The sequence below is a fragment of the Micromonospora sp. RTBAU3-60 genome, from assembly GCF_054963695.1.
Genome location: NZ_JBUEGB010000016.1, coordinates 1 through 111,677 on the forward strand (window position 1 = coordinate 1; position 111,677 = coordinate 111,677).

Here is a 111,677-nt window from a genome sequence, read left to right on the forward strand (position 1 = left end):
TTCGTGGGCGGCGACGGCGGTGAGGCGGGTGGTCAGTTGGTGCATGTCGGTGGGGTCGACCGGCTCGGGGTTGCTGTCGATCCAGGGCAGGGGCCATTCGATGATCTCGTCGATGCCGGGCAGCAGTTCGGCGGCGGCTCGGCCGCGTGGCCCGCAGAGCAGCACGACGCGGTCCGCTCCGGCGGCGACGGCGCGGATGCCCGGCCCGGTGACCAGCAGGTCCCCGGCCGCGTCGCTGCGAGCCACCAGGACGGTGCCCCGCCGGGGCGGAGACCCGGGGGCGGCCACCAGCCGCACCCGGCACAGGATCTCGGTCGCCGCCTCCGGCAGGTCGCGGGCGACCGTGGGCGCGGCGGCCACCTCCGCCGCGCGGGTGGCTGGGGTGGGGACCAGGATGCCGGTGGCGCCGGCCGCCGCGGCGGCGGTCATGTCGGCGCCGATGTCGCCGACCAGCGCGCACCGGGTCGGTGTGGTGCCGAGCGCCCGGGCGGCGGCGTGCACCAGGCCCGGGGCCGGCTTGCGGCAGGCGCAGCCGTCCGGCTCGCCGTGCGGGCACACCTGCCAGCTGTCGAAGGGCCCGAGCAACTCCTCCACCCGGGCGTTGACCCGGTGCAGGTCCGCGGCGGTGAAACAGCCCCGGGCCAGGCCGGACTGGTTGGTGACCACGGCCAGACGCAGCCCGGCCGCGCGCAGCCGGTCCAGCGCCTCCCGCGCACCGGGCACCGGGCGGACCTTCTCCGGGTCGCCGTTGTAGGGCACGTCCTCGATGAGCGTGCCGTCCCGGTCCAGCAGCACCGCGTCGAACAGGGCGGACGGGAACCGGTCAGCACCCGGGTCAACCCGGGCTGACCTGCACTGATCCCGCTCGTGGTCCCGTCGCACGGGCGGCGGGTTCCCGACCCCCCGAGGAGTAAACATCAACTTCGGCGGAGCCGACTCCGCCGGTGCCGCACGGCCGGCCGTCCCGCACTCCGCCGGCTCGGTCCGGCGATACCCGCCGCTGCCGAGAAGCTAACCCGGGGCCGTCGTTAGCCGTGGTGGAGGCGGGGTACGGGATTGGGGTGGCGATGGTGGAGAAAGTGATCGACGCACCCCCGCAGCGGGTCTTCGACGTGCTCGCCGACGGGTGGACGTACAGCGACTGGGTGGTCGGCACGGCACATGTGCGGGGGGTGGACGACGGTTGGCCGCGGGTCGGCAGCCGGCTGCACCACCGGACCGGGCCGTGGCCCTTCTCGCTGCAGGACTCCTCGCAGGTGGTGGCCTGCGAACCAACGCACCGGCTCGTGCTCAGGGCGGGGCTCTGGCCGGCGGGCGAGGCGATCGTCGACTTCACCCTGGAGCCGCTGGACGGCGGCGGCCGGACCCGGGTCCGGATGGGCGAGGATTTCGCCGCCGGGCCGCTGCGCTGGGTCTCGAGCAGGCTCAACGACCTGCTGCTCCGCCCCCGGAACAAGGAGACGTTGAACCGCCTCTCCGACATCGCCACCAGGCAGCGGGCGAAGCGCTGACGTCACACTCCGTGACCGCCCGGACGGGACCACGGTTCCGCTGGCCGGCAACCCCCGAACGGCGCTTCCGGCCCGCCGAGCGGGCGTCTGTGCGGACCCGGCGCGAGCGACTGGCTACCCTCTCAGGTGAACCATGTCGGCCGACCGAGGATGTCCGTGATGATCGAACCCGTGCAGTTGCCCGCCCCGTGGCGCGACGCACGCCTGACCGTCGTCGTTCCCACCTACAACGAGGCGGGCAACCTCCCGGTGCTGGTCGAGCGGCTCCTCGCCCTGCCGCTGCCCGGGTTGAAGGTGCTCGTCGCGGACGACAACTCCCCGGACGGGACCGGCGAGGTGGCCGACAAACTGGCCATCGAGCACCCGGACCGGGTGCTGGTGGTGCACCGCCCGGGCAAGGAGGGCCTCGGCCGGGCGTACGTGGACGGGATCGGGCGGGCGCTCGCCGGCGACGCCGAGTTCGTCGCGCAGATGGACGCGGACCTGTCGCACCCGCCGGAGGCGCTGCCCGGGATGCTCGGCGCGCTGCTCTCCACCCAGGCCAGCGTGGTCATCGGCTCCCGCTACGTGCCCGGCGGCGAGCTGGACGAGAACTGGCCGCTCTACCGGCGCGCGCTCAGCGGCTGGGCCAACCTCTATGTGCACACCCTGCTGCGGGTGCGCATCCGCGACCTGACCGCCGGCTTCAAGATCTGGCGGGCCGACGCGTTGCGGGACATCGGCCTGGACCGGGTGCAGTCCAACGGCTACAGCTTCCAGGTGGAGATGCACTACCTGGCCACCAAGCTGGGGCACACCATCCTGGAGGTGCCGATCCGCTTCGAGGAGCGGCGCGACGGCGCGTCGAAGATGACCACCGCCACCAAGATCGAGAGCGCGCTGATGCCGTTCAAGCTGCGGACCCGCCACCGCAACCTGCCGAGCTGACACCGCCGTTCCACCAACTCCGACCTCACGCTGCGTCAGCATGACGCCGCGTGAGGTCAGACTGCCCTCCACTCCACACGTCTCGCTCGCTTGCTCTGCAGCTACCACCGCACCATCCCGCGCCAGGGCAGGCCGGGCGTCAGCCGTAGACCGCCCGGTGCGCGGCGCCGATCGCGCCCGCGTACAGGCCACCGGTGAGCGCACGGTCCCGGGCCAGGGCCGCCCGCGCGGCGTTCGCGCCGGGCGCCCCGTGCACGCCGCCGCCGGGGTGCGCCGAGGCGCTGGCCAGGAAGAGCCGGTCCACGGGGGTGTCCGCGCGCCCCAGGCCGGGGATCGGCCGCAGGAAGAGCTGCTGGTACGCGGCCGCGGTGCCGCCGCCGATTGCGCCGCCGACCAGGTTGGGGTCGCCCGCCTCCAGCTCGCCCGGGCCGGCCACGTGCCGCCCGACGATCAGCGAACGGAACCCAGGGGCGGCCTCCTCCAGCACCTCCTCCATCCGCGTGATGTGGGCGGCGAGTTCCTCGGTCCGCCAGTCACGCCGGAACGGCAGGTGGGTGTAGGACCAGAGCGACTCGGTGCCCGGCGGGGAGTGGCTCGGATCGGCCACCGACATCTGCCCGACCAGCAGGAACGGGTCCCGGGGCAGCTCGCCCCGGGCCAGCGCCGCCGAGTACGTGGTGAGCCCGTTCAGGTCGGCGCGGAGGTGCACCGTGCCGGCGCCGGCAATCGCCCGGTTGCGCCACGGCACCGGCGCGGACAGCGCCCAGTCGACCTTGAGCGTGGAACCGTCCCACCGGAAATGGGCCAGGTCCTCGACGAGGCGGGGCGGGAGCGCGGCCGGGCCCACCAGGTCCAGGTAGAGCGCCGGGGCGGGCACGTCCGCGAGCACCGCCCGCCGGGCCCGCCACACGGCGCCGCCGGCCGTGCGGACACCCATGGCCCGCCCCCGGGCGGTGAGCACCCGGTCGACCCGGGCGCCGTAGTCGATCCGGCCGCCCCGCTCGACCAGCCGGGCCACCAGCGCGTCAGTGATCTTCTGAGCCCCGCCGACCGGCACCGGCCAGCCGACCTGCTGGCCGAGCATGGCGAGCAGCCACCCGTACACCCCGGAGCCGGCCTCCTCGGGTGACAGGTCGGTGTGCAGGGCGCAGCCGGCGAGCAGCGCCGGCCCGCCCTCGCCGGCGAAGATCTCGTCGCCGAGCTTGCGGACCGGCACGACGAGCCGGCGGGCCAGCCGCAGCGCGCCCGACACACGGAGCCGGCGCAGCAGGGCCAGCCCGCCGCGGACCGGCGGGAAGGGGCTGGTGACGAGGCCGAGCATCGGCTCCGCCACCTCGCACCAGGCCGCGTACGCCTGCCGCCAGCGGTCCCCGTCGCCGGGGGCGAACGCCTCCAGCGAGGCCGCCGTCACGTCCAGGTCCCGGTTGACCACCGCCGCCCGGCCGTCGGGGAACAGGTGGGCCAGCACGACCGGGGCGTGCGTCCAGGCCAGCCCGTACCGGTCCAGGCCGAGCCGGCGCAGCACCGGGGAGGCGTAGCCGAGCGGATAGAACGAGCTGTAGAGGTCGCTGAGATAGCCGGGGGCGGTGACCTGGGCGGAGCGGACCGCCCCGCCGGGCGTCTCGGTGGCCTCCAGCACCAGGACGTCCCAGCCCGCGTCGGCGAGCAGGTTGGCGGCCACCAGACCGTTGTGGCCGGCACCGATGACGACAGCGTCCGCGCTCGGCGCGCCGGGCGTGCTCATCCGATCCGCCTACCCGGCCGGTTACCGGGCAAAACGCGTTTGCCTCGGCGGGGTCCGGGCATCCACTGCCGCATGTACACGGTTGCACAGCTCATAGGTGGAGTGTGGGGCGCGGGTGGCGAGGGAGGCGAACTGGTCGTCCGTGATCCGGCCGACGGCTCCCCGGTCGCCACCGTGCCGGTGGCGACGGCGGACGAGGTGGGGAAGGCGGTCGAGGCGGCCCGCGGGGCGGCGGCGGACTGGGCGGCGACCGACCCGGCGGAGCGGGCGGCGGCGCTGCACCGGGCGGCGGACGCGGTCGAGGCCGCCGCAGAGGAGTTGGCGGCGGCCACCACGGCCGAGATGGGCAAGCCGCTGGACGACGCCCGCGGCGGCGTGACGGCCGGCATCGGCACCCTCCGCCAGTACGCGGAGCTCGGCCCGCTGCGCGGCGGACGGACGCTGCACGGCGGGCACGGCGCCCTCGACTTCATGGCCCCCGAACCACGCGGCGTCGTCGCCGCGATCACCCCGTGGAACGATCCGGTCGCGGTCTCCTGCGGACTGCTCGGCGCCGCGCTGGTGACCGGGAACGTGGTGCTCTACAAGCCGAGCGAGCGCACCCCGGCGACCGGCTGGCTGCTGGCGCGGGCCCTCGACTCGGCGCTGCCGGCCGGCGTGTTGTCGCTGCTCACCGGCGGGGCCGAGGTGGGCGCGGCCCTGGCCGGCCAGGAGGTGGACGTGGTGGCCCACGTCGGCTCCACCGCCACCGGCCGGGCGATCGCCGCCGCCGGCGCCCGCACCGGCGCCAAGGTCCTGCTGGAGAACGGCGGCAGCGACCCGCTGGTGATCGACAGCGGGGTGGACCCGGTCTGGGCGGCCGACCAGGCCGCGCTGGGCTGCTTCGCGAACGCCGGGCAGATCTGCGTCGCGGTGGAACGGATCTACGTGCACCGCGACGTGGCCGAGGACTTCGTCGACGCGCTGGTGCAGCGGGCGGAGGCGCTGACCGTGGGCCCCGGCCGGGAGCCCGGCACGCAGCTCGGGCCGCTGGTGGACCGGCGGCACCGGGACCACGTGCACGGGCAGGTCACCGCGGCGGTCGCCGAGGGGGCGCGGATCCGCACCGGCGGGGAGTTGCCCGACGGCCCGGGCGCGTTCTACCCGGCCACGGTGGTGGCGGACTGCCGGCACGAGATGGCCTTGGTGCGGGAGGAGACGTTCGGTCCGGTCGCCCCGGTGGTCGTGGTCGACTCGTTCAGCGAGGGGCTGCGCTGCGCCGCCGACTCGCCGTACGGCCTGGCCGCCACGGTGCTGACCGGCTCGATGAGCCACGCCCACCGGGCCTGGCGGGACTTGCCGGTGGGCACGGTCAAGGTGAACGCGGTCTTCGGGGGCGCACCGGGCGGTGCCGCGCAGCCGCGCCGCGGCAGCGGCCAGGGCTTCGGGTACGGCCCGGAGCTGCTCGACGAGTTCAGCACGGTCAAGACGGTGCACATCGAGGCGCCGGGCGGCGGCCACTGGTGATGACACGAAGAGAGCCCGGGACAACGGTCCCGGGCTCTCTTCGGTGGTCAGCGGCCCCGGGACTTGGCGGTCTCGCGGGCCTTGGTGGTCTGGCGGGCGTTGGCCTTCTGGATCGCCTTGACCAGTTCCGGCTTGGTCATCCGGGACCGGCCGGGCACGTCCAGCTTCTTGGCGACCTCCATGAGGTGCTCCTTGGGCGCGTTGGCGTCCACCCCGGCGGCCGTGGGCGCCCGTCGTGCCGGGCCACCGCCGGCGGCCTGCCGGTCGCTCGGGCCGGTGCGTCCCTTCGGCTCCCAGTGGTCGCCCACCTTCTCGAATTCGTGCTTCAGCGCGGCGAACGCCGTGCGGTGCGCCCGCTGTCCCTCGCCGTACGTCTCGACGGCCGAGTCGTGCGTCTTCTCCCACGTCCGCTGCGCCTTCGCCGGGGAGCGCCGCAGCGTGCTGGGCATTACCTCGCGCCCGGGCATCTCGTCTCCCTCCGTCTCGATCGGTTCCTATGACCGTTCCCCCACGTCACGGCCGCAAACCGCAATCCGGTTTGTCGATTTCCGGGGCGGGGTACCGCCGGGCCACGCGCAACCGGCGCGCCCGGCTAGGAGGAGGCGGTCATGGCGGCGACGACGGAGCCGGCGGTCCCCGCCCGGCGGCGGGCCCGGCTGCCCCGCCGGGTACGCCAGCTGAGCTGGGCGACCTGGCGCGGGGTGCTGGTCCGCAGCGGGCGGAACTTCGTGCGGGACAACTGCGCGGACTGGGCCGCCGCGTTGACGTACTACGGCGTGCTGGCGCTCTTCCCGGCCACGGTCGTGGTGGTCGCCCTGGTCGGGCTGGTCTCCGACGGCGAGCGGACGGTCGACACGGTGATCGGCCTGGCGCGGGAGATCGGCGCCGGGTCCGTGGTCGGCAACGACGGCTTCGTCGGCGTGGTCCGCGGCGTGGTCGAGCAGCAGAGCTCGGCGAAGGTGCTGCTCAGCTTCGGTCTGCTCGGCGCACTCTGGTCGGCGTCCGGGTTCATCGGCGCGTTCACCCGGGCGTCCAACGCGATCTACGGCGTCGAGGAGGGGCGGCCGTTCTACCGGCTGCGCCCGCTGCAGATCGGCCTGGCCGGGGTGTCGCTGGTGCTGCTGGCGGTGGTCGCCACCGGGCTGATCGTCAGCGGTCCGGTCACCGACGCGGTCGGCGACCGGCTGCACGCCGGCGGGCTGGCCCGCACGGTGTGGACGGTGACGAAGTGGCCGGTGCTCGCCCTGGTGGCGATGGCCCTGCTGTCGCTGCTGTTCTGGATCGCCCCGAATGTCCGGCAGCCCCGGTTCCGCTGGCTCACCCCCGGCGGCGCCCTCGCCCTGCTGGCCTGGGTGCTCGCCTCCGCCGGCTTCGGCCTCTACGTCGCCAACTTCGGCTCGTACGACGTCACGTACGGCAGTCTCGGCGCGGTCATCGCCTTCCTGGTCTGGCTCTACCTGTCCAACTGCGCGCTGATGCTCGGCGTGCAGGTCAACGCGGAACTGCAGCGGGGCCGGGTGATCCAGGCCGGCGCGGCGGACCCGGGCGAGCCGGTGCTGCCGCCCCGCGCGCCGGCCGAGTCGTGACCGGCTTCGCCCGGTTCGGGGTGCGGTGACCGCCTCCACCCGCCGGCCCCGGTTTACCGGCGGTCCCCTCGGGCATGTCTGTCGGCATGGAACGTGGCAACAGCAAGCACTCGCCCAGGGTCGATGACAACATGAGCCAGGACGTCAGCGGCCTGATCCAGGGGCCGGGGGCCGGTGGTTCCCGGGTCGAGGAGTCCCGCCAGCCGGAGCCCGCGGGTGAGGACCAGCCGGAGCCGAAGACGCTGACGGCCGGTGCGAGCCGCGGCGGCAATCCGCAGGGGATGAGCATGGACGACGTCGAGGGGCGCAGCCGCCTCGGCAGGTTCATCACCATGACCGCCCTGCCCGGTGACCGCGACGCGCTGGTGGCCAACGCGCGGGAGAACCAGGCGCCGGCGGACATCGTGGCCGCCCTGGAACGCCTGCCCGACGGCACCCGTTACCAGACGGTTTCCGAGGTGTGGGCCGCACTCGGGCACAAGAACGAGACGACGCGCTGGTGAACGGACCGGCCCACGGTCCGTGAGACGACACCGGCGGAACAGGAGGATTCGACGATGAGCGGCGTGATGGAACACGTGGACGTTTCCGTTCCGATCCGCACCGCCTACGACCAGTGGACCCAGTTCGAGGAGTTTCCGCACTTCATGGAGGGAGTGCAGGAGGTCCGGCAGCTCTCCGACACGATGACTCACTGGACGGTGGAGATCGGCGGCGTGAAGCGCGAGTTCGACGCCGAGATCACCGAACAGCTGCCGGACGAGCGGGTGGCCTGGCGTTCCACCGGGGGCACCCAGCAGGCCGGCGTGGTGACCTTCCACCGCCTCGACGAGGCGCACACGCGGGTCACGTTGCAGATGGAGTTCGAGCCGCACGGCGTGGTCGAGCAGGCCGGCGACAAGCTCGGTGTGGTGGACCGCCGGGCCAAGGGCGACCTGGAACGGTTCAAGCAGTTCATCGAGCGGCGCGGTCAGGAGACCGGCGCGTGGCGTGGCACGGTCGACCGACCCACCCCCTGACGTGACGACCCCCTGGTACACGACAGCTCCGATGGCCGCCGGTGATCCGGCGGCCATCGTCGTGTCCGGCGGCCCCGCCGTTTGCGATCACCGGGTCCGGGTACCGCTGGGGAATGACCGACAACGACAAGCACGTGTGGCGCGACGAGGAACGCACCCCGCTGCACGAACTGGACCGGGCGATCGCCCGCTCGACCATCGACGGGCAGGCCGACGACGTCACCGGCAACGACGCCGGCGAGGAGGCCGCGTTCGGCCACGGGCCCGAGGCGGTGGACCGGGGTGCCGGCCCGGAGGCCGAGCGGCGGGAGATGACCGACGCGGACCGGGCGTACCGGCCGTCGACCATCGGCCGGACCGGCCCCGACACGTGAGCGGGCCTCCGGGCGCCCACGGGCGTCCCGGGGCCGCCCCCGGGTGACGCTCGGCTCACCCGAAACGACAAAAAGTGAGGTACGGGCGGCCGGGAAAACGGACAGCCTATCCAGAATCGGCCGAATGGGGGACGGCGATCGCCCCTTGCCGCGTAAGACTTTCCGGATGCAACAGGGCTCCGGCTTCCTCACCCCACGTCAGCGCCGCCTCGCCTGGCTGGGCTTCCTGCTCGTCGCCGCCCAGGCACCCGTCGCCGCCAAGCTGGTGGCCGACAGCTCATGGCTGTTCAGCCTCGTGGTGGCGCTCATGGTGGCGACCGTGATCATCGCCGACGACGCCATGCGGCGCCGGCCGGCGGACGCCCGCTCCTCCGACTAGCCCGCCGCGCCCGGCCGCGCCTCGTGTCCCGGCCGCCCCCGGGTGCGCCGGCGCTCCTTCATCTCGGCCTCGTAGAGGTGCCGCCGGCCGGCGACCAACTCGTCGCGGGCGCGGCGGTCCAGCTCCCGGAAGAGCGCGTAGTAGCCGTCGTCGAAGTCCTCGACGATCTGGAAGGTCCAGCGTCCGGCGATCACGTTGCGGCCGAGCAGGTCCACCTCGATCCGGTCGGCGATCCCGTCGTGCCCGGCGGACCGGAACAGCGCCACCGCGTCGTCCAGCATCAGGTCGGCGTGGCCGATCAGCTGGTGCAGTGAGTAGAGGTGCCCCCGGGCCCGCTCCACGCACTCCAGCGCCTCGCTGAGCTTGCCGAGCGCCTCGACCGTGGTGTCACGCACGCCCGCCGGCCGGCGGTGCGCCTCGTCCGGTCCGTCCGCCTGCTGTCCCATTCCGTTCCTCCGCGGGGTTCGTGGTGCCCTTCGCGCGGTTCCCTTCTGCCCGCTGGCGGCCGACTCAATCCCGGCGGACGGGGCCGCGCCGCGCCCGGACGACCCCGGCATCGGCCGGTCGGCCGAGGTCGCCGCGCCAGCGGCCCGGTTAGCCTCGGTCACCATGCGCGTGCCGAACAACCGGATGGCGGCCCGTTCCGCGGCCGCATCCGCGCGGTCCACCCTCGTCAGGCTCACCGCCGCCGTCGGCAGCGCGGGACTCGCCGCGGCCGCCGCCGACCCCGGCCTGCTCGCCGTGGTCGACCAGCACGCCGCCGCCGTACGCGACAGCCTGCACGGCGACCGCCGCGCACTGACCGTGGCCGCCCTGGCCGGATACGCCGAGGGGGTCCGCGCCGCGGCCGTGGAGCACGGCTGGCAGCCGCCGGTCGAACCGGTCGACTGGTCGCAGCCGGACTGGCTGCTCACCCGCCTGCTCGCGGTCTGCGCCCTGGCCCGCTCGCTGGACCCCCGGCACCTGGCCTGAGACACGGCGGAAGGGCGCCCGGCGGACGCCCCTCCCTCCGTGTCCCGGCTCAGGGGTTCGGCCGGCGGAACTGCTGGGTCTCCTCGCCCACGTTCCCGGACCGGTACGTGCCCTGCCCGCCCTGGGCCTCGGACATCGACGACTCGGACACCCGGGCCGGCTGCGCACCCCGGTCGGCCAGCTGCCGCTCGTAGTCGGCACGGCCCGCGCTCTGCGCGGCGCGCTGCTCCCGGATGGCCCGGGACTCCTCCGCCATGCGGTCGAGCCACCGGTCCCAGCGGGCCTGCATCGGCTTCACCAGGCCGCCGCCGACCCCGATGATCAGGATGCCGGCCACCGTGGCGAGGAACGCGATCAGCACCGGCATGGTGACCGTGGTGGCGATGCCCACCTGGTTCAGCGCCGCGATGATGCCGAGCGCCAGGATGAAGACGGCCGCCAGGTCGGCCAGCACCCGGCCGTACGAGAGCCCGCCGAGCGCGCCGGTGATCAGGTCCCGGACCGCGTTGGCGATGGCGGCGGCGACCACCACGATGACGATCGCCACGAACGCCCGCGGCAGCCACGAGATGACGCCCCGGAGCAGGTCACTGATGGCGTTCGGCCCCCACACTCCGAACGCGAACTGCAGGGTGAACAGCAGGATCGCGTAGTACGCCAGTCGGGCCAGGATGTCGCTGGCGTCGTACTTGGTGCGTTCGAGCGCGCGTTTGATGCCGCCTCGCTCGACCGCGCGGTTGAAGCCGAGTCGTTCCAGCACCGTGTCCACGAGCTTCAACACGCCTCGGGCGACCAGCCAGCCGACCACGAGGATCACGATGAACGCGACCGCCTTCGGCACGAAGAGCAGCACGGCCCGCCACAGGTCGCCCAGGGCAGCGCCGATGTTGACCTGGTCGGCCGCGAGGGTTGTCTGCATGATGTCCCTCCTGTCGGTGAACTGCGAACGCCGGCATACCCGGTCGGTCCGCCGACACGCCGCGCGACCTGCCCGGAATTTCGGACATGGCCCTCTGGTGGGCCCCGACCTGCCGTGATCCCCGGCCACGGGCGGTTCGCCGGCTCGCCACCGCGCGTGATCGGAACCGACCCGGCACGCTCCGGATAGGCTGCGGTCATGCCAGGCACGGTCGGGCGGGTCCCGACGCCATCAGCCCCCACCTCGGGGGCGCCCACGGGCGCGGGTGCCGCTGCCTCGCCTGCCGGGCCGGCCCACTCGTGGGCCGGTACGCCGCTCGGCGCGCCGGAGGAGTGGGACCCGGCGGTCCGCGCGGTGGTCGACCTGGTGCTCGCCTCGCCGGTGCCGATGGCCCTGCTCTACGGCGACGACCTGGTCCTGCTCTACAACGAGGGGTACGCCGAGCTGATCGGCGCGCGGCACCCGGAGGCGCTCGGGCGGCCGGCGGCGGAGGTGTTCGCCGACGTCTGGCACGAACCGGACGCCGGGGAGGTGATCGGGCGGGCCTACCGGCAGGGCGAGCCGTTCCTGGAACGGGAGGCGGTGCTGCCGGTGGACCGGCACCGGACCGGGCCCGCCGAGCCGCCGGTGTTCACCCGCGGCTACTCCCCCGTCCGGGACAGCGGGGGGCGGATCATCGGGGTGCTCAGCGTGGCCGCCCAGACCACGCACGTCACTCAGCAGTTGCAGAGCCTCAGCGACTTCGCCGCCGCGCTCTCCGGCACCCTCACCCTGGACGACGTCGCCCGGGTCACCCTCCGATACTGCCTCGACTCGTTCGACGCCGACCGGGTGTCGTTCCTGATCGACGAGGGGTCGGCCTGGCGGATGGTCCGCCGCGTGCACGGAGAACTGCTGGACGAGGCCGACGAGCGGCTGCCCCCGCTGTGGCGCCGCGTGCCGGGCGACTCGCCGGTCCCGATCGTGGTCACCGCCCGCAGTGGCGTGTCCACGTTCACCACGGACGGCCAGCCGCTGCGGGACAGCGCGGCGGACCGGCACGACCAGAAGGTCCGCTCGCTCGCCTCGCTGCCGCTGCGCTCGACGGTGATCCGCGGCGCGCTGACCGTCGGCTACCAGTCCCCGCACCCCTGGTCCCCGGCGGAGCGCGCGCTGCTCGCCGCGTCGGCGGAGCTGGTCAGCCAGGCCGCCGAGCGGGCCCGCCGCTTCGAGACCCAGCACGGCACCGCCCAGCTGCTGCAACGCAGCATGCTCCCCGAGCAGTTGCCGGACCTGCCCCGGCTGCGGATCGCCGCACGGTACGACCCGGGCGTGGACGGCAACGCCGCCGGGGGTGACTTCTACGACGCGTTCCTGCTGCCCACCGGCGCGCTCGGGGTGGTCCTCGGCGACGTGGCCGGACACGACGTGCAGGCCGCCGCCCGGATGGGTCAGGTACGCGCGGCACTGCGCGCGCTGGCGCTCACCGATCCCCGCCCGGACGCCGTGCTCGCCGGCCTGGACCGGCTGGTCGCCAGTCTGGGCGTCGAACGCGGGACCCAGGAACTCTTCGTCACCGTGGTGTTCGGCGTCGTCGACGCCGACCGGGAGCGGATCACCCTCGCCAGCGCCGGCCATCCCGCCCCGCTGATCCGGCGCTGCCCGCCCGAGGGCGGGCCGGCGGCCGAGTACGTCGAGGTGCCCCCCAGCCCGCCGCTGGGGCTCGGCCATCACCCCGGGACCACCACCGTGCCGTTCCGTCCCGGCGACACCCTGCTGCTGTACAGCGACGGGGTGGTGGAGCGGCGCTGGCAGGACCTCAGTGCGGGGCTGGCCGGGCTGGCCGGGGCGGTGACGGCGGCGAGCAGCGGCGATCCCCGGGCGCTCTGCGCGGTGGCCACCGCCGCCGTGGCCGGCACCACGGAGGACGACGTGGCGGTGCTCGCCGTGGAGCACGCGGTCCGGCCGAGCCGTTCGGCCAGCATGGCGGTGCCGGCGGAGCCGACCGCGCCCAGCCGGGTACGGCACTGGATGAGTGCCCAGCTCATCGAGTGGCAGGTGCCCGATTCGGTGATCGGCGCCGCCGTGCTGTGCACCAGCGAGCTGACCACCAACGCGCTGCTGCACGCCGGCACCGCCGCCCGCGTGGAGATCGACCTGACCGTGGAACGCCTGCTGGTCTCGGTCGCCGACTCCGGCACCCGGGGTCAGGTGACCCGGGCCCAGACCGACACCCTGAGCAGCCGGGGGCGCGGGCTGGGGCTGATCGAGGAGCTGAGCGACGCCTGGGGCACCGACCCGACGGTGCGCGGGTCGACCGTCTGGTTCGAGATCCTCATTCCGGCCGGCTGAGTCCCGCGTCGGCGACGCCGCCGGCGGGTAGGAGGGGAGCCATGCCACGCGACAACCGCCGGGGCGTCCTCTTCGACGTGGACGGCACCCTGGTCGACACCACGTACCTGCACACCGTGAGCTGGTGGGAGGCGCTGCGACGGGCCGACCACCGGGTGCCGATGGCCGCCATCCACCGGTCCATCGGCATGGGCTCGGACAAGCTCCTCGACCACCTGCTCGGGCCGGAGCGTGACCGGGACGCGGACGGCAAGCTGCGGGACGGGCACGACGCCAGCTACGCCGAGTACTGGGAGCGGCTGACGCCGCTGCCCCGGGCGGTGGACCTGCTGCGGGCCTGCGCGGCGCGCGGGCTGCGGGTGGTGCTGGCCACCTCGGCGGCCGAGCACGAGGTGGCCGCGCTGCGGGCGGCGCTCGACGCGGACGACGTGATCGACACCGTCACCTCCTCCGCCGACGCGCAGGAGAGCAAGCCGGCCCCGGACATCCTGGTCGCCGCGCTGGACCAGTCCGGGTTGGCCGCCGAGCGGGTGGTGTTCGTCGGCGACTCGGTCTGGGACGTCGCGGCGGCCGGCCGGTTGGACATCCCCTGCATCGGGCTGACCTGCGGCGGCACCAGCCGGGCGGAGCTGGCCGCGGCCGGGGCGGTGGCGGTGTACGACGACCCGGCGGCGCTGCTCGACGCCCTCGGCGAGAGCGCCATCGCGGCCCTGGGTTGAGACCGGCGGCGCGGTGACGGGCCGCACCCGGAACAAGCCGGACACCGAGGCATAGCGGGCCGGAGTACGGGGCACTGGTGACCACCTGGCCGCCGCAGGGCGGCGGGAGGGTGGTGCCGTGGAACCGGTGGATGTCGCGATCGCGCTGCTGGGCGCCGGCGCCCTGCTGGCGGGGGTGCTGCCGCGGATGCTGGAGCGCCGCCCGCTGTCCATGCCGATCGCCTTCCTCGGGCTCGGCATGCTGGTGTTCCTGCTGCCCACCGGGCTGCCGACCCCGGACCCGCGGCGCTGGCCGGAAGTCACCACCCACCTCACCGAGATCGGCGTGATCGTCGCGCTGATGGGTGCCGGGCTGAAGATCGACCGGCCGCTGAGCCGGGTCCGCTGGGCGTCGACCTGGCGGCTGCTGGCGATCGCCATGCCGCTGTGCATCGGGGCGGTGGCGCTGCTCGGCTGGTGGTGGGCGGGTCTGGTGCCGGCGGCGGCGCTGCTGCTGGGTGCCGCGCTCGCCCCGACCGACCCGGTGCTCGCCGCCGACGTGCAGGTGGGCGAGCCGACCGACGTGGAGGACTCCGAGGACGAGGTCCGCTTCGCGCTCACCGCCGAGGCCGGGCTGAACGACGGCCTGGCCTTCCCCTTCGTGTACGCGGCCATCGCCATCGCCACCGCCGGCCTCGCCCCGGCGGACTGGCTGGCCCGTTGGTTCACCGTGCACGTGCTCTACCAGATCGCCGTCGGGGTGGGCGGCGGGCTGCTGATCGGCTGGCTGCTCGGCAAGCTCTTCTTCCGGGCGCCGCGCAACCTGCGGCTGGCCCGGCACGCCGAGGGCTTCCTCGCGCTGGCCGCGACCTTCCTGGCGTACGGGCTGGTGGAGGTGGCCGGCGGGTACGGCTTCCTGGCCGTCTTCGTGGCCGCCCGGGCGATCCGATCCGCCGAGCGGACCCACGAGTTCCACTCCGTGCTGCACGACTTCGCCGAGCAGGTCGAACGCCTGCTCACCGTGCTGTTGCTGCTGCTCTTCGGCGGGGCGGTGGTCGGCGGCCTGCTCGTCCCGCTGACCTGGCCCGCGGCCCTGGTCGGGCTGGCCCTGGTCTTCGTGATCCGGCCGCTGTCCGGGTGGCTGTCGCTGCGTGGTGCCCCCGGCCGCCCGGCCGAGCACTGGGTGATCGCCCTGTTCGGCATCCGCGGCGTCGGCTCGTTCTACTACCTGGCGTACGCGACCAGCGGGACCGACTTTCCGCAGGCCGAGCTGCTGTGGGCCACGGTCGGCCTGGTGGTGGTCGTGTCGGTGGTGGTGCACGGCATCGCGGCCACCCCGGTGATGCAACTGCTCGACCGGGCGGGCGAGCGGAGCCGCGACGCCTCGGCGCGGGACCGGGCTGGCGAACCCGCGCTGGGCGGCGTCCGGGGCTGACGGAACCGCACCGAGCGCCCGCACGTGGTCGTGGTTCGCGGTGAGATCGGTGGGCGAGATCGAGCTGCCGACGCTCTCGAACGCCTCCGGCGACGGGCTGCCGGGAAGGTCGCCGCATCGCCGGGTCGGGCGGTTCGGGAACCGGTCAGCCGCGCTGCGCGAGCAGCCGGGCGGCGAGGGCCCGGCCGAGGTCGCGGCCGGAGCGCCAGGCGGTCTGCACCCGGGGCCGCCCGAACGCGTCCCCGGCGACGCCGATCCCGTCATCGTCCAGGTGGTAGGTCCCGTCACCGCCGCCGGCGGGCGTGGCGTACGTCCAGCGGTGCACGTGCACCAGCTCGGCCGGCTCCGGCAGGCCGAGCAGGTCGCGGACCGCCTGCTCGATCGCCGGGCCGGCGGCGGTGGGCTGCCGCAGGTGCCTCGAGGCGAACTCGGGGGTGGTGTGCGCGACCAGCACCGGCGCGCCGTCGCCGCGCCGGTCGCCGTCGTCGCAGACCAGGCTCAGCAGCGGGTGGTCGTTGACGAAGGCACCCCGGAAGTCCGGCCAGCGGCGGGCCGGGAAGCTCAGCACCGCGGCCAGGGTCGACGACCAGCGTTGCGCCGCCACCGCGCGGCTCGCCGCCGCCAGCCCGGGGTCGAGCAGCAGGGCCGCCTGCGGGCCCGGCATGGCCAGCGCGACCGCCTCGCACGCCCGGCCGTCCACCCGCGGCCCCGGCTCCACGGTCATCACCAGCCGGTCGTGCACCACGGCGAGGTCCCGGGCCAGGTGCTCGACCAGCGAGCGCAGCCCGTGCGGGGCGGCCCACCGCATCGGGCCGGCGGCCTCGCGCCGCCCCAGGTGCCCGTACGCGACCAGGGTGTCGGTCCACTCCCGGAGCAGGCCGGCGGCCCGCCACCCCTCGACCACCTCGGCGAAGTCCGGGTCGTCGACGGTGAGGTACGCGGCCCCGAGGTCGGCGGGGCGGCCGTCGAACCGCTTGCTGGCCATCCGCCCGCCGGTCACCCCGGCCCGCTCGCGGACCTCCACCGGGATGCCGGCCCGAGCCAGTTCGATGGCGCACGCCACCCCGGCGATGCCGGCCCCGACCACCATCGCGCCCGCCCGGTCCGTCGTCACTCCATGATCGTAAGCGGCGGCCGGCATGAAGGCCCCCCGGACGGGGTAGTGGTACACCTGTTCGAGGAGAGGTGATCATCATGGCCGACCGCAGCGACGGCAGCGGCACCGACCGCGCCATTAATCCGCAGGCCGCGATCAAGGACCCGGACGAGTGGGTGACCGGCGCGGAGCCGCCCACCGCGGCCCAGGAGTCGTACCTGCACACCCTGGCCCGGGAGGCGGGCGAGGAGGTGCCGGAGGGGCTGACCAAGGCGGAGGCGTCCCGCCGGATCGACGAGCTCCAGGCGGAGACCGGTCGCGGTCAGTGACTCAGCGTGGGGGCAGGCGGTGCAGCTCCACCCGGTCGAGTCGCCCCGCCGCCACCCGCGCCGTCAGGTACGTGGCGTACGGCTGGGCCCGCCGGTCGGTGGGTGAGCCGGGGTTGAGCAGGCGCAGGCCGTTCGGGGCGACGCTGTCCCACGGGATGTGGGAATGCCCGAAGACCAGCAGGTCACAGTCGGGGAAGGCGGCCGCGCAGCGCTCCTCCCGGCGGGTCTTCGGTCCGGTCTCGTGCACCACCGCCACCCGCAGCCCGGCCAGCTCGACCCGGGCCACCTCGGGCAGCCGGGCCCGCAGCGGCGGCCCGTCGTTGTTGCCGTACACGCCGACCAGCCGGCGGGCCCGGGCCGCCAGCGCGTCCAGCAGCGACACGTCCACCCAGTCCCCCGCGTGCAGCACCACGTCGGCCGCGTCGATCGCCGCCCAGAGCGCCGGCGGCAGGTCCCGCGCCCGCTTCGGCACATGCGTATCGGCGGTGATCACCAACTCCACCCCCCAATCCTCCCCCACCCCGCCCTTCTCCGCGTCGATCATGAGGTTGGCGGCAGTCGGGGAGATCCACTCCGCCGCCAACTTCATGATCACGGGGGTGGGGTGCGGGGCGGGGTGGAGGTGGGGTCAGGCGCCCTGGCCCTGGTTCTGCATCAGGCCGCCGTCGATGAAGTACGTCGACCCGGTCACGTACTCGGCGTCGTCGCTGGCCAGGAAGACCGCCACCTTGGCGACCTCCTCCGGCTGCGCGGCCCGCTTCCAGGGGATGCTCTGCACCTGTTCCTCCAGGTACTTCGGGTCGTCGATGGCCCGCTGGTTGAACGGGGTCAGCACCATTCCCGGGCCGATGTTGTTGACGTTCATGTGCATCGGCGCCACCTCGAGCGCCAGGCTCTTGGCCAGCTCCAGCATGCCGCCCTTGCTGGCGTCGTAGTCGGAGCCACCGGCCCGCGCCACCTCCTGGTGGATGGAGGTGATGTTGATGATCTTCCCTTGCCCGCCCTGGTCGCGCCGGTGCCGCACGAACCGGCGGCAGCAGAAGAACATCCCGTAGAGGTTGGTGCGGATGCACCGGTCCCAGGTCTCGGTGTCCAGGTCCGCCACCGGGATGCCGGAGGCGTCCACCCCCGCGTCGTTCATCAGGATGTCCAGCCGGTCGAACTCGGCGAGGGCCTCGTCGAACATCGCGTCGACCTGATGCTCCACGCTGATGTCGCCCTGCACCACCACGGCCCGGCGGCCGGCCTTCTCGATCTCCGCCTTGGTGTGGTTCGCCCCGGCGTGGTCGTGCAGGTAGTGCACCACCACGTCGGCGCCCTCCCGGCCGAACTCGATGGCGGTGGCCTGGCCGATGCCCGAGTCCGAGCCGGTGATCAGGGCGGTCTTCCCCGCCAGTCGTCCGGTCATCCGTGTGCTCCCTCCGTGGTCGCCGCGCCGGTCGGCACGGCCGCTCGCCCGGTTCGGCCGCCGAGTCGTTCCGCGGCGTCCGTGATGTGACCGGCCGCGTTGATCAGCCCGATGTGCGAGAAGGCCTGCGGGAAGTTGCCCAGTTGCTCGCCGGTGGCCTGGTCGACCTGCTCGGCGTACAGGCCCAGGTCGTTGGCCCGGGCGGCGAGCTGCTCGAACAGCCGCCGCGCCCGGTCCAGCTCGCCGGCCTCGGCGAGGCAGCCGACCAGCCAGAACGAGCAGATCACGAAGCCCGCCGGGTCGGTGTCCCAGCGCCGCAGCAGGCCGCCCCGGGAGAGCCGGCGCTCCACCACGTCCATCGTCGACCGCATCCGCGGGTCGTCGGCCGGCAGGAAACCGACCAGCGGCATGATCAGCACCGAGGCGTCCAGCTGGTCCGAGTCGAACGCCCCGGTGTACGCGCCGAGCCGGTCGTTCCAGCCCCGGGTGAGCACCGCCTGGCGTACCTCGTCCCGGGCCGCCGCCCAGCGGGCGACGGCACGCTCGTCGCCGATCCGCCGCCCGAAGCGGACCGCCCGGTCCAAGGCGGTCCAGCACTGCACCTTGGACGAGACGTAGTGCCGCTCGACGTCGCGTGCCTCCCACATGCCGGCGTCCGGCCGGTGCCAGTCCAGCACGGCCTGGTCGGCGAGGGCGTGCAGCAGGTGCCGGACCTCGGGCGCCATCGGGTCGAGGTAGTACCGCATCAGCCAGGCGGCGTCGAGGATCTCGCCGAGCACGTCCGTCTGCCGCTGCCGCCAGGCGTCGTTGCCGATGAAGACCGGCCGGCTCTCGCCGTACCCGCCGAGGTGGTCGAGGCGGTGTTCGGTGAGGTCCCGCTCGCCCTCCACGCCGTACATGATCGGCACCGGTTCGTCGTCGATCCGGCCCATGGCCCGGGACACCCAGGCGAACTGCCGATTCGCCTCGTCCGGGCAGGCGGCCCGCCAGAGCGCCTGGAGGGTGAGGCTGAAGTCGCGTACCCAGACGAAGCGGTAGTCGTAGTTGCGTTCGCCGCCCAGTTCCTCGGGGAGCGAGGTGGTGGCCGCGGCGACGACGGCGCCGCTGGGCTGGTAGGTCATCCCCTGCACCACCATCGCGCTGCGCCGCACCTGGTCGCGGTAGCAGCCCTGGTAGTCGTGCAGGCCGGCCCAGGACCGCCAGCCGGCGACCGCGTCGGCCACCACCTGGTCGGCGTCCGGCAGCGCGGGTTCGCCCCCGTCGTAGGTCGGGGCGTACCCGAGGGTGAAGTGGTGGGCGGTGCCGGCGAGGGCGGTGAACCGCCCGAAGGCGGCGCCGTCGTCGCAGCTCATCGGGACGTTGGCGCGCAGGCTCAGCCGGGTGCCGCCGGCCACGGCGTCAACGACCTCCTCGGCGCCGGTGAGGTAGGCGCGCACCCGCCCGTACTCGAAGCGGGGCTGGTAGTCCACCCGCATCGGCACCTCGCCGGAAAGCCCCTCGACGACCCGGGCCAGCACTCGGGGCGAGCGCAGGCCGATCTCGTGGCCGCGCGCGCCGGGCTCCAGCGCCAGGGCGTCGGTGACGGCCACCGCCCCGGTCCGGGTGGTGAAGACGGTACGCAGCACGAGCGTGTCCTCCAGGTAGGACCGCTCGGTGGTGAAGTCGTCCACGGGCCGGATGCTCCAGTGTCCGGCGTCGTCGTCGAGGATCCGGCCGAAGACCGACGGGCCGTCGAAGCGGGCCGGGCACCACCAGGTGATTGCGCCGGCCCGGTCGACCAGCGCCGCGCTGCGCCCGTCGGCGAGGAACCCGTGCTCGCTGATCCGTCCCGCCTCCACGCCGATGCCTACCCGACGTACCCGGGGGCATGCGTGCCGCATCCGTCGTCCCGACGCGTTACCCGGCGACGGCGCTGGGAACGCGGCGGGTCGACGAAGGAGGACGCTCATGACCAGACCCTCGACTCCGTCTCCGGCCTGGCAACCCGGGATGCCGGGCGGCTCCAACCTCCCGTCCGGACCGGGCGGCCGACCGGCCGCCCCGAGCGGGGACGGTCACGGGCCGGAGCCGGGTCCACCGACCGTCACGATCGGCACGTACCCGGACTATCCGTCCGCCCAGCGCGTCGTGGACTATCTGGCCGACAACCGCTTCCCGGTGGAACATTCGGCGATCATCGGCACCAATCTCACCCTGGTGGAGACGGTGATGGGCCGGATGACCACGGGCCGGGCAGCGTTGATCGGCGCGGGCACGGGCGCCTGGTTCGGGCTCTTCATCGGCCTGCTCTTTGGCATCTTCACCGCCGGGAACTGGGTCGCGGTGATCGTCGTCGGGCTGGTGATCGGTGCGATCTGGGGGGCCGTGTTCGGCGCGGTGGCCCACGCGATGACCGGGGGTCAGCGGGACTTCACCTCGGCCAGTTCGCTGCGCGCCAGCCAGTACGCCGTCACCGTGGACGCCGGCCTGGCCGACCAGGCGCGGCAGCTGCTCGGCCGGATGCACCTGACCCCGACCGGCGCCACCGCCCGCTAGCTCAGGCGCGACGAGAGAGGGCCCCGCCCGGGGCCCTCTCTCAGTCCGTCGCCAGGTCCGGCCGGTGCTCCCGGATCCACTTCTCCACGTCCGACTTCCGCCACACCTTGCCCATGGCCAGGACGGCGACCGGCTCGGGGAAGTTCCGTTGGTTGGCGATCACCGAGGCGCGCTGCCGGGAGACCCCGCCGAGCATCATCCGGATCTCCGACACGCCGACAAGCTCCACATGTTGACGATGACAGCGGCGATGTACCTAGACGGCGACAACTACGCAGGCCGTTGACGTAGTCAACGCTTTGCATCACCATGGGCAGGTGACCGCTCCCCTACACGACCGCCAGCGTCGGGCCGTGCGCCCGCACCTGCCCATGCGGCCCCTGTGGCTGTGCCGGATCTGCGCCGCACCCTGGCCGTGCCAGCCGGCGCGGCTGTTACTCCTGATGGAGTACCGGCGGGATCGGGTGGCCCTGTCGGTCTACCTGGCGGGCCAGCTCTTCGACGCCACGGCGGACCTGATGAAGCTCAACCCGGACGCCGCCCCGTCCCCGGCGGAACTCTTCGACCGCTTCCTGGCCTGGGCCGCCCCACGAACGGGGTGACGCCCGTCAGTCGTGGTACGCCAACTCCCCCGCCCGGATCGGCACGTCGACGCGGTTCTCCGGCGGGGCGAGCGGGCAGGCCCAGCGGTCGTCGTACGCGCAGCTGGGGTTGTAGAGGTAGTTGGCGTCGAGGCGGACCCGTCGACCGGGCAGCACGGTCAGGCCGCGCCCGAAGGTGCCCTTCACCGTGTCGGTCAGGTAGCGCCCCCCGCCGTACGTCTCGACGCCGCTCGTGGCATCCCGCAGCGGCACGAACAGCCCACCCCCGTACGCCTCGATCCACCACAGGGTGAGCGGGCCCCACGGCGTCTCGGCCACCGCGACCCGGCGGTAGTGGACGACCCCGTCGGGCCCGCCGGTGTCGATGGTCTCCGTGCCGGAGGCGGGGCGCAGCGGCGCCTCGACCACGGCCGCCGGGTCGGGCGGGAACCAGCGCAGCCCGGGGAAACCGGGCCGGTCGGCGACCGGCAGCGGACTGCACGGATGCGTGCGGAACAGCTCGTCCCGGGCGGCCCGGAAGCCGGCCAGGTCGAGGTCGGAGAGGTGGAGCCGGGCCACCCGCTCCCGCCAGTCGAGCAGGTCGAGATCATCCATCCCCCGACCGTAGCCGGACCGCTTCGTTCAAATTCCAAGGGCATTTGCCGCTCGACCGGCTGTCGCGCCGGTCACACGCCCGCCAGACGGCTTGTTTAAATTTTAAGTAGTGCTACTCTCGTAGCCGTGACCGAGAGCCTGAGCCCCGAGCGGATGACCGCCTGGCGCGCCTACATCGAGGCGAGCCAGCGACTCTTCACCCAACTCGAGGACGACCTGCGCGCCGACAGCGAGCTGACCTTCGCCGACTACCACGTGCTGGTCCTGCTCTCCGAGGCGCCGGGGCAGCGGCTGCGGATGGGCGAGCTGGCCAGCCGGCTGGTGTTCTCACCGAGCCGGCTGACCTACCAGATCTCCTCGATGCAGAAGCGCGGCCTGGTCGCCCGGCAGTCCTGCCCGGAGGACCGACGGGGCAGCGAGGCCGTGCTGACCGCGGCCGGCCTGCTGGCGCTGCGCGAGGCCGCGCCGCACCACCTGCGCTCCGTGCGCACCCACCTGATGGACGACCTCGACGACGCCGAGGTCGCCTGCCTCACCCGGGTCTTCGAGCGGCTCGGCCGGCGCCTGCGCGCCGACCGCGACGCGTCGTCCACCCCGGCCGACATGTAAGGAGCCCGCGATGCCCGCCATCACCGTCGACGACGTCCTCGTCCTGCCCCGCCTGCCGCAGCTGGACGAGTCCACCACCTTCCGCCCGGTCCGCCGGCTGACCACCGCGCCGAGCGGATACGAGGGCGAGGGTTTCCCGGTCCGCCGGGCCTTCGCCGGCGTCCCGCTGAGCGAACTGGACCCGTTCATCCACCTCGACCAGATGGGCGAGGTCGACTACGCGCCGGGTGAGCCGAAGGGGACGCCCTGGCACCCGCACCGCGGCTTCGAGACGGTGACCTACATGATCGACGGGATCATGGACCACCAGGACTCGCAGGGCGGCGGCGGGACCATCACCGATGGCGACACCCAGTGGATGACGGCCGGCAGCGGCCTGCTGCACATCGAGGCGCCGCCGGAGCACCTGGTGACGAGCGGCGGCCTCTTCCACGGCCTGCAGCTCTGGGTCAACCTGCCCCGGGTGGCGAAGATGAACCCGCCGCGCTACCAGGACATCCGCGGCCGGGAGTCGGCGCTGCTGACCACGCCCGACGGCGGCGCGCTGATCCGGGTGATCGCCGGCGAGATCGCCGGGCACCAGGGCCCCGGCTCGACCCACACCCCGATCACCATCGCCCACGTGACGCTGCAGCCCGGCGCGGAGCTGAGCCTGCCCTGGCGGCCGGACTTCAACGCGCTGGTCTACGTGCTGGCCGGCCGGGGCACGGTGGGCACCGACCGCCGGCCGATCCACCTCGGCCAGCTCGCCGTGCACGGCCCGGGCGACGCGCTGCGGGTCACCGCGGACGCGAAGCAGGACGGCAACACCCCGGCCCTGGAGCTCTACATCATGGGCGGGCAGCCGATCCGGGAGCCGGTGGCGCACTACGGCCCGTTCGTGATGAACACCCGGGACGAGCTGATCCAGGCGTTCGAGGACTACCAGGCCGGCCGGCTCGGCGTGATCCCGGCCGGGCGGATGCCGCACACCGACGGCGAGGCCTCCCGGCCCTGACCGGTCCGCGTGGCACGGGCGTCCCGGGGCGACCCGGGGCGCCCTCGCGCGCTCAGGAGACGGCGAAGATGCCGGCCACGCCGAGGATCACCATCACCAAGACGGCCACCAGCGCACCCCGCTCCCCCTCCACCGCCTGCGCGCGGTGCTCGGTCACGGTGTCGGTCGTCTCGGCGGACATGGTGTGGCCTCCTCAGTTGCGCGGTCCAGGGGTCCGGCGGGACCCACGGGAGGGCCGGCCAACCAGGGGCGGTCAGCGTGCGGGGCCGTCTCGGGGGACCTACCGTGAGGTCGGGGTCGACCTCGGGAGGCTGGAACGTGGCGATGCGGGACTGGTTCCTCACCGCACAGGAACGCGCCAACCCGGGGTCTGAGTTACCCGTCTGGACGAGCGGAAACCTCGCCGAGCCGCTCATTCACGGAGCCGCGTATTTCGACCGGCTGGCCCGCGAGGTGGCGGCGCTGCAGGCCGGCGACCACCTGTTCTTCACCGACTGGCGGGGCGACCCGGACCAGCGGATGCGCCCCGACGGGCCGACCGTGGTGCAGCTCTTCGCCCAGGCCGCCCAGCGCGGCGTCGTCGTCAAGGGCCTGATCTGGCGCTCCCATCTCGACGCTCTCTCCTACAGCGAGGCGGAGAACCGCGACCTCAGCGAGGCGATCTGCGCGGCCGGCGGCGAGGTGCTGCTGGACCAGCGGGTCCGGCGCGGCGGCTCGCACCACCAGAAGCTGGTGGTGCTGCGCCACCCGGAGGCCCCGGAGCGGGACGTCGCGTTCGCCGGCGGGATCGACCTCTGTCACAGCCGGCGGGACGACGCCGCGCACCGGGGCGACCCGCAACCCGTCGGCATGTCCGCGCGCTACGGCGAGCACCCGCCCTGGCACGACGTCCAGCTCGCGGTCCGCGGGCCGGTGGTCGGCGCGCTGGACACCACCTTCCGAGAGCGGTGGACCGACCCGATGCCGCTGGACTCGGAGAACCCGCTGGCGTACCTGCGGGACCGGCTGCGCGGCGCGGACCTGCGCCCGGACCCGCTGCCCGCCCAGCCGGCCGATCCCCCGCCGTGCGGCCCGCACCAGATCCAGGTGCTGCGCACCTATCCGGCGGTGCGCCCCCGCTACTCCTTCGCCCCCGACGGCGAGCGGACGGTGGCCCGGGGCTACACCAAGGTCATCCGCCGGGCCCGCCGGCTGATCTACCTGGAGGACCAGTACCTGTGGTCGACCGAGGTGGCGGCCCTGTTCGCCCGGGCCCTGCGGGAGCACCCGGAGCTGCACCTGGTCGCGGTGGTGCCCCGGCACCCGGACGTGGACGGCCGGCTGGCGCTACCGCCCAACATGGTGGGCCGGGAGCAGGCGCTCGCGCTCTGCCAGCAGGCCGCCCGGGACCGGGTGCACGTCTACGACCTGGAGAACCACGAGGGCACCCCGGTCTACGTGCACGCGAAGGTCTGCGTGGTGGACGACGTCTGGGCCAGCGTGGGCAGCGACAACTTCAACCGCCGCTCCTGGACCCACGACAGCGAGCTGTCCTGCGCGGTGCTGGACGAGGCCCACGACAAGCGGGCGCCGACCGACCCGGCCGGGCTGGGCGACGGCGCGCGCGTCTTCGCCCGGGACCTGCGGCTGCGGCTGTGGCGCGAGCACCTGGACCGCGACCCGGACGGCGGGGAGGATCACGACCTGCTGGACCCGGCCGACGCGATCGCGGCGATCACCTCGGCCGCGGCGGCGCTGGAACGCTGGCACGAGTCGGGGCGTACCGGGCCACGGCCGCCGGGCCGGCTCCGGCCGCACCGCCCCGAACGGCTGCCCTGGCACACCCGGCTCTGGGCGCTGCCGGCCTACCGGCTCGTCTACGACCCGGACGGCAGGCCGCTGCGGGACCGGCGCGCCGGGACCTGGTGAATCGGCCGGAAGCCGGCGGGCGGCGGTTGGTCGACCGCCAGCGGCAGCGCCGGGTACGCGAACGACACCCGGGGCGAGTACAGGCCGCCGCAGATCGTGAGCGGGTTGGCCGGGCGTAGCGGGTAGGCCGGGTGCTCCGGGACGAGGAACTCCACCGACTCGATCTCGAACGGGCTCACCGGTTCGGCCACGTACGGGAACTCGGCGCAGAGCAGCCGGCCGCCCCGGAGGGTCAGGTAGCGGTGGTGCCCGCTGTACACCCGGCAGCCGGTGTGCCCAACCCGGGCGACGGTACGGATGATCGGCGTCCCGTCCGCGCAGGTCTCCGCGGTCAGTTGCCCGCCCCGCAGGTCGAGCCGGGTCTCCCCGGGTGCCGCGGGAGCGCCGCGGGCAGCGGCGTAGTCGCAGACCCGGGCGCTGGAGGCGAAGTAGTGGGTCCACAGGCCGCCCGGGATGTCACCCACGGGCGGCGGGTCGAATCCGTCGAGGGCGACGCCGAGATAGGTGAGGGAGTACGCGCCGAGCCCGGAGGTCTGCGCCGCGTCGTCCACCACGTACTGGGAGAAGAACACCTGGCGGTCGGGGCGGGGACACACCCCGGCGGGCAGCAGCGCCGCGACCGCGTCGGGGTCCGCCGGGAGCCAGCTGAACTGCAGCACCCGGGCGTTGAGCACGAGTTGCGGAGCGGCGGGATCCAACACGGCTGCCTCCGTGGACGGCTATCCCGTGACGCTACGGGCTGTCTCGTGCGTGGGACAACGACCGAAGGTCGGCAATGCGAACCAGTTGTCGTTTTTCCGGTCGGCCGCTCGGCCGGGCCGCAGCGCCGAACCGGGCAGTCGTATATGTCCCGACTCGGCCGGTTAGGTGCGCAGAAATCCCTTAAGTACATCGTACTTTCGGCTAGATTTCTGCCGGCCGATCGGGTTACGGTGGCTCCCGAACGTACCGACGGACGCTAAACCCGAGGGCCACGCCTTTTCTCCGCAGACGAGGTGCAGGGAGGACCACCCATGACCGCGCACACGATCAGCGAGCAGGCGACCACCCCGTCCACCACCGGGAAGCTCGACCCGCGCGCGCTCACCGACAGCGCCGCCGACCTGCTCCACGCGATGGCCGCGCTGCCCGCCAACCACCCGTCGCGCCCCGCGATGCGCGACCGGGCGATCGAGGCCTGGCTGCCGCTCGCCAACCACCTCGCCCACCGCTACGGCGGCCGGGGCGAGCCCACCGACGACCTGGCGCAGACCGCCGCCGTCGGCCTGATCAAGGCGATCGACAAGTTCGACCCCTCCCGCGGCGTCGACTTCGCCGGCTACGCCATCCCGACCATCATCGGCGAGCTCAAGCGGCATTTCCGCGACCGGACCTGGGACATCCGGGTGCCCCGCCGCCTGCAGGAGCTGCGGTTGGCCATCTCCGACGCCAACAGCGCGCTGCTGCAGACCCTCGGCCGCTCGCCGACGGTCGCCGACATCGCCGCTCACCTCAACCTCACCGAGGAGGAGGTCCTGGAGGGCCTGGAGGGCGCTCGCGCCTACAACGCGCTGTCGCTGTCCACCCCGACCGGCGACGGCGACCGGGCCACCGAGCTGGGCGACATGCTCGGCAGTGAGGACGCCGAGTTCGAGCTGGCCGAGCTGCGGGTCGCCCTGGGCCCGGCGCTCGCCACGCTGGACGAACGGGAGCAGAAGATCCTCACCCTGCGGTTCTACGGCAACCTGACCCAGTCGCAGATCGCCGAGCAGATCGGCGTGTCACAGATGCACGTGTCCCGGCTGTTGGCCCGGGCGCTGACGAAGCTGCGCGGGCAGCTCGACGGAACGTACTGACGGGGTGGACGACGGTGGTCGGGCCGGCAGGCCCGGCCGCCGTCGCGTCCACGCGGCCCGGTCGGCGGTTCGCCGACCGGGCCGTACCCGTTCCACCTGCGGGGCGACCGGCGACCCGGCCGCGGCGGACGGCAGCGGGTCGCCCCCGCGCACCGCTCAACCGACCGGGTCGCGCCACATCGGATAGAAGGGCGCGCCGTCCGGGACGCGGAACGGCTCGGCGGCCCGGTAGCCGTGCCGGGCGTACAGGTCGCGGCTGCGCTCGCTGCTCGCCTCCAGGTACGCCGGCACGCCCTCGGCGTCGAGCACGGCGTGATGGTGCCGCAGCAGCGCGTTGCCCAGCCCTCGGCCCTGGCGCTCTGGGGCGACCGCCAGGAACGCCAGATGGTGGTGGTCGGCGTGCGGGTGGTGGGCCTCGAACAACTCGTCGAGGTGCTGGAACCGGGGCGCCCACTCGCCGCAGGCGGCGGCGAGCCGGGCGGCGTAGTCGGCCGGCGGCGGGGCCGGCTCGCCGGTCTGCGGGAACCAGACCGCCACCCCCGCCCGGTCCGCGGTGCCGTGCACGATCCCGTGCCGCATCGCGTGGTCGACCAGGATCTCGAAGTCGTCGGCGAGCACCGCCTCCCGCTTCGCCTCGTCCGGCACGAGCCACCGGCTGACGGCCAGGAACCGGAAGGCCCGGGCGATCCGCTCGGCGACCGACCGGGTCTCCGCCGCGCCCAGCCGCTCGATCGGCACGTCACTCATGCCGTCACCTCCCTCCGCCCGGTGCCGGCATGAGGCACCACGGCACGGCACTCATGATTCGCTCGCTCATCACGGCGCCGCCGCCCCGGCCGGCGTGGCCTCGTCGGCGGCCCGCGGCACACCGATGACGGCGCTCTCCGCGCCCAGCCCGATCCGGGCGTACACGTCCGGCCGGGCGCCACGCAGCACCAGCCCCCAGCCCAGCCCGAGCAGGGCCGCCACCGGGTAGACCGCCGGGATCGCCCAGCGCAGCGGCGAGTCCGGGGCGACCCCGAGCAGGATGGCGAAGTTGTCCACCGCCACCACGATGACGGCGATCAGCGCGATCGCGGCGAGGGCGGGGGCGATCACCCGCCGCCACAGCGTCTCCTCGACCCGGGTCCGGGCGAAGAAGGCGATCACCGCCACCGCGGTGGCGGTGATCAGCAGCAGCACCCCGAACCCACCACCGGTGCCGCCCCAGAAGAACAGCTGCACCAACGGGTCCCAGCCGGCGACCGCGTACAGGACGATCACGACCAGGCCGAGGGCGCTCTGCGCCAGCGAGGCGACCCGCGGGGCGCCGGTGCGCGGCGAGGTCCGCCCGAACAGTGCCGGCAGCACCCGCTCGCGGCCGAGCGCGAAGGCGTACCGGGCGGTGGTGTTGTGGAACGAGATCATCGCCGCCAGCAGCGAGGTGAGGAAGAGCGCCTGGCCGATGGTCACCGCGGTGTCGCCGAGGTGCCCGCCGGCGAGGTTGAAGATGAGCCCGGTGCTCTGTTCCCGGGACGCCTCGACGATCCGGTCCGGCCCGGTGGCGACGGTCATCGTCCAGGCCGAGAAGGCGTACAGACCGGCGATGATCGCCACCGACAGGTAGGTGGCCATCGGGACGGTCCGCTTCGGGTCCTTGCTCTCCTCGCTGAACACCACCGCGGACTCGAAGCCGGTGAAGCCGGTCGTGGCCAGCACCAGGATCGCGCCGGCCCCCGGCACCAGCAGGTTGCCCGGGGACAGCGTGCTGAAGCTGACCGAGCCGCCGGCCGGGTGGGTGACCTGCGCCAGGTCGAAGACGAGGATCACGGTGATCTCGGCCAGCAGCAGCACGGCCAGCACCAGGCCGTTCACGTCCACCCGGAGCACGCCCAGCACCGCGACCAGCGCCCAGGCGACCAGGGCCACCACCCACCAGGCGGGTGCGCCGCCGAAGAGCTGGTCCAGCACGGGCTCGGCGGCGGCGCCGATCGCGCCGTAGAGGCCGACCTGCAGCGCGTTGTACGCGATCAGCGCGACCCACGCCGCGCCGACCCCGCCGGGCCGGCCGAGCCCACGGGCGATGTACGCGTAGAAGGCGCCGGCGTTGGTCAGCCGGCGGGCCATCGCCACGTAGCCGACCGAGAAGAGGGCGAGCACCACGGCGACCGCCAGGAACGCCAGCGGGATGCCGGTGACGCCGGTGACGGCGTACCCGGTGGTGACCACGCCGGCCACCACGGTCAGCGGGGCGGCGGCGGAGAGGACGAAGAAGACGACCGACGGTATGCCGAGCCGGCCGCGAGCCAGGGCCTCGGAGACGTTGCTCGCACGTTCGACGGTGGCTGCAGGGGGCATGGGGGCTGCTCCGGTGGAAGGGGAGGAAAGGGGGCGGTGACCCGGAGGTCAGGGGATGCCGCGCAGCACCGCGGTGCCGACGGCGGCCTCGGTGTGCCCGACCAGTTCCTTCAGTGGTGCGGGCAGCATCGGGATGAGCCCGGTCAGCCGCTGGTGGGCCTGCGGTCCGGCGTTCCACAGCACCTCGCGGGTCAGCCCGGTGGCGGCCACCAGGCCGAGCAGCAGCGCGTCCGGTACGGCGATCGGCTCCGGGCGCTCCAGCAGCGTCCACAGCCGGGCCGCCGGCCAGGCGGCCGCGTTCAGGTCGGCCGGCACGTAGCTGAGGCTGGTCCGCAGCAGGCGGCGCTGCTCCTGGCGGCGGAGCACGCCCGCGCGGGCCAGCCGCTCGCCGACCGCGGCCACCCCGGTCTGGGCCAGGAAACTGAGCCAGGTGCGGACCGCCCGGTGCTGGGACTCGCCGATCAGCTGGTCGAGCACCGTGTGCGCGAGCGCGTCGGCCGGCGGCCGCCGGTCGAGGACGGTGACCATTCCGGACGCGACGGTGATCCGTCGAAAGAGGACCAGCTCGCCGAGGAGGCCGGCGGCGAGCCCCAGCCCGGTCGCGGCCGGGTGCAGCTTGGCCCTGCCCCGGCTGTCGTTGTGCGCGATCAGGAAGAACTCGTCAGCGATGAGCAAACGAGCCTCCCGGCTGTCCACAAGTGATGGCGGATACCGGGAAGAGAATGCACGCCGAATCCCCGGGATGCAACTCCCGAATTCGGGGGTTGCAGCCTGGCGGCCGGCGCGAGCTGCGGATCTTGGCATGCCAGACTCGGGAGGTGACCGCCAGCCCCACCGTCCGCCGCCGCCGCATCGCCCGGGAACTCCGCCAACTACGCGAACGCGCCGGGATGACCCTCGACGTCGCCGCCCGCCAGCTCGACATGTCGAAGAGCAACCTCTCCCGCATCGAAAACGCGCAGATCGGCATCAAACCGCGCGACGTCCGCGCCGCGCTCGCGCTCTACCAGGTGACCGGCGCGGACGCCGAGGCGCTGATCGAGATCGCCCGTGGGGCGCAGCAACGCGGCTGGTGGCAGAACTACAGCGACGTCCTGCCGGAGTGGTTCGAGTTCTACGTCGGACTGGAGGCCGAGGCGGCGACGCTGCGCACGTACGAGGCCGAGGCGGTGCCGGGGCTGCTGCAGACCGAGGCGTACGCCCGGGAGATCTACCGGATCACCGCGGGCGAGGAGGGCATCGAGCGCAAGGTGGCCGCCCGGCTGCGCCGGCAGGAGGTGCTGCGCCAGGAGTCGCCAGTCCGGCTGTCGGTGGTGCTCAACGAGGCGGTGCTGCGGCGCGCCGTGGGCGGACCGACCGTGATGGCCGATCAGCTCACCCACATGGCGAGACTCGCTCAACTACCTAACGTAACCATCCACGTACTTCCATTCAGTGCCGGCGGCCATCCGGCGATGAGCACGTCCTACGTCATCCTCGGCTTCGCCGACGCGGCCGACGCCTCCGTGGTCTACCTGGACAATCTCACGATGGGATTGGCTCTGGAGGAGGTTGCACAGGTGCAACGGTATAGCCTTCTGCATGAGGAGCTGTGCCGGATGGCACTGGATCCGGCGGCGTCGTTGGCCCGCCTGGAGGAGGCTTCGCGTAACTTTGCGTGACCGCTCGGCGGCACGCCGACGGAAGATGAGGTACGGGGATGACCGCGCTCGACCTGTCCCGGGCGGACTGGCGCACCAGCACGCGTAGCAGCGGCAACGGCAACTGCGTGGAGGTCGCCGCCGTGAGCGGTCGGATCGCCGTGCGGGACAGCAAGGACCGGCCCGGTCCCGCCCTGGTCTTCGCCCCGGCCGCGTGGGCGGCCTTCGTGTCCGGCCTGGACGGGGTGCGGCCGGCCTGAGCGCCGGATGCGAGAGTGGACCGGTGCTCTCCGACGTAGCCCTCGACCTGCCGGTCCGGTCGGTGCTGCCGGCCCTGGTCGAGGCGCTGCGCGCGGCCGGTACGGCGGTCCTGGTGGCACCGCCCGGCACCGGCAAGACCACCCTGGCGCCGCTCGCGGTGGCCGACGCGGTCCCGGGGCGGGTGGTGATCGCCCAGCCCCGCCGGGTGGCCGCCCGGGCCGCCGCGCACCGGATGGCCGCCCTGCTCGGCGAGCGCGTCGGCGGCCGGATCGGATACGCCGTCCGGGGCGAACGCCGGGTCGGGCCGCAGACCCGCATCGAGGTGGTCACCACCGGCCTGCTGGTCCGACGGCTGCACCACGACCCGGAGTTGCCCGGGGTCGGCGCGGTGCTGCTCGACGAGTGCCACGAGCGGCAACTCGACGCCGACCTGGCGCTGGCCTTCGGCGTGGAGGCCCGGGGTGCGCTCCGGCCCGACCTGTGGCTGCTGGCGATGTCGGCCACCCCGCAGGCGAACCGGTTCGCCGCGCTGCTCGGCGGGTCCGACCGGCCCGCGCCGGTGGTCCGGGCCGAGGCGGCCCTGCACCCGGTGACCCGGATCTGGGCGCCGCCGCCCCGGCCGGTCGCCGCGCCCGGCGCGGGCCGGGTCGCGCCGGCCCTGCTCGACCACGTGGCCGCCACGGTGCGCCGGGCGCTGCGCGAGCAGACCGGGGACGTGCTGGTCTTCCTGCCCGGCGCCGGTGAGATCGCCGCCGTCGGCGCCCGCCTGGTCGACCTGCCCGACTCGGTCACGGTCCTGCCGCTGCACGGCCGGCTGCCCGGGGCGGCGCAGGACGCCGCGCTGCGGCTGCCGGCGGCCCGGCCCGGCGACTCGACGCCACTGGGCGGAACCCGGGTGGTGCTGGCCACCGCCGTGGCGGAGAGCAGCCTGACCGTGCCGGGGGTACGGGTGGTGGTGGACGCCGGGTTGAGCCGGGTGCCCCGGACCGACCTGGCCCGGGGGCTGGGCGCGCTGGTCACCGTGCCGGTGTCTCGGGCGGCGGCCACCCAGCGCGCCGGCCGGGCCGGGCGGGAGGGCCCGGGCGCGGTCTACCGGTGCTGGTCCGAGGCCACCCACGCCCGGCTCGCCCCGCAGCCGGAGCCGGAGATCGCCACCGCCGACCTGACCGGGTTCGCGTTGGAGCTGGCCGCGTGGGGTGATCCCGACGGAGCCGGGCTGGCGCTGCCCGACCCGCCACCGCCCGCCGCCCTCACGGTCGCCCGGGAGACCCTGACCACGCTGGGCGCGGTGGACGCGGACGGTCGGATCACCGCTCGTGGGCGGGCCATCGCGGCGGCCGGCGCCCACCCCCGGTTGGCCCGGGCGCTGCTCGACGGGGCGGAGCGGGTCGGTGCCGACCGGGCCGCCGAGGTGGTCGCCCTGCTCGCGGACGAGACCCTCGCCGGCCCGGGCGACGATCTCACCGCGCTGTGGCGGCGGCTGCGGGGCGGCACGGACCAGGCCGCCACCGCCCGCTGGCGCGCCGAGGTACGCCGGCTCCGCGCCGCCCTGCCGACGGCCGGCCCGGCTGCCGGCCGTCCCCGTGCCGCCGCCCGTGCCGGGCGCAACGGCGGCGGGCCGGGCGTGGACGCCGCCGGGGAGCACCTCCCCGACGACCTCGCGGCCGGGCTGCTGGTGGGGCTGGCGTACCCGGAACGGCTGGCCCGGGCGCGCCGGGCCGGCGGGTCCGCGTACCTGATGGCGGGCGGGACCGCCGCGGAGCTGGCGGCCGGGTCTGGGCTGGCCGGGTCGTCGTGGCTGGCGATCGCGGTGGCCGACCGGGCCCCGGGCGCGCCGACCGCCCGGGTGCGGCTCGCCACCCCCGTGGACGAGCCGACCGCGCGGGAGGCCGGCGGGCCGCTGCTGCGCGCCGACCGGGAGGTCGGCTGGTCCGGCGGGGACGTGGTGGCCCGCGAGGTGGTACGGCTCGGCGCGATCGAGCTGGTCGACCGCCCCCTCGCGGCGCCGGACCCGGAGCTGGTGGCCGACGCGGTGCTCACCGGGCTGCGCCAGGCCGGCCTCGGCCTGCTGACCTGGACGCCGGAGGCCAGCGCGCTGCGCCGGCGGCTGGCCTTCTGCCGGCAGGCGCTCGGCGACGAGTGGCCGGACGTGTCCGACCAGGCGCTGCTCGCCGACGCGGCCACCTGGCTGGCTCCGGAGCTGGCCGGCGCCCGGCGCCGCGCCGACCTGGCCCGCATCGACGTCGCGGCGGCGCTGCGCCGGCTGCTCGACTGGCGGCAGGCGGCCCGGCTCGACGAGCTGGCGCCGGAACGGCTGCCGGTGCCGAGCGGCTCCCGGATCCGGGTGGACTACGCCGACCCGGCCGCGCCGGTGCTCGCGGTCAAGCTGCAGGAGACCTTCGGCTGGCGGGACGCGCCGCGGATCGCCGACGGTCGGGTGCCGGTGCTGCTGCACCTGCTCTCCCCCGCCGGCCGGCCGGTCGCGGTCACCGCCGACCTGGCCTCGTTCTGGCGGGTGGGCTACCCGCAGGTGCGGGCGGAGCTGCGCGGACGCTACCCACGGCACCCGTGGCCGGAGGATCCGACCACCGCCGAGCCGACCCGCCGGGCCGCGCCGCGCCGCCGTTGACCCGGCCTACTCGTCCACCACGTCGGCGATCACCACGGTCACGTTGTCCGGGCCGCCGGCCCGCAGCGCCAGGTCGATCAGCTTGCGCGCGCACGCCTCCCGGTCGGCGTACTCGCCGAGCACCTCGGCGAGGGTGTCCGGACGGACCACGTTGGAGAGACCGTCGCTGCACAGCAGCCAGCGGTCGCCTGCCCGGGGCACCATCGTCGCGTACGCCGGGGAGACCTCGTCGCCCTGCAACGCCTGGGTCACCACGGCCCGGCGGGGGTGGCTGCTCGCCTGCTCGGGGGTGATCACGCCCTGGTCGACCAGCATCTGCACGAAGGTGTCGTCCCGGGTGACCTGCTTCAGCACGCCCTCGCGGAACAGGTAGGCGCGGGAGTCGCCGACGTGGGCCAGGGCCAGGCAGCTTCCGGTGCGGGCGAAGAGCAGCGCGGTGAGTGTGGTGCCCATGCCCTGGCGTTCCGGGTCCTCGAGGACGGCCTGGCGGATGCCCGCGGTGGCCAGCTCGATGCCGCTCTGGAGGGCGGCGACCAGCGCGTCCTCGGGCGTCTCCACGTCCAGCGGGCCGACCGCGTCGATGGCGATGCGGCTGGCCAGGTCACCGGCCGCCATGCCGCCCATGCCGTCGGCCACGGCGACGAGCCAGCTGCCGGCGTGCTGGGCGTCCTGGTTGCCACTGCGGATCAGCCCACGGTCGCTCGCCCCCACGGAACGAAGCTTCAGGGTCATGGGAGGCAGCCTGCCAGGCGAAGGCGGCAGTTGTCTCTAGGAGATCAGGATGATGCTGGCGTGGCGCGGCGAATCTCACTGTCGGGCGCGGCGGCCAGCCATCGAGCAGGATCAACTGACATCGACCCCACCGCGCGGCGCCAGATCAGTAGAAGTTCTCGTAGAGCCCCTGGATGAGCACCGCCTGACCGACCGAGACGAGCACCAGGCCGGCGATCACCCCGCCCCGCAGCCAGCGCCGGCCGAACCCGGCGGTCCAGCGGTCCACCACCACGCCGGCCGCGGCGGCCACCATCGGGTAGAGGAACATCCACGTCCGCTCGACCTCGCCCGGGCGCAGCTTGGTCACCTGCGCCGGCAGTCCGGCCCAGACGACCAGGAAGAGCACCAGCACGAGCACCAGCACCGGCCGCCCGGCACCGGGCACCCGGCGGAACAGGCCGTAGACGCCGAGGGCGGCCAGCGGCAGACCCGCGTAGATCAGCCAGGCCACCGGGCTGCCCGCCAGCCAGTACCAGTCGTAGGGGTGGCTGATCCTCGCCGTCGCCTGGTAGGTGGCGAGGATGTCGAGGCCGAGGACGAGCCAGGCCAGGCCCACCACGATGGCCCCGCCCGTCGCCGCGGCGGCCAGCAGCCGCACCGCCGTCCGCCACCCGGTCTGGACGACCAGCGCGACGGTCGCCGCGAACGCGATGAAGGACGTGGCCATGGTCATCGTGGTGGCCACCCCCAGCACCGCGCCCCCAGCCGCCGCCAGGATCCACGACCGACGGTCCGCGGCGAGCACGAAGAGCGCGACGCTCATGGTCAGCGGCACGGCGAAGACCGTGTCGAGGTTGCTGTACGCCATCATCAACGGCGCCGGCGCCGCGGCGAAGAGCACGGCGGCGATCCGACCGGCCCGCTCCCCACCCAGGGTGCGGCCGATCAGCCACGCGGAGACCGCCGAGCTGAAGGCGATCACGGCGATCACCACCGCGATCAGGAGGCTGTGCGACGCGCCGACGGCGCGGAACAGCAGATAGAGGAAGACCATCACGCCGGCCGGGTGGGTCCGGGTGCTGGCCGAGTGGAACCGCGGACTCAGCTCGGCGTGCCGCTCGACGAACTCGCGCGGCCCCAACTCGTAGAGGAAGTGCAGGTCGGACGTGTAGTAGGGCGACGCCGGGTCGGTCGAGACGCCCCGGGTGAGGTCGCCCGCCTGGCCCCGGACCAGGTTGACCGCGGTGGCGGTGACCACGCCGGCGAGCACCACCAGCGCCAGGGCCAGCCAGGTCGGCAGCCGGCGCCACGAGGTGACGAGCCACCCGATCCCGGCCAGCAGCACGCCGGCCGGAATCACGGTCAGCGCCAGGTCGTCCCAGATCGGGATCATCTCCCCGTAGATGGGGGGACGGCGGAAGTAACCGAACTTGATCGTGCGCGTCTGGCTCCACAGCCAGAAGGCGAGCAGGGCTGCCGCGGTGGCTGCCATCCCGACCAGTGGCCAACCCCGCCAGCGCGGCCAGGAACCACCGTCGACCCGGTCCTCGGGCGGGTCGGGGGCGACCATCGCCGCCCCGCCGCCGGCACCGTTGTCGGCCACCCCGTCTCCCCGTACGTGCACCGCGCTCCCCCGCTCCTGGCTGCGACCACCATGGCCCACACCGGCGACGGACACTCTAGGTGACCGGGTCGGGCTGCCGGGACCGCCGAGCAACCAGTGTCGACGAGCCGGTCGGGGCGGCAGCGATGCCCCGGACGGCGGCGACCGCGTCGCGGGATGCCGCCGCGGCCGGCCCCGATCGGCGAGCCGCGGGAGCCCCGCCGCCCCTGAGCCACCGGTACGGTCCGGTCATGGCGTACCTGTTCCTGCTGGCCGCGATCACCTCCGAGGTGATCGGCACCAGCCTGCTCAAGGCGACCGACGGCTTCACCCGGCTCTGGCCCACCGTCGGCCTGGCGGTGGCGTACGTGGCGTCGTTCTTTCTGCTGGCCCTGGCGGTGAAGGAGATCCCGGTCGGTGTCGCGTACGCGATCTGGTCCGGCCTCGGCACCGCCGCGATCATGGCGATCGGCGCGACCTTCCTGGGCGAGCCGCTCAGCGTCGCCAAGGTGGCCGGCGCCGGCCTGGTGATCGCCGGGGTCGTCGTGCTCAACCTCGGCGGTGCGCACTGACCAGACCGGGACCACATCCACGCCCGCCCCGGCCGACCGGTGACGGTCAGCCGAGTGTCCGGCGCATGGCGATCCGCTCGGCCGGGTCCAGCCCCAGCGCCGCCTCGGCCGCGAGCAGCTCGGCCAGCCCCGGCGTGACCTCCGCGCCGGTCAGCTCCCGGAACCCGCAGCGCGCGTAGTACGGCCCGTTCCACGGCACGCTCCGGAATGTGGTCAGGGTCAGCGCCGGCAACCCCCGCGCGGCGGCCCACCCGGCCACGTCGTCGAGCAGCCCCCGCCCGATCCCGCGCCGGGCGTACGCGGGGTCGACGCTGAGCTGCTGCACGTGCGCGCAGCCGTCCACCAGGTCGACCACCGCGAAGGCGATCGGCCGGTTGTCACAGTCCACCGCCACCCAGACCCGTCCGGCCCGCTGGCGGTCGGCGAGCACCTCCAGCGGCAGCGGTGGCATGTCGGCGACGTCGGCCATCCCGATCTCCCGGAACAGCGCCCCGGAGGCCACCTCGATCCGCTGCACCTCGGTCAACTCGTCGGCCCGGGCGATCCTGGTGGGTTCCACGGCGGCGAGCCAACCAGAGGCGGGCGGCCCCGGCCAGCGCTTTTTCAGCTTCGGGCCGTAGGCTGCGGCCATGCCCCTGACCCTGCCGATCGGCGACTTCCGCGCGTACCTGTTCGACTGCGACGGCACCATCGCCGACTCGATGCCGCTGCACTACGCGGCGTGGTGCTCGGCACTCGACGAGTGGGGCTGCGAGTTCCCCGAGGAGCTGTTCTACGCCTGGGGCGGCCGGCCGATCGCCGACATCGTCGCCACGCTCAACGAACGGCACGGGCTGAACATGCCGGTCGACACGGTGGTACGGCGCCAGGAGGAGCTCTACCACGGCTCCCTGCCCAGCCTGACCGCCGTGCCGGAGGTGCTGGCGCACATCGAGGCCGACCACGGGCGGATCCCGTTCGCGGTGGTCTCCGGCAGCACCCGGGACGGCGTCACCGCCTCCCTCACCACGCTGGGCCTGCTCGACCGGTTCGACGTGCTGGTCTGCGCCGGGGACTACACCCGACCCAAGCCCGACCCGGAGGCGTTCCTGCTGGCCGCGCAGCGGCTCGGTGTGGCGCCGGCGGACTGCCTCGTGTTCGAGGACACCGAGCTGGGCATCCGGGCCGCCACGGCGGCGGGCATGGCCTCGGTCCGCGTACCGGCACCGTGGGAGCGGGCGACCGCGGCCTGACCCACCGGCCGAGTTGGCCGACCGGTTGCGGCCGGCCTGGGCGTACCTGACGGTCGACGAGGTCGAGCCCGCCGACGCGGTGTGATCGGCGTCGCGCCCGACGGGATCACCGGCCGCGACCGGCCCGGCCTAGGGTCGGGATCATGACCGCCAACGGAGACGTCGGGATCGACCTCGCGGCGATCCGGGCCGCCGTTGCCCGGCAGGCCGAGCGGGTGACCGAGGGCATCGAGGACATCGCCCGGTATCGGGACGCGCAGGTCGCCGACGAGTCGCACCGCGAGGTGACCGGCCCGTTGCTGGCCGGGTCCGGGGCGAGCGGCGTGATCCGCCACCGCGGCGAGGTGGTCGCCACCTGGGGCGACCCGGCCACCCCCGAGATGCTGTTCAGCGGCACCAAGGCCGTCGCCGCCACCCTCGCCGGCGTCGCCTTCGACCGGGGCCTGCTCGACCCGGCCGCGCCGGTGCTCGCCACGGTCGACCACCCGTTCCTCACCGCGCTGCGGGTCGAGGGGATCACCTGGGCGCACCTGCTCCAACAGACCAGCGGCTGGACCGGCGAGCTGTGGGGCAAGCCGACCGGAGTGGACGCGCAGAGCCGCCGCGAGGGCTTTGAGCGGGAAGGCGCACCCGGTGCCGGCTGGGCCTACAACGACGTCCGGGTCAACCTGCTCTGCCTGGCGCTGACCCTGCTGTTCCGCCGGCCGCTCGGCGAGGTGCTCCGCGAGGCGCTGCTCGACCCGCTCGGCGCCTCGTCGTCCTGGTCCTGGCACGGGTACGCGGACTCGGTCGTCGACATCGACGGCGCTTCGGTGCCGGTGGTCAGCGGTGGCGCCCATTGGGGCGGCGGGCTCTGGATCTCCGCCGCCGACCTGGCCCTGCTCGGTGAGGTGTACCGGGGCGGCGGCACCTGGCGGGGCCGGCGGCTGCTCAGCGCGGAGTGGATCGCCCGCGCCTGGTCGCCGTGCCCGCTCAACCCGGACTACGGCTACCTGTGGTGGCGCAACGACTCCGGCCGGGTGCAGCCGGGCGCGCCCACGACCGGTCGCTGCGCGCGTGGCAACGGCGGTCGGCACCTGCTCTGGGTGGACCCTGCCCGGGACCTCGTCATCGCCTCGCACTGGGGCGACCGGATCGCCGAGCTGATCACGGAGGTGTCCGCGGCGGTGCCGGTGACGCGCTGATGGACGGTGCCCGCGTCCCGCCGGTCGGCGCCGATGTAGCAGCATGGCCGGCATGACGGACCAGTCGACCCTCACCATCCGCCCGGGCGGGCCGGACGACGCCTCCACCGTGCTGCGGCTGCTCGACACCGCCACGGCCTGGCTGGCGGCGCGCGGCCGGACCGGGCAGTGGGGCACCGAGCGCGCGTCCCGCGATTCGCGCCGGATCGCCCAGGCCGACGCGTGGGCGACCAGCGGCGGGCTGTACCTGGCCGGGCTCGGCGACACCCCGGTCGGCGCCCTGGTGGTGGGCGCGGCCACCGAGTATGTGCCACCGGCCACCGAGCCGGAGCTGTACGTCAACCTGCTGGTCTCCGACCGGGCGTACGCGGGCCACGGGATCGGGGCCCGGCTGCTGGCGTACGCGGAGGAGCTGCCCCGCGACCGCGGCCTGGGGCTGCTGCGGGTGGACTGCTACGGCGGCGACGACCGGGCGCTGGTCCGCTTCTACGAGAGCTGCGGCTTCACCGCCACCGACCCGTTCACGGTCGAGCGGCCGGGCCGCCCGCCCTGGCCGGGCCAGGTGCTGGAACGCCGGCTCGACTGACCTCAGCCGATCTCCTCGTCCACGAAGCACCAGCGCCACGACTCCCCCGGCTGGATCGAGCGCATCACCGGGTGCCCGCTGGCCTCGAAGTGCTTGGTCGCGTGCTGGTAGGGCGAGGAGTCGCAGCAGCCGACGTGCCCGCAGGCGAGACAGGACCGCAGGTGCACCCAGTCGGGATTGCCGACGGCCACGCAGTCCGGGCACTCGGTCGTGGTCGCCGGCTCGGCGTCGCCCGCCTCGGCCAGGTGCGCACAGCTCATCAATCGTTCTCCCGTCGCAGCAACGACTCCTCCAGGTCCAGGTCGCGATAGGCGCGGACCAGCACCTCCTGGGGGATCTTCCCGGTGTCGCGGGCGGCCCGGAAAACCTCCCGCTCCGCGTCGATCATCTCCTGCCGCAGTCGACCGTACGCCTGGGACGGGGTTTCCCTCGCGGTGCCACCCAGCTGCTCCCAGGCCAGGTTGGTGCGGTTCTGCACCAGCCCGCGCAGCCGCTCGACGACCGCCGCGGGTGCCCCCTCGGCCAGCTTCTCCAGGCGTTCCCGGGCCGCCCGGCCAGCCTGCTGCTGCACCGCGGCGGCGGAGAGGGCGTCCTGCACCGGATCGTCCGGCGGCAGGTTGAGCTTGCGGGCCACGGCCGGCAGGGTGGCGCCCTGCGCGACCAGGGTCACCACGATCACCGCGAAGGCGAGCCAGATGAACAGCTGTCGGGGGTAGGCCGCCCCGCCGGCCAGGGTGAGCGGCAGGGCGAGCGCGGCGGCGAGGGTGACCACGCCGCGCATCCCCGCCCAGCCGATGACGATCGGCACCTGCACCGAGGGGGCCGGATCCCGACGCCGGACCCGGGGCAGCAACCGGGCCAGATAGGTGGCCGGGAAGAGCCAGACGAACCGGGCGAGGAACACGGCGAGCAGCACGGCCGCGGTGATCCCGAACAGGAAGCCGACCGGCTCGTTCAGGCCGCGCACCACCTCGGGCAACTGGAGCCCGACCAGCAGGAAGACCAGCCCCTCCAGCAGGAACCGGATCAGCCGCCAGAACGCGTCGACCTGGAGCCGAGACGCCGCGGACATCAGCAGCGGCAGCTTGTGCCCGATGCCGAGCCCGGTCACCACCACCGCCATCACGCCGGAGGCGTGGATCTCCTCGGCGGCGAACACCACCGCGAACGGCACGATCAGCGACAGCGCGTTGTCCAGCACCGGATCGGTGATCCGCTTGTGCAGGAAACCGAAGACCACCACGCCGAGCAGCCCGATCAGGACGCCGCCGCCGGCGGCCACCAGCACCTCCCAGGCCACGTCCCCGACGCCGATCCCGCCGGTCGCCGTGGTGGCCGAGACGATCGCCACTCGGAGCAGCACCAGAGCGGTGGCGTCGTTGACCAGGCTCTCCCCCTCCAGGATGGTCACGATCCGGCGCGGCAGGCCGACCCGGCGGGCCACCGCGGTGGCGGCGACCGCGTCGGGCGGCGCCACCACCGCGCCGAGGGCCAGGCAGATCGAGTACGGCAGGTCGGGCCGCAACAGGTGCACCACGGTGCCCACCACGAACGCGGTGAAGATGACCAGCCCGACCGCGAGCAGCAGGATCGGCCGCAGGTTGAGCCGGAACGCGGGCACCGACGTCTCCAGGGCCGCCACGTAGAGCAGCGGCGGGAGGATGCCCACCAGCACCAGGTTCGGGTCGAGCCGGACGTGCGGGAAGCCGGGGACGAAGGAGAGCACGAGGCCGAGCACGACCAGCAGGATCGGCGCGAGCAGGCCCAGCCGCCGGGCCAGCGCCGCGCCGAACGTCGCGATCGCCAGGAAGAGCACGACCTCGATGAGCGGTTCCATGAGACAGGAGCCTAGGCGGCCCCGTTACCGGCGTGATCACTACTCCGCGTGCGCGCCGGCGCCGGGGCCGGCCTCGCCCTCGCCGATCCAGACGGTCTTGATGTTGCAGAACTCGCGCATGCCCAGCGCCGAGAGTTCCCGGCCGTAGCCGGAGTTCTTCACCCCGCCGAACGGCAGCTGGGGGAAGGAGGTGGTCATGCCGTTGAGGAAGACGTTGCCGGCGTCCAGGTCGGTGGCGAAGCGCTCCTGCTCGGCCGGGTCGCTGGTCCAGGCGTTCGAGCCGAGGCCGAAGTGGGTGCCGTTGGCGACCTCGATCGCCTCCTCGTACGACGACACCCGGAAGAGGCCGGCGACCGGCCCGAAGACCTCCTCGGACCACATCCGCATCTCCGGCCGCAGGTCGGTGACCACGGTCGGCGGGTAGTACCAGCCGTCCCCGGCGGGCAGCTCCCCGCCGCAGAGCACGCGCGCGCCCTTGTCCGCCGCGTCCCGTACCTGGGCGTGCACCTCGTCCCGGCCACGGTCGGTGGCCAGCGGGCCGACGTCGGTGCCCTCGTCCATCGGATCGCCGACCGTCAGGGCCGCCATCCGGGCGGTGAACTTCTCGGCGAAGGCGTCGAAGACGTCACGGTGCACGATGAACCGCTTGGCGGCGATGCAGGACTGGCCGTTGTTCTGGCAGCGGGCGGTGGTGGCCACCTCGGCGGCGCGGTCCAGGTCGGCCGAGGGCATCACCACGAACGGGTCGCTGCCACCCAGCTCCAGCACGGTCTTCTTCAGCTCCCGCCCGGCGATCCGGGCGATCGAGCGGCCGGCGCCCTCGCTGCCGGTGAGGGTCGCCGCGCGGACCCGCGGGTCGCTGAGAATCCGGTCCACCGCCTCCGAGCCGACCAGGAGGGTGGTGAACGCGCCCTCGGGGAAGCCGGCCCGGCGGAACAGGTCCTCCAGGTAGAGGGCGGTCTGCGGCACGTTGGAGGCGTGCTTGAGCAGGCCGGTGTTGCCGGCCATCAGGGCCGGCGCGGCGAAGCGCATCACCTGCCACAGCGGGAAGTTCCACGGCATCACGGCGAGCACCGGTCCGATCGGCTGGTAGCGGACGTAGGCCCGCTTCGCCTTGACCGCGCCGGCGTCGGCCGGCTCGTCGGCCAGCATCTCGGGTGCCTTGGCGGCGTAGAACCGGCAGGCGGCGGCGCACTTGGTCACCTCGGCCTTGGCCGCCGCGTACGTCTTGCCCATCTCGGTGGTCATCAGCCGGGCGGTCTCGTCGCGCTCGGCCTCCAGCAGCTCGGCGGCGGCGATGAGCCACCGGCCGCGCTGCGCGATGGTGGTGCCGTGCAACTGCCGGAAGGCCAGGTCGGCCCGCTCGATGGCGCCGTCGACCTGCTCGTCCGACATCGGGTCGTACGTCTTGAGCACCTCTCCGGTGGCGGGATTGGTGGTGGCGATGGGCATGGCGTACTCCTGTCACTCGAACAGTGAGTGCCGCACGCCCGGCTCCTCACGGTGGCGGGCGGCGCGACGGCGCTGGATGACGACCAGGTCGACCACGGCCACGACGGCGAGGAGCGCGCAGACGACGCCCAGCCAGACGACGTGGGCCCAGAACGCCACCACGGCGAAGAAGGTCATGATCACCAACCCGAAGGTGGCGAGCACGAGCCGCAGGTTCAACGCGCTGTACGCGGCGTTGATCCGGCGGCGGGGCTGTGATCGCGTCATTCTTCCGGGCTACCCCCACACGGGCGGGGCTAACCGACCCGCCCGCGCTCGCCGCCCCGGTGAGGCCGGGCCACCCGGCGGGTATGCGGGTGGATGCGACCGCCCGGTGGGTTGCGTTACACCGGTACCCGTGACCCGGGCCGATCCCGACGGCGGCGGGAAGGATGAGGGCATGACCATGACCGACGCGGTGCCGGTGACCGTCGCCGTCGCCCGGCGTGCCGATCCCGCGCGTACCGACGAGATGGTGGCGTGGATGCGGGCCGGGACGGCGCTGGCGGAGAGCTTCCCCGGCTTCCTCGGCGCGGGTTTCGTGCAGAGCGCGCCCGGTTCGCCCGAGTGGCACGTGATGTACCGGTTCGCCGACGACGAGACGCTGCGCCGCTGGGAGGAGTCGCCGCAGCGGCACTGGTGGCTGAGTTCGGCGCAGGGCATCGTCGAGCACACCCGGGTCGAGCGCCGCACCGGCATCGAGGGCTGGTTCGACCCGCCGGTGGACCACGTGGTGGAGACGATCACCGGGGCCGACGCCGGGCCGGCCGAGCCGCCCACCCCGCCCCGGTGGAAGCAGGCGGTCACCATCTGGCTGGCGTTCTTTCCGCTGAGCCTCGCCGCGACCCTGCTCACCGCCCGGTTCGTCGCCGACGTGCCGCTCGCGGTGCGGACGCTGCTGACCACCCTCTGCCTGACCCCGCTCATGACCTACCTGGTGCTGCCCCGGATCACCCGGGTCCTGCACTGGTGGCTGCACGGCCATCCCGCGCCGTGGCGGCGCGGGGCACGCTGACGCTGGGGCGCTCTCCGCATCGGCGACGTGGCGCCGACGCGGGTCAGGGGCGTCGCTGTTCCGGCAGGTGCCCCGCGCCGGCGGGTCGGTAGAGCGCCCGGGACCGGTCGGCGAGGTCCTTGGTGGCGGACGAGTTGGCCCAGGTGCCGAGGACGATCGCGGCGCCGGGGACCACCTTGGCGACCATCCGCTTCGCCGCGCGCACCCCGGCCATCCGGGCCAGCCGGACGCCCAACTGGAGCATCGCCCTGCCCAGCGGGCGCTCCCCGGCCATGCCGAAGAGCGCCCCGGCGCGCTCCCGCCCCGCGGCCACCCCGAGCGCGAGCCGGGCGCTCTCGGCGACCTTGTGCACCTTCTGCAGCACGAGCAGGTCGGTGGCCCGGTCGGGGTGCGTCGGGTCGACGCCGTAGGCGGCCGCCACGTGCAGCACCAGCCGGGCCTGGGTCCAGGCCAGCACCCCGACGTCGATCACCGCGCCGGGGAGCCCGGCCGCCCCGGAGACCGCGCCGGAGAGCCGGGCCCGGTTGACGAACCGACGGACCGCCTGGTCGGCCAGTTCGTCGGCGCCGATGTCGGGACGCAGCGCGCGTTCCCGGGCGGCCCACTGCGCCGCCTCCGGGCCCAGCCGGCGCACCGCCTCCAGCGCCAGGTGCTCCGGGGCGTACTGCGGGTCGTCCCGCATCCGGTCCCAGAGCGTGCCCGGCAACGTGTCGGGGACGTCCTGCGGCGTGGGAACGGTGGACCCGCCGTCGACGGGTGAGTCGGTCACGAGGGGCTCCCGATGGTCGAGCGGAGGGGCGTACGGGTCAGCGACGGCGGGACAGCCGGGCGGCCAGCTGCCTGAGCCGGCGCTGGTTCTCCGGCTTGGCCAGCTCGCGCCGGCCGCGCGCGACCAGTTGCTGACCGCGGGGCGACCGCAGGAAGGCGACGATCCGTTGCAGTGGTGACATGGCGTCCTCCTGTCCGCGGTCCCACCTCATGTGTACCCGGGACCGGCAATCCACCGGTACCCGGGCCGCCGCTCCGGCAACCGTCCACAGTGGCCGACAAACCGCCCCGGTCAGGCCAGGATCGCGTCGACCACCTCGGTGGCGCGCCACTCGTGCTGGGCGTACGCCCACGGGAACGCGGAGACCTGCACGGCCTGGGCGGCATCGGTGAGCGCCATGTCCTGCCAGCCGGGGATCTGCACCAGGGCGGTGAGGAACTGCCTCGTGGCGTACGCGGGCTGCATCAGGTCGCGCACCGAGCCCCAGCCGCTGCTGGGGCGCTGCTGGAACAGCCCGACCGAGTCGTGGTCCCAGCCGATGGCCTGGTGCGGGTAGTTCTGCGACTCGGGCAGCACGCCGCTGGCGTAGTTGTAGAGGTTGCTCTCCTGCATGGCGGTGGCCACGGCGATGATCAGGCCGCGCCGGGGCACGCCCATCGCCCGGCCGGCCTGGACGATGGCCTTGGCGTTGTCCATCTGGTCCTGGTCCAGTCCGGCCACCGGGACGATCCGCTTGGGCTTCGGCTTGGGCTTCGGCTTCGTGGTCGCCGGCGTGGTGGCCGGGGCGGCGGTCGAGGCGACCGGGGCCGGGGTCGAGGCGGCGGGGGTGGGGGGCGAGGGGGTGGGGGTCTGGCGGTCCAGGCCACGGGAGGCGGCGTCGGCGGCCGCGCGCTGGGCGACCTCCTGGGCCGGCGTGGGGGTGGCCGAGCCGTCGACCGCGTCGGCGCCGACCTGGCTCACACCGAGCAGGCCGAGGCAGCAGACCGCGCCGGTGGCCACCGCCAGCCTGGTCCGGCCGGGCCGGGGGGCGAGGGGGTTAGCGGCGTCGCCGAAGCGGGTACGGAGGAAGCCGAGGGAGAAGCGTCGGGGGGTGGCCGGCTCCACGGAACCGGTTGACCGAACGGTGGAGTGGGTATCGTCCGAACGGTCAGCCGAACCGCCGAGGCCCTGATGGTCGTCGAAGGTGCCGTCGTCACGCATTCGACGAGGCTAGGCAGAAGGACGGCTGATCACCCAGGGTGATCTGGTGGCCCTCGTCACAATTTGCCCCGCTCAAACCGGGCAGGATGCCGCGATCTCTATCAATTGGTGTTGACCTTCCCCAAACGCGCGAACCTCTGGACCGCCATGAGGCGGGTGGCCCCGGGCAGGAACCTCGCCAACATCCCCAGGGCATCCCACGATCGACTAACTCATCCTTTCGGCTGATCCCCCATTCGGCTGTTCTCCGGCCAGCCGGGCAAGATCAGCGGATTCGCCCCGGTCTGCTCCCCGCCGTCGCCGAATCGTGATCATTGTTTCTGGGTGCAGCCGGCCCGTAACGGAATGGACCACGCCAGCCGGTACGTTTTGCCGAACGGGATGGTTCGTTTCCGCACGGCCACCCGTACGCGCGTCTCCAGGGAGGTCCGAACCGGTGCTCGACCCACACGAGCTCTACGAACTCAGCGACGATCTGCCCGAGCTCGGTCAGCCCGTGCTGATCCAGGCGCTCACCGGCTTCGTCGACGCCGGCAGCGCCACCCGGCTGGCCCGCGAGCAGCTCCTCACCTCCCTCGACGCACAGCCGGTCGCCCGTTTCGACGTCGACCAGCTCTTCGACTACCGCTCCCGCCGGCCGGTGATGACCTTCGCCGAGGACCACTGGGCCGACTACGAGGCCCCGGCGCTGGAGCTGCACCTGCTGCGCGATGACGACGAGACCCCGTTCCTGCTGCTCACCGGCCCGGAGCCGGACCTGCAGTGGGAGCGTTTCGTGGCCGCGGTCGCCGGCCTGTCCACCCGGCTGGACGTCCGGCTCACCGTCGGGCTCAACTCCATCCCGATGGCGGTGCCGCACACCCGGCCCAGCGGGGTCACCGCGCACGCCACCCGGCGCGAGCTGATCGCCGGCCACGAGCCGTGGCTCCAGCGGGTCCAGGTGCCCGGCAGCGTCGGCCACCTGCTGGAATACCGCCTCGGCGAGCAGGGTCGCGACGCCCTCGGCTTCGCCGCGCACGTGCCGCACTACGTCGCCCAGGCGGAGTACCCGGCCGCCGCCGAGGCGCTGCTCGCCGCGGTGTCCCGCAGCACCGGGCTGCTGCTGCCCCGGGACGGCCTGCGCGCCGCCGCCGAGGTGGTCCGGGTGGAGATCGACCGCCAGGTCGCCCAGACCGAGGAGGCGGCGACCCTGGTCCAGGCCCTGGAGGAGCAGTACGACACGTTCGCTCGGGGCCGCGGCCAGAAGAACCTGCTGGCCGCCGAGACCGGCCCGCTGCCCACCGCCGACGAACTCGGCGCCGAGCTGGAGCGTTTCCTCGCCGAGCAGACCCGCCCGGGGGACACCCCCGAGCGCTGACTGCCCAGCCGCGCGGACCCGACGCACGAGCCGGCGAGACACCCCCGAGCGTTGACCGGCAGCCGAGCGGACCCGACGCACGAGCAGCGCGACACCCCGCCACGCTGACTCGGCGCGGCGGCGGGTGATGCGGCAGGCTGGACCCATGCGCCTGGCGACCTGGAACGTCAACTCGGTGAAGGCCCGCCTCCCCCGGCTGCTGGACTGGCTGGCCACCACCAAGCCCGACGTCGTCTGCCTGCAGGAGACCAAGTGCCCCGACGGGGCGTTCCCGGTCGCCGAGGTGGGCGAGCTGGGCTACGAGGCGGCCAGCCACAGCGACGGCCGGTGGAACGGGGTGGCCATCCTGTCCCGGGTCGGGCTGGCCGACGTGGCGGTCGGCTTCCCCGGCGAGCCGGGGTTCCCCCTGCCGGAGGCCCGCGCCCTCTCGGCCACCTGCGACGGGCTGCGGGTCTGGTCGGTGTACGTGCCCAACGGCCGGTCCCCCGACGACCCGCACTACGCGTACAAGTTGGCCTGGCTCGCGTCGTTGCGTGACGCGTTGGAGCCGGAACTGACCGCCGCGCTGCCGCTGGCGGTCTGCGGGGACTTCAACGTCGCCCCGACCGACGCCGACGTCTGGGACCCGGCGCTCTTCGTCACCTCCACCCACGTCACCCCGGCCGAGCGGGCGGCCCTGGCCGCGCTGCGGGACCTCGGGCTGAGCGACGTGGTGCCCACCCCGATGAAGGGTCCGCACCCGTTCACCTACTGGGACTACCGGGCCGGCATGTTCCACCAGAACAAGGGCATGCGGATCGACCTGGTGTACGCCTCCGCGCCGTTCGCCCGCGCGGTCCGCTCCGCGTACGTGGACCGGGAGGCGCGCAAGGGCAAGGGCCCCTCCGACCACGCGCCGATCGTGGTGGACGCGGACCTGGTGCCGGCCGTCGAGACGTTCTGAACCCGTAGGGTGGGACCATGGCAGTGGTGAAGATCAACGCGATCGACGTCCCGCCCGGCGCGGGTGCGGAGCTGGAGAAGCGGTTCGCCGCCCGGGCCGGCGCGGTGGAGAACTCCCCCGGCTTCCTCGGCTTCGAGCTGCTCCGCCCGGTCGCCGGGGAGAGCCGCTACTTCGTCTACACCCGCTGGGAGTCCGAGGAGGCCTACCAGGCGTGGGCGCAGGGGCCGTCCCGGGCCGCGCACGCGGGTGGCGAGGGCGGCGAGCCGCGCAAGCCGGTCGCCACCGGGGCCACGCTGCTGGAGTTCGAGGTGGTCCAGCAGGTCCCCGGCAAGGGCTGAGCCGGGCGCGGGCGGAGCTACCGCGCCCCGGCCCCGGCCGTGGCGAGCCGGCGGGCGTCGAGCACCACCACGGCACCGGGCTCGGTACGCACGGCACCGGCCGCGGCGAGCGCCCGCAGGGCCCGGTTGACGGTGACCCGGGACAGGCCCAGTTCCTCGCCCAGCCCCTGCTGGCCGCCGGGCAGCACGATCCGACGGGTCGGGCCGGTCATGGCTTCGACGAGCCAGTCCGCGACCCGGGCGAGCGGCCGGGCCGCGGCGACCCGGACCCGGGCCCGCCGGTCCCGGTTGACCTGCGCGGAGATCTGTCGCAGCACGTGGTCCCGCACGGCGGGCAGGTCGTGCAGGAGTTCGTGCAGCGCTTCGCCGGGCACCAGCCGGATCCGGCAGGCGTCCACGGTGGTCCAGGTCGCGGTGTGCGCCCCGGCGTCCAGCACGACGGCCTTGTCGACCAGGCAGGGGCCGGTAACCGCGCCGAACCGCACCAGGGCCCCGTCGACGGTGTGGTAGCCGGCGGACAGGGTGCCGTGCTGCAGCACGATCAGACTGCGGGCGGGCTCCCCGAACCGGGCGACGGCCTGGCCCGCGGGCACCCGCTGGACCGGATGACGCCGGGCGATCCGCTCGCGGCGGGCCCCGTCGAGCAGCGCGAACAGCGGCACCGCGGCGAGCTCCTGGTCGTCCATCCGGTAAGTATCACGCGGCACGGGCCGAGCCGGCGCGGGCCCGGACGACGGTCGCCCGGCGCGTATCCCGGGATACAGCGGGCGGCGGGAGACGTGCCTAGCGTGGGCGGCATGGTCGTACTGGAACTCGCCTTCACCGACGACGAGCGTCGGCTCGCCGCCCGTCCGGCCCACCGCGAACGGCTCGCCCGACTGCACGCGGAGGGACGCCTGGCGGCGGCCGGCCCGTGGCAGGACGACTCCGGGGCGATGCTCGTCTTCCGGGTCGACGTAGCGGCCGTGCGGGAGATCATGGCAGCCGATCCCTACTACACCACCCCCGGCGTGACCGTCGCGTCGCTCCGCCCGTGGCGACCGGTGGTCGGAGCCGGCTGAGCGGGCAGGGCTGAAGCGGTCAGGGTTTCCGGGTGTCGGCCAGCGAGGCGAAGGCGATGACGTTGTCCTCGTAGCCGGTCCGCCCGCCGACCCACTCGCCGCCGCAGGTGATCAGGCGCAGCTCGGACGGGCCGTCGTCGCCGTACACCCGGTCGGCGGGAAGGTTGGCCTTGTCGAAGTGCTCGACGGTGTCCACCGTGAAGGTCACCATGCTGTGGTCCGCCCGGGTCACCTGGATCCGGTCCCCCGGCTTGAGGTCGCGCAGGTGATAGAAGACCGCCGGTCCGCTCTTGGTGTCGACGTGCCCGACGATGATCGCCCGGCCCGGCTCGCCCGGGACAGAGCCGCGGTCGTACCAGCCGGTCTGGTTGTGCTGGCTCAGCGGCGGTACGGCGATCGAGCCGTCCTTCGCCTGCCCGACCGGGGTGATCGGCGCGGTCACCTTGATCGCCGGCACGGAGAGGCTCACCGGTCGGCTGGCGGTCGCCGCCGCCCGCGCCGGTTCGGCGGCGCGCTGCGTCGGCCCGACGGCCGCGTCCAGGAGGTCGAACGGCCCGGCGGTGCGGCCCAGCCCGGCCCCGGTGGCGAAGACTCCGACCAGCACCAGCACCACCGCGAGGGGCGTCGACCACGGGCTGCGTCCGCGGGCGGGCGCCGTCCGGGCGGGCGGTGGGGAGGCGGGGGGCGCGATCATGGGCGAGCCTCAGTGGCGGGCGACGCCACGGACGGTACGGGGCCGGCGCGCGGCGGCCACGCCGATCACCGCGCCGGCCACGGTCAATGCCAGCCCGGCGGGCACCAGCAGGCCGCCCAACCCGATCCCGGCCGTGCCACCGAAGCCGGTCGCCGGCCCACGGCTCGGCGGCGCGGCGGTGCGGCTGGGCGGCGGGCCCTTCACCACCTGGAGCATCGTCGACGCGGTCTGCCCGCTGGGGCACTCGAGCTTGACCCGGTAGTTGCCCGGGCGGGTGCGCTCCCGGACCATCGGCGAGGCGGTGAGCAGCCCGCGCTGCGGCTGCACCTGGACCCGGCCGAAGGCGTCGGAGACCACGATCGCCGGCACCGAGTTGTCCCGGCAGCTCGCCCGGATGCCGACCAGGAATCCGGGCTGCACGGTGCTCGGGGTGACCTCGACGAAGACCAGGTCGACGGGCTGCTGTTGCTGCTGGCTCTGCTCCGCCGGACCCGGGGTCGGTCCGGCGGCGAGCGCGCCGGGTGGCGGGGCGGCCAGCGCGGGGACCGCGCCGAGCAGCGGGGCGGCGCACGCAGCGGCCACGATCAGCATCGCCCCGCGTCGCGTGACTGACACCATGACCCCTCCTGGGCTCCGACGGTGTCGGGTGGCGGGCCACCCGTCCTGCCGTGGATGAATCCTCTCACCCCCGGTCGCACATCACATCCGATCCGCGGCAACGGTCGCGTACGCTCGGGTCGCTGTGACCTCTGTCGACCAGAACCCCACTCCGCCGGCCCACGTCGCCCGGATCCGCACCTTCCATCCGCGCCGCGGCCGGATGAGCGACCGGCAGCGCGACGCACTGGCGCGGCTCTGGGCCGCGTACGGCCTGGAGATCGCCGACCTGGACGGGCCGTTCGATCCGACGGCGCTGTTCGAACGGCGGGCGCCGCTGGTGCTGGAGATCGGCTCCGGCATGGGCGACGCCACCGCCGCGATGGCGGCCGCCGACCCGGACCGACACTATCTGGCGGTTGAGGTGCATACGCCCGGAATTGCCAACCTGCTCGAACTGGTGGAGCGGCACGGGCTGACCAACGTTCGGGTGGCCCGGGGCGACGCGCTGGACCTGGTCCGGGCGATGCCGGCGGGCTCGCTGGACGCGGTGCACGTCTTCTTCCCCGACCCCTGGCCGAAGGCCCGCCACCACAAGCGACGGATCATCCAGCCGGCGCACGTGGCGCTGCTGCGGTCCCGGCTGGCCCCCGGCGGCACGCTGCACTGCGCCACGGACTGGGCCGAGTACGCCGAGTCGATGCGTGAGACGTTGACCGCCGACCCGGAGTTGGTGGACGTGCACGGGGACTACGCCCCCCGCCCGGCACACCGGCCGGTGACCAAGTTCGAGCGCCGGGCGTTGACCGCCGGCCGCCCGATCTTCGACCTGGTCCACCGCCGGAGGTGACCGGAGGGGTCCCTGCTTGACGCCTGGCATGGCAAAAGGGGCCTTTCCGAACAGCCGGGGCGGCCCGGTTGGCGCGGCGGGCCATGATCCAGGCACCATGGAGCGGCTATGACCCTCACCGCCGCGCTGCCGAAGAGCGCCGACCCCGACACCCTCTACGACGCGTTCGCCGGCTGGGCGTCCGAGCGCGGCCTCGACCTCTACCCCCACCAGGAGGAGGCGGTCATCGAGATCGTCTCCGGCGCGAACGTGATCATGAATACGCCGACCGGCTCCGGCAAGAGCCTGGTGGCGATCGCCGCGCACTTCGCCGCCCTGGCCGACGACCGGACCACCTTCTACACCGCGCCGATCAAGGCGCTGGTGTCGGAGAAGTTCTTTGCGCTCTGCGAGATCTTCGGCGCGGAGAACGTCGGCATGCTCACCGGCGACGCCAGCGTCAACGCCGACGCCCCGATCATCTGCTGCACCGCGGAGATCCTGGCCAACCTGGCGCTGCGCGAGGGCACCCGGGCCGACGTCGGCCAGGTGATCATGGATGAGTTCCACTTCTACGCCGAGCCGGACCGGGGCTGGGCCTGGCAGGTGCCGCTGATCGAACTGCCCCAGGCGCAGTTCGTCCTGATGTCCGCCACGCTCGGCGACACCACCCGCTTCGTCGACGACCTCACCCGGCGTACCGGGCGGCCGACCGCCGTCGTCCGCTCGGCCGAGCGGCCGGTCCCGCTCCTCTTCTCGTACGCGATGACCCCGCTGCACGAGACCCTGGAGGAGCTGCTGGAGACCAAGCAGGCCCCGGTGTACGTCGTGCACTTCACCCAGGCCGCCGCGCTGGAACGCGCCCAGGCGCTGATGAGCGTCAACGTCTGCACCCGGGCCGAGAAGGACATGATCGCCCAGGCGATCGGCAACTTCCGGTTCACCTCCGGCTTCGGCAAGACGCTGTCCCGGCTGGTCCGGCACGGCATCGGCGTGCACCACGCCGGCATGCTCCCCAAGTACCGCCGCCTCGTCGAGACCCTGGCCCAGGCCGGGCTGCTCAAGGTCATCTGCGGCACCGACACCCTCGGGGTCGGCATCAACGTGCCGATCCGCACCGTGCTCTTCACCGGCCTGTCGAAGTACGACGGGACGCGGACCCGGCTGCTCAAGGCCCGCGAGTTCCACCAGATCGCCGGCCGGGCCGGGCGAGCCGGCTTCGACACCCTCGGGCGGGTGGTGGTGCAGGCCCCCGAGCACGTCATCGAGAACGAGAAGGCCCTGGCCAAGGCCGGGGACGACCCGAAGAAGCGGCGCAAGGTGGTCAAGAAGAAGCCGCCGGAGGGCTCGGTCGGCTGGGGGAAGCCCACCTTCGACCGCCTGGTGGAGGCCGAGCCGGAGCCGCTGACCTCCAGCTTCCAGGTCAGCCACTCGATGCTGCTGAACGTCATCGGCCGGCCCGGGGACGCGTTCGCCTCGATGCGGCACCTGCTCACCGACAACCACGAGGACCGGGCCGCCCAGCGGCGGCACATCCGCCGGGCCATCGCCATCTACCGCGCGCTGCGGGCCGGTGGCGTGGTCGAGGAGTTGCCGGAGCCGGACGAGCAGGGCCGCCGGGTCCGGCTCACCGTCGACCTCCAGCTCGACTTCGCGCTCAACCAGCCGCTGTCGCCGCTCGCCCTGGCGGCCATCGAGCTGCTGGACCGGGAGTCCCCGTCGTACGCGCTCGACGTGCTGTCGGTGATCGAGTCGATCCTCGACGACCCCCGCCAGGTGCTCTCCGCCCAGCAGTTCAAGGCCCGTGGCGAGGCGGTCGCCGCGATGAAGGCCGAGGGCATCGAGTACGAGGCCCGGCTGGAACTGCTCGACGAGGTGACCTGGCCCAAGCCCCTGGCCGAGCTGCTGGAGTCGGCGTACGAGATGTACCGGCAGGGGCACCCCTGGGTCGCCGACCACCAGCTCTCCCCTAAGTCGGTGGTCCGCGACATGTACGAGCGGGCCATGACGTTCCCCGAGTACGTGCAGTTCTACGGGCTGTCCCGGTCCGAGGGCCTCGTGCTGCGCTACCTCGCCGACGCGTACAAGACGCTGCGGCAGACCGTCCCCGAGGACGCCAAGACCGAGGAGCTGGTCGACCTCATCGAGTGGCTCGGCGAGCTGGTCCGCCAGGTCGACTCCAGCCTGATCGACGAGTGGGAGCGGCTGCGCAACCCGTCCGACGTCGAGGCGGTCGCCGCGTCGCTGGACGACCGGCCGCCGGCGGTCACCCGCAACGCCCGGGCGTTCCGGGTGCTGGTCCGCAACGCGCTGTTCCGCCGGGTCGAGCTGGCCGCTCTGCGCCGCTGGGATCTCCTCGCGGAGCTGGACGCCGAGCACGGGTGGCACGCGGACGCGTGGGCGGACGCGTTGGAGCCGTACTTCGAGTCGTACGACGAGATCGGGGTCGGGCCGGACGCCCGCGGGCCGGCGCTGCTCATGATCGAGCAGGGCCGGGAGCGGTGGACCGTACGCCAGATCCTGGACGACCCGGAGGGCGACCACGACTGGGGGATCAGCGCCGAGGTCGACCTGGCCGCCTCCGACGAGGCGGGGGCCGCGGTCGTGCGGATCACCGCCGTCGGGCAACTGTAGGGCCTCGTTGGGTCACCGATCGGGGGACTGGCCGGCCAGTTGATCGCCGAGGGGGCTGCGCCGGTACAGCACGTGCCGGCCGTCCCGGGTGCGGGTGATCAGTCCGGTCGCGTGGAGCACCCGCAGGTGCTGCGACACGGCGCTGGGCGTCACCGTGAGCCGGCGGGCGATCTCCACCGTCGCCGGGGGCTCGTCGAGGAGGCCGAGCAGGCGCGCTCTGGGCGCGCCGAGAAGCGAGGTGAGGGCGCCGGCGTCCGTGGTCGGCGTCGGCGCCCACAGCGTCGCCACGCCGCGACAGGGGTACGCCAGCACCGGTGGTTCGTCCCGGCTGACCGGCGGGGCGGGCTTGTGGGCGAACACGGACGGCACCAGCAGCAGGCCCCGGCCGGAGGCGGCGACGCGGTGCCGGCCGATCATCTTGTCGATGTGCAGCACGCCGTCGTGCCAACGCAGGTTCGGGTGCATGTCGGCGAAGAGCAGGCGGGCGCCGCCCACGGCCAACTGCCGGGCGCGGTAGGTCATGTCGGCTTCCAACACGAGTCGCAGCTGCGGCCAGGCCGGCCTGATGGCGATCTCCCAGTAGCGCGCCAGGAGGTCGCAGACGGCCTCCCGGAGCCGGCGGACGCCCGCATCGCCGCCCCCGGTGGCCTCCTGCAGTACGTCCGGCAGCCGGCCCCGGGTGTACACGGCCAGCAGGTCGCGGCGCACGACATCCGGCGGCGTCCGGCGTACCCCGGCCAGTTCGTCGTCGAAGGCCGCGGCGAAGCTCGCCGGTCGGGGGGTGAGGAAATCCGGAACGGCGCGGTCCGGTCCGACCAGGGACATCAGCAGGCCGGTGTCGAGCCCGTCGAGGCTGCCGAGCACCGACCGGCGCCACGGCAGGTGCAGCGCGTACAGTCCCGGCTCGCGCAGCACCCGGAGACTGAGCACGGTCTCGTGGAGCGGCGAGATCGCGAACCGGGTGTCGGCGAGGTCCTCAACGCCGAGCGCAAAGCTGATCGTTAAGCCACACGCTACATCCTTTGGGCGGCGACCCACCCCTGCCGTGGACTGGCAGGCATGACACGCGAGATCAACTTGTCGATCCCGGCCGCACGGCGTACGGCTGGGGACGGCCGCACGGCCGCCGCGATCGATCGGGGTGACCGCGCTCTCGCCGACCGGCCCAGCCCTGCCCGCAGCGGAACGTCCCTGGCGGCCGGGGTCGAGGTGCTGGCGAGGCTGCGGTGAGCCGCCGGCTGCTGCTGCTCCTCGCCCTCGCCTGCGGGGTGGCCGTCGGAAACATCTACTTCCCACAGACCGTCGCCCCACTGGTCGCCTCCGGCCTGCGGGTCAGCCCGGACTCGGCCACCCTGGTGGTGACCGCGGTGCAGTTCGGCTACGCCGCCGGGGTGTTCCTGCTGGTGCCGCTCGGCGACCGGTTCCCCCACCGCCCGCTGATCACCATCCTGCTCTGCCTCACCGGGCTGGGACTGCTCGCCGCGACGGTGGCCCCCACGCTGCCGCTTCTCGTCGGCGCGAACGCCCTCGTCGGGATCGCCACCGTGGTCGCCCCGATCATCGGCCCCATGGCGGCCGGACTGGTGGCCGACGACCAGCGTGGCGTGGTCAGCGGCACGCTGCTGAGCGGCTCGATCGGTGGCATGCTGCTGTCCCGTACTGCCGCCGGAACGATCGGCGACTGGTGGGGCTGGCGGGCGCCGTACCTGACGGCCGCGACGTCCGTACTGCTCATCGCGGTGGTCATGGCCCGCGTACTGCCGGCGACGCGACCGTCGTCCGGGCACCGGTACCCGGCGCTGCTGGGCGAGCCGCTACGCCTGCTGCGCACCGAGCCCGAGCTGCGCCGCTCCTGCCTTTACCAGGCCACCGTCTTCGCCGGGTTCTCCGCGGTCTGGACCGGCCTGGCACTGTTGCTGACCAGCCCGGCGTACGGCCTGGGCGCACCGGCGGTCGGGATGCTCGCCCTGGTCAACGCGGCGACCATGCTCTGCACCCCGGTCGCCGGACGCCAGGTGGACCGTCGGGGCAGCGATGCGGTCAACCTGGCCTGCCTGGTCGGCGTCGGCATCTCGGCGGCCGTTCTCGCGTTCGCCAGCCTGGGTGGGGCGAGGGGCCTGGCGGCCCTGGTGCTCGGCACGTTGCTGCTCGATGTCGCGATGCAGTCCGGCATGGTCGCCAACCAGGTCCGCAACTACACCCTGCGCCCCGAGGCCCGGAGCAGAGTCAGCACCGCCTACATGACCTGCGCCTACCTCGGCGGCAGCGCGGGTTTATGGCTCGGGGTCCGGGCCTACGCCCACCTCGGCTGGCTGGGCGTGTGCGGCCTGCTGGCGTTGCTCGCCGAGGTCGCGCTGACCCGGCACCTGGCGATGGCCACCGCCGCCGGGCAGGGACCGGCCGTAGTGGCCGTCCAGAAACCTGACCTCCGGCCCTTCCCATCCCTGGGCGATGTCAGACCCGTCGATTAGAATGTATGTACTAATCGAGCCGTTGACCTGGGAGGATGCTCGTGACCGCGCCCACCTCCACCGCCCCTCTGACTCCCTACGCCACCCTCCTCGGCTTCACCCGGTACGTCGATCGCACCGGGCCCACCAAGGCCACCTTCGTCGGGGGCCTGCGCCGGCAGCGGGCGAGCAAGTCCGGCTTCAACCCGCACGGACAGTTCGTCAAGGCGCTCAAGGCCGACGTCGCCTTCCACACCGGTGGCACCCACCTGGCCCAGGTCGCCGACCTGGTCAAGCCGCGCTGGCGCCCGCTCTACGAGGCCCTCGTCCCGGGCGCGGCGACCTGGCTGCACTCCCTCGGCGAGCCGGCGGGCGTCGACCTGGCGCAGACCCGGGACGCCCTGGCCATGCTGGGCGACCTTCCCGTCAAGATCAACCCGCACTTCGGCGTCCGCTACGCCGACGGGCGCGCCGAGGCGATCCGCCTGCACTTCGACGAGGCCCCGCCGAGCGAGGAGGCCGCCCTGGCGACGCTGCACCTGATGGCCCGCCACATGGACGCGGTCCTGCCGCACGCCGAGCCGGTGCTGGTCGACGTCCGGCGCGGCGAGGCCCACCGCATGCCCGCGGACGTCAAACCCGAGCAGGTCGAGCAGTGGCTCACGGGCGAGGCCGCCGCCTTCCGCGCTATCTGGTCCACGGCCGCCTGACCCTTCCCCCGGCGTCTTCGCTTGGTGTCACGTCGGCGATGTGGCGGTGTCGGGCTGGCCCGGACACCGCCACATCGGGGAACCGGCGCGTCGTGGTGCCGGGCCGGCGCGACGGTGGGACGGCTCAGGCGGAGAGGTACTTCTCGAGGTCGTCGAGGATCTTGTTGGCGGCGCCGACGCCGATGCCGGTCATCCAGATCTCGTCGGAGACGACGTGCGCCTTGCCCGCCTTGACCGCGGGGAGGTTCTTCCAGAGCGTGCCACCGGTGACCTTGGCCTGCTCGGCGGCGGCCTTCTCGCCGTACGCGGTCACGAAGATGACGTCTCCGTCGGCCTCGCCGATCCGCTCCGGGCTCACCCGGTCCATCCGCTTGTCCTCCTTGCCGGCGAGCAGCTGCCGTTCGGGGCGGCCCAGGCCGGTGTCGCCGATCACGATGCCGGAGAACGAGTCCGGCCCGTACAGCCGGATCTCGGTCGGCATGAAGCGGACGATGGAGACCTTGCGGTTGGCGGCGTCGCCGAGCTTGCCGCCGAACTCCTTGGCCCGGGCCTCGTACTGGGCGAGGAGGTCCTTGGCCTGCTGTTCCCTGCCGAGCGCCTTGCCGTCGAGGAGGAAGTTCTCCTTCCAGGTGATGCCCACCTTCTCGGTGAAGACCGTCGGCGCGATGGCGGACAGCTCGTCGTAGAACTTCTCCTGGCGGAACTTGCTGCCGAGGATCAGGTCGGGTTTGAGCGCGGTGATCGCCTCCAGGTCGGGCTCGGTGAGCACGCCGACCTCCTTGATGCCGGCGAGCTTGTCCGCGCCGAAGTAGGTGGGCCAGCTCTTCGCCTGACCGGCGACCGCCGCGCCGACGGGCGTGACCCCGAGCGAGAGCGCGGTGTCGATCTTGTCGGTGTCGAGCACCACCACGCGCTTCGGCTCGGCCGGCACCCTGGTGGTGCCCATCGCGTGGGTGATCTCCCGGGTCTCCCCGGTGGCCGTACCGGGCGCGGGGTCGCTCTCCCCGCAGGCGGTGAGGCCGACGCCGAGGGCGAGGGCCGCGGTGAGAGCGGCGGCAAGGCGACGCATGAGGGTCCTTTCTCGAGGTACGGGGTCGACGCGTTCAGGCGTCGCCGACGGAGGCGCCGGCCGGGGCCGGCGTGGTGGCCGGTACGGCCGACGTGTGGGTGAGGCCCGGCACCACCAGCGGGGCGCCGGTGACTGGGCAGGGCACGACGACGCAGTCGAGCCCGAAGACCTCCCGGACCAGGTCGGCGGTGAGGATCTCGCGCGGCGGGCCGGCGGCGACCACCGCGCCGGCCCGCATGGCGATCAGGTGGTCGGCATACCGGGCGGCCTGGTTGAGGTCGTGCAGCACGGCCACGACGGTGCGGCCGCGTTCGGTCCGCAGCCGGTGCAGCAGATCGAGCACCTCGACCTGGTGGGCGAGGTCGAGGAAGGTGGTCGGCTCGTCCAGCAGCAGCGCGTCGGTGTCCTGGGCGAGGGTCATGGCGATCCAGACCCGCTGGCGCTGCCCGCCGGAGAGGGTGTCCACCGGGCGGTCGGCGAGCCCGGCGACATCGGCCAGGGCCATCGCCTGCTCGACCGCCCGGCCGTCCTCGGCGGACCACTGCCGCCACCAGCTCTGGTACGGCTGCCGACCCCGGCCGACCAGGTCCGCCACGCTGATCCCCTCGGGCACGAGCGGGCTCTGCGGCAGCACGCCGAGGCGGCGGGCCACCTCACGGGTCGGCAGGTCGCGGATCACCGCGCCGTCGAGCAGCACGGTGCCACGTCGCGGAGTGAGCAGCCGGGCCATGGTGCGCAGCAGGGTGGATTTGCCACAGGCGTTCGGCCCGACGATCACGGTGAACGCGTCGGCGGGCAGGTCGAGATCGAGCCCGTCCAGGACCGTCCGGCCCTCGTAGCCGACGACCAGGTCGCGGGTGGAGAGCGTGGTCACGACCGCCTCCCTCGGAGCAGCAGGAACATCAGGTACGGCCCGCCGATCGCGGCGGTGAGCACGCCGGCTGGGAGTTGGGTGGGGGCGAAGAGGCGACGGCCGGCGAGGTCGGCCAGCACCAGCAGCAACGCCCCGAGCAGCGCCGCGCAGAGCAGCGGCGGCCGCTCCGCCCGGACCAGCCGCCGGGCCACCTGCGGGGCGACCAGGGCGACGAAGTCCACCGCGCCCACCTGGGCGGTGACCATGGCGGCGGCCAGCACGCCGGTGGCGGCCAGGCCGATCCGCCGGGCCACCGGCCGCACTCCGACGCCCCGGGCGGTGTCGTCGTCCAGGGCGGTGCTGCGCAGCGCCCAGCCGGCCCAGACCAGCACGGGCAGCAGCAGGGCCAGGGTCACGGCGATCCAGACCGTCTCGGTCCAGCCCTTGCCGGCGAGCGTGCCGATCAGCCAGATCTGGGCGCGCAGCCCGTCGATCGGGTCGGCGGTGAGCATCACCACCTCGGTGAGCGCGCGGAACGCGAACGCCACCGCCACCCCGGCGAGGACGAAGCGCTGCGCGGCCAGCCCGTGCCGGGAGCCGAGGGCGAACAGCAGGACCGCCGCGACCAGGCCGCCGAGCAGCGCCGCCGGGGCCACCAGGACAGCCGCCGCGCCGCTGGTGAGGGCCACTGTCGCGGCCAGCCCGGCGCCCTGGGTGACGCCGACGACGTCGGGGCTGGCGAGCGGGTTGCGGGCCACGCTCTGGATCAGGGTGCCGGCCACGCCGAAGGCCGCCCCGGCCAGCGCCGCGAGCACCGCGCGGGGCAGTCGCAGGTCGAGGACCACGAGGTCGTACGGGGTGCCGGCGCCGGAGAGCGCGCGCAGCACGTCGGCCGGCGCGACGTACGGGGTGCCGAGCGAGAGGCTGAGCACGAGGGCGCCGACGAGCAGCAGGAACAGCGTGGCGGCGACGAGCGCCGGGCGGCGGCGCACCGGGACGGCCAGCGGCCCGACTCGCAGCAGCGACCGCCCGGGCAGGGTGGTGGTCGGCGCGCTCATGATGCCTCCGCCGCGGCGCGATCCCGCATCTTCTGCCGGCCAGGTGCGGCGGCTGCCCCCGTTGCCGGGGCCACCGGTGCGAGATCGCGGGGGCTGGCGGCGTTCATGCCGTCACCACCCGGGCGCGGCGGACCAGGAAGGCCAGCAGCGGGGCGCCGATCAGCGCGGTGACGATGCCGGCCGGGACCTCGCCCGGCGGGTCGACGAGCCGGCCGACGATGTCGGCGCCGAGCAGCAGCGCCGGCCCGAGCAGCGCGGCGACCAGCAGGGTCCACCGGTGGTCGGCGCCGACCAGGGCCCGGGCCAGGTGCGGCACGGCCAGCCCGACGAAGGCGATCGGCCCGGCGGCGGCGACGGCGGCGCCGGTGAGCAGCACACCGCCGAGGCCGGCGCCGAGGCGTACCAGGGCGATGCGGTGGCCCAGGCCGCGGGCGACGTCGTCGCCCAGGGCGAGCGCGTCGAGGCCCCGGGCGACCACGGCGGCCAGCACCGCCCCGGCGAGGACGAACGGGAGCACCTGCCCCGCGACTCCGACGTCCCGGCCGGTGAGCCCGCCGACGACCCAGAAGCGGTAGTCCTCGAAGGTGCGCGCGTCGATGCTGAGCAGCGCATACACGACGGCACCGAGACTGGCGTCGAGGGCCGCGCCGACCAGCGCGAGGGTGACCGGGCTGGTGCCCTCGCGGGTGCGGTTGGCGACGGCGAAGACCAGCAGGCCGGCCAGCAGCGCGCCGGCGATGCCGAACCAGACGTATCCGGTGAGCGTGCTCACGCCGAAGACGGCGATCGCCAGCACGACGCCGAAGGACGCCCCGGCGCTGACCCCGAGGATGCGTGGCTCGGCGAGGGGGTTGCGGGTGACGGCCTGGAAGAGCACCCCGGCGACCGCCAGGGCGAGGCCGACGACCACCCCCAGGGCGGTACGCGGCAGGCGCAGCTCCCGGACGATCGTGCTGGCCTCCCCGCCGTCCGGGGCGGTGAGCGCGGCCCACACCTGGTCGACGGGAAGCTGGCGGCTGCCCAGCGCCAGGCTGGCCAGCAGCGCGACGGCGAGCAGGAGCGCCGCCGCCAGGGCCACCGCGACGCGACGACCGGCGCGGCGGCGGATCGGGGCGTCGACCTGGGCGGGCCGGACGGCGACGGTGGTCACGGGGTTGGTCCCTCTCGGATTAGGTTCGCCTTACCTTAGCGGAGGAGGTTAGGCGGACCTAACTCGGGACCGTCGATCTGGAGAACAACAGGTTGCGCCTCCACCAGGGGGAGCCGAGACGGTGAGGGAGATGAACGGCGAGACGCGCTACTCGATCGGCGACCTGACCCGGCGGACCGGGCTGACGGTCAAGACCATCTGGTTCTACTGGCCCCGGTCCTCGACTGGTCGATCCGCGCCCTGCGGACCCGGACCTCGGGGTAGCCCCTTTTGGACCGGTTTGCGCTCCTACCCTGGGGACATGCGATTCGACCAGCACACCGTCGTCCTCCTGGTCCGTCCCGACGACCCGCCCGAGCTGCCTCGGGACGCGGCCGACCGGTTGCAGGACGCGCACCTGGCCCACCAGGCCGGGCTGGTGGAGCAGGGCGCCGTCCTCGCGGCCGGCCCCTTCCTCGGCGGCGACGACGAGCGGATCCGCGGTTTCGTGGTGCTGTCGGTGGACCCGCAGATGGCCCGCGAGCTCTACGCCAACGACCCGGCCGTACGGGCCGGGCGGCTGGTCGCCCAGGTGATGAGCTGGATGGTGCCGGAGGGCCAGGTTCGCTTCGAGCAGGTGCCGGTGCCCCGCTCGATGCTCGAGGCCGCCGCCGGCGACTGACCCGGCTCAGTCCTCCGCGGCCTGGCGGCTGCCCGGCACCACCGGCATCGGCCACACCCCGGTCCGCGGCACGGCCGGCACGTCGACCTGGTGGTCCGACCAGACGTACGTCTCGGGCAGCAGGTCGGCCACCGGGACCGCGCGCAGGCCGTCGGGCGGGCCGACGATCACCTTGATCGACGGGAAGTAGTCGAGGAGCACCTGGCGGCAGCGGCCGCACGGCGGGATGACCCCCCGGCCCCGGTTTCCCACCGCGACGATGGTCTCCAGGTCGCCGGCGCCCTGGGTGGCGGCGGCGCCGATCGCCACCACCTCGGCGCACGGTCCGCCGGTGAAGTGGTAGACGTTCACGCCGGTGAAGACCCGACCGTCGGTGGTCCGCGCGGCGGCGGCGACCGTGTGGTTGTCGCTGCGGCAGCGCAGCTTGGCAACGGCCGTGGCGGCCTGGACCAGTGCCCGGTCGGTGTCGCGCATGATCATCCCGTCCCGTCGTCAACCTCGATCGGCGGCCACTTTAGCCCGGTGACCGAGCGCGACCTGGGACGGCGCGCGCGGGACGCGGTCCGGCGGCGATAACCCGGGGGCGCTGTTCCCGGCGGCTGCCTATCCTTGGCCACGACATGCAGAATCCAGCCGTACCCGCCGCGCCCGAGACCGCCCGCGACCTGCACCGCCGTCTCTCCCCCCTGATGTTCAGTGACCAGCGCCGGCTCCAGCGGCGGCTGGACGGCGTCCGGAAGCTGCGGGACCCGCAGCGGCGCGAGTCGGCGCTCGCCGAGATCGCCGCCGACGTGGCGCGGGCCGAGGCGCGGCTGGCCGCCCGGCGGGCCGCCGTGCCGGCCGTCACCTACCCGGCGCAGCTGCCGGTCAGCGAGCGCAAGGACGACATCGCCGCCGCGATCCGGGACCACCAGGTGGTGATCGTGGCCGGCGAGACCGGGTCCGGCAAGACCACCCAGCTGCCCAAGATCTGCCTGGAGCTGGGCCGCGGGATCAACGGGCTGATCGGGCACACCCAGCCCCGGCGGCTCGCCGCGCGTACGGTGGCGGACCGGATCGCCGAGGAGCTCGGCACCGAGCTGGGCGACGTGGTCGGCTACAAGGTGCGCTTCACCGACCAGGTCAGCGAGCAGAGCCTGGTCAAGCTGATGACCGACGGCATCCTGCTGGCCGAGCTGCAGACCGACCGGATGCTGCGCCAGTACGACACGCTGATCATCGACGAGGCGCACGAGCGCAGCCTCAACATCGACTTCATCCTGGGCTACCTCAAGCAGCTCCTCCCCCGGCGTCCCGACCTCAAGGTGATCATCACCTCAGCGACCATCGAGACCGACCGGTTCGCCCGGCACTTCGCCGACGCCGAGGGCAACCCCGCGCCCGTCGTCGAGGTGTCCGGGCGGACCTACCCGGTCGAGGTGCGGTACCGACCGCTGGTCGAGGTGGTCGAGGCCGAGGAGGAGGACGACGGGGACGAGGAGAACGTCCGGGACCAGATCCAGGCCATCGGCGACGCGGTCGAGGAGCTGGCCGCCGAGGGACCCGGCGACATCCTGGTGTTCCTCAGTGGCGAGCGGGAGATCCGGGACACCGCGGAGGCGCTCGGCAAGCTGGTGGCGAAGAAACGGTCCCTGCTGGGCACCGAGATCCTCCCGCTGTACGCCCGGCTCTCCACCGCCGAGCAGCACCGGGTGTTCGCCCCGCACACCGGGCGCCGGGTGGTGCTCGCCACCAACGTCGCGGAGACCTCGCTGACCGTCCCCGGCATCAAGTACGTGGTGGACCCGGGCACGGCGCGGATCTCCCGCTACTCCAGTCGGCTCAAGGTGCAGCGGCTGCCGATCGAGCCGATCTCGCAGGCGTCGGCCAACCAGCGCAAGGGGCGCTGCGGGCGTACCTCGGACGGCATCTGCATTCGCCTCTACGACGAGCAGGACTTCGAGTCCCGGCCCGAGTTCACCGACCCGGAGATCCTGCGGACCAACCTCGCCTCGGTCATCCTCCAGATGACCTCGATCGGGCTCGGCGACGTCGGGGCGTTCCCGTTCATCGATCCGCCGGACCGGCGCAACATCACCGACGGCGTGCACCTGCTGCACGAACTGGGCGCGCTGAACCCGGCCGAGACCGACCCGGCGCAGCGGCTCACCCAGCTGGGTCGGCGGCTGGCCCAGCTGCCCGTCGACCCGCGGCTGGCCCGGATGGTGCTGGAGGGCGAACGGAACGGCTGCGCCACCGAGGTGATCGTGATCGCCGCGGCGCTCTCCATCCAGGACCCCCGCGAGCGGCCGGCGGAGAAGCAGGCCCAGGCCGACCAGGCGCACGCCCGGTTCGCCGACCAGGAGTCGGACTTCGTCGCGTTCCTCAACCTGTGGCGCTACCTGCGCGAGCAGCAGCGCGCCCTGTCCTCCAGCGCGTTCCGCCGGATGTGCAAGGCGGAGTACCTCAACTACCTGCGGGTCCGCGAGTGGCAGGACATCGTCAGCCAGCTGCGCCAGGTGCTGCGTACGCCCGAACCGGGTGAGGGGCGGCGCGGCCGGCGCGGCGGGCCGGCGGCCGACACCGACGGCGGTCGGCGCGGCGCCGGTGCGGACCTGCCGGAGGAGATCGACACCCCGAAGGTGCACCAGTCGCTGCTGCCCGGCCTGCTGTCCCACATCGGGCTCAAGGACGCCCAGAAGCACGAGTACCTGGGCGCGCGCGGGGCGAAGTTCGCGATCTTCCCCGGCTCGGCGCTGTTCAAGAAGCCGCCGCGCTGGGTGATGGCCGCCGAGCTGGTGGAGACCACGCGGCTGTGGGGCCGGGTCGCCGGCCGGGTCGAGCCCGAGTGGGTGGAGCCGCTCGCCCAGCACCTGGTCAAGCGAAGCTACAGCGAGCCGCACTGGGAAAAGAAGCAGGCCGCGGTGATGGCCTACGAGAAGGTCACCCTGTACGGCGTCCCGATCGTCACCTCCCGCAAGGTCAACTTCGGCCGGATCGACCCGGCGCTGTCCCGGGAGCTGTTCATCCGGCACGCCCTGGTGGAGGGCGACTGGCAGACCCACCACCAGTTCTGGCGGGACAACCAACGGCTCCTCACCGAGGTGGAGGAGCTGGAGAACCGGGCCCGGCGCCGGGACATCCTGGTCGACGACGAGACGATCTTCCAGTTCTACGACGAGCGAATCCCCGCCGACGTGGTCTCCGGCCGGCACTTCGACTCCTGGTGGAAGCAGACCCGCCGGGAGCAGCCCGACCTGCTCACCTTCACCCGCGAGCTGCTGATCAACTCCGGTCGCGGCGGGGTGGACGAGGCGGACTACCCGGACGAGTGGCGGGCCGACGGGGTGACCCTGCCGCTGACCTACACGTTCGACCCGGGCACGCCGACCGACGGGGTCACCGTGGACATCCCGCTGCCGCTGCTCAACCAGGTGCCGGCGGAGAGCTTCGACTGGCAGGTGCCCGGGCTGCGCGAGGAGCTGGTCATCGCGCTGATCCGGTCGCTGCCCAAGGCGATCCGGCGCAACTTCGTCCCGGTGCCCGACTACGCCCGGGCGGCCCTGGCGGCGATCACCCCCGGCGAGGAGCCGCTGCTCGACGCGCTCACCCGGCAGCTGCGCCGGATGACCGGGGTGACCGTGCCGCCGGACGCCTGGGACCTGGCCAAGCTGCCGCCGCACCTGCGGGTCACCTTCCGGGTGCTCGGCGAGGACGACAAGCCGGTCGCCGAGGGCAAGGACCTGCCGTCCCTGCAACGCGAGCTCCGCCAGGAGGTACGCCAGGTCGTCGCCGCCGCCGCGCCGGACGTGGCCCGGACCGGGCTCACCGAGTGGAGCCTCGACACCCTGCCGCGCACCATCGAGCAGGTCCGCGCCGGATACGCGGTGACCGCGTACCCGGCCCTGGTCGACGAGGGCGCCACGGTCGGGGTGAAGGTGTTCGACTCCCCGGCCGAGCAGGAGGCCGCACACTGGGCCGGCACCCGGCGGCTGCTCCGGCTGACCCTGCCGTCGCCGGCGAAGTTCCTCCAGGGCCGGCTCAGCAACGAGGCCAAGCTGGCGCTCAGCCGCAACCCGCACGGCGGGGTGCAGGGGCTCATCGAGGACGCCACCGGCGCGGCGATCGACAAGCTGATGGCGGACGCGGGCGGCCCGGCCTGGGACGCCGCCGGGTTCGCCGCACTGCGTGACCGGGTCCGCGCCGACCTGGTCGACACCGTGGTCGACGTGATGGGCCGGGTCCGTCAGGTGCTCGCCGCCGGGTACGCGGTGGAGCAGCGGCTCGGCGCGACGAAGAACCTGGCCGTGGTGGCTGCCCTGGCCGATGTCCGCAACCAGCTCGGCGGCCTGGTGCACAAGGGGTTCATCACCGAGGCCGGGTACGCCCGCCTGCCCGACCTGCTGCGCTATCTCACCGCGATCGAGCGCCGGCTGGACCGGCTGCCCGGCAACCCGCAGCGGGACAAGCAGCAGCAGGACCGGATCGCCGTGGTGCAGCGGGAATACCAGGACCTGCTGGCCGCGCTGCCGCCCGCGAAGCGGCAGTCGGCGGCGGTCCGGCAGATCCGCTGGATGATCGAGGAGTTGCGGGTGAACGTCTTCGCCCAGGCGCTCGGCACCCCGTACCCGGTGTCGGAGCAGCGCATCTACCGGGCGATGGACGACGCCGAGGGGCGTTGAGCCCGAACCGGACGGACGGGCGCGGGGCGATCTCTCGACCGTGACCCGCGCCCGTCCGGGCTCACGACTCCGACTTCTCGGCGGTCGGCACCGCCGTCACGACACGCCGCCGGCGGCCGGCCAGCAGCAGCAGGACACCGGCCAGCACCACCGCCGCGCCGATCCCGCCGATGAGTCCCACCTGGACACCCGTGATCGGCAGGGTGCCGCCTCCGGTGCCACCGCCGCTGCCGCCACCACCGGATCCGCCGCCCGACGGCGCGGCGACCACCGCCACCTGGAACCCATCGCGGTTGTCGCCGGGATCGAGCTCGGTGGCCACGACCGCCAGGGCATCCTGCGGCGCGCCGCTCCTGGTCGCGGGCGACGACCCGGTGACGGCCGGAGGCGACGGCTCCACGTCGGCCGGCCCCGGCGATTTGGCGTCCGCCGCACGGGTCGGCTCGGCGGGGCCGGACGGTTCGGTCTCCACCGCACCGGTCGGCGCGGCGTCGGCGCGGCCGGGCGCTTCAGCCTCGGCCGGGCCGACGGCGAGCGCTTCCACGGTGATCAGGCCGCCGGTCAGGGTGACCGGGGCGGTCGTGCCGGCCGCGACCCTCACCAGGTCGACAGCGGACAGCACAGAGTCGTCGCCCTGGTCCTCGCCGGCCGGCACCAGGACCCGGTCGGGATAGGTACAGGTCATCGAGCCCCGGCCCGCGGCGAGGGCACAACCCTTGCCGACCCGGGTGAAGGTGACGTGCGCGGGTAGCTTCGCGGTGAGCTTGATCCCGGCGGCAGGCCGGTCGCCGACGTTGCGCACGAGGTAACCGAAGAGCCCGTTCTCGCCGGGGTGCAGCGGCCCGGTCACGTCGGTGTCGCCGTTGGGCAGGACCCGGCCGGCGTGCCGCACGTCGCCGGCGCTGACGATCAGGTCCGGACCGTGACCACCGATGGTCACGCCGACGCGGGCCAGGTTGTTGCCCGGCTCCGGGTCCGTGCCGTCGTGCCTGGCGGTGAAGGTGATCGAGCCGGCGTCCCCGCTGGCACCCCGCAGCCGGGTGATCATGAACGGCCAGTCGAGGGCCATGCCGCTCGGCACGACGTCCATCTCGAGGCTGGCCGAGTGACACTCGTAGACCCCCGACTGCGGCTCATCACAGAGGACCGGCTCGACACGGACCTTCGACGTGTCCAGGTCGCGGGTGTCCACGACCAGCGTCGCGACGGGGACGTCGGCGGGGCCATGATTGGTCAGGGTGAGGTGGACGGGCTTGCCGGCGGAGTCCGCGGCCATGGTGACGTCCGGTGCGGTGACGTGAAGGTCGGCGATCGGCGCCGCGGCCGCCGGCGATGCCGCCCCGGCCGCCGCGATCAGGGTGGCCGCCACTACGGCGAGCCGAGCCCACAGACGCCTTTGTCGTGCCATCAGGTGCCCCCTGGGGTCTGAAATGGACAAGCAGCCGGAATGTAACCCGCGCCACAGGCAGTTCGCTGCCCCGCCACAGCGACCTAGAGCGGCTCCACGCCCGGCGGAAGCTCGTTGCCGACGGTGGCGTCGTGGACGTACTCCAGCAGGATGCGGCGCAGCTCGCGGCCGGCGTGGGTGGGCACCACATCGCGGCGGCGGGCCACCGCGATGGTCCGCCGTACGCCGGGCCGGGCGAGGCGGGTGACTCGGATGCCGGGCCGGCGGGCCACCGCGATGCCGGGCACCAGCGCGATGCCGAGCCCCGCCTCGACGAAGCTGAGCACCGCGTCCAGCTCGCCGCCGTCGACCGAGAGCCGCGGCTCGAAGCCGGCCTCCCGGCACGCCTGGAGGGTGGCGTCGCGCAGGTCGTAGCCCTCGCGGAACATCACCAGCGGTTCGTCGCGCAGGTCGGTGATGCGCAGCTCGCCGGTGACCGGGTCGGCCGGTAGCGGGTCCACCGAGGCGACCACCAGGCTCTCCCGCAGGATCGGGTCGGCGCGCAGCCCCGGGTCGGTGCCCGCCGCCGGCATGATGATCAGCGCCAGGTCGAGGTCGCCGCGGAGCAGGTCGCGGACCAGGTCCTGCGAGCCGCCCTCCTCCACCCGCAGGTCAACGGTGGGGTGGGCGTCGCGGAAGCGGCGCAGCACCAGGGGCGCGAGCGAGGTGGCCAGACTGGGCGTCGCGCCGAGCCGGACCCGCCCCCGGCGCAGCCCCACCAGCTCCTGCACCTCCCGGGTGGCGGTGTCGACGTCGGCGAGGATCCGCTTGGCCAGCGGCAGCAGCACCTCGCCGGCCGCGGTGAGGGCGATGTTGCCCCTTACCCGCTCGAACAACGGGGCCCCGAGGTCGGCCTCCAGGGCGTGAATTTGCTTACTCAACGAGGGCTGGGTAATGCCCACCAGGTCGGCAGCTTGGGTGAAATGTCGTACTTCTGCGACCGCAACGAAGTACCGGAGCTGATGGAGCTGCATCTACATAGCTTATGGCTATCAAGACTGCGCAGTCGATGCATTGGACGACTGATCGAAGTGCTCCTAGCGTCGGGCGCGTGGTAATCACGAAAACTCGGTCGCCCATCCGCTCGAACGTCGGCCTCAAGGTCGTCATGGCGGTGACGGGCATTCTCCTGGTGCTGTTCCTGATCCTGCACATGCTCGGCAACCTGAAGGTCTTCACGGGCGAGACGTCGTTCGACCACTACGCGCACTGGCTGCGCGAGATCGGGACGCCCCTGCTGCCGTCGACCTGGTACCTGTGGATCCAGCGCACCGTGCTGGCCGTGGCCGTGCTCGCGCACATCGGGGCCGCCACCGTGCTGTCGATGCGCGCCCACGCCGCCCGCCCGGTGCCGTACGCGCACCGCCGCAAGATCCACGTGAACTACGCGGCCCGCACGATGCGCTGGGGTGGGGTGATCATCCTGCTCTTCGTGATCTACCACATCCTGGACCTGACCACCGGTCACCTGAACCCCCAGGGCGACCCGGCCAACCCGTACGGCAACGTCGTCGCCGACTTCGCCCCGGAACGCTGGTACGTCACCCTCTTCTACGTCCTGGCCCTCGTCACGCTGGGCTTCCACCTGCGCCACGGCGCGTTCAGCGCGTTCCGCAGCCTCGGCCAGCAGACCCCGAAGGGCGAGCGCCGGGCCCGGAGCGCCGCGCTGGTCTTCGCCGTCGTGCTGGTCGCCGGCTACCTGGTGGTCCCGTTCGCCGTACTCACCGGATTGGTGGCCTGACATGGATCTCTACACCGAAGGCGACCCGATCGCCGACACCAAGGCCCCGGACGGCCCCATCGAGACCCGCTGGGAGCGCCGCCGCTTCGAGGCGAAACTGGTCAACCCGGCCAACCGCCGGAAGCTGACCGTGATCGTGGTGGGCACCGGTCTGGCCGGCGGCTCGGCCGCGGCCACCCTGGCCGAGCAGGGCTACCACGTCAAGTCCTACTGCTACCAGGACAGCCCGCGCCGGGCCCACTCGATCGCCGCCCAGGGCGGCATCAACGCCGCCAAGAACTACCGCAACGACGGCGACTCGGTGCACCGGCTCTTCTACGACACCGTCAAGGGCGGCGACTTCCGCTCGCGGGAGTCGAACGTGCACCGGCTGGCCGAGGTGTCGGTCAACATCATCGACCAGTGCGTCGCCCAGGGCGTCCCGTTCGCCCGCGAGTACGGCGGCCTGCTGGACACCCGCTCGTTCGGCGGCGCGCAGGTACAGCGGACCTTCTACGCGCGGGGCCAGACGGGCCAGCAGCTGCTGCTCGGCGCGTACCAGGCCCTGGAGCGGCAGATCGGCCTGGGCAACGTGGAGATGAACGCCCGCCACGAGATGCTCGAGCTGGTCGTCGTCGACGGCCGGGCGCGCGGCATCGTGGTGCGGGACCTGGTCACCGGTGAGATCACCACCGAGCTGGCCGACGCGGTCGTGCTCGCCTCCGGCGGCTACGGCAACGTGTTCTACCTGTCCACCAACGCCAAGGGCTGCAACGTCACCGCCTCCTGGCGGGCCCACCGCAAGGGCGCGCACTTCGCCAACCCCTGCTACACGCAGATCCACCCGACCTGCATCCCGGTCTCCGGCGACCACCAGTCGAAGCTGACCCTGATGAGCGAGTCGCTGCGCAACGACGGCCGGGTGTGGGTGCCCAAGGCGAAGGGCGACAACCGCGCTCCGAAGGACATCCCCGAGGACGAGCGGGACTACTACCTGGAGCGGATCTACCCCTCCTTCGGCAACCTGGTGCCCCGGGACATCGCATCCCGGGCCGCCAAGAACGTCTGCGACGAGGGCCGGGGCGTCGGCCCGGGCGGGCTCGGCGTCTACCTGGACTTCGCCGACGCCATCCAGCGGCTGGGCCGCAAGGCCATCGAGGCGAAGTACGGCAACCTCTTCGAGATGTACGAGCGGATCACCGGCGAGGACCCGTACGAGGTCCCGATGCGGATCTACCCCGCCGTGCACTACACGATGGGTGGCCTGTGGGTCGACTACGACCTCCAGTCGAGCATCCCGGGCCTGTTCGTGATCGGTGAGGCGAACTTCTCCGACCACGGCGCCAACCGCCTCGGCGCCTCGGCACTGATGCAGGGCCTGGCGGACGGCTACTTCGTGCTGCCGAACACCCTGCCCAACTACCTGGCCAACGCCGGCTCGTTCGAGAAGGTTGACGCCAGCCACCCGGACGTGGTGGCCGCCCGCGCGGCCGTGGAGGAGCGCATCCAGAAGCTGCTCTCGATCAACGGCGACCGGACGGTGGACTCGTTCCACCGCGAGCTGGGCCAGATCATGTGGGAGCACTGCGGCATGGAGCGCACCGAGGCCGGGCTGCGCAAGGCGATCGACGAGATCCGGGCCCTGCGCGAGCAGTTCTGGCAGCGGGTCCGCGTCCCGGGCGACGGCGAGGGGCTCAACCAGTCGCTGGAGAAGGCCGGCCGGGTGGCCGACTTCTTCGAGCTGGCCGAGCTCATGTGCATCGACGCCCTGCACCGCGAGGAGTCCTGCGGCGGCCATTTCCGGGCCGAGCACCAGACCCCCGACGGTGAGGCGCAGCGCGACGACGACCGGTTCGCCTACGTGGCGGCCTGGGAGTACACCGGCGACCAGCCCGTGCTGCACAAGGAAGACCTGCAGTTCGAATACGTCCACCCCACGCAGCGGAGCTACAAGTGAATCTGACCCTGCGCATCTGGCGCCAGCGGGGCCCTGAGGACAAGGGTCGGATGGTGACCTACCAGGTCGACGACGTGTCCCCGGACATGTCCTTCCTGGAGATGCTCGACGTGCTCAACGAGCGGCTGATCCTCCAGGGCGAGGAGCCGGTCGCGTTCGACCACGACTGCCGCGAGGGCATCTGCGGCATGTGCAGCCTCATGATCAACGGTGAGGCGCACGGGCCGCAGCGTGGCACCACCGCCTGCCAGCTGCACATGCGGCAGTTCTCCGACGGCGACACGATCGACATCGAGCCGTGGCGCGCCCGGGCCTTCCCGGTCGTCAAGGACCTGGTGGTCAACCGGAACGCCTTCGACAAGATCATCGCCGCCGGCGGGTACATCACCGCGCCGACCGGCAGCGCCCCCGAGGCCCACTCGGTGCCGGTGGCCAAGAACAACGCCGACGCCGCCTTCGAGTCGGCCGCCTGCATCGGCTGCGGCGCCTGCGTGGCGGCCTGCCCGAACGGCTCCGGCATGCTGTTCACCGCCGCCAAGGTCACCCAGCTCTCGCTGCTGCCGCAGGGCCAGCCCGAGCGGTACACCCGGGTGATCGGCATGGTGGACGCGCACGACGAGGCCGGCTTCGGCGGCTGCACCAACATCGGCGAGTGCGCGGCGGCCTGCCCGAAGGGCATCCCGCTGAACACCATCGGCCGGCTCAACCGGGACTACCTCAAGGCGACGTCCAAGCGCGCCGGCACCCCCGGCTCCTGAGCCCCGCCCGTCGAGCCGCACCGACCGCCGCACCCCTTCCAAGGGTGCGGCGGTCGGCTTTCCAGGGAGTACGCGGACGCGGTTCGGGTCATCAAGCTCGTAGCGTCCCGCACACATGACGCTCCCCGCCCCATCCCGATCACCGGTCGGACCGGCCCCGGAGCCCGGCACGAGGCTCGTCGACCGCCGGGAGGGCCGAGGACGTGCCGGCGGCCGGTTCAAGTCCCTCCTCGCGGGTAGCAGCCCGATGGGCGGCACCGAAGAGGGGACGAACGGACATGAAGGCACTGACCTGGCACGGCAGGCGTGACCGCGTCGAGGACGTACCGGACCCAAGGATCGAGGAGCCGACCGACGCGATCGTCCGAATCACCTCGACCGCGATCTGCGGATCCGACCTGCACCTGTACGAGGTGCTCGGGCCGTACCTGAAGCCGGGTGACGTCCTCGGGCACGAGCCGGTGGGCATCGTCGAGGAGGTCGGCCCGGGGGTGACCCGGCTCAAGCCCGGCGACCGGGTGGTCGTCCCGTTCAACATCTCCTGCGGCTCCTGCTGGATGTGCGACCGGCAGCTCTACGCCCAGTGCGAGACCACCCAGGTGACCAGCCAGGGCAAGGGCGCCGCACTGTTCGGCTACACCTCGCTCTACGGCTCGGTGCCCGGCGGGCAAGCCGAGTACCTGCGCATCCCGCAGGCCCAGTTCGGGCCGATCACGATCCCGGACAGCGGCCCCGACGAGCGGTGGCTCTACCTCTCCGACATCCTGCCCACCGCCTGGCAGGCGGTGCGGTACGCCGACACCCCACCCGGCGGCACGCTGGCCGTGTTCGGCCTCGGCCCCGTCGGGCAGTTCGCCGCCCGGGTCGGCCGGCACCTCGGGGCCGGCCGGGTGATCGGCCTGGACCTGGTCCCCGAGCGGCTCGAGATGGCCCGCCGGCACGGCATCGAGGTGCTCGACGTGACCGAGCTGGACGACGTGCCCGGGGCGCTCATCGACCTGGTGGACGGGCGCGGGCCGGACGCGGTGATCGACGCGGTCGGCATGGAGGCGCACGGCGCGCCGCTGGGCAAGCTGGCCCAGACCGCCGCCGGGCTGCTGCCGGACAAGCTGGCCCAGGCCATGACCGACCGGGCGGGCGTGGACCGCCTGGTGGTGCTGCACGCCGCGCTCAAGGCCGTCCGGCGGGGCGGCACGGTCTCCGTCTCCGGGGTGTACGGCGGCGAGCTGGACCCGATGCCGCTGATGGAGATGTTCGACCGGGGCGTCCAGCTGCGCATGGGGCAGTGCCACGTACGCCGCTGGGTCGACGAGATCATGCCGCTGCTCACCGGCGACGACGACCCGCTGGGCGTCGAGGACCTGCGTACCCACCGGCTGCCGCTGGAGCAGGCGCCGCAGGCGTACGAGATGTTCCAGCAGAAGCGCGACGGCTGCGTCAAGGTCGTGCTCGCGCCGTGAGCCGGACGGTGGTGATCACCGGCGCGAGCAGCGGCATCGGCCGAGCGACCGCCCGGGAGTTCGCCGGCCGCGGGGACCGCCTGGTCCTGGCGGCCCGCTCCCCCGCCACCCTGGCCGAGGTACGCGACGAGTGCCGCGCCGCCGGCGCGGCCGTGCTGGCCGTACCGCTGGACGTCGGCACGCCCGGCGCGCTGGCCGACCTGGCCGACGCCGCGGCGGCCGAGTTCGGCGGCATCGACGTCTGGGTGCACACCGCCGCCGTGATGGCGTACGGCCGCTTCGACGAGGTGCCCAGCGAGGTCTTCGAGCAGGTGGTCCGCACCGACCTGCTGGCCGCGGCCGAGGTGGCCAGGGTCGCGCTGGGCCGGTTCCGGGCCGCCTCGGCGGGCACCCTGATCCTCACCGGCTCGGTCCTCGGGCACATCACCGCGCCCTACATGAGCGGCTACGTGGCGGCCAAGTGGGGCCTGCAGGGGCTGACCCGGACGTTGCAGCAGGAGGCCCGGGAGACCCCCGGCATCCGGATCTGCCTGATCAACCCGGGCAGCGTGGACACGCCGGTCTACCGTCAGGCGGCCAACTACCTGGGCCGCACCGGCCGCCCGCCGCCACCGATCACCACTCCCGAGCGAGTGGCCCGGGCGATCGCGCACTGCGCCGACCGCCCCCGCCGGGAGGTGTCGGTGGGCCGGCTCAACCTGTTCTTCCGGTTCGGCTTCACCGTGCTGCCCGGCCTGTACGACGTGCTGGTGGGGCCGCTGATGCGGCTCGCCGGGCTGAGCAACCAGCCGATCGGGCCGCACGAGGGCATCGTGTTCGCCCCGAACCCGACCGGCGAGGCGGTCCGGGGCGGCTGGCTGCCAGACCTGCCGCAGGTGATCCGCGCGCTGGGCACCGCGACGGCGGCGGCCGGCTCGGCGGTGCGGCGCCGGCGGCGCTGAGCCCGGAAGCGAACCGACGTGCGGGTGGCTACCGTGTAGTCCGCGGGACACGGGAGGGGACGGCGATGAGCGCAGCGGAGGAACAAGCAGTCGAGCGGGCGCTGGGCCGCCGGCTGTGGCGGATGGCCGGGGTGGCCGCGCTGGCCGGGGTGGCCTGGGTGGGCCGGGACGTGCCCCTACAGCTCGGCGGCCGGCTCGCCGGCGCTCGGGCGGCCCGCGCCGCCCGCTCCCCCCAGTTCCGCGACGGCACCTTCCACAACCCGGCGGGCACCCGGACGATGGTCGCCGACCCGGGCCGCAACCTGCTCAAGGAGCTGATCTTCGGCAAGCAGAAGCGGCGGCCGGACGGCTCCGTCCCGCTGCTGCGGCCGGCCGACCCCGCCCCGGCGGACACCGCCCGCGAGCTGGGCATCGTCTGGTACGGCCACGCGTCGGCCCTGATCGAGATCGAGGGGCACCGGGTGCTGGTCGACCCGGTGTGGAGCGACCGCTGCTCGCCGTCCGCCCGGATCGGCCCGCGCCGCATCCACCAGCCGCCGGTACGCCTCGACGAGCTGCCCCGCCTCGACGCCATCCTCATCTCCCACGACCACTACGACCACCTGGACCTGGCGACCGTGCGGGGGCTGCTCGCCCACCAGTCCGCACCGTTCCTGGTCCCGCTCGGCGTCGGCGCCCACCTCGACCGGTGGGGCGTACCGGAGGAGCGGATCGTCGAGCTGGACTGGTCGGAGAGCCACCGGGTCGGCGGGTTGACCGTCACCGCCACCCCCGCCCAGCACTTCTCCGGGCGCGGGCTGCGCCGCGACGGCACCCTGTGGAGTTCCTGGGTGGTGGCCGGGGCGCACCGCAAGGTCTTCTACACCGGCGACTCCGGCTACTTCGACGGCTACGCCCGGATCGGCGCGGAGCACGGCCCGTTCGACGTCACGCTGATGCAGATCGGGGCGTACGACCGGGCCTGGCCGAGCATCCACATGTTCCCCGAGGAGGCGGTCGCCGCCCACCTCGACCTGCGCGGCGACCTCCTCGTCCCGGTGCACTGGGCCACCTTCAACCTGGCCCTGCACGACTGGTCCGAGCCGGTGGACCGACTCTGGGCCGAGGCGAAGGCCCGCGACGTCCGGTTGGCGGTGCCGCGCCCCGGCGAGCGGGTCGCGGTGGACGACCCGCCACCGGTGGACGGCTGGTGGCAGGCGGTCGCCTGAGCTCAGAGCACGAAGGCGTCGGTCCAGAGCGCGCCCGAGCGGCCGGAGAGCGCGTCCAGCATCGCCACCGCCTGCCCGTCGGTGAGCTGGGCGACGAAGTCCACGATCGCCCGGCCGCGGGCCCGACCGATCCGGTCCGGCGTACGCGGGTGCAGCTCCGCCTCCGCCAGCTCGACCAGGTCGTGCAGCCGGCGGGGCAACCGGGACTCCTCCTCCGGGTCGAGCAGCCACTCCCAGAGCGCCTCCACCAGGGTGCCGAGCAGCCGCGCCTGCCCCCGCTGGTGCAGGGCCAGGTCGGGGCGGGCCAGCACGAACCGGTGGTGGACGAACTTGAGCACCTGCACCTCATGCCACTGCGCCTTGGCGAGCAGCACGTGGCCGGAACGGACGTTCGGCTCCGGGGTCACCGTGATGGCCTCGACGAACCGGGTCGACCAGCGGGCGGAGAAGCGGGCCACGTACTGCTCCGCCTCGATCGAGCCGTCGAACGGCAGGGCCAGCAGCCCCTCGACCAGCTCCTCGCGGACGTGCTCCACGGCGGCGGCGAACGCCTCGTCGTCGGCGATCCAGGCGTCCTTGCGGTGCAGCTGGCGGCGCAGCCGTTCGATGGCGGCGCCGGGGCGCCGGCCGGCGGTGGTCAGCGCGGCACCGGTGATCGAGCGGAAGTGCCCGCTCTCCCGCTGCCAGGCCATCAGCTCAGCGGCCACCGCGCCCTGCTGGAGCACCCCGACCCGGTAGAAGTCCTCCACGTCGTGGATGGCGTACGCGATGTCGTCGGCGGTGTCCATGATCGACGCCTCCGGGGTCTGCTGCCAGTCCGGGATCCGCCCGGCGAACGGCTCCCGGGCCTGCCGCAGATCGTCCAGCTCGGTCCGGTACGCGCCGAACTTCGCCGACCCGCTCTCCGGGTCGTCGGGCGGGGCAGCCGCGCCGCGGGGCGTCGGGTCGAGGTGCCGCGGGTGCGGGTCCGGATGGTCCAGGCGAGTCCACGGATACTTCAGCATCGCCGCCCGGACCGCCGCCGTCAGGTCCAGGCCGGTGGTCGCCGCGCCCCGGATCTCCGTACTGGTGACGATCCGGTACGACTGGGCGTTGCCCTCGAACCCGTCGGACAGCCCGAGGCGCTGGCGGGCCAGCCGGTCCAGCACCCGCTCCCCCAGGTGCCCGAAGGGCGGGTGGCCCAGGTCGTGGGCGAGCGCGGCGGCCTCCACCACGTCCGGGTCGCAGCCGCCCAGCTTCTCCAGCAGCGAGCGGTGCGCCTCCTCGGCGGTGAGCCGCTCGGCGACCGCCCGGGCCACCTGGGCGACCTTCAGGCTGTGGGTGAGCCGGTTGTGCACCAGCAGGCCGGACCCGCCGGGGCTGACCACCTGGGTCACCCCGTTCAGCCGGGCGAAGAACGGCGACGCGACGATCCGGTCCCGGTCGGCCCGGAACGGGCTGGCGGCCAGGTCGCCGAGCGCCCGGGCGCTGCCGCCGAAGAGCCGCCGGGCCCGCGGATCCGCAGGTTGCTCCATGATCGCCCACCGTAGCGCAGCGGACCGGGGGCCCGTCCACAGCGCGTCGTGGATGGGGGCGCACTTTCCTACAGGCGCTCCACCGCCGGCCCCGAGCACCGGTTACGGGTGTCGAAGACATAGCGCCCGCGCCTGGTCACCATGTCGTAGTCGAAGACGTCGTGATCCGTCACCACGACCACCGCGTCGGCCGCGGCGACCTCCTGTTCGGTCAACGGCACGACCAGCACCCCGCCAGGGATGTGGTGCGGCTCGGCATACGGCTCGACAGCGTGGACCTCCGCGCCGAGGTCGCACAGCCGCCGCGCCACCTCCACGGCGGGCGAGTCCCGCATGTCGCCGGTGTTCTTCTTGTAGGCCAGACCGAGCAGCAGCAGCCGGGCACCGCTGACCGCGCGGCCGGTCCGGTTGAGTCCGGCCATGATCCGTTGCGTCACGTGCTCGGGCATCTCGTGGTTGACGTCGTTTGCCAACTCGATGAAGCGGAACTGCCGGCCCAGCCGCCGCTTGACCTGCCAGGAGAGGTAGCAGGGGTCGATCGGCAGGCAGTGCCCGCCGACCCCGGGCCCGGGCCGGAACGGCATGAACCCGAACGGCTTCGTCTCGGCGGCCTCGATCGCCTGCCACACGTCGATGTCCAGATGGTGGGAGAGCATGGTGAGCTCGTTGATCAGGGCGATGTTGACCTGGCGGAAGGTGTTCTCGATCAGCTTGGTCAGCTCGGCGACCCGGGTAGAGGTCACGGGCACCGTACGCGCCACGATCCGACGGTAGAACTCGTCCACCCGGGCCAGCGACGCCGCGTCCACCCCCGAGACCACCTTCGGCGTGTTCTCCAGCCGCCAGCTGGGGTTGCCCGGATCGATGCGCTCCGGGCTGTAGCCGAGGTGGAAGTCGCCGGGACTGCGCAATCCGCTGGCCGACTCCAGGAGCGGACGTAGCAGTTCCTCGGTGGTGCCCGGGTACGTGGTCGACTCCAGCACCACCGCACAGCCCGGTCGCACATACGGGCCGATGCCGACACCGGCCTGCTCGACGTAGCTCAGGTCCGGCGTGCCGTCCCGCAGCGGGGTCGGCACCGTGATCACACAGACGTCGAAGCCCTCGGCGTCGGCGTATTCGGTGCTCGGCTGGTAACGGCCGCTGCCGAGCGCCCGACCGAGCCGGTCAGCCGGAATGTCCTCCACGAAAGACTCACCCGAGGCGAGCCGCTTGACGCGATCGGAGTCGACGTCCAGGCCGACGACGTCCAGGCCCGCTTCGACGGCCCGCATGGCCAGCGGCAGACCGACGTATCCCTGGCCGATCACGACCAGCTTCTCAGCACTCACCCGGGCTCCAGTTAGACGTAGGAATCACCTGGTTAGGAGGCTAGAGGGACTTCTGATGCCGTAAGTCCGTTTTCGTGATATCGGCCAGCTGGCCGACGCCAGTGGGTGCGCCGGGGTGCGGGGCGTCGGGGGCGGGCGGCAGAATGCACGGCGGAACCCACCCGAGAAGGCGGATCAGATCGTGACCCAGTCTGTTCATCAGCGGATCGCCGACGAGCTCGGCGTCGCCGAACGTCAGGTACGGGCGGCCGTGGAGCTGCTCGACGGCGGCGCCACCGTGCCGTTCATCGCCCGCTACCGCAAGGAGGCCACCGGCTCGCTCGACGACGCGCAGCTGCGCACCCTCGAGGAGCGGCTGCGCTACCTGCGCGAGCTGGACGAGCGGCGCGCCGCGGTGCTGGAGTCGATCCGGTCCCAGGGCAAACTCGACGAGGCCCTGGAAGCGCAGATCATGGCCGCCGACTCGAAGTCCCGCCTGGAGGACATCTACCTGCCGTACAAGCCGAAGCGGCGGACCCGGGCGCAGATCGCCCGCGAGGCCGGGCTGGAGCCCCTGGCCGACGCGCTGCTCGGCGACCCGACGCAGGACCCGAAGGCGGTCGCCGCCGGTTACGTCGACGCCGACAAGGGGTTCGCCGACGCGGCCGCCGTGCTGGAGGGCGCCCGCGCCATCCTCATCGAGCGCTTCGCCGAGGACGCCGACCTGATCGGCACGCTCCGGGAGCAGATGTGGACGCGGGGCCGGCTGGTCGCCCGGGTACGCGACGGCCAGGAGAGCACCGGCGCCAAGTTCGCCGACTACTTCGACTTCGCCGAGCCGTACCCGAAGCTGCCCTCGCACCGGATCCTCGCCATGTTCCGCGGCGAGAAGGAGGGCGTGCTCGACCTGACCATGGACCCGGAGCCGGAGGGTGACTCCGACGCGGTGGCCAGCGGTCCGACGCGGTACGAGGCGGCGATCGCCGGCCGGTTCGGCGTCAGCGACCAGGGGCGCCCGGCCGACAAGTGGCTGACCGACACGGTGCGCTGGGCCTGGCGCACCCGGATCCTCATCCACCTCGGCGCGGACCTGCGGATGCGGCTCTGGCAGGCGGCCGAGGAGGAGGCCGTGCGGGTGTTCGCCACCAACCTGCGCGACCTGCTGCTGGCCGCGCCCGCCGGCACCCGGCCGACCATGGGCCTGGACCCGGGCCTGCGCACCGGCGTGAAGGTGGCCGTGGTGGACGCCACCGGCAAGGTCGTCGCCACCCACACGATCTACCCGCACGAGCCGCGCCGGCAGTGGGACGCCTCGATCGACATCCTGGCCAAGCTGGCCGCCGAGCACCAGGTGGAGCTGATCGCGATCGGCAACGGCACCGCCAGCCGGGAGACCGACAAGCTGGCCGGCGACCTGATCAAGCGGCACCCGGAGCTGAAGCTGACCAAGGTGGTGGTGTCCGAAGCCGGCGCTTCGGTCTACTCCGCCTCCGCGTACGCCTCGCAGGAGCTGCCCGGGCTGGACGTGTCGCTGCGCGGCGCGGTCTCCATCGCCCGCCGCCTGCAGGACCCGCTCGCCGAGCTGGTCAAGATCGACCCGCGCTCGATCGGCGTCGGGCAGTACCAGCACGACCTGTCCGAGGTGAAGCTGTCCCGCTCGCTGGACGCGGTGGTCGAGGACTGCGTCAACGGCGTCGGCGTCGACGTCAACACCGCCTCCGCTCCCCTGCTGACCCGGGTCTCCGGCATCGGCGCCGGGCTGGCGGAGAACATCGTGCTGCACCGGGACGCCAACGGGCCGTTCCGCACCCGGACCGACCTGAAGAAGGTGCCCCGGCTCGGGCCGAAGGCGTTCGAGCAGTGCGCCGGCTTCCTGCGCATCCCCGGCGGCGACGACCCGCTGGACTCCTCCAGCGTGCACCCCGAGGCGTACCCGGTGGTGCGGCGGATCCTCGCCCACACCGGGCAGGACCTGCGCGCCCTGATCGGGCAGAGCGGGATCCTGCGCGGGCTGCGCGCCGGCGACTTCGTCGACGACACCTTCGGCCTACCCACCGTCACCGACATCCTGCGCGAGTTGGAGAAGCCCGGCCGTGACCCGCGCCCCGAGTTCAGGACGGCCACGTTCGTCGAGGGGGTCGAGACGCTCGGCGACCTGAAGCCGGGCATGGTGCTGGAGGGCGTGGTCACCAACGTCGCGGCGTTCGGCGCGTTCGTCGACGTCGGCGTGCACCAGGACGGCCTGGTGCACGTCTCGGCCATGTCGCACACCTTCGTGAAGGACCCGCGGGACGTGGTGAAGTCCGGCGACGTGGTCCGGGTCCGGGTGCTCGACGTCGACGTGCCCCGCAAGCGCATCTCACTGACCCTGCGGCTGGACGACGAGACGCCCGCCGGCGGTGACCGCCCGGCCGACGGCCGGCGGGAGCGCGGTGGCCAGGGCGGCGGCGCCCGGGGCGGCCAGGGCGGCGGCGGTCAGCGCGGCGGCCAGGGCGGCGGTGGCCGGGGCGGCGGTCAGCGCGGCGGCCAGGGCGGCGCGCCACGCGGAGACCGGGGCGGCGCGCGCGGTGGGTCTCAGCAGCGGCAGGGGCGGGGCGCTGGCGCGCCGGCCCCGGCCAACAGCGCCATGGCGGACGCGCTGCGCCGCGCCGGCCTGGCCTGACGGCCACACGCTGTCGAGCTGACGTCGCGACCGCATCGGTGGGCCGATGTCGTGAACGAGTCAGCTCGACAGCGTGACCGGGGCGCCCAGCCGGGGAGTCGGACCCGCGGCGGGCGGGCGAGGCCCGCGTACCGTGGAACGCGTGACGGACGACGGCCTGGAGTGGCGGGACCGGCAGCGCCGCGCGGTGCGGGCACACGCCGAGGCCGACGCCCGGCAGCGCGCCGCCGAGCAGGCCGAGGCGGCGGAGCTGGTGGCCCGGTTCGCGGCCGAGGCGGCCCGGCGCGGCCTGCGCCCGGACCGGCTGACCGTCACGTCCTACGACGGTCGCGCCCGCTACCGCACCCGCCTCACCGGCTGGTACGTGGATCGGGCGCGCAGCCGGGCGGTCGACGCCGAGGGGCAGTTCTACCTGCTGACCGTGCCGCCCAGCCTCCGGTCACGGCTGTTCGGGGCCGACCCCGAGCCGTCCCCGCCGCCGCTGGTCGTCGGGCGGGGTGGCCGGGACGGGGAGTCGATGCCGCTGGCGGCGTTGCTCAGCCGGCGTCTCGCGGCGGGCGACGACTGGCGCTGACCCGCACCGGCTCCCGGTCGGCCCGCTGCCGCGGCACGCTCCGGCCGGTCCGCCGTGCCACCCGCCGCCACCAGCACAGCTGCGCGAGCAGGGTGAGCAGGCCGGCCACCACGATCGCCGCCAGGTTGATCACCAACTGGAGGGCTGAGCCCGCCGCCTCGGGCCAGACCCCGTAGGCCGCGGCGACCGCCACGTTCGCCGCGGCCGGCACGGTGGTCACCGAGATCAGCACGCCGACCAGGGAACCGGACTTCTTCGAGGTCAACGAGAGCATTCCGGCGACGCCGGCCAGCAGGCCGACCACCCAGGACAGCGCGTCGGGACGCCAGATGAAGTCGGTCAGCGGCCGGTCGGCCAGCAGCATGTCCCGGCTGACCAGGCCGGCCGCGGTCAACGCCCAGGTGCTCAGCACGGTGATCAGCATGGCCGCCAGGAAGCCCACCGCCAGGGCCTTGACCGAACGGACGACGACCTGCCGCTGCCGGCGCAGCAGGGCCACGCAGAGCGCGGCGAGCGGGCCGAACTCCGGGCCGACCACCATCGCGCCGACGATGAGGATCGGCTGGTCCAGCAGCACGCCGATGCCGGCGATCATCGTGGCCACCATGATCAGCGCCAGGAACGTGCCGGTGAGAACCGTCTGCTCCCCGGTCTTCGCGGCGATCTCGTCCCACACCACGGCGTCCTCGCCATGCCCGGGGGCGTCGTGCGCGGCCCGGTCCGCCGCCGCCGAGAGGGTCAGCTCCACGTCGTCGGCCGCGATGCCGCCGCGCGCCTCGACGCCGAGTTCCTGGAGCCGGCGCAGCACATTGTCGGCGCTCTCCCGGACCACGTCGCACGTGATGTAGTCGCCGGCCGGCTGGCGGGCGGCGCCGGCCAGCACCACGAGGTGGGTGACGCCGGGTTCCGCCGCGAGCAGGTCGATCACCTCGGACGACCGGTCCGAAGGTGCGATCACCCGGAGGTGCAACACAGCGGGTACTCCCTGCGGTCGGGCGGCTCTCACGCCGCCGGTCGCCGCACTGTACCGATCAGCCGGCCGGCTCGCCCACGCGCGGCACGGACGGCGTGGCCGAGATCCCGTAGCAGTTCATCCGCCGTCCCTCGCGGGTGGTCCAACTGCCCCGCAGCGTCCAGCCCGCCCGCGCGTAGAAGGCATTCACCCGGTCGTTGCCGTCCGCGTCGGTGGTCAGGTACGCCGAGGTCACCCCCCGCTGGCGCACCCCCTGCCACCAGGCATCGACGAGCCGCCGCCCGTGCCCGCCGTGCTCGGCTCCCGGGTCGACGCAGATCGAGCTGAGCAGGGCGCCCCGGGTCTCGACCGGCACACCGCCGCGGTAGGCGACCGCACGCAGCACCCGCAGTGCCACCGCCGGACGGCGTAGCACCGCCGGCATGCTCGCCAGCGCGAGCCGCGGGCCGCGCTGCCGCAGCAGGCGGCGGAAGAACAGCTCCGGGGCGACGGTGCCGACGACCGTGCCGACCAGGCGGCCGTCCGGGTTCCGGGCGACCGCGGTGACCGCGTCGGGATCGCGGACGAAGCCGGCGTAGAACTCGCGCAGGAAGGGTTCGCCCAGAGTCGACAGGAAGAACCGGTCGAACGCGCGGACGTGCAACGCTGCGGCCGGGCGGACGTCACCGGGGCGCAGGACGTCGAGGTCGCCGAGGCTCGCGGGACTCATCGACGCCTCCCCGCCCAGGCGGCGCGCAGCGCCTCCTCCACCCGTCGCACCCCGGAGGCCACGGAGTACTCCCGGTCGTAGAACTCCCGGCCGGCACGGCCGAGCAGGTCCAGCTTCTCGCGTCCCAGCGCGCACACCTCGTGGACGGCGTCGGCGATCGAGCCGGGCTCGCCGGGTCGGGCGGTGATCCCCGCGCCGCTCGCCGATGCCACCGCCGCGGCGTCACCGTCCGCCGCGACCAGCAGTGCGCGGCCGGCGGCAAGGATGGCCTGGACCTTGCTCGGCATCGTGTACGCCGACATGCCGGTGGGCCGGAGGCTGACCACGTGCGCATCGCCGGTGCGCATCAGCGCCGGCATCCGCTCGGCCGGTAGCCGGCCGAGGAACCGCACGTTCGGCAGCCCGTGCTCCGCGACCTGCCGGCGCAGGCGTTCCTCGCACACCCCGGAGCCGGCGAACAGGCAGACCAGCCGGGGGTCGTCGACCATCGCCACGGCGTCGACGAGAGCGTCGAGCCCCTGCGCCTCCCCCATCGTCCCGGCGTACACCAGGACGATCTGGTCGTCGCGCAGGCCCAGCTCCGCACGGAGGTCGCCCGGAGCGGCCCACGGGTTCTCGTCGGCCCACATCGGGATGTGCACCAGCTTGTGCTCGGGCACTCCGCGACGGAGCAGCAGCTCACCGACGCTCGGCGAGATGTACGCCACCTGGGCGGCGCACCGGTACATCGCCGTGCACCAGCCGGCCATGCCCCGGGCCAGCAGCGCCCCCCGCCGCCCTGGTCCGAGGAAGCCGCTGGCCTGCGCGCTGTCCGGCCACAGGTCGAGCACGTGCAGCACCACCGGAATCCGCTGCGCGTAGCGGGCGAACCACATCGGCAACGAGACGGTGATCGGGGAGTTGCTCACCCAGAGCGCGTCCAGGCCACGCAGGGCGTCCGTGCCGGAGGCGAGGGCCGAGGCGGCGAAGGAGCCATAGGTGGCCAGGCGGCGCAGCGGGGAGTCGTCGTGGCTCGGGTAGAGGGCGACCCGGCGGATCCGCACCCCGTCGGCGCCCACCTCGTCCTGCCGCCGGCTCATCCGGTAGCCCGGGGCCAGCCGGCCGGTCGGGTAGTTCGGAAAGCCGGTGAGCACCTGGACGTCGTGGCCGCGTCGGGCGAGGCCGCGCGCGAGGGTGCCCGGCAGCGCCGCCGGCCCCGGCTCGGGGTCGTACCACTGGGTCAGCAGACCGACCCGCATGCGTCACCTCACGAACAAGATTCACAAATGGGCAAATAGTCACCAGAACGGGCGAACGGAGTTTAACCTCCGGCAAGGCAAAACGGACGCAAGGCACCAAAGAGGAGTTCCGGTGGACGACAGCAGGCTTCCCTTCGCGTTGCCTGACATCGGCGAGGAGGAAATCGGTGCCGTCACGGCCGCCCTCCGCTCCGGATGGCTCTCCAGCGGGCCGCTGGTGCCGCGCTTCGAGCAGCGGTTCGCCGAGGCGTGTGGACCGGGGGTCAGCGCCATCGCGGTGAACTCGGCGACGGCCGGCCTGCACCTGGCACTGGAGGCGCTCGGCGTCGGGCCGGGTATGGAGGTGCTGGTGCCGACCTGGACCTTCACCGCCACCGCCGAGGTCGTCGTGCACCTGGGCGCCGAACCGGTGCTGGTCGACGTCGACCCGATGACCCTGCACATCGACTTCGCCGACGCGGCCCGGAAGGTCACGCCGAGGACCGTCGCGGTGCTGCCCGTCCACTTCGCCGGCCAACTCGTCGCCCCGGCGGAGCTGCGTGCGTTCGCCGAGCGCCACCAGTTGGCCGTGGTCGAGGACGCCGCCCACTCGTTCCCCGCGAGCAGCCAGGGCGTCGCCGTCGGAGCCGGAACGAGCGCGGCGACGGTGTTCAGCTTCTACGCGACGAAGACGATCACCACCGGCGACGGCGGGATGGTGGTCACCCGCGACCCCGACCTCGCCCGGCGGATCCGCACCACCCGGCTGCACGGGTTCGACCGGGACGGCTTCGACCGGTACCGCAGCGACCGGCCGGCCTGGCGGTACGACGTGGTCGAGGCCGGCTGGAAGTGCAACCTCACCGATCCGGCCGCCGCGCTCGGCCTGGTCCAGCTCGACCGCGCGGAGGCCATGCGCTCGCGCCGGGAGGCGATCGCCCGCCGGTACCGCGAGGCGTTCGCCGGACTCCCGCTCGACCTGCCCGTCCCGGCCCCCGCCGGCGACGTGCACGCCTGGCACCTCTTCGTGGTCCGGCTGCACCCCGGGGCGGCACCCGGGCGGGACGACTTCATCCAGGAGATGTCCCGCCTCGGCGTGGGGTGCAGCGTGCACTTCATCCCGCTGCACCAGCACACCTACTGGCGGCACCGGTACCAACTCGCCGATGCCATGTTCCCCATCGCCAGCGCCGAGTTCGCGCGCGTGGTCAGCCTGCCCATCTTCTCGGCCATGACCGACGAGCAGGTCGACCGCGTCATCACCACCGTCCACAAGGTGCTTCAATGATCAAAAGACTCTTCGACGTCGCCGTCGCGGCGGCGGCCCTGGTCCTCTGCGCGCCCGTCCTGGCCCTGATCGCCCTGGCGATCCGGCTGGACGACGGCGGGCCGGTGCTCTTCCGTCAGGAACGCGCCGGCCGGGCCGGGCGCACCTTCCACATCCACAAGTTCCGCACCATGCGGACCGGGCCCGGCGCCGCCGTCACCTCCGACACCGACGATCGGATCACCCGGGTCGGGCGGCTGCTGCGGGCGAGCAAGCTCGACGAACTCCCCCAGCTCTTCGACGTGCTGATCGGCCACATGAGCCTGGTCGGTCCGCGTCCCGAGGTCCGCAGGTACGTCGACTGCTGGCCGCCGCTGGCCCGCTGGCGCATCCTCTCGGTGCGTCCCGGCATCACCGACCCGGCATCGATCGCGTACCGCAACGAGTCGGCGGAGCTGGCCCGGGCGCCGCGGCCGGAGGAGTACTACGTGTCGGTGGTGCTGCCGCGGAAGGTGGAGATGTACGTGCGCTACGTCGAGACCCGCAGCTTCCTCGGCGACCTGCTGATCCTCGCCCGGACCGTGCAGGCGGTCATCGGCCGCTGACCTCGCAGGGAGAGGGCCGGGGACCTGGTGGCCCCCGGCCCTTCTTCTCGTGGCCCGGACGGGTCAGCTTGTCGTTGCCCGGACGGGTCAGCGGCGGATGCCGGCCCAGTCGTGGTGGCGGCGGACGGTGGAGAGGATGAAGTCGACCACCCGGCGGGAGGTGTCGGTCACCTGGTAGTCGGCCGGGCAAGGGACGCCGTCGGCGGCGACCTGCGCGGTCACCACGCCGACCGCCTCCACCACTCCGGCCGGGTCGAGGCCGGTCATCACGATGCCGCCCGCGTCCAGGGCCTCGGGCCGCTCGATCGACTCGCGCAGCGTCACCGCGGGGAAGCCGAGGATCGCGGACTCCTCGCTGATGGTGCCGCTGTCGGAGAGGGTGCACCGGGCCCGGCGCTGCAACTGGACGTAGTCGATGAGCCCGAACGGCTCGTGGAAGGTAATCCCGTCGAGGGTCAACGCGTCGGCCGCCAGCGCCTCCAGCCGCTTGCGGGTACGCGGGTGGGTGGACACCAGCACCGGCAGGCCCCAGGCGTCCCGGACGGCCCGCAGGCAGTCGAGTAGCCGGCCCAGCCGGTCCGGCCGGTCGACGTTCTCCTCCCGGTGCGCACTGACCAGGAAGTACCCGCCCTCATCCAGCCCGAGCTGGTCCAGGACGGTCGAGCGCTCGATGTCCGGCAGGTAGTGCGTGAGCACCTCGCGCATCGGCGAGCCGGTGTGCAGGATGCGCCGCGGATGCAGCCCTTCGGCGAGCAGGTTGCGCCGGGCGTGCTCGGTGTAGACCAGGTTGAAGTCGGCGACGTGGTCGACCAACCGGCGGTTGGTCTCCTCCGGCACGTTCAGGTCGAAGCAGCGGTTGCCCGCCTCCATGTGGTAAACCGGCACCCGCATCCGACGGGCCATCAGGGCGGCGATGCAGCTGTTGGTGTCGCCGAGCACCAGCAGGGCGTCCGGCCGCAGCTCGGCGATGGCCTCCTCCATGCCGATCAGCACCCCGCCGAGCACCCGCCCGAGCGAGGTGGTGTCGACCCGCAGGAACCGGTCCGGCTCGCGCAGTCGCAGCTCCGTGAAGAACACGTCGGAGAGGCTGCGGTCCCAGTTCTGCCCGGTGTGCACGAGGACGTGGTCCACCGTACGGTCCAACCGGTCCAACACCCGGGACAACCGGATGATCTCCGGACGGGTGCCCACCACCGTCATCACTCGCGTCATACCTGCTCCTCCGTCACGCCGCCACCACGGCCGGCTCCGCGACGGTCAACTCCACCGGCTCCGGCCAGGTGTCGGGCCGGTCGGGGTCGAAGACCTCGTTCGTCCAGAAGAGGGTGAGCAGCTCCGCCGAACCGGTGTTCACGATGTGGTGCGCCCACATCGTCGGCATGTCCACCACCACCGGCTCGGTCCCGTCGACCGGGAACCGGACGACCGTGTCGTCGCCGACACGGCGCAACCGGATCTCCGCGCTGCCGCGCAGCACGCAGAACCGCTCCACCTTGGCGAGGTGGAAGTGCTCGCCCCGGACCACACCGGGACGGCTGGTCGAGCAGAACGTCTGGCCGCCGCCACCATGTACCTTGACCGTCTCGACCAGCTCGCCGCGCGCGTCGGCGCGGCGGGTGAGCGGCAGCGGGTAGTGCGCCGGAAAGCAGTGCGACCGGTAGGTGTTGAACAGCCGCACCGCATGCCGGTCGGTCAGCGACGGAATCTCGCCGCCCCGGTACAGCGCCGCGAACCCGGCGAGCCGGTCGGCCAACTCCCGCACCCTGATACGCAGCCCCGGCATACCCGCGTCCCACGAGTCACCCGCCGGGGCGCCCATCAGCCGGGCCGCCGCGTCGGTGACGTGCACCAGGGTCAGCTCCCGGTCCTCATGCACCTCCGGCGACCGCTGCTCGGCGAGCATCCGGCAGAAGGTGGCCACCACCGAGTTGTAGTAGGGCAGGCCGTGCTCGCCGTACAGGTTGGGCAGCTGCACATCCACCAGGTCGGGACGCGCGGCCGCCAGGGTGACGGCCGCGCCCGCCTTCGAGTCGCCGTACGGTGTGCCGTTACCCGCCTGCACGGAGTTGGCGAACACCACCGCCCCGGGCGGGGTGACGCAGCGGCGCAGGCCGCGGACCAGGGCGGCGGCCAGCTCGACGTTCCCGGTGGCCACCTCCCGCGGATCGCCCCGGTTCACCCCCGCCAGGTGCAGGACCCGGTCCACGCCGTCCAGCTTCGCGCCCGTGGCCACCTCGTCCCGCAGGTCGGCGCGGCTGATCAGCACCGGATCCGGCCAGTTCAGGGCGCGAGCGAGCACCCGGACGTGCCAGCCGAGGAAGCCCTGCCCGCCGGTGAGCGCGAGCCTCAGCACGCCAGCACCGGATCCCGCAGCGCCAGCTCCGCCCGGATCTCCGGCAGGGTGCGCAGCAGGTCCATGATCTGGGGTACGTCCAGGCGCGGCGCGTTGGCCGAGTTGAAGTCCTCCGCCGGGGGCTCATTCAGCTCTCCCTCAGAGGTGTAGAGCGCGTAGTTCAGGTCCCGCGCGTCGACGGGCACCCGGAAGAAGTCGCCGAAGTCGTCCGCCTGGGCCAACTCCTCCCGGCTGGCCAGCGTCTCGTCCTGCTTCTCCCCATGCCGTACACCGATCACCTCGGTCTTCGAGGGCACGTCGAAGAGCTGGCAGACCGCCTCGGCCAGGTCGCCGATGGTGCAGGCGACCGCCTTGCGGATGAACACGTCGCCGGGGCGGGCGTGCTGGAAGGCATGCTCCACCAACTCCACCGAGTCGGTCAGCGACATCAGGAAGCGGGTCATCGACGGGTTCGTCACCGTCGGCGCACGACCCGCCTTGATCTGCTCGACGAAGAGCGGGATCACGGAGCCGCGGGAGTACATGACATTGCCGTAGCGGACGCAGGAGACGACCGTGCGGCTGTTCGGGTTGTTGCGCGCGTGGGCCTGGGCGACCTTCTCCATCAGGGCCTTGCTGATCCCCATCGCGTTGACCGGGTAGACGGCCTTGTCGGTGCTCAGCACCACCACCGAGCGCACTCCGTTGCGCTCGGCGGCCTCGATCACGTTGGCGCTGCCGAGAATGTTGGTGCGGACCGCCTCCAGCGGGAAGAACTCGCAGGACGGCACCTGTTTCAGCGCGGCGGCGTGGAAGATGAAGTCCACGTCGCGGCTGGCCAGGTGCACCGAGTCCGCGTTCCGGACGTCGCCGATCAGGTACCGCACCCGGTCGTCGCCGAGTTGGCGCCGCATCGCGTCCTGCTTCGCCTCGTCCCGGCTGAGCACCCGGACCTCGCCGACGTCGCCGTCGAGCAGTCGGCGCACCATCGTCTGTCCAAAGGAACCCGTGCCGCCGGTGATCAGCACCCGGCGTCCCGCAGTCAAGAAAGTCACTGACGCTCCCGTTGGTTGGCTTGCAGGGGCGGGAGGACCCGGAGTGAGCAGGGGTCTGGCCCGCACTTGCTGTAACGAGGAAGCGCGGATCGCGAAACGCCATAAAAAGAATATACGTGATGAATTATGCGAGAGTGACGCTACCGCCATTCCCGCCTCACGCCAATGCGCCGCTCGGGCCGCCACCAAGTGTTATAACTTCTTGGATCGATTTGGGTGATTTAGGCGAAAATTCTTCGTCGACGCTCTCCGACCGCCGCCTGCGGCTCGTTGGCCTGCACGGTGGGCAGGGCATCGCGGAGGGCGAGCCGAGACGGAACGAGGCAATGGCGACATGACCTTGGTACATCGCGACCTGAGGCAGGGCGCCCACTGGTCGGATCGGACAGGCACCCCTGCGATGACCGGCAGCGGTGCAATGACGCCGAGCAGATCCCGACGGAGTTTGCTGGGCGTTATGGTCGTCTGTCTGGTCGCAGGTCTCGCACCAGCGTTTCCCACCACCCTGCAGTCGCATGGTCTGTGGGCGATCGCCCTCGCCCCGATCATGAAGTGGCGTCGGCTGGGTCTGACCGACCTTCTTGCTGTCGCAGTGGCCGCCTGGGCCACCGCAGCCGCGATCGGCGTTACCTGGATGCCCTCGTCGCACGTCGCCGTCCGCGCGTACTGGAGTTTGTGCATCCTGTTCATCGTCGTTCGCGGCTTCGTCGCGTACGTGTGGGACTTCGTCCTGGTGGCTACCGCCTACCTCATCGGTTGCACCTGGGTTGCGATCGATGTCATCAGCAAGGGACGGAGCCTAGAGCCTGAACTCGACCCCGCGATGATCCGTGTCGGGATCAGAGACGTCAACCCCAACTACATCGCTTACGTGCTCGTGACCGGAGTGGTCGTCGCGGTCGCGCTGCTGTATACCAGCCACCTTCCGCGGAAGCTCCGGCTTTTCCTGCTGCCACTGCTGCCACTGTTGATTTTCGCCATTTTCTGGACGGGCACCCGCGGGGCTCAAGTGTCCCTGGCGCTCGTCGGCGCTTATCTGCTTCTCCGGCGCGTAGCCGAGAAGGCCACCTGGCTGGCCATCGTAGTGATGGCACCCGCGCTCCTTCTGACTATCCCGTTCGGCGTATACGGCGACGGGCGGCTGCTGTGGGTACAGCAGTTCTTCGCGCGCCAGGACGACGGACTTTCGGGCCGCCTCGACATCTGGTCGATAGCGCGAGAGACCTGGTTGGAGCATCCCTGGACGGGCGTTGGGCCTGGCGTCTTCCCGGTATCGAACATGATGGGGATCGGCGCCCACAGCGTTCCGCTGACGATCGCGGTGGAGCTGGGCGTCGTTGGCCTTGTCCTCTTCGCCGCTTTGGCGATCATGGTGTTGTGGGGGCCAGCACGATCCGGTCTGTTCGGTCGCGGACTCGCCGGAGTTCTCCTTGTCGCCTGGCTGCCGATCCTGCTTTCTGGGCACTGGGAACTGTCACCGGCCGCTTGGGTGATAGCAGCGGTCTGGTCCACGGTCGGATCGACCTGGTCGCTGGCAACCCCACCTCGGCACCGACGCATCGGCCGTAGCCGGGCATTGCCCCTTCAACGGGACCTTCCGAGAGAGCGCGCAGACGAGGGACACGGCCAGACCAAGGCGTCGGTCGCACATGACAACTCGTTCGCCCGCCGGGTACAGGCGTTAGAGTCCGCCGGGTCAAGGTGAGGTGCCTAGAGCAAGCCGTAACTAACCCCTGTCCAAACTCGCGAATAGATCCACCCCGAACGGTCTCAGGCGTCCGCCCGGACACCCCCGTCACGGTCGTCGGCACGGGCGCCCGGGTACCCGGCCATGGCCGTCGGGCCCTTGGCCGTGGTCGGCCGACCCGTCGTACCGGCGGTGAGTTCGACCAGGAAGGACCGGAGCCGCTCACCCTGAGCTTCCAAGCACCGGCTGTCCCGAACGAACGCGGCCCCGCCGACACCAAGAGTTTGGGCCGCCGCCGGCGGCAGACTGAGGATACCCTCAATGCTCTTTCGCAGCCCATCAGCGGTATCTGGTTCCGCGAAGCACAGCCAGGGCTCGTACTCGGGTGGTATGCCGGGCAGTCGGGTGGTCACCACCGGCACCCCGGCCGCCAGGTACTCGATGAGCTTCGACGGGAATGAGTACCGCACGAATCCCTGGTCGACCGGCCGGGGGTTGACCAGCACGGCGGCGGAGGCGAGCCGGCCCACCAGATCGGAGCGGTCGAGCACGGCCGGCGGCAGGATCCGGGGGTCCGCCTCGGCCTGCGCATGCAGCCAGTCCGTCAGCTCGCCGCGCCCGTACAGGCACAACCGCAGGTCCGGGTCGGGCAGAGCCCGGAATGCCTCGACCAGCCGGTCAACCCCATAGGCGCGGGTCAGCCCGCCCGCGTAGGCGACCTCCCGCACGCCGGAGTGGGGTGACACCGGCCGGTCGACCGGGGGCGGCGTGAAGATGCCTTCCATGATGAGCCGGGGCTTGCCCGGCGCGAAGTCCTCGGCGAGCGCCGGCGTCAGCGCGACGACCCCGGCGCACCGGCGGAGCGCGGCCCGGACCAGCGTTACGTCAATGCCGCGCAGCACGCGGAGCAGCCACCCATCCGTCGGCTGCACGACGCCGGGCGGGTCGGTGAGCACCACGACGACCCGCAGGCCGGGCCGCCGGGCAGCCATCGCTCCGAACCAGAGGAAGGGGCTGTGCACGCCGTGGACCAGCAGCACCTCGCTCCGGTGCTCACGCAGGGCGCGGGACGCCGACCGGCATGCGGCTGTGAAACGGGTGAGGTGCTTCCCGCCGAGCAGATTCACGAAACCGATCAGCCGGCCGTCGATGCTGTCCTGACGGAACCGGCCGCCCCGAAAGACGATCTGGCGGTTGCGCGGGTACGTGGAGACCGGAGCCGTCGACACGAGTTGCACCGGGCAGCCGGCAGCGTGGAGGCTTCGGGCCAACGCCCAGGCGAACGTGTGTGTCTGGGTGGCAAGAACCGTGTCGTGCGCAGTGATCTGCACGAACACCTCGTCCGGCACGGTGAAGCCGAGCAGGGTGACCCGCGGCGCGGCGGCCCCGGTCACGGCACCTCCCCGAGGATCCGCTGGTACACGCCGTCCAACGCGGCGAGCATCGCGTCCAGGCTGTAGCCGTTGTCGACCACCTTCCGTGCCATGTCGCCCAGGTCCCGGCGCTCCACGGAATCGGCGAGCAGCGGCGTGAGGGCGGCGGCGAGCGCGGTGGGGTCGTCCGGCGGCACCAGGCGGCCGCCTCCCTGACGGAGGACCTCTACGTTTCCGCCGACGGCGGAGGCGACCACTGGCAGGCCGTGCGCCATCGCCTCCAGCAACGCGTTCGAAAGGTTTTCGTGCAAGGTGGGGAAGACGAAGAGGTCGGCGGCCGAGAGCAGGTCGGGCACATCGGAGCGGCTGCCGAGGAGGCTCACGGTCACCGGCCCGGCATATCGTAGTGCCGCCTCGATGCCCGCCCGGTCGGGTCCGTCGCCCACCACCAGGAGTACCGGGCGGCCCGGTCCCGGAGTCAACAGGCGCAGCGCCCCCGCCAGGGTCCGAAAGCCCTTCTCCCAGGTCAACCGGCTGACCGTAACCATGGCAACGTCATCGACGGCAAGCCCGAGGTCGCTCCGGACCCGCTCCCGGGCCGCCCAGGGCTCGGCGGGCAACGGCACCCCGTTGGGTATCACACCCACGAACCGGCCGCCCACACCGGACACGAAGTCACGGCCGGCGGCGTACTCGCAGACGGTGGCGACGTGCGTGGCGGCTCGCAGGGTGAACGGTTCCGCGCCGTGGACGAGCAGTCGGCGCCGCCAGGACTGGCCCGCGTGCCGCAGGTCCCGTACGGTCCCGTGCACCGTGACCAGGATCCGCCGGCAACCGGCGAGCCGCGCGGCGAGAACTCCGTGGAAACCCTCGTTCTGCAGGCCACGTACGTGCACCAGGTCCGGCCGCACCTGACGCAGCATGCTCACCCACTGCCGCAGGAGGGGCACGTTCAGCGCACCATTGCCGTGCGGCTGGTGCATGCGGAGGAACTCGTAGCGCTCGGCGAGCGGCGAGCCAAGCACCCGCTCAACCGCGGTCAACGGACCGTTCGCCCCGGGCGAGCCGGCGAAGTGCTGGACGACGACTGGCCGCCTCACCGGCCACCTCCCGCCACCGGCCGCCGTCGCGAACGATCGGCGCTCTCCCTCGTTTCCACGTCTCCCCCTTGCTGACACGTTCCGGCGCTGCGACCGCCACAAGCAGGACAGTATGCGACGAATCCCAGCAAAAGCCTCTTACTCACATGAACGACCGGAATGCCGGGGTGGCATGGACCAGCCAGCAGCGAACTCCCACGCCCTGTCAATGTCGAACCGGCCGCTCCAGCTCACGCATCGGCGGGCGGCGGCACCTGCCAGCCACGTCAGGCCGGCCACTGGTTGAGGTACTGCACGATCGCGTCACAGAACACGGCCTCGATGTCGCAGCGGTCGGCGACCTGCCGCCACGAGCCGTCGGACCTGGTGTAGTAGTGCGTCGACCGCTCGGCGGTGACGGTGCCGAAGTGCAGGCATTGGAACTCGATCAGGTGGAAGCGACGGCCGTCGAATCCGACGTCGAGTGACGCCGTGGGTGTGCCGAGCGTGTCGGTGACCTGCTCGGCGTAGTCGAGCAGGGCCGCGCGGTCCACCCCGGCGGTGCTGTGGTAGTCGAAAATACCGCTTCCGCTCGCGCGGAAGTCACCCGGCCGGTTCTGCCGCCACAGCGTGTAGTAGCGGTCAGCGAACCGCAGCACCTTGAAGTCGCCGGTCAGACCGGGGATGAACTCCTGGACGATGAACTTCTGCCGGTGCAACGAGTTCGCGTGGTGTCGTCCACGACGGAGGATCCGCTTGCCGTGCTCGCGCAGCGTCTCGCGCGGGTTGTGGGTGCGGCTGATCTGCCGTGCGACCTTCAGGAGGTCGGCGCGGTTGTGGACGAGGGCCACGTTGAGGGAGCCGGCTCCCACCGACGCTTTGATAACCTTCGGCCACCGTCCGTCCAGCGCGGTTGCGGTCGCCAACTCCTCAAAAGTGCCGAAACTGCGGGTGTGCAGTTCGGCGGCCTCCTTCGGGAACAGTTGAGTACGTAGCGCCTCCATCATCACCTTGTTGTGGTGGGCGCGTAGGAACCGGTAGCCGGGGAGGGTTCTGGCGCCGGATGCTTCGAGCGCCAGAACCAGATCCTCGATCCAGCTCTTGTATTCGAGGCCGGTGTCTTCAGACGAGGTGTAGAGGACCGGCACACCTTGCAGGTCCGCGCCGAGATCGAGCTCTCGGAAGCTGATGACCTCCGGCGTGAATCCCGCTCGGCGGAAATTGTCGGCGAGTCGGGCCACGTCCATGGACAGCAGGGTGTGGACCGTCCTGAAGGTGGAGTAGAAGGTGTCCCGATAGTCGGTCAGGATCAGGATTCTCGTCATATCGGTCCCCGTAGCGCTGTGCGTGGGGCCGGGGTAGTACGGACCCATCGCCGTGACTCGGTAAAAGCACTCATTCAGGTGATAACACCACAATGGCTGATGATCTCTGGCAAGGTGGGGTGCATGTTCGCCGACAAGGCACCCCCCAGGCTGCTCCTGATCGCCGCAGGCCGCTTTCCCGACGGTGACGCCCTGTCCAACCGGATGCTGCACTTGGCCCGCTCGGCCACCCCGCCTGGCAGTACCGCCATCGTGGTCAACGACTGGCCGGCCGACGGGACTTGCCCGCCGAGGAATCCCCCGCTGCCGCCGGACATCCGAGTGGTGACCCTGCCCGTAACGACGGGAGGTCGTCTGGCCCGCTGGTGGCAGCGGCAGTGGCGGTCGGTGCGGGTGCTGGTGGCGCTGCGCCGTACTGGTTTGCGGCCGGCCGACCTGAGCGCCGTCTGCCTGCCGTTGGGGCTGTGGACACTGACCACCTGGGCCGTGCTCCGGCTCGCGGTACGCCGACCGGTCATCGTGGACGTGCTGGAGCGGTATGACCCGCAGCAGTTCGCCCGCGGCCGGTTCGCTCCGCCGTTCATCCGGCATCGGTGGAGCGCGTTCCTCGCCGCCCGGCTGGCTGACCGTACCATCGTGATCTCCACCGCGCTCCGGGACGATTTCGCCCATCGACGACCTACCCTGCTCGTGCCACCGCAGGTCGACCGAGACACGTTCGCGTACCCCGCACCGCCCTCGCTTGCCGACGGGTTGAAGCTGCTGTATGCCGGCACCGCCGGTGCCAAGGACATGCTGGCCGTGGTGGTGGAGGGGATTCGGCGGCTCCCCGATGCGCAGCGACACCGGGTCCGGCTGACCATCGCGGGGATGTCCCGCGAGCAGGCGAACGGTATGTCCGACCTGAACGACTCCGACCTCGATGACATCGACGGCCAGGTCACCTTCCTGGGTCGGGTACCTCGTGAGCGGGTCTTGGCCGAGCTGGCGTGCGCGCACTTCTCGGTCCTGGTCCGGCCCGACGCGGAATACGCCCGGGCGGGTTTCCCGTCGAAGGTGCCGGAAAGCCTCGCTGCGGGGTGCCCGGTGCTGCTGAACCACACCAGCGATCTCGCTCGGTACGTAACGGACGGCCGAGAGGGGCTGGTGCTCGCCGGACCGACGGCGGATGGTGTGCGCGTCGGCCTGCTACGGGCACTCGATTTGAACGACGACGAGTGGCGCCGGATGAGCCGCGCCGCCCGGAAGCGTGCCGAGGAGTTCGACTACCGCTCCTGGACGTCGACCGTGAGCACCTTTGTCGCCAGCGGCGTGGTCGACGTGTCGAACGCGCCCGGTAGGTCTGCCAGCGCGCCCAGTTCCTCGTCGCCCAACCGCCGGTCCGTCGGGTAGAGCGCGCGCTCGTGCTCGCGGATGGTTGCCACCGGCCACCGCAGCCGGATGACCCGTGCCGGGTTTCCGGCCGCGATCGCATAGGGCGGCACCGACCGGGTCACCACGGCGCCTGCCCCGACGACCGCACCGCGTCCGATCGTCACGCCGTGCAGCACAATGGCCCGAGTGCCGATCCATACGTCGTCCTCGATCGTCACGCCGCGGTCGTACCGCTGCTCCCCGGGCTGCTTGCCCACGGCGATCATGGGCCGGCCGACGACGTCCGTGCGGTGGTTCCCGCCCCTGATGGTGACCTCCGGCCCGAACATGACGTTGTTGCCGATCCGGATCCGCCCACGGGCGGCGATCAGCATGGGGCGATACCCGAGGTCGACGTTGCTGCCCAGCTCGATCGTCTCGAACGAGTACACCCCGTCCGGGTCGAAGACGACGTTGTCGCCCCGCGACGCGAACCGGCCGGCGAGTGCCCAACCCCGGACCGCCCGACGGATCCGTCGAGCGGTCGTCCACACCATGTCGGCCGCCGACGCCGGTCCCCACAGGACCGGGCTCGGCCGACCCGCCCGCACCCTCACCGGATCACCCGAAGATCGGCAGGAGTGATGGGAGCGTCATCGTCGGCAGGTGTCGGCGGCCGAGCTCCCGCAGCGAAGTCACCCAGCGAACGCTGTCAAGCATCGTGGTACGCCTCCCGTGGTGTAACAGAGCTGGCAGCTACAGTGGCCAACGTCCGTCGATATCCCACTACCGCAGCGGGCAGGACTGTCGTGGCGTACGTGCACGCGGCGGCAACCGCGACGCCGGTGAGTCCGACCGCCTGGGCAAGGAAGACCTTCGCGGGGATCGACGCCGCCAGGAACACCGACCAGCCGATGAGTTGCGGTCGTAGCACACCGACGCTGTTCTGTGCCATGAACAGCGGCCCGGCGACGGCGAGCAGGACCGACCCGATGGCCAAGGCGGCGAACAGACCGGTTGGCAGGGGCGCCAGGTCAGCCGCGCCGATCCACAGCCGCAGCACGTCGTCGCCGAAGATGACCAACCCCGTGCCTGGCAACGCGACCGCCGCCACGGACAGCCGCGCCATCCGTCGCGTGTTGCGCCTCACCCACGCGACGTCGCCCTGGGCTAGTGCCTCCCCGTTCGCTGGCCAGAGGGGAAGGTTGACCAGCGTGACGAAGAGCGCAAGCAGGGCAAACAGCTTCAGCGCGACCGCATAGGCGGCTGCTTGGTGCAGGCCCAAGACCCGTCCCACGAGGAACGAGTCCAGGTTCATGGAAACGGAGCTGAGCACCGAGATGACGAAGAACGCCGCGCCCAGCCGTAGCAGCTGGCCGGTGCGGGCCAGGCCCACGGCGCTGGGACGGGGCGCCAACCCTGGCGCGCGCCAGCCGAAATGGTGGAGCGTGTTGGCCAGGTTGACTAACGGCACCGCAAGCACCCCGGCGGCGACGACCAGCACCGGGTCCTGGTGGGTGCGAACGGCCACCCAGACCAGTCCGATGCAGACCAGGCTTCCAGCCGCCTGCCACAGGTTACTCCAGGCCACCTCCTGGTGCGCGTACTGGACCCGCTGAACCAGGCTGAGCGGGATGTTCAGCAGGAAGGCGCCGAAGCAAACCACCACCACCGGCCGTACGTCAGACTGCACTGCGGGATCGACGACGCGGAACAGCGCCGGCCAGTCGACGTGGCTCAGGGAGCTCAGTAGCAACAAGAGGAGAGTCGCCGCCACCGCGCCAAGTACGGCGTACGCACTGGAGATCTCGCGCACGGCAGCCTTCCGGTCACCCTCCGCCCGCAACCGGGCCAGTCGGGTCATAAGGCCGTTGCCGAGGCCGAAGTCGGCGAAGAGCGCCATGCTGGTCAGCGAGGTCACCGCCATCCACAGGCCGTACGTCTCGGAGCCGAGGTACCCGAAGGTGAGCGGGGTGACCACTAGCGGCGCCACCAGCCCGACCGCCTTACCGGCCAGGGACGAGACGACACCGATGGCCAGCGACCGGGTACGCGAGCGGGAGGCGGTGCTCTCGTCCCTAACCGCCACGCCCGGTGCCGCCGCTGGGCGGGTCCGTTGCGCCACCGGCTGGTCGGTCATCCCACCGGCTGCTTCGACACCCGTGTCGCGTACCACTCCACCGTCGCGCGCACCCCCTCGGTCCACGGCACCGGCGCCACGTCGGGGAAGAGCGCCCGCAGCACCGCACTGTCCGCCTGGGAGTCCCTGACGTCGCCGGGCCGGGGTGCCTCATGCACGACGTCCAGCCGCCGGCCGAGGACCTGTTCCAGCTCGGCGATCAGTTCAAGCAGCGAGATCCGGGCCCCGAACGCAAGGTTGACGACGTCGGGGGCGGAGACCCGTCGTAGCACCGCGTCGACGATCACCGAGGTGACACTTCCGACGTAGGTGAAGTCGCGGGTCTGCTGGCCGTCCCCGTGGACGCGCAGCGGTTCCCCGGCCAGCGCGGCGGAGACGAACCTCGGCACGACCGCGGCGTACGCGTGGTTGGCGGCCTGGCGGGGACCGAAGACGTTGAAGAAGCGGAAGGGCAATACCGCCATGCCGTAGCAGGCAGCGTATGCAAGGGCGTATGTCTCCGTGGCGAGTTTCGAGACCGCGTACGGGCTCACCGGCACCGGCCGGAGAGTCTCCACCCGGGGCAGGACCGGGTTCGCGCCGTAGACGGAGGACGAGGAAGCGATGACCACCTGGGGTACGCCGTGGCGGCGTGCCGCCTCCAGCACGCTCAGGGTGCCGGTGGCGTTGGCGTGGTGACTTTGGATCGGGTTGTCGATTGAGCGGGGAACCGAGCCGAGGGCGCCAAGGTGGACGATGCTGTCGGCGTCGGCGGTCGCCTCGTCAAGCACGTCGGGGTCGAGGATCGTCCCGGTGATCAGGCGGACGGGGAGATCGGCGAGATTTTCCAGAAAGCCGGTGGACAGGTCGTCCACCGCCACGATCTCAGTCACCTGTCGGACGTCGGCGAGGGCACGCAAGAGGTTCGAGCCGATGAAACCGGCGGCCCCGGTAACGACGATCTTCAAAGGACCTCCTCGTTGCTGCCACACGACAGGCGGCTGTGTGTGCAGGGCGACCGGTCTCCGCCCAGGTCGTTCAACGAGGAGTGCCGTTACAGGTTATGCAAAAACGCCCACTGCTCCCCATTGGTCCGGAGGCAGTGGTGAGGATGCCGGTGCGGCCTCAACCGCCCCACCTGCGCCTCAGCCGACGACCGGCTCGGCCCGGCGCTCGGAGTGTGCGGCCACCCGGGCCCGCAGCGGAACGTGCGTCTGGTGCCACGCGACCGTGGCAGCGAGCCCTTCGGCGAGCGGTACGGCTGCCGCCTGCGGGAACAACTGGCGCATGAGATGGTTGTCCGCCTCGGAGTGCAGGATGTCTCCCACCCGGGCCGGCGCGTACCGCCGGGCGACCGGTCGACCGAGGATCAGTTCGAGCTCGGTCAGCACCGAATGCAGGTCGGTCCGGGTGCCGAAGGCCAGGTTCACGGGTTGGGGCTGGTGCACGTGCCGCCGGACGGCGTCGAGGATGACCTCGCAGACGGTGTCCACGTAGGTGAAGTCCCGACTCTGGCGACCGTCGCCGTGGATGACCACCGGCTCGTCCTGCAGTGCGGCGTGCACGAACTGGGGGATGACCGCGGCGTATGCGTGGTCGTGGCGCTGGCCCGGGCCATAGACGTTGAAGAGGCGCAGGGCGAGGGTGGGCAGGCCGTAGCAGGCCTGGTACGCGGACGCGTACGCCTCGGTGGCGAGTTTGCCGGCGGCGTAGGGGCTGAGCGGGCTGGTCCAGGTCCACTCGCTCTTCGGCAGTTCGGGATTGGCGCCGTAGACCGACGAGGACGAGGCCAGCACGACGTGCCGGACCCCCTCCCGGCGGGCGGCTTCGAGGACGGAGAGCGTGCCGGTGGCGTTGATGCCGTGCGCGGCGACCGGCTCCCGGATCGAGCCGGGCACGCTGGACATCGCGGCCAGGTGTACGACCACGTCCCGGCCGGCCATGGCCCGGGACAGTCGGGCCTCGTCCAGGATGGAGCCTTCGCGCAGTTCCACGTCGAGGCCGGCCAGGTTCGACCTGCTGCCGGTGGAGAGGTCGTCGAGCACCCGGATGTCGGTGACGGCCGGGTCGGCCGAGGCGATCCGGACCAGGTTCGCGCCGATGAAGCCGGCGCCGCCGGTGATCAGCAGTCGCATTCCGAGCCTCCCGCCTCCGCGCATCCCCCGGTCGGCCACGGCAGCGGGGCGGGGCGATGGGCGACCGACCGGGGGGACAGCGGACCGTGTGGTGCACCGGCCGCCTTGGCGTCGGGGTGGATCTCGCAGCCGCATCCCATCGGTGTACCGCCCTCCTGCTGGCGAACCCTGATGCCAGCCTAGAGGGGAATCCTTCTGATTTATCCCATTCTTCCCTTCTCGTGGCAGGCGGGCTGTGTACACCGGCGGCCTGCGGCGGGTCGAACTGGACGAGAATGCCTGGCCCGCCGCTCCGGCCGGCAGCACCACGGTCGAGGGCGTCCGCACCTGACCCTAGGCGGTCAGGCTGCCGCGGCGGGCGTGAAACAGGTGCGCCCGGCAGAGCCCGCCTTCAGGCGAGGCGCGACCAGTCGGCGCCGAAGGGTTCGGTCAGTGCGAGTTCGACCGCGGGACCAGGGCCAACGCTCCGTCGGTCACCGGCGCCCGGTGTTCCGACTGCCTGGGCACCGACGTCGACCCGGTCCCCTGCGATGGCGGCCGGTCGGCGGGCGGCCGCTGCAGGAAGGTCGCCGGCAACCGGCTCGCCCGGAACCGGCGCCGCAGCCAGCCGGAGACCGGCTTTTCGACGTACCGGTACACGAGCCAGGAGATCACCAGGAGCGCCGCCAGCACGACGAGGACCGCGGCCCACGGTGGCAGAACCGCACGGACGTAGTGGATCATGGTCCAGCCGACGTACTCGTGCAGCAGGTAGAGCGGATAGGTCAGCGCCCCGGCGAAGGTCAACCAGCGCCAACCGACCGCCAGGCGATGCGTGGCCACGCCGGCGATGATCAGGAAGAACAGTGTGACCAGCCCCGCCTCGACGATGGCGACCTCGGTCGGGGAGAACGGGTTGTGGACCGGGCCGCGCGGCGTCACCGTGCCCACCATCTCCAGCGCGACCAGCCAGGACGCCCCGACCAGGCCCCACAGGTAGAGGTTGCCTCCATGCCGGTAGATCAGATACAGCGCCATGCCGGCGACGAAGAAGGCGGAGTCCCGGGGGACCAGCAGCTTGGCCAGCAGTGGGACGTCCGTGGCGAAGAGGCCGGCGACCAGCCAGCCCGCGGCGAAGAGCAGCACTCGGCGCGGGGTGTAACCGCGGAGCAGCACGAACACGCCGAAGAGCAGGTAGAACCGCAGTTCGACCGTCAGGGTCCAGTAGACGACGTCGACACTCGGCACGCCGAGCAGCTCCTGGAACATGGTCAGGTTGGTCAACACGTCACCCGGGCGCAGCGGCCTGGTGACGACCGGCCACAGGGCGACCACCGCCGTCGTGGCGAGCACCGCGAACCAGTACGCGGGGTAGAGCCGGGTGATCCGGGCGGTGGCGAACTGCGCCAGGCCGCGTCCCTCGGCGCTCATGCAGATCACGAAGCCGCTGATCAGGAAGAAGAGGTAGACGCCGAGCCAGCCGAACTGGGTGACCGGGACCACCGCGGGTAGCGCGGCACCGTTCGGGACGCCCCAGGGCCGGGAGAACACGGTGAAGTGGAAAGCCACGACGAGAAGTGCGGCGACCAGCCGCAGGCCGTCGAGGACGTACAACCGCGCCGGCGCGATCCTGGAGGGGTTTTCCACATGATCTCCCGATGCTCGGCGCCCGGCGCCGTTCGGCGACCGGGGCTGTCGTCGGTTCGCTGCCTGCGCCGGTTCGACGCCGGCACCAGATCGGCAAACTAGCAGGCCAGCGGCACGGGCGGCAAAAGTCACGCCGGCCCGGCGGGTCGGCGATCCGGGCGGCGAGGGCGATAACTGGCGGAAGGTCGGGGCGTGCCACGGACCACCCCGCCCGCGTCGTCGTGCCCGGTTTGCGCGCCTTGTCCCCGGTCCTGTGGTGAGCTGTACCGGTGGCGGGGTATGTGTTCGGGCTGGTCCTCCATCCCACCCGGGACGTCTCCGAGGTGGTCGGGATCATCGACCGGTGGGCGGCCCGGCACGGCAAGACGTTGGCCGTCCGTGCCGAGGACCGGCACCGGGTCCCGTCCTCCGTGGAGCCGGTCCCGGGGCCGGAGCTGGCCGCCCGCTCGGACGCGTTGATCAGCATCGGTGGGGACGGCACCATGCTGGGCGCCCTGCGCGCGGCGGTACATGATCCGAAGCCGGTGCTCGGGGTGCACCTGGGCCGGGTCGGCTTCCTGGTCGAGGTGGAGCCGCCGGACCTCCCGCGGGCGCTGGACCGGCTGGTGGCGCACGACTTCACCGTCGAGTCGCACGCCTGCCTGGCCTGTGACGTGTGCGGCGACGACGTGGTGGCGTTCAACGACGTCGCCCTGGTCCGCCAGCCGGGGCTGGGCTTCGTCACCGCCAGCCTCGCCGTCGACGGGCAGGAGTACGGCTACTACCGCTGCGACGCCCTGGTGGTGAGCACACCCACCGGCTCCACCGCCTACAGCTACGCCGCCGGCGGACCGCTGGTGTCGCCCGCCACCCAGGCGGTGGTGGTGACGCCCTCCGCGCCCATGTCGGGCATCTCCCGATCGGTGGTGTTCTCCCCCGAGGAGAGCATCCGGTTCGACCTCCGGCCCAGTTCGGCGCCGGTGGCTGTCGAGGTCGACGGCCTCGTGATCCGCGACGCCGCCACCGAGGGCGCGGTGGAGGCCCGCTACGTCCGCGACGCCGGCCTGGTCGTCCGGCTCGATCCCCGCCGCTACCAGGAACGCAGCCAGCTCAAGCTCAGCCTGCTCGACCTGCCGCTGCTGCCCGACCAGCTCCGGGAGTTGCTTCCCGACGAGCTGCGCGAGCAGCTCAGCCGGCGCGAGCTGCCCCCGCCCCGCTGACCGCTGCGCGCCGGCGCCCAGGAGCTGGACTCACGCCTTCGACAGCACCTCGTCGACCAGGGCCTTCGCCTCGTCCTGGATCCGGGTCAGGTGCTCGGGTCCCTGGAACGACTCGGCGTAGATCTTGTATACGTCCTCCGTGCCGGAGGGCCGGGCAGCGAACCAACCCGACTCGGTGGTCACCTTCAGCCCGCCGATCGGCGCGCCGTTGCCGGGGGCGGTGGTGAGGATGCCCGTGATCGGCTCGCCGGCCAACTCGGTCGCGGTCACCTGCTCCGGGGAGAGCTTGCCGAGCACGGCCTTCTCCTCCCGGCTGGCCTGCGCGTCGATCCGGGCGTACGCGGGCGCGCCGAAGCGCTCCGCCAGCTCGGCCCAGTGCTGGCTGGGGCTGCGCCCGGTGCTGGCGATGATCTCCGCGGCGAGCAGGCAGAGCAGGATGCCGTCCTTGTCGGTGGTCCAGGTGCCGCCGTCCCGGCGCAGGAAGGACGCGCCGGCGCTCTCCTCGCCGCCGAACCCGACCGCCCCGTCGAGCAGGCCGGGCACGAACCACTTGAAGCCGACCGGCACCTCCAGCAGCGGGCGGCCCAGGTCGGCGGCCACCCGGTCGATCATCGAGGAGGAGACGAGGGTCTTGCCGACCGCCGCCGCGGGCCCCCACTGGTCCCGGGTCCGGAACAGGTGACCGATCGCCACGGCGAGGTAGTGGTTGGGGTTCATCAGGCCGCCGTCGGGGGTGACGATGCCGTGCCGGTCGGCGTCGGCGTCGTTGCCGGTGGAGACCTGGTAGCGGTCGCGGGCGGCGATCAGCGAGGCCATCGCGTTCGGCGAGGAGCAGTCCATCCGGATCTTGCCGTCGCCGTCGAGGGTCATGAACCGCCAGGTCGGGTCGACGGTCGGGTTGGTCACCGTCAGGTCGAGCCGGTGCCGCTCGGCGATCTCCCCCCAGTACGCCACGCTCGCCCCGCCCATCGGGTCGGCGCCGATGCGCACCCCGGCGTCGCGGATCGCGGCGATGTCCAGCACGGCCGGCAGGTCGTCGACGTACCGGGTCAGGAAGTCGTACTCCCCGGTGGTGTCGGCGGCGCGCGCCCGCGCGTACGGGAGGCGTTTCACCTCCTTGAGCCCGGCGGTGAGGATGGCGTTCGCGCGGTCCTGGATCCACTTCGTGACGTCGGTGTCGGCGGGCCCACCGTGGGTGGGGTTGTACTTGAAGCCGCCGTCGTCCGGCGGGTTGTGCGACGGGGTGATCACGATGCCGTCGGCGAGGCCGGTGGTCCGCCCGCGGTTGTGCGTGAGGATGGCGTGCGACAGGGCCGGGGTCGGCGTGTAGCCGTCGCGGCTGTCCAGCAGCACGGTGACCTCGTTGGCGGCGAGCACCTCCAGCGCGCTGACCGCCGCCGGGGCGGAGAGCGCGTGGGTGTCCCGGGCGACGAACAGTGGCCCGTCCACGCCGCGCTCCCGCCGGTAGTCGCAGAGCGCCTGGGTGACGGCGAGGATGTGGTCCTCGTTGAAGGCGTTCTTGAGGCTGGACCCGCGATGGCCGGAGGTGCCGAAGGAGACCTGCTGCGCCGGGTCCGCCGGATCGGGGTGCTCGGCGTAGTAGGCGGTGACCAGCCGGGGTACGTCGACCAGGTCGGCGGGCTCGGCGGGTTGGCCGGCACGGGGGTGGGCCACTGCGGGGACCTCCTCGAAGAGATGGACGGCGGTCAGGGCTCGACGGTCTGGCCCTTGCCGATCACGACGATGCCGTTGTCGGAGACGGTGTAGCGCTGGCGGTCCTTCTCCAGGTCGACGCCGATCTCGGCGCCCTCCGGGACGTAGACGTTCTTGTCCAGGATGGCCCGTCGGACCACCGCGTGTCGGCCGATCTCGACACCCTCCATGAGCACCGCGCCGTCCACGTGCGCCCAGGAGTGGACCTTCACCTTCGGCGAGACGATCGAGTTCTCCACCAGCGAACCCGAGATCACCGACCCGGGCGAGACCATCGAGCTGACCGCCCGGCCGACCCGTTCCCCCCAGGCGTGGACGAACTTGGCCGGCGGGTACGGCGGCTGGTTGCTGTAGATCGGCCAGTCGAAGTTGTAGAGGTTGAACACCGGGTGGACGTTGATCAGGTCCATGTGGGCGTCGTAGAACGAGTCGAGGGTTCCCACGTCCCGCCAGTAGCCGCGGTCCCGGTCGGTGCTGCCGGGCACCTCGTTGTCCTTGAAGTCGTAGACGTTGGCCTCGCCCCGCTCGACCAGCATCGGGATGATGCTGCCGCCCATGTCGTGCTTGCTGGTCTTGTCCTCGGCGTCGCGCTCGACGGCCTCGCAGAGCGCCCTGGTGGTGAAGACGTAGTTGCCCATCGAGGCGTAGATCTGGTCGGGTGCGTCGGGCAGTCCCACCGCGTCGGTGGGCTTCTCGCGGAAGGCTCGGATCCGCCGGCCGTCCTCGCCGACCTCGATCACGCCGAACTGGTCCGCCATCGACAGCGGCTGGCGGATGCCCGCCACGGTGACGGCGGCGCCGGAGGCGATGTGGGCCTCCACCATCTGCCGCGGGTCCATCCGGTAGATGTGGTCGGCGCCGAAGACGATCACATAGTCCGGCTGCTCGTCGTTGATCAGGTTGAAGCTCTGGTAGATCGCGTCGGCGGAGCCGGCGAACCACCACGGGCCGCGGCGCTGCTGCGCCGGCACCGGGGTGACGTAGTTGCCGAGCATGGTCGACATGCGCCACGTCTGGGTGATGTGGCGGTCCAGCGAGTGGGACTTGTACTGGGTCAGCACGACGATCTTGAGATAGCCGGCGTTCGCCAGGTTGGAGAGGACGAAGTCGACCATGCGGTACATCCCGCCGAAGGGGACGGCGGGCTTCGCGCGGTCGGTGGTGAGGGGCATCAGGCGCTTGCCCTCCCCGCCGGCCAGGACGATCGCGAGCACCTTGGCAGCCATGCTCAGACGCTATCGATCCCGCCCCAAGTTCACCACTCGTACGGGCACAGTTCTGCGCCGGGTGCGCGGCGCGGAACTGCACTAGGGTGCCGGGCATGACGGATTCGGCTCGGCTGCGCGTTGATCTGCTCACCCGGGAGTACCCGCCGGAGGTGTACGGCGGGGCCGGGGTGCACGTCGAGTACCTGGCGCGCGAGCTGCGCCGCATCGCCGACGTGCGGGTGCACTGCTTCGGCGCGCCGCGCGACGAGCCGGGCGTCACCGCGTACGTCGAGCCGGCCGCACTGGCCGACGCGAACCCGGCGCTGCGGACCATGGGCGTCGACCTGGAGATGGCGGCCGGCTGCGCCGGCACCGACGTGGTGCACAGCCACACCTGGTACGCCAACCTGGCCGGACACACCGCGAAGCTGCTGTATGGGGTGCCGCACGTGGTCACCGCGCACAGCCTGGAGCCGCTGCGGCCGTGGAAGGCCGAACAGCTCGGCGGCGGGTACGCCCTCTCCTCCTGGTGCGAGCGCACGGCGGTGGAGTCCGCCGACGCGGTGATCGCGGTCAGCGAGGGAATGCGGCGGGACGTCCTGATGGCCTACCCGGCGGTGAACCCGGACCGGGTGCGGGTGGTCTACAACGGCATCGACACCGGGCAGTACGCCCCGGACCTCGGCACCGACGTGGTGGACCGGCTCGGCATCGACCCGTCCCGCCCCAGCGTGGTCTACGTCGGGCGGATCACCCGGCAGAAGGGCCTGCCGTACCTGCTGCGGGCGGCCCGGGAGCTGCCCGCCGACACCCAGCTCGTGCTGCTCGCCGGCGCCCCCGACACGCCGGACATCGCGGCCGAGGTGGAGCAGCTGGTCGCCGAGCTGCGGGCCAACCGCTCCGGGGTGGTCTGGGTGGCCGCGATGCTGCCCAAGCACGAGGTGATCCAGGTGCTCACCCACGCCACGATCTTCGCCTGTCCGTCGGTGTACGAGCCGATGGGCATCGTCAACCTGGAGGCGATGGCCTGCGAGACGGCCGTGGTGGCGACCGCCACCGGCGGCATCCCCGAGGTGGTGGTCGACGGCGAGACCGGGCTGCTGGTGCCGATCGACCAGGCCAGCGACGGCAGTGGCCGGCCGCTGGACCCGGCGCGGTTCGTGGCCGACCTGGCGGCCCGGCTCAACGAGCTGCTGGCCGACCCGGCGCGCACCGCGGAGTTCGGCCGCGCCGGGCGGCGCCGGGCCGTGGAGCACTTCTCCTGGGACACGATCGCGCAGCGGACGCTGGAGGTGTACCGGTCGGTGGGCGCCGCCGGCTGACCAACGCTCAGGTGCTGGGCGAGACAACCGCCAGCTTGGGGAAGTACGTGCGGTAGCGGGCACCGTCCCGGGTCAACAGGCGGTAGCCGCACACGGCCGCATGGGCTCCGATGTAGAAATCCGCGACCGGTGAACGCTTGGTGCCGCCCTGCGCGCGGTACCTCGCGTACGCCTTGCCGGCGAGGAAGCCCGCCGGATACGGCAGTTCCTCGCGCAGGAAGTCCGCGGCCGGCAGCGCCTCGTCGAGCTCCTCGATGCTGGCGAAACGCACCGACACCTCGGCGTACACGATCGGGTTGATGACCAGGGCGCCGGTGTCGCGGGCGGCGGCCAGGGCGTTGCCCGACCATTCGGCCCAGCGCGGGTCCTCGGTGTAGATGTCCAGCAGGACGTTGGTGTCGACCAGGGTGGTGGCCGCGTCATCCGATCGGGTGGGGACGGCCCGGACCAGCTCACTCGCCACGAAGCAGTTCCATCAACTCATCCGTGGACATCCCCTCGGCCTGTCGGGCTCCCCCACGCCCGCGCATGTGCCGGACCAGGCGTTGCCCCCGGCTCTCCGCGCCGCTCACCCGCACGATTCGCAGCGCGCCGCCCTCCTCGACGACGTCGACCTCGTCGCCCTCGTGCAGCCCGTGCCGGGCACGCAGGGCGGCGGGGATGGTCACCTGGCCTTTGCTGTTGAGCTTCATCCCGCCTCCTCGTGACACGTATTACCAATGATACGTGTCAGAAGGGTTCCGCGTAGGCCCGACAGGTGGCGCACGCCTCGACCCGAGCGCGAAGCGATCTCGCGCAGTAGGTTGAACCGGTGAGTGGACGGTTCCCGATCGAAGGCGTCTCCCCCGTCGTCTCCTGCGGTCGCTACCCGGCCAAGGCGGTGGTGGGCGAGCTGGTCCCGGTGTCCGCCCGCGCCTACCGCGAGGGACACGATGCGCTCGGCTGCAACGTGGTGTGGCTCGGCCCGGACGGCGTGGCCCGCCCGTTCACCCGGATGCGGCCCGGCGAGCCCGGCCAGGACCGCTGGCACGCCACCATCCGGCCGGACGCGGTCGGCGCCTGGCGATTCGCCGTCGAGGCGTTCCACGATCCGTACCTGACCTGGCAGAACGCGGTCACCAAGAAGCTGGCCGCCGGCCAGGGCGCGACGGAGCTGGCCAACGACCTGGCCGAGGGCGCCCGGGTGCTGGAGGCGGCGCTGGAGCTGGTCCCGGACGCCGACCGGGCGCGGGTGGGGGCGGCGGCGGCCGCGCTGCGCGACGACGACCGGGAGCTGCGCCGGCGGGTCGGCCCGGCGCTCGACCTGGCCGCGCTGCTCTGGGACCACCCGGTCCGGGAGCTGGTCACCACCGGCGACGAGTACCAGCTCTGGGTGGACCGGCCCCGGGCCCTCTTCTCCGCCTGGTACGAGTTCTTCCCCCGCTCCGAGGGCGCGATCCCGGCCACCGTCGACGCGCCGGCCCGGTCGGGGACCTTCGGCACCGCGACGGAGCGGCTCCCCGGGGTCGCGGCGATGGGCTTCGACGTGCTCTACCTGCCGCCGATCCACCCGATCGGCCGGGTCAACCGCAAGGGCCGCAACAACTCGCTCACCGCCGGGCCGGACGACGTCGGCTCGCCGTGGGCGATCGGCGCCGCCGAGGGCGGCCACGACGCCATCCACCCCGACCTGGGTACGCCGGAGGACTTCCGCGACTTCCTCGCCGCCGCCGCCGAACAGGGCTTGGAGGTGGCGATGGACCTGGCGTTGCAGTGCGCCCCGGACCACCCGTGGGTGACCGAGCATCCGGAGTGGTTCACCACCCGGGCCGACGGCAGCATCGCGTACGCGGAGAACCCGCCGAAGAAGTACCAGGACATCTACCCGCTGAACTTCGACAACGACCCGGAGGGGATCCGGGCGGAGATCCTGCGGGTGGTGCTGCACTGGGTCGGCGAGGGCATCCGGATCTTCCGGGTCGACAACCCGCACACCAAGCCGTTCGACTTCTGGCACTGGCTGATCTGGGAGGTCAAGAAGATCGAGCCGGACGTGCTCTTCCTCGCCGAGGCGTTCACCCGCCCGGCGATCATGCACGGCCTCGGCAAGATCGGCTTCACCCAGTCGTACACGTACTTCACCTGGCGCACCAGCGCGGCGGAGATGCGGGCGTACTGCGCGGAGCTGGTCGCGGCGGCCGACTACATGCGACCGAACTTCTGGCCCAACACGCCCGACATCCTGCACGAGTCGCTCCAGCACGGCGGGCCGCCGATGTTCAAGATCCGGGCGGTGCTGGCCGCGCTGCTCTCCCCCTCCTGGGGCATGTACGCCGGCTTCGAGCTGTTCGAACACGTCGCCCGCCCCGGCGCCGAGGAGTACCTGGACAACGAGAAGTAC

General features: G+C 72.9%; 109 protein-coding genes and 1 pseudogene (1 of these 110 running past the window's edge). 53 read left to right on the forward strand and 57 right to left on the reverse strand.

The window, feature by feature from the left end:
- On the reverse strand, positions 1-918 hold a 918-nt coding region (locus tag ACY34I_RS17755), incomplete at its 3' end, for a D-glycero-alpha-D-manno-heptose-1,7-bisphosphate 7-phosphatase (RefSeq protein ID WP_462756108.1).
- Between the two features lie 161 nt (positions 919-1,079).
- On the opposite strand from ACY34I_RS17755, the gene ACY34I_RS17760 reads away from it, so the two are divergent.
- Together ACY34I_RS17760 and ACY34I_RS17765 are read left to right on the forward strand one after the other, a co-directional pair.
- On the forward strand, positions 1,080-1,511 hold the full coding sequence (locus ACY34I_RS17760; protein ID WP_462756109.1) for an SRPBCC family protein: 432 nt from the start codon (positions 1,080-1,082) through the stop codon (positions 1,509-1,511).
- Positions 1,512-1,670: 159 nt separating this feature from the next.
- Positions 1,671-2,438: a polyprenol monophosphomannose synthase gene (locus tag ACY34I_RS17765; protein ID WP_148794122.1), complete on the forward strand. Its 768-nt coding sequence runs from the start codon at positions 1,671-1,673 to the stop codon at positions 2,436-2,438.
- 139 nt (positions 2,439-2,577) lie between these two features.
- Here ACY34I_RS17765 and ACY34I_RS17770 read toward each other — a convergent pair whose 3' ends face one another.
- A complete protein-coding gene (locus ACY34I_RS17770) occupies positions 2,578-4,182 on the reverse strand; it encodes a phytoene desaturase family protein (protein ID WP_462756110.1) in 1,605 nt (534 codons plus the stop codon).
- 72 nt (positions 4,183-4,254) lie between these two features.
- On the opposite strand from ACY34I_RS17770, the gene ACY34I_RS17775 reads away from it, so the two are divergent.
- Positions 4,255-5,688: an aldehyde dehydrogenase family protein gene (locus ACY34I_RS17775; RefSeq protein ID WP_462756111.1), complete on the forward strand. Its 1,434-nt coding sequence runs from the start codon at positions 4,255-4,257 to the stop codon at positions 5,686-5,688.
- Positions 5,689-5,735: 47 nt separating this feature from the next.
- On the opposite strand, the gene ACY34I_RS17780 is transcribed toward ACY34I_RS17775, so the two are convergent.
- Positions 5,736-6,155: a ChaB family protein gene (locus ACY34I_RS17780; protein WP_462756112.1), complete on the reverse strand. Its 420-nt coding sequence runs from the start codon at positions 6,153-6,155 to the stop codon at positions 5,736-5,738.
- A 141-nt stretch (positions 6,156-6,296) separates the two neighbouring features.
- Between ACY34I_RS17780 and ACY34I_RS17785 the strand changes: the two genes are divergently transcribed.
- The 5 genes from ACY34I_RS17785 (at position 6,297) to ACY34I_RS17805 (ending at position 9,046) form a co-directional block, all read left to right on the forward strand.
- Positions 6,297-7,274 (forward strand): YihY/virulence factor BrkB family protein, encoded by a 978-nt coding sequence (locus ACY34I_RS17785; protein WP_462756113.1) that lies wholly within the window; start codon positions 6,297-6,299, stop codon positions 7,272-7,274.
- An 86-nt stretch (positions 7,275-7,360) separates the two neighbouring features.
- A complete protein-coding gene (locus ACY34I_RS17790) occupies positions 7,361-7,777 on the forward strand; it encodes a DUF2795 domain-containing protein (protein WP_462756114.1) in 417 nt (138 codons plus the stop codon).
- Between the two features lie 54 nt (positions 7,778-7,831).
- Positions 7,832-8,293, forward strand: a complete 462-nt coding sequence (locus ACY34I_RS17795) for an SRPBCC family protein (RefSeq protein ID WP_148794128.1) — start codon at positions 7,832-7,834, stop codon at positions 8,291-8,293.
- Positions 8,294-8,406: 113 nt separating this feature from the next.
- The gene (locus ACY34I_RS17800) at positions 8,407-8,667 is read left to right on the forward strand and encodes a hypothetical protein (protein ID WP_148794129.1); all 261 of its coding nucleotides are present in this window, start codon (positions 8,407-8,409) and stop codon (positions 8,665-8,667) included.
- Between the two features lie 166 nt (positions 8,668-8,833).
- On the forward strand, positions 8,834-9,046 hold the full coding sequence (locus ACY34I_RS17805) for a hypothetical protein (protein WP_462756115.1): 213 nt from the start codon (positions 8,834-8,836) through the stop codon (positions 9,044-9,046).
- Here ACY34I_RS17805 and ACY34I_RS17810 read toward each other — a convergent pair.
- On the reverse strand, positions 9,043-9,492 hold the full coding sequence (locus tag ACY34I_RS17810; RefSeq protein WP_462756116.1) for a hypothetical protein: 450 nt from the start codon (positions 9,490-9,492) through the stop codon (positions 9,043-9,045). The two genes, ACY34I_RS17805 and ACY34I_RS17810, sit on opposite strands and share 4 nt — an antisense overlap.
- 163 nt (positions 9,493-9,655) lie before the next feature.
- On the opposite strand from ACY34I_RS17810, the gene ACY34I_RS17815 reads away from it, so the two are divergent.
- Positions 9,656-10,018 carry a DUF6401 family natural product biosynthesis protein gene (locus tag ACY34I_RS17815; RefSeq protein ID WP_462756117.1) on the forward strand — a complete coding sequence of 121 codons (363 nt, stop codon included), beginning with the start codon at positions 9,656-9,658 and terminating at the stop codon, positions 10,016-10,018.
- A gap of 49 nt (positions 10,019-10,067) precedes the next feature.
- Here ACY34I_RS17815 and ACY34I_RS17820 read toward each other — a convergent pair whose 3' ends face one another.
- The gene (locus ACY34I_RS17820; protein ID WP_462756118.1) at positions 10,068-10,937 is read right to left on the reverse strand and encodes a membrane protein; all 870 of its coding nucleotides are present in this window, start codon (positions 10,935-10,937) and stop codon (positions 10,068-10,070) included.
- A 198-nt stretch (positions 10,938-11,135) separates the two neighbouring features.
- Between ACY34I_RS17820 and ACY34I_RS17825 the strand changes: the two genes are divergently transcribed.
- The 3 genes from ACY34I_RS17825 to ACY34I_RS17835 all read left to right on the forward strand — a co-directional run bounded on the left by ACY34I_RS17825 (position 11,136) and on the right by ACY34I_RS17835 (position 15,401).
- Positions 11,136-13,268: a SpoIIE family protein phosphatase gene (locus ACY34I_RS17825; RefSeq protein WP_462756119.1), complete on the forward strand. Its 2,133-nt coding sequence runs from the start codon at positions 11,136-11,138 to the stop codon at positions 13,266-13,268.
- A gap of 41 nt (positions 13,269-13,309) precedes the next feature.
- A complete protein-coding gene (locus ACY34I_RS17830; RefSeq protein ID WP_148794135.1) occupies positions 13,310-13,987 on the forward strand; it encodes an HAD family hydrolase in 678 nt (225 codons plus the stop codon).
- A gap of 118 nt (positions 13,988-14,105) precedes the next feature.
- A complete protein-coding gene (locus tag ACY34I_RS17835) occupies positions 14,106-15,401 on the forward strand; it encodes a cation:proton antiporter (RefSeq protein ID WP_462756120.1) in 1,296 nt (431 codons plus the stop codon).
- Between the two features lie 145 nt (positions 15,402-15,546).
- Here the strand turns inward: ACY34I_RS17835 and ACY34I_RS17840 are convergent, their stop codons facing one another.
- Positions 15,547-16,542, reverse strand: coding sequence for an NAD(P)/FAD-dependent oxidoreductase (locus ACY34I_RS17840; protein ID WP_462756232.1), 996 nt, complete (start codon positions 16,540-16,542; stop codon positions 15,547-15,549).
- Positions 16,543-16,595: 53 nt separating this feature from the next.
- On the opposite strand from ACY34I_RS17840, the gene ACY34I_RS17845 reads away from it, so the two are divergent.
- Positions 16,596-16,826 (forward strand): DUF3072 domain-containing protein, encoded by a 231-nt coding sequence (locus ACY34I_RS17845; protein ID WP_462756121.1) that lies wholly within the window; start codon positions 16,596-16,598, stop codon positions 16,824-16,826.
- 1 nt (position 16,827) lies between these two features.
- On the opposite strand, the gene ACY34I_RS17850 is transcribed toward ACY34I_RS17845, so the two are convergent.
- The 3 genes from ACY34I_RS17850 to ACY34I_RS17860 form a co-directional block, all read right to left on the reverse strand.
- Complete coding sequence (locus ACY34I_RS17850) at positions 16,828-17,328, reverse strand: metallophosphoesterase family protein (RefSeq protein ID WP_462756233.1); 501 nt, start codon at positions 17,326-17,328, stop codon at positions 16,828-16,830.
- A gap of 126 nt (positions 17,329-17,454) precedes the next feature.
- Entirely contained in the window at positions 17,455-18,234 is a 780-nt protein-coding gene (locus ACY34I_RS17855; RefSeq protein WP_462756122.1) for a glucose 1-dehydrogenase, read from the reverse strand.
- On the reverse strand, positions 18,231-20,072 hold the full coding sequence (locus tag ACY34I_RS17860) for a glycoside hydrolase family 15 protein (RefSeq protein ID WP_462756123.1): 1,842 nt from the start codon (positions 20,070-20,072) through the stop codon (positions 18,231-18,233). The genes ACY34I_RS17855 and ACY34I_RS17860 overlap by 4 nt, the downstream gene beginning before the upstream one ends.
- Positions 20,073-20,181: 109 nt before the next feature.
- On the opposite strand from ACY34I_RS17860, the gene ACY34I_RS17865 reads away from it, so the two are divergent.
- Positions 20,182-20,769 carry a YflT domain-containing protein gene (locus ACY34I_RS17865; protein ID WP_462756124.1) on the forward strand — a complete coding sequence of 196 codons (588 nt, stop codon included), beginning with the start codon at positions 20,182-20,184 and terminating at the stop codon, positions 20,767-20,769.
- Between the two features lie 40 nt (positions 20,770-20,809).
- Here the strand turns inward: ACY34I_RS17865 and ACY34I_RS17870 are convergent, their stop codons facing one another.
- Positions 20,810-20,998, reverse strand: a complete 189-nt coding sequence (locus ACY34I_RS17870) for a hypothetical protein (RefSeq protein ID WP_462756125.1) — start codon at positions 20,996-20,998, stop codon at positions 20,810-20,812.
- 142 nt (positions 20,999-21,140) lie between these two features.
- Here ACY34I_RS17870 and ACY34I_RS17875 point away from each other — a divergent pair, with 142 nt between their 5' ends.
- Entirely contained in the window at positions 21,141-21,371 is a 231-nt protein-coding gene (locus ACY34I_RS17875; RefSeq protein ID WP_187413353.1) for a hypothetical protein, read from the forward strand.
- A gap of 6 nt (positions 21,372-21,377) precedes the next feature.
- Here the strand turns inward: ACY34I_RS17875 and ACY34I_RS17880 are convergent, their stop codons facing one another.
- Positions 21,378-21,965 (reverse strand): DUF1684 domain-containing protein, encoded by a 588-nt coding sequence (locus tag ACY34I_RS17880; protein WP_462756126.1) that lies wholly within the window; start codon positions 21,963-21,965, stop codon positions 21,378-21,380.
- Between the two features lie 126 nt (positions 21,966-22,091).
- On the opposite strand from ACY34I_RS17880, the gene ACY34I_RS17885 reads away from it, so the two are divergent.
- A complete protein-coding gene (locus ACY34I_RS17885) occupies positions 22,092-22,574 on the forward strand; it encodes a MarR family winged helix-turn-helix transcriptional regulator (RefSeq protein ID WP_462756127.1) in 483 nt (160 codons plus the stop codon).
- A gap of 10 nt (positions 22,575-22,584) precedes the next feature.
- A complete protein-coding gene (locus ACY34I_RS17890) occupies positions 22,585-23,571 on the forward strand; it encodes a pirin family protein (protein WP_148794144.1) in 987 nt (328 codons plus the stop codon).
- Positions 23,572-23,623: 52 nt separating this feature from the next.
- Here the strand turns inward: ACY34I_RS17890 and ACY34I_RS17895 are convergent, their stop codons facing one another.
- Positions 23,624-23,752: a hypothetical protein gene (locus ACY34I_RS17895; RefSeq protein WP_255471750.1), complete on the reverse strand. Its 129-nt coding sequence runs from the start codon at positions 23,750-23,752 to the stop codon at positions 23,624-23,626.
- A 137-nt stretch (positions 23,753-23,889) separates the two neighbouring features.
- Between ACY34I_RS17895 and ACY34I_RS17900 the strand changes: the two genes are divergently transcribed.
- On the forward strand, positions 23,890-25,479 hold the full coding sequence (locus tag ACY34I_RS17900; protein WP_462756128.1) for a phospholipase D family protein: 1,590 nt from the start codon (positions 23,890-23,892) through the stop codon (positions 25,477-25,479).
- Here ACY34I_RS17900 and ACY34I_RS17905 read toward each other — a convergent pair.
- Complete coding sequence (locus tag ACY34I_RS17905; protein ID WP_462756129.1) at positions 25,428-26,180, reverse strand: hypothetical protein; 753 nt, start codon at positions 26,178-26,180, stop codon at positions 25,428-25,430. The genes ACY34I_RS17900 and ACY34I_RS17905 overlap by 52 nt on opposite strands.
- 312 nt (positions 26,181-26,492) lie before the next feature.
- Between ACY34I_RS17905 and ACY34I_RS17910 the strand changes: the two genes are divergently transcribed.
- Entirely contained in the window at positions 26,493-27,314 is an 822-nt protein-coding gene (locus ACY34I_RS17910; protein WP_462756130.1) for a SigB/SigF/SigG family RNA polymerase sigma factor, read from the forward strand.
- Positions 27,315-27,470: 156 nt separating this feature from the next.
- Here the strand turns inward: ACY34I_RS17910 and ACY34I_RS17915 are convergent, their stop codons facing one another.
- The 3 genes from ACY34I_RS17915 to ACY34I_RS17925 form a co-directional block, all read right to left on the reverse strand.
- Positions 27,471-28,061, reverse strand: a complete 591-nt coding sequence (locus ACY34I_RS17915; RefSeq protein WP_462756131.1) for a GNAT family N-acetyltransferase — start codon at positions 28,059-28,061, stop codon at positions 27,471-27,473.
- Between the two features lie 69 nt (positions 28,062-28,130).
- On the reverse strand, positions 28,131-29,651 hold the full coding sequence (locus tag ACY34I_RS17920; protein WP_462756132.1) for an APC family permease: 1,521 nt from the start codon (positions 29,649-29,651) through the stop codon (positions 28,131-28,133).
- A 48-nt stretch (positions 29,652-29,699) separates the two neighbouring features.
- Entirely contained in the window at positions 29,700-30,326 is a 627-nt protein-coding gene (locus ACY34I_RS17925) for a GOLPH3/VPS74 family protein (RefSeq protein WP_462756133.1), read from the reverse strand.
- A 143-nt stretch (positions 30,327-30,469) separates the two neighbouring features.
- Between ACY34I_RS17925 and ACY34I_RS17930 the strand changes: the two genes are divergently transcribed.
- The 3 genes from ACY34I_RS17930 to hrpB are packed head-to-tail and all read left to right on the forward strand — an operon-like array spanning position 30,470 to position 34,181.
- Positions 30,470-31,312, forward strand: coding sequence for a helix-turn-helix domain-containing protein (locus ACY34I_RS17930; protein WP_462756134.1), 843 nt, complete (start codon positions 30,470-30,472; stop codon positions 31,310-31,312).
- A 38-nt stretch (positions 31,313-31,350) separates the two neighbouring features.
- Entirely contained in the window at positions 31,351-31,551 is a 201-nt protein-coding gene (locus tag ACY34I_RS17935) for a DUF397 domain-containing protein (protein ID WP_148794151.1), read from the forward strand.
- A 23-nt stretch (positions 31,552-31,574) separates the two neighbouring features.
- Entirely contained in the window at positions 31,575-34,181 is a 2,607-nt protein-coding gene (gene hrpB, locus ACY34I_RS17940; RefSeq protein WP_462756135.1) for an ATP-dependent helicase HrpB, read from the forward strand.
- A gap of 6 nt (positions 34,182-34,187) precedes the next feature.
- On the opposite strand, the gene ACY34I_RS17945 is transcribed toward hrpB, so the two are convergent.
- Both ACY34I_RS17945 and ACY34I_RS17950 read right to left on the reverse strand, forming a co-directional pair.
- A complete protein-coding gene (locus tag ACY34I_RS17945) occupies positions 34,188-34,913 on the reverse strand; it encodes a PP2C family protein-serine/threonine phosphatase (RefSeq protein WP_462756136.1) in 726 nt (241 codons plus the stop codon).
- Positions 34,914-35,058: 145 nt separating this feature from the next.
- Complete coding sequence (locus ACY34I_RS17950) at positions 35,059-36,498, reverse strand: hypothetical protein (RefSeq protein ID WP_462756137.1); 1,440 nt, start codon at positions 36,496-36,498, stop codon at positions 35,059-35,061.
- Between the two features lie 251 nt (positions 36,499-36,749).
- Between ACY34I_RS17950 and ACY34I_RS17955 the strand changes: the two genes are divergently transcribed.
- Entirely contained in the window at positions 36,750-37,070 is a 321-nt protein-coding gene (locus tag ACY34I_RS17955; protein ID WP_148794155.1) for a DMT family transporter, read from the forward strand.
- Positions 37,071-37,116: 46 nt separating this feature from the next.
- On the opposite strand, the gene ACY34I_RS17960 is transcribed toward ACY34I_RS17955, so the two are convergent.
- Complete coding sequence (locus ACY34I_RS17960; protein WP_462756138.1) at positions 37,117-37,701, reverse strand: GNAT family N-acetyltransferase; 585 nt, start codon at positions 37,699-37,701, stop codon at positions 37,117-37,119.
- On the opposite strand from ACY34I_RS17960, the gene ACY34I_RS17965 reads away from it, so the two are divergent.
- The 3 genes from ACY34I_RS17965 (at position 37,700) to ACY34I_RS17975 (ending at position 40,072) form a co-directional block, all read left to right on the forward strand.
- Entirely contained in the window at positions 37,700-38,302 is a 603-nt protein-coding gene (locus tag ACY34I_RS17965; RefSeq protein WP_462756139.1) for an HAD family hydrolase, read from the forward strand. The two genes, ACY34I_RS17960 and ACY34I_RS17965, sit on opposite strands and share 2 nt — an antisense overlap.
- Positions 38,303-38,445: 143 nt before the next feature.
- Entirely contained in the window at positions 38,446-39,486 is a 1,041-nt protein-coding gene (locus ACY34I_RS17970) for a serine hydrolase domain-containing protein (RefSeq protein ID WP_462756140.1), read from the forward strand.
- Between the two features lie 52 nt (positions 39,487-39,538).
- Positions 39,539-40,072: a GNAT family N-acetyltransferase gene (locus ACY34I_RS17975; protein WP_462756141.1), complete on the forward strand. Its 534-nt coding sequence runs from the start codon at positions 39,539-39,541 to the stop codon at positions 40,070-40,072.
- A gap of 2 nt (positions 40,073-40,074) precedes the next feature.
- Here ACY34I_RS17975 and ACY34I_RS17980 read toward each other — a convergent pair whose 3' ends face one another.
- The 4 genes from ACY34I_RS17980 to ACY34I_RS17995 are packed head-to-tail and all read right to left on the reverse strand — an operon-like array spanning position 40,075 to position 43,628.
- Positions 40,075-40,332: a UBP-type zinc finger domain-containing protein gene (locus ACY34I_RS17980; protein WP_462756142.1), complete on the reverse strand. Its 258-nt coding sequence runs from the start codon at positions 40,330-40,332 to the stop codon at positions 40,075-40,077.
- Positions 40,332-41,909 (reverse strand): Na+/H+ antiporter, encoded by a 1,578-nt coding sequence (locus tag ACY34I_RS17985; protein ID WP_462756143.1) that lies wholly within the window; start codon positions 41,907-41,909, stop codon positions 40,332-40,334. The genes ACY34I_RS17980 and ACY34I_RS17985 overlap by 1 nt, the downstream gene beginning before the upstream one ends.
- A gap of 39 nt (positions 41,910-41,948) precedes the next feature.
- Entirely contained in the window at positions 41,949-43,361 is a 1,413-nt protein-coding gene (locus ACY34I_RS17990) for an NADP-dependent succinic semialdehyde dehydrogenase (RefSeq protein WP_462756144.1), read from the reverse strand.
- A gap of 12 nt (positions 43,362-43,373) precedes the next feature.
- On the reverse strand, positions 43,374-43,628 hold the full coding sequence (locus ACY34I_RS17995; RefSeq protein ID WP_073839598.1) for a DUF6343 family protein: 255 nt from the start codon (positions 43,626-43,628) through the stop codon (positions 43,374-43,376).
- Positions 43,629-43,800: 172 nt separating this feature from the next.
- Here ACY34I_RS17995 and ACY34I_RS18000 point away from each other — a divergent pair, with 172 nt between their 5' ends.
- Entirely contained in the window at positions 43,801-44,415 is a 615-nt protein-coding gene (locus ACY34I_RS18000) for an antibiotic biosynthesis monooxygenase (RefSeq protein WP_462756145.1), read from the forward strand.
- Between the two features lie 43 nt (positions 44,416-44,458).
- Here ACY34I_RS18000 and ACY34I_RS18005 read toward each other — a convergent pair whose 3' ends face one another.
- The 3 genes from ACY34I_RS18005 to ACY34I_RS18015 all read right to left on the reverse strand — a co-directional run bounded on the left by ACY34I_RS18005 (position 44,459) and on the right by ACY34I_RS18015 (position 46,384).
- Positions 44,459-45,184 carry an EcsC family protein gene (locus ACY34I_RS18005; RefSeq protein WP_462756146.1) on the reverse strand — a complete coding sequence of 242 codons (726 nt, stop codon included), beginning with the start codon at positions 45,182-45,184 and terminating at the stop codon, positions 44,459-44,461.
- A 37-nt stretch (positions 45,185-45,221) separates the two neighbouring features.
- The gene (locus ACY34I_RS18010) at positions 45,222-45,365 is read right to left on the reverse strand and encodes a hypothetical protein (RefSeq protein ID WP_187413336.1); all 144 of its coding nucleotides are present in this window, start codon (positions 45,363-45,365) and stop codon (positions 45,222-45,224) included.
- Positions 45,366-45,475: 110 nt separating this feature from the next.
- The gene (locus ACY34I_RS18015; protein WP_462756147.1) at positions 45,476-46,384 is read right to left on the reverse strand and encodes a peptidase M23; all 909 of its coding nucleotides are present in this window, start codon (positions 46,382-46,384) and stop codon (positions 45,476-45,478) included.
- 436 nt (positions 46,385-46,820) lie between these two features.
- On the opposite strand from ACY34I_RS18015, the gene ACY34I_RS18020 reads away from it, so the two are divergent.
- The 3 genes from ACY34I_RS18020 to ACY34I_RS18030 all read left to right on the forward strand — a co-directional run bounded on the left by ACY34I_RS18020 (position 46,821) and on the right by ACY34I_RS18030 (position 49,022).
- The gene (locus ACY34I_RS18020; RefSeq protein ID WP_462756148.1) at positions 46,821-47,741 is read left to right on the forward strand and encodes a proteasome assembly chaperone family protein; all 921 of its coding nucleotides are present in this window, start codon (positions 46,821-46,823) and stop codon (positions 47,739-47,741) included.
- 145 nt (positions 47,742-47,886) lie between these two features.
- Positions 47,887-48,684 (forward strand): exodeoxyribonuclease III, encoded by a 798-nt coding sequence (locus tag ACY34I_RS18025; protein WP_462756149.1) that lies wholly within the window; start codon positions 47,887-47,889, stop codon positions 48,682-48,684.
- A gap of 17 nt (positions 48,685-48,701) precedes the next feature.
- Positions 48,702-49,022: an antibiotic biosynthesis monooxygenase family protein gene (locus ACY34I_RS18030; protein WP_123239989.1), complete on the forward strand. Its 321-nt coding sequence runs from the start codon at positions 48,702-48,704 to the stop codon at positions 49,020-49,022.
- A 17-nt stretch (positions 49,023-49,039) separates the two neighbouring features.
- Here the strand turns inward: ACY34I_RS18030 and ACY34I_RS18035 are convergent, their stop codons facing one another.
- Positions 49,040-49,708: a Crp/Fnr family transcriptional regulator gene (locus ACY34I_RS18035; RefSeq protein ID WP_462756150.1), complete on the reverse strand. Its 669-nt coding sequence runs from the start codon at positions 49,706-49,708 to the stop codon at positions 49,040-49,042.
- Between the two features lie 111 nt (positions 49,709-49,819).
- Here ACY34I_RS18035 and ACY34I_RS18040 point away from each other — a divergent pair, with 111 nt between their 5' ends.
- Positions 49,820-50,083: a YciI family protein gene (locus tag ACY34I_RS18040; protein WP_462756151.1), complete on the forward strand. Its 264-nt coding sequence runs from the start codon at positions 49,820-49,822 to the stop codon at positions 50,081-50,083.
- A 19-nt stretch (positions 50,084-50,102) separates the two neighbouring features.
- Here ACY34I_RS18040 and ACY34I_RS18045 read toward each other — a convergent pair whose 3' ends face one another.
- Complete coding sequence (locus ACY34I_RS18045) at positions 50,103-50,777, reverse strand: class F sortase (protein WP_462756152.1); 675 nt, start codon at positions 50,775-50,777, stop codon at positions 50,103-50,105.
- Between the two features lie 9 nt (positions 50,778-50,786).
- Positions 50,787-51,395: a hypothetical protein gene (locus tag ACY34I_RS18050; protein WP_462756153.1), complete on the reverse strand. Its 609-nt coding sequence runs from the start codon at positions 51,393-51,395 to the stop codon at positions 50,787-50,789.
- A 124-nt stretch (positions 51,396-51,519) separates the two neighbouring features.
- On the opposite strand from ACY34I_RS18050, the gene trmB reads away from it, so the two are divergent.
- A complete protein-coding gene (gene trmB, locus ACY34I_RS18055) occupies positions 51,520-52,224 on the forward strand; it encodes a tRNA (guanosine(46)-N7)-methyltransferase TrmB (protein ID WP_462756154.1) in 705 nt (234 codons plus the stop codon).
- A 108-nt stretch (positions 52,225-52,332) separates the two neighbouring features.
- The gene (locus ACY34I_RS18060) at positions 52,333-54,837 is read left to right on the forward strand and encodes a DEAD/DEAH box helicase (RefSeq protein ID WP_462756155.1); all 2,505 of its coding nucleotides are present in this window, start codon (positions 52,333-52,335) and stop codon (positions 54,835-54,837) included.
- A 12-nt stretch (positions 54,838-54,849) separates the two neighbouring features.
- Here ACY34I_RS18060 and ACY34I_RS18065 read toward each other — a convergent pair whose 3' ends face one another.
- Entirely contained in the window at positions 54,850-55,767 is a 918-nt protein-coding gene (locus ACY34I_RS18065) for an ArsR/SmtB family transcription factor (RefSeq protein ID WP_462756156.1), read from the reverse strand.
- A 129-nt stretch (positions 55,768-55,896) separates the two neighbouring features.
- Here ACY34I_RS18065 and ACY34I_RS18070 point away from each other — a divergent pair, with 129 nt between their 5' ends.
- Genes ACY34I_RS18070 through ACY34I_RS18080 form a run of 3 tightly spaced genes read left to right on the forward strand, consistent with a single transcriptional unit; the run spans position 55,897 to position 57,997 of the window.
- On the forward strand, positions 55,897-56,067 hold the full coding sequence (locus tag ACY34I_RS18070; protein ID WP_462756157.1) for a hypothetical protein: 171 nt from the start codon (positions 55,897-55,899) through the stop codon (positions 56,065-56,067).
- Positions 56,064-57,308 (forward strand): MFS transporter, encoded by a 1,245-nt coding sequence (locus ACY34I_RS18075; RefSeq protein ID WP_462756158.1) that lies wholly within the window; start codon positions 56,064-56,066, stop codon positions 57,306-57,308. The genes ACY34I_RS18070 and ACY34I_RS18075 overlap by 4 nt, the downstream gene beginning before the upstream one ends.
- Positions 57,309-57,349: 41 nt before the next feature.
- Positions 57,350-57,997, forward strand: coding sequence for a hypothetical protein (locus tag ACY34I_RS18080; protein ID WP_462756159.1), 648 nt, complete (start codon positions 57,350-57,352; stop codon positions 57,995-57,997).
- A gap of 124 nt (positions 57,998-58,121) precedes the next feature.
- Here the strand turns inward: ACY34I_RS18080 and ACY34I_RS18085 are convergent, their stop codons facing one another.
- The 4 genes from ACY34I_RS18085 to ACY34I_RS18100 form a co-directional block, all read right to left on the reverse strand.
- Entirely contained in the window at positions 58,122-59,066 is a 945-nt protein-coding gene (locus tag ACY34I_RS18085) for an ABC transporter substrate-binding protein (protein WP_462756160.1), read from the reverse strand.
- Between the two features lie 34 nt (positions 59,067-59,100).
- Entirely contained in the window at positions 59,101-59,940 is an 840-nt protein-coding gene (locus tag ACY34I_RS18090) for an ABC transporter ATP-binding protein (protein ID WP_148794178.1), read from the reverse strand.
- Entirely contained in the window at positions 59,937-60,977 is a 1,041-nt protein-coding gene (locus ACY34I_RS18095; RefSeq protein WP_462756161.1) for a FecCD family ABC transporter permease, read from the reverse strand. Before ACY34I_RS18095 ends, ACY34I_RS18090 begins: the two co-directional genes overlap by 4 nt.
- A gap of 103 nt (positions 60,978-61,080) precedes the next feature.
- Entirely contained in the window at positions 61,081-62,127 is a 1,047-nt protein-coding gene (locus tag ACY34I_RS18100; protein WP_462756162.1) for a FecCD family ABC transporter permease, read from the reverse strand.
- 301 nt (positions 62,128-62,428) lie between these two features.
- On the opposite strand from ACY34I_RS18100, the gene ACY34I_RS18105 reads away from it, so the two are divergent.
- Positions 62,429-62,788: a YciI family protein gene (locus tag ACY34I_RS18105; RefSeq protein WP_462756163.1), complete on the forward strand. Its 360-nt coding sequence runs from the start codon at positions 62,429-62,431 to the stop codon at positions 62,786-62,788.
- Positions 62,789-62,794: 6 nt separating this feature from the next.
- On the opposite strand, the gene ACY34I_RS18110 is transcribed toward ACY34I_RS18105, so the two are convergent.
- Positions 62,795-63,262, reverse strand: a complete 468-nt coding sequence (locus tag ACY34I_RS18110; RefSeq protein ID WP_462756164.1) for a cytidine deaminase family protein — start codon at positions 63,260-63,262, stop codon at positions 62,795-62,797.
- 146 nt (positions 63,263-63,408) lie between these two features.
- Between ACY34I_RS18110 and hrpA the strand changes: the two genes are divergently transcribed.
- The gene (hrpA, locus tag ACY34I_RS18115) at positions 63,409-67,449 is read left to right on the forward strand and encodes an ATP-dependent RNA helicase HrpA (protein ID WP_462756165.1); all 4,041 of its coding nucleotides are present in this window, start codon (positions 63,409-63,411) and stop codon (positions 67,447-67,449) included.
- Positions 67,450-67,510: 61 nt separating this feature from the next.
- Here hrpA and ACY34I_RS18120 read toward each other — a convergent pair whose 3' ends face one another.
- Positions 67,511-68,818, reverse strand: coding sequence for a hypothetical protein (locus tag ACY34I_RS18120; RefSeq protein ID WP_462756166.1), 1,308 nt, complete (start codon positions 68,816-68,818; stop codon positions 67,511-67,513).
- Between the two features lie 122 nt (positions 68,819-68,940).
- Positions 68,941-69,870, reverse strand: coding sequence for a LysR family transcriptional regulator (locus ACY34I_RS18125; RefSeq protein ID WP_462756167.1), 930 nt, complete (start codon positions 69,868-69,870; stop codon positions 68,941-68,943).
- Positions 69,871-69,905: 35 nt separating this feature from the next.
- Here ACY34I_RS18125 and ACY34I_RS18130 point away from each other — a divergent pair, with 35 nt between their 5' ends.
- The 6 genes from ACY34I_RS18130 (at position 69,906) to ACY34I_RS18155 (ending at position 76,940) form a co-directional block, all read left to right on the forward strand.
- Positions 69,906-70,637, forward strand: a complete 732-nt coding sequence (locus ACY34I_RS18130; protein WP_148794184.1) for a succinate dehydrogenase cytochrome b subunit — start codon at positions 69,906-69,908, stop codon at positions 70,635-70,637.
- Between the two features lies 1 nt (position 70,638).
- Complete coding sequence (locus tag ACY34I_RS18135) at positions 70,639-72,573, forward strand: fumarate reductase/succinate dehydrogenase flavoprotein subunit (RefSeq protein ID WP_462756168.1); 1,935 nt, start codon at positions 70,639-70,641, stop codon at positions 72,571-72,573.
- Positions 72,570-73,331: a succinate dehydrogenase/fumarate reductase iron-sulfur subunit gene (locus ACY34I_RS18140; RefSeq protein ID WP_148794186.1), complete on the forward strand. Its 762-nt coding sequence runs from the start codon at positions 72,570-72,572 to the stop codon at positions 73,329-73,331. Before ACY34I_RS18135 ends, ACY34I_RS18140 begins: the two co-directional genes overlap by 4 nt.
- Positions 73,332-73,609: 278 nt before the next feature.
- Positions 73,610-74,791 (forward strand): zinc-dependent alcohol dehydrogenase, encoded by a 1,182-nt coding sequence (locus ACY34I_RS18145; protein ID WP_462756169.1) that lies wholly within the window; start codon positions 73,610-73,612, stop codon positions 74,789-74,791.
- Complete coding sequence (locus ACY34I_RS18150; RefSeq protein ID WP_462756170.1) at positions 74,788-75,732, forward strand: SDR family NAD(P)-dependent oxidoreductase; 945 nt, start codon at positions 74,788-74,790, stop codon at positions 75,730-75,732. Before ACY34I_RS18145 ends, ACY34I_RS18150 begins: the two co-directional genes overlap by 4 nt.
- A gap of 65 nt (positions 75,733-75,797) precedes the next feature.
- Positions 75,798-76,940, forward strand: a complete 1,143-nt coding sequence (locus ACY34I_RS18155) for an MBL fold metallo-hydrolase (protein WP_148794188.1) — start codon at positions 75,798-75,800, stop codon at positions 76,938-76,940.
- A 2-nt stretch (positions 76,941-76,942) separates the two neighbouring features.
- Here the strand turns inward: ACY34I_RS18155 and ACY34I_RS18160 are convergent, their stop codons facing one another.
- Together ACY34I_RS18160 and ACY34I_RS18165 are read right to left on the reverse strand one after the other, a co-directional pair.
- Entirely contained in the window at positions 76,943-78,454 is a 1,512-nt protein-coding gene (locus tag ACY34I_RS18160; protein WP_462756171.1) for a deoxyguanosinetriphosphate triphosphohydrolase family protein, read from the reverse strand.
- Between the two features lie 68 nt (positions 78,455-78,522).
- Positions 78,523-79,785 carry a nucleotide sugar dehydrogenase gene (locus ACY34I_RS18165; RefSeq protein ID WP_462756172.1) on the reverse strand — a complete coding sequence of 421 codons (1,263 nt, stop codon included), beginning with the start codon at positions 79,783-79,785 and terminating at the stop codon, positions 78,523-78,525.
- 181 nt (positions 79,786-79,966) lie between these two features.
- Between ACY34I_RS18165 and ACY34I_RS18170 the strand changes: the two genes are divergently transcribed.
- Positions 79,967-82,426: a Tex family protein gene (locus ACY34I_RS18170; RefSeq protein ID WP_462756173.1), complete on the forward strand. Its 2,460-nt coding sequence runs from the start codon at positions 79,967-79,969 to the stop codon at positions 82,424-82,426.
- 142 nt (positions 82,427-82,568) lie between these two features.
- Positions 82,569-83,000, forward strand: coding sequence for a hypothetical protein (locus ACY34I_RS18175; protein ID WP_462756174.1), 432 nt, complete (start codon positions 82,569-82,571; stop codon positions 82,998-83,000).
- Here the strand turns inward: ACY34I_RS18175 and ACY34I_RS18180 are convergent.
- From ACY34I_RS18180 to ACY34I_RS18190, 3 genes are all read right to left on the reverse strand, one after another.
- Positions 82,963-83,958: a DUF389 domain-containing protein gene (locus ACY34I_RS18180; protein WP_462756175.1), complete on the reverse strand. Its 996-nt coding sequence runs from the start codon at positions 83,956-83,958 to the stop codon at positions 82,963-82,965. The genes ACY34I_RS18175 and ACY34I_RS18180 overlap by 38 nt on opposite strands.
- 73 nt (positions 83,959-84,031) lie before the next feature.
- Positions 84,032-84,682, reverse strand: coding sequence for a GNAT family N-acetyltransferase (locus ACY34I_RS18185; protein ID WP_462756176.1), 651 nt, complete (start codon positions 84,680-84,682; stop codon positions 84,032-84,034).
- Positions 84,679-85,920 carry a glycosyltransferase family 4 protein gene (locus tag ACY34I_RS18190; protein WP_462756177.1) on the reverse strand — a complete coding sequence of 414 codons (1,242 nt, stop codon included), beginning with the start codon at positions 85,918-85,920 and terminating at the stop codon, positions 84,679-84,681. Before ACY34I_RS18190 ends, ACY34I_RS18185 begins: the two co-directional genes overlap by 4 nt.
- Before the next feature lie 112 nt (positions 85,921-86,032).
- Between ACY34I_RS18190 and ACY34I_RS18195 the strand changes: the two genes are divergently transcribed.
- Together ACY34I_RS18195 and ACY34I_RS18200 are read left to right on the forward strand one after the other, a co-directional pair.
- Entirely contained in the window at positions 86,033-87,187 is a 1,155-nt protein-coding gene (locus tag ACY34I_RS18195; RefSeq protein WP_462756178.1) for a DegT/DnrJ/EryC1/StrS family aminotransferase, read from the forward strand.
- Complete coding sequence (locus ACY34I_RS18200) at positions 87,184-87,771, forward strand: sugar transferase (RefSeq protein WP_148794196.1); 588 nt, start codon at positions 87,184-87,186, stop codon at positions 87,769-87,771. Before ACY34I_RS18195 ends, ACY34I_RS18200 begins: the two co-directional genes overlap by 4 nt.
- An 87-nt stretch (positions 87,772-87,858) precedes the next feature.
- Here ACY34I_RS18200 and wecB read toward each other — a convergent pair whose 3' ends face one another.
- From wecB to ACY34I_RS18215, 3 genes are read right to left on the reverse strand one after another with little or no spacing between them, the layout of a single operon-like run.
- Positions 87,859-88,983 (reverse strand): non-hydrolyzing UDP-N-acetylglucosamine 2-epimerase, encoded by a 1,125-nt coding sequence (gene wecB / locus ACY34I_RS18205; RefSeq protein WP_462756179.1) that lies wholly within the window; start codon positions 88,981-88,983, stop codon positions 87,859-87,861.
- 13 nt (positions 88,984-88,996) lie between these two features.
- The gene (locus tag ACY34I_RS18210; protein ID WP_462756180.1) at positions 88,997-90,124 is read right to left on the reverse strand and encodes a polysaccharide biosynthesis C-terminal domain-containing protein; all 1,128 of its coding nucleotides are present in this window, start codon (positions 90,122-90,124) and stop codon (positions 88,997-88,999) included.
- Positions 90,118-91,158 (reverse strand): polysaccharide biosynthesis protein, encoded by a 1,041-nt coding sequence (locus ACY34I_RS18215; protein ID WP_462756181.1) that lies wholly within the window; start codon positions 91,156-91,158, stop codon positions 90,118-90,120. The genes ACY34I_RS18210 and ACY34I_RS18215 overlap by 7 nt, the downstream gene beginning before the upstream one ends.
- Before the next feature lie 457 nt (positions 91,159-91,615).
- On the opposite strand from ACY34I_RS18215, the gene ACY34I_RS18220 reads away from it, so the two are divergent.
- On the forward strand, positions 91,616-92,863 hold the full coding sequence (locus ACY34I_RS18220; RefSeq protein WP_462756182.1) for an O-antigen ligase family protein: 1,248 nt from the start codon (positions 91,616-91,618) through the stop codon (positions 92,861-92,863).
- A gap of 65 nt (positions 92,864-92,928) precedes the next feature.
- Here ACY34I_RS18220 and ACY34I_RS18225 read toward each other — a convergent pair whose 3' ends face one another.
- The 3 genes from ACY34I_RS18225 to ACY34I_RS18235 all read right to left on the reverse strand — a co-directional run bounded on the left by ACY34I_RS18225 (position 92,929) and on the right by ACY34I_RS18235 (position 96,622).
- On the reverse strand, positions 92,929-94,239 hold the full coding sequence (locus ACY34I_RS18225) for a glycosyltransferase (RefSeq protein WP_462756183.1): 1,311 nt from the start codon (positions 94,237-94,239) through the stop codon (positions 92,929-92,931).
- Complete coding sequence (locus tag ACY34I_RS18230) at positions 94,236-95,318, reverse strand: glycosyltransferase (protein ID WP_462756184.1); 1,083 nt, start codon at positions 95,316-95,318, stop codon at positions 94,236-94,238. The genes ACY34I_RS18225 and ACY34I_RS18230 overlap by 4 nt, the downstream gene beginning before the upstream one ends.
- Positions 95,319-95,584: 266 nt before the next feature.
- On the reverse strand, positions 95,585-96,622 hold the full coding sequence (locus ACY34I_RS18235) for an ATP-grasp domain-containing protein (RefSeq protein ID WP_462756185.1): 1,038 nt from the start codon (positions 96,620-96,622) through the stop codon (positions 95,585-95,587).
- Between the two features lie 204 nt (positions 96,623-96,826).
- On the opposite strand from ACY34I_RS18235, the pseudogene ACY34I_RS18240 reads away from it, so the two are divergent.
- Positions 96,827-97,861: pseudogene (locus ACY34I_RS18240) on the forward strand (glycosyltransferase); the annotation flags it as partial.
- Positions 97,862-97,887: 26 nt separating this feature from the next.
- Here ACY34I_RS18240 and ACY34I_RS18245 read toward each other — a convergent pair.
- From ACY34I_RS18245 to ACY34I_RS18265, 5 genes are all read right to left on the reverse strand, one after another.
- Complete coding sequence (locus ACY34I_RS18245) at positions 97,888-98,532, reverse strand: acyltransferase (protein WP_462756186.1); 645 nt, start codon at positions 98,530-98,532, stop codon at positions 97,888-97,890.
- Between the two features lie 155 nt (positions 98,533-98,687).
- Positions 98,688-100,115 (reverse strand): lipopolysaccharide biosynthesis protein, encoded by a 1,428-nt coding sequence (locus tag ACY34I_RS18250; RefSeq protein ID WP_462756187.1) that lies wholly within the window; start codon positions 100,113-100,115, stop codon positions 98,688-98,690.
- The gene (locus ACY34I_RS18255; RefSeq protein WP_462756188.1) at positions 100,112-101,062 is read right to left on the reverse strand and encodes an NAD-dependent epimerase/dehydratase family protein; all 951 of its coding nucleotides are present in this window, start codon (positions 101,060-101,062) and stop codon (positions 100,112-100,114) included. Before ACY34I_RS18255 ends, ACY34I_RS18250 begins: the two co-directional genes overlap by 4 nt.
- Positions 101,063-101,239: 177 nt before the next feature.
- On the reverse strand, positions 101,240-102,229 hold the full coding sequence (locus ACY34I_RS18260) for an NAD-dependent epimerase/dehydratase family protein (RefSeq protein WP_462756189.1): 990 nt from the start codon (positions 102,227-102,229) through the stop codon (positions 101,240-101,242).
- Between the two features lie 429 nt (positions 102,230-102,658).
- Positions 102,659-103,855 (reverse strand): acyltransferase family protein, encoded by a 1,197-nt coding sequence (locus tag ACY34I_RS18265; protein WP_462756190.1) that lies wholly within the window; start codon positions 103,853-103,855, stop codon positions 102,659-102,661.
- A 269-nt stretch (positions 103,856-104,124) separates the two neighbouring features.
- On the opposite strand from ACY34I_RS18265, the gene ACY34I_RS18270 reads away from it, so the two are divergent.
- Entirely contained in the window at positions 104,125-105,054 is a 930-nt protein-coding gene (locus ACY34I_RS18270; protein WP_148794208.1) for an NAD(+)/NADH kinase, read from the forward strand.
- Positions 105,055-105,084: 30 nt separating this feature from the next.
- On the opposite strand, the gene pgm is transcribed toward ACY34I_RS18270, so the two are convergent.
- Together pgm and glgC are read right to left on the reverse strand one after the other, a co-directional pair.
- Positions 105,085-106,728, reverse strand: coding sequence for a phosphoglucomutase (alpha-D-glucose-1,6-bisphosphate-dependent) (gene pgm / locus ACY34I_RS18275; RefSeq protein WP_462756191.1), 1,644 nt, complete (start codon positions 106,726-106,728; stop codon positions 105,085-105,087).
- Positions 106,729-106,760: 32 nt separating this feature from the next.
- Positions 106,761-107,993 carry a glucose-1-phosphate adenylyltransferase gene (glgC, locus tag ACY34I_RS18280; RefSeq protein ID WP_148794210.1) on the reverse strand — a complete coding sequence of 411 codons (1,233 nt, stop codon included), beginning with the start codon at positions 107,991-107,993 and terminating at the stop codon, positions 106,761-106,763.
- Between the two features lie 95 nt (positions 107,994-108,088).
- On the opposite strand from glgC, the gene glgA reads away from it, so the two are divergent.
- Positions 108,089-109,297 carry a glycogen synthase gene (gene glgA / locus ACY34I_RS18285; RefSeq protein ID WP_462756192.1) on the forward strand — a complete coding sequence of 403 codons (1,209 nt, stop codon included), beginning with the start codon at positions 108,089-108,091 and terminating at the stop codon, positions 109,295-109,297.
- Positions 109,298-109,304: 7 nt separating this feature from the next.
- On the opposite strand, the gene ACY34I_RS18290 is transcribed toward glgA, so the two are convergent.
- Both ACY34I_RS18290 and ACY34I_RS18295 read right to left on the reverse strand, forming a co-directional pair.
- Positions 109,305-109,760 (reverse strand): type II toxin-antitoxin system VapC family toxin, encoded by a 456-nt coding sequence (locus ACY34I_RS18290; protein ID WP_462756193.1) that lies wholly within the window; start codon positions 109,758-109,760, stop codon positions 109,305-109,307.
- The gene (locus ACY34I_RS18295) at positions 109,750-109,989 is read right to left on the reverse strand and encodes an AbrB/MazE/SpoVT family DNA-binding domain-containing protein (protein WP_148794213.1); all 240 of its coding nucleotides are present in this window, start codon (positions 109,987-109,989) and stop codon (positions 109,750-109,752) included. Before ACY34I_RS18295 ends, ACY34I_RS18290 begins: the two co-directional genes overlap by 11 nt.
- Positions 109,990-110,108: 119 nt before the next feature.
- Between ACY34I_RS18295 and ACY34I_RS18300 the strand changes: the two genes are divergently transcribed.
- A protein-coding gene (locus ACY34I_RS18300) for an alpha-1,4-glucan--maltose-1-phosphate maltosyltransferase (RefSeq protein WP_462756194.1) crosses the window boundary here: on the forward strand, positions 110,109-111,677 show its 5' portion. It continues 528 nt past the right edge of the window; only the first 1,569 of its 2,097 coding nucleotides appear in the window; it begins with the start codon at positions 110,109-110,111; the stop codon falls past the right edge of the window.

Excerpts from the sequence above, each read along its gene's own strand:
- ACY34I_RS17765 (WP_148794122.1), top strand. The coding sequence starts at position 1,671 with ATGATCGAACCCGTGCAGTTGCCCGCCCCGTGGCGCGACGCACGCCTG.
- ACY34I_RS17770 (WP_462756110.1), bottom strand. The coding sequence starts at position 4,182 with ATGAGCACGCCCGGCGCGCCGAGCGCGGACGCTGTCGTCATCGGTGCC.
- ACY34I_RS17775 (WP_462756111.1), top strand. The coding sequence starts at position 4,255 with ATGTACACGGTTGCACAGCTCATAGGTGGAGTGTGGGGCGCGGGTGGC.
- ACY34I_RS17780 (WP_462756112.1), bottom strand. The coding sequence starts at position 6,155 with ATGCCCGGGCGCGAGGTAATGCCCAGCACGCTGCGGCGCTCCCCGGCG.
- ACY34I_RS17785 (WP_462756113.1), top strand. The coding sequence starts at position 6,297 with ATGGCGGCGACGACGGAGCCGGCGGTCCCCGCCCGGCGGCGGGCCCGG.
- ACY34I_RS17790 (WP_462756114.1), top strand. The coding sequence starts at position 7,361 with ATGGAACGTGGCAACAGCAAGCACTCGCCCAGGGTCGATGACAACATG.
- ACY34I_RS17795 (WP_148794128.1), top strand. The coding sequence starts at position 7,832 with ATGAGCGGCGTGATGGAACACGTGGACGTTTCCGTTCCGATCCGCACC.
- ACY34I_RS17800 (WP_148794129.1), top strand. The coding sequence starts at position 8,407 with ATGACCGACAACGACAAGCACGTGTGGCGCGACGAGGAACGCACCCCG.
- ACY34I_RS17805 (WP_462756115.1), top strand. The coding sequence starts at position 8,834 with ATGCAACAGGGCTCCGGCTTCCTCACCCCACGTCAGCGCCGCCTCGCC.
- ACY34I_RS17810 (WP_462756116.1), bottom strand. The coding sequence starts at position 9,492 with ATGGGACAGCAGGCGGACGGACCGGACGAGGCGCACCGCCGGCCGGCG.
- ACY34I_RS17815 (WP_462756117.1), top strand. The coding sequence starts at position 9,656 with ATGCGCGTGCCGAACAACCGGATGGCGGCCCGTTCCGCGGCCGCATCC.
- ACY34I_RS17820 (WP_462756118.1), bottom strand. The coding sequence starts at position 10,937 with ATGCAGACAACCCTCGCGGCCGACCAGGTCAACATCGGCGCTGCCCTG.
- ACY34I_RS17825 (WP_462756119.1), top strand. The coding sequence starts at position 11,136 with ATGCCAGGCACGGTCGGGCGGGTCCCGACGCCATCAGCCCCCACCTCG.
- ACY34I_RS17830 (WP_148794135.1), top strand. The coding sequence starts at position 13,310 with ATGCCACGCGACAACCGCCGGGGCGTCCTCTTCGACGTGGACGGCACC.
- ACY34I_RS17840 (WP_462756232.1), bottom strand. The coding sequence starts at position 16,542 with ATGCCGGCCGCCGCTTACGATCATGGAGTGACGACGGACCGGGCGGGC.
- ACY34I_RS17845 (WP_462756121.1), top strand. The coding sequence starts at position 16,596 with ATGGCCGACCGCAGCGACGGCAGCGGCACCGACCGCGCCATTAATCCG.
- ACY34I_RS17855 (WP_462756122.1), bottom strand. The coding sequence starts at position 18,234 with ATGACCGGACGACTGGCGGGGAAGACCGCCCTGATCACCGGCTCGGAC.
- ACY34I_RS17865 (WP_462756124.1), top strand. The coding sequence starts at position 20,182 with ATGACCAGACCCTCGACTCCGTCTCCGGCCTGGCAACCCGGGATGCCG.
- ACY34I_RS17875 (WP_187413353.1), top strand. The coding sequence starts at position 21,141 with ATGCGGCCCCTGTGGCTGTGCCGGATCTGCGCCGCACCCTGGCCGTGC.
- ACY34I_RS17880 (WP_462756126.1), bottom strand. The coding sequence starts at position 21,965 with ATGGATGATCTCGACCTGCTCGACTGGCGGGAGCGGGTGGCCCGGCTC.
- ACY34I_RS17890 (WP_148794144.1), top strand. The coding sequence starts at position 22,585 with ATGCCCGCCATCACCGTCGACGACGTCCTCGTCCTGCCCCGCCTGCCG.
- ACY34I_RS17895 (WP_255471750.1), bottom strand. The coding sequence starts at position 23,752 with ATGTCCGCCGAGACGACCGACACCGTGACCGAGCACCGCGCGCAGGCG.
- ACY34I_RS17910 (WP_462756130.1), top strand. The coding sequence starts at position 26,493 with ATGACCGCGCACACGATCAGCGAGCAGGCGACCACCCCGTCCACCACC.
- ACY34I_RS17915 (WP_462756131.1), bottom strand. The coding sequence starts at position 28,061 with ATGAGTGACGTGCCGATCGAGCGGCTGGGCGCGGCGGAGACCCGGTCG.
- ACY34I_RS17920 (WP_462756132.1), bottom strand. The coding sequence starts at position 29,651 with ATGCCCCCTGCAGCCACCGTCGAACGTGCGAGCAACGTCTCCGAGGCC.
- ACY34I_RS17935 (WP_148794151.1), top strand. The coding sequence starts at position 31,351 with ATGACCGCGCTCGACCTGTCCCGGGCGGACTGGCGCACCAGCACGCGT.
- ACY34I_RS17945 (WP_462756136.1), bottom strand. The coding sequence starts at position 34,913 with ATGACCCTGAAGCTTCGTTCCGTGGGGGCGAGCGACCGTGGGCTGATC.
- ACY34I_RS17955 (WP_148794155.1), top strand. The coding sequence starts at position 36,750 with ATGGCGTACCTGTTCCTGCTGGCCGCGATCACCTCCGAGGTGATCGGC.
- ACY34I_RS17965 (WP_462756139.1), top strand. The coding sequence starts at position 37,700 with ATGCCCCTGACCCTGCCGATCGGCGACTTCCGCGCGTACCTGTTCGAC.
- ACY34I_RS17960 (WP_462756138.1), bottom strand. The coding sequence starts at position 37,701 with ATGGCCGCAGCCTACGGCCCGAAGCTGAAAAAGCGCTGGCCGGGGCCG.
- ACY34I_RS17970 (WP_462756140.1), top strand. The coding sequence starts at position 38,446 with ATGACCGCCAACGGAGACGTCGGGATCGACCTCGCGGCGATCCGGGCC.
- ACY34I_RS17975 (WP_462756141.1), top strand. The coding sequence starts at position 39,539 with ATGACGGACCAGTCGACCCTCACCATCCGCCCGGGCGGGCCGGACGAC.
- ACY34I_RS17980 (WP_462756142.1), bottom strand. The coding sequence starts at position 40,332 with ATGAGCTGTGCGCACCTGGCCGAGGCGGGCGACGCCGAGCCGGCGACC.
- ACY34I_RS17985 (WP_462756143.1), bottom strand. The coding sequence starts at position 41,909 with ATGGAACCGCTCATCGAGGTCGTGCTCTTCCTGGCGATCGCGACGTTC.
- ACY34I_RS17990 (WP_462756144.1), bottom strand. The coding sequence starts at position 43,361 with ATGCCCATCGCCACCACCAATCCCGCCACCGGAGAGGTGCTCAAGACG.
- ACY34I_RS17995 (WP_073839598.1), bottom strand. The coding sequence starts at position 43,628 with ATGACGCGATCACAGCCCCGCCGCCGGATCAACGCCGCGTACAGCGCG.
- ACY34I_RS18000 (WP_462756145.1), top strand. The coding sequence starts at position 43,801 with ATGACCATGACCGACGCGGTGCCGGTGACCGTCGCCGTCGCCCGGCGT.
- ACY34I_RS18010 (WP_187413336.1), bottom strand. The coding sequence starts at position 45,365 with ATGTCACCACTGCAACGGATCGTCGCCTTCCTGCGGTCGCCCCGCGGT.
- ACY34I_RS18015 (WP_462756147.1), bottom strand. The coding sequence starts at position 46,384 with ATGCGTGACGACGGCACCTTCGACGACCATCAGGGCCTCGGCGGTTCG.
- ACY34I_RS18025 (WP_462756149.1), top strand. The coding sequence starts at position 47,887 with ATGCGCCTGGCGACCTGGAACGTCAACTCGGTGAAGGCCCGCCTCCCC.
- ACY34I_RS18030 (WP_123239989.1), top strand. The coding sequence starts at position 48,702 with ATGGCAGTGGTGAAGATCAACGCGATCGACGTCCCGCCCGGCGCGGGT.
- ACY34I_RS18035 (WP_462756150.1), bottom strand. The coding sequence starts at position 49,708 with ATGGACGACCAGGAGCTCGCCGCGGTGCCGCTGTTCGCGCTGCTCGAC.
- ACY34I_RS18040 (WP_462756151.1), top strand. The coding sequence starts at position 49,820 with ATGGTCGTACTGGAACTCGCCTTCACCGACGACGAGCGTCGGCTCGCC.
- ACY34I_RS18045 (WP_462756152.1), bottom strand. The coding sequence starts at position 50,777 with ATGATCGCGCCCCCCGCCTCCCCACCGCCCGCCCGGACGGCGCCCGCC.
- ACY34I_RS18050 (WP_462756153.1), bottom strand. The coding sequence starts at position 51,395 with ATGGTGTCAGTCACGCGACGCGGGGCGATGCTGATCGTGGCCGCTGCG.
- ACY34I_RS18060 (WP_462756155.1), top strand. The coding sequence starts at position 52,333 with ATGACCCTCACCGCCGCGCTGCCGAAGAGCGCCGACCCCGACACCCTC.
- ACY34I_RS18070 (WP_462756157.1), top strand. The coding sequence starts at position 55,897 with ATGACACGCGAGATCAACTTGTCGATCCCGGCCGCACGGCGTACGGCT.
- ACY34I_RS18085 (WP_462756160.1), bottom strand. The coding sequence starts at position 59,066 with ATGCGTCGCCTTGCCGCCGCTCTCACCGCGGCCCTCGCCCTCGGCGTC.
- ACY34I_RS18095 (WP_462756161.1), bottom strand. The coding sequence starts at position 60,977 with ATGAGCGCGCCGACCACCACCCTGCCCGGGCGGTCGCTGCTGCGAGTC.
- ACY34I_RS18105 (WP_462756163.1), top strand. The coding sequence starts at position 62,429 with ATGCGATTCGACCAGCACACCGTCGTCCTCCTGGTCCGTCCCGACGAC.
- ACY34I_RS18110 (WP_462756164.1), bottom strand. The coding sequence starts at position 63,262 with ATGCGCGACACCGACCGGGCACTGGTCCAGGCCGCCACGGCCGTTGCC.
- hrpA (WP_462756165.1), top strand. The coding sequence starts at position 63,409 with ATGCAGAATCCAGCCGTACCCGCCGCGCCCGAGACCGCCCGCGACCTG.
- ACY34I_RS18125 (WP_462756167.1), bottom strand. The coding sequence starts at position 69,870 with ATGCAGCTCCATCAGCTCCGGTACTTCGTTGCGGTCGCAGAAGTACGA.
- ACY34I_RS18130 (WP_148794184.1), top strand. The coding sequence starts at position 69,906 with ATGCATTGGACGACTGATCGAAGTGCTCCTAGCGTCGGGCGCGTGGTA.
- ACY34I_RS18135 (WP_462756168.1), top strand. The coding sequence starts at position 70,639 with ATGGATCTCTACACCGAAGGCGACCCGATCGCCGACACCAAGGCCCCG.
- ACY34I_RS18145 (WP_462756169.1), top strand. The coding sequence starts at position 73,610 with ATGAAGGCACTGACCTGGCACGGCAGGCGTGACCGCGTCGAGGACGTA.
- ACY34I_RS18155 (WP_148794188.1), top strand. The coding sequence starts at position 75,798 with ATGAGCGCAGCGGAGGAACAAGCAGTCGAGCGGGCGCTGGGCCGCCGG.
- ACY34I_RS18160 (WP_462756171.1), bottom strand. The coding sequence starts at position 78,454 with ATGGAGCAACCTGCGGATCCGCGGGCCCGGCGGCTCTTCGGCGGCAGC.
- ACY34I_RS18185 (WP_462756176.1), bottom strand. The coding sequence starts at position 84,682 with ATGAGTCCCGCGAGCCTCGGCGACCTCGACGTCCTGCGCCCCGGTGAC.
- ACY34I_RS18190 (WP_462756177.1), bottom strand. The coding sequence starts at position 85,920 with ATGCGGGTCGGTCTGCTGACCCAGTGGTACGACCCCGAGCCGGGGCCG.
- ACY34I_RS18200 (WP_148794196.1), top strand. The coding sequence starts at position 87,184 with ATGATCAAAAGACTCTTCGACGTCGCCGTCGCGGCGGCGGCCCTGGTC.
- wecB (WP_462756179.1), bottom strand. The coding sequence starts at position 88,983 with ATGACGCGAGTGATGACGGTGGTGGGCACCCGTCCGGAGATCATCCGG.
- ACY34I_RS18220 (WP_462756182.1), top strand. The coding sequence starts at position 91,616 with ATGGTCGTCTGTCTGGTCGCAGGTCTCGCACCAGCGTTTCCCACCACC.
- ACY34I_RS18235 (WP_462756185.1), bottom strand. The coding sequence starts at position 96,622 with ATGACGAGAATCCTGATCCTGACCGACTATCGGGACACCTTCTACTCC.
- ACY34I_RS18245 (WP_462756186.1), bottom strand. The coding sequence starts at position 98,532 with ATGGTGTGGACGACCGCTCGACGGATCCGTCGGGCGGTCCGGGGTTGG.
- ACY34I_RS18250 (WP_462756187.1), bottom strand. The coding sequence starts at position 100,115 with ATGACCGACCAGCCGGTGGCGCAACGGACCCGCCCAGCGGCGGCACCG.
- ACY34I_RS18260 (WP_462756189.1), bottom strand. The coding sequence starts at position 102,229 with ATGCGACTGCTGATCACCGGCGGCGCCGGCTTCATCGGCGCGAACCTG.
- glgC (WP_148794210.1), bottom strand. The coding sequence starts at position 107,993 with ATGGCTGCCAAGGTGCTCGCGATCGTCCTGGCCGGCGGGGAGGGCAAG.
- glgA (WP_462756192.1), top strand. The coding sequence starts at position 108,089 with ATGACGGATTCGGCTCGGCTGCGCGTTGATCTGCTCACCCGGGAGTAC.
- ACY34I_RS18295 (WP_148794213.1), bottom strand. The coding sequence starts at position 109,989 with ATGAAGCTCAACAGCAAAGGCCAGGTGACCATCCCCGCCGCCCTGCGT.